The 82,837-nt window shown below is 65.2% G+C and carries 86 protein-coding genes and 1 tRNA gene (2 of these 87 only partly in view); 52 read left to right on the top strand and 35 right to left on the bottom strand.

Annotation, left to right across the window (positions count from 1 at the left end; all coding sequences use genetic code 11):
- Both PKE71_RS05780 and PKE71_RS05775 read left to right on the top strand, forming a co-directional pair.
- Positions 1-1,087: the 3' portion of a DUF2157 domain-containing protein gene (locus PKE71_RS05780; RefSeq protein ID WP_271186018.1), read on the top strand. Its footprint begins 230 nt before the window's first position; only the last 1,087 of its 1,317 coding nucleotides appear in the window; its start codon lies beyond the left edge, outside the window; its stop codon occupies positions 1,085-1,087.
- Positions 1,084-1,707: a GDYXXLXY domain-containing protein gene (locus PKE71_RS05775; protein WP_271186017.1), complete on the top strand. Its 624-nt coding sequence runs from the start codon at positions 1,084-1,086 to the stop codon at positions 1,705-1,707. The genes PKE71_RS05780 and PKE71_RS05775 overlap by 4 nt, the downstream gene beginning before the upstream one ends.
- A 4-nt stretch (positions 1,708-1,711) precedes the next feature.
- On the opposite strand, the gene PKE71_RS05770 is transcribed toward PKE71_RS05775, so the two are convergent.
- On the bottom strand, positions 1,712-2,353 hold the full coding sequence (locus PKE71_RS05770; RefSeq protein WP_271186016.1) for a rhomboid family intramembrane serine protease: 642 nt from the start codon (positions 2,351-2,353) through the stop codon (positions 1,712-1,714).
- Between the two features lie 162 nt (positions 2,354-2,515).
- Here PKE71_RS05770 and hfaA point away from each other — a divergent pair, with 162 nt between their 5' ends.
- The 3 genes from hfaA to hfaD are packed head-to-tail and all read left to right on the top strand — an operon-like array spanning position 2,516 to position 5,088.
- Positions 2,516-2,947, top strand: a complete 432-nt coding sequence (gene hfaA / locus PKE71_RS05765; RefSeq protein WP_271186015.1) for a holdfast anchoring protein HfaA — start codon at positions 2,516-2,518, stop codon at positions 2,945-2,947.
- A complete protein-coding gene (gene hfaB, locus PKE71_RS05760) occupies positions 2,928-3,935 on the top strand; it encodes a holdfast anchoring protein HfaB (protein ID WP_455363897.1) in 1,008 nt (335 codons plus the stop codon). The genes hfaA and hfaB overlap by 20 nt, the downstream gene beginning before the upstream one ends.
- Positions 3,850-5,088 carry a holdfast anchor protein HfaD gene (hfaD, locus tag PKE71_RS05755; protein WP_271186013.1) on the top strand — a complete coding sequence of 413 codons (1,239 nt, stop codon included), beginning with the start codon at positions 3,850-3,852 and terminating at the stop codon, positions 5,086-5,088. Before hfaB ends, hfaD begins: the two co-directional genes overlap by 86 nt.
- Before the next feature lie 1,102 nt (positions 5,089-6,190).
- On the opposite strand, the gene PKE71_RS05750 is transcribed toward hfaD, so the two are convergent.
- A complete protein-coding gene (locus PKE71_RS05750) occupies positions 6,191-7,081 on the bottom strand; it encodes a hypothetical protein (protein ID WP_271186012.1) in 891 nt (296 codons plus the stop codon).
- A 195-nt stretch (positions 7,082-7,276) separates the two neighbouring features.
- Here PKE71_RS05750 and PKE71_RS05745 point away from each other — a divergent pair, with 195 nt between their 5' ends.
- The 3 genes from PKE71_RS05745 to PKE71_RS05735 all read left to right on the top strand — a co-directional run bounded on the left by PKE71_RS05745 (position 7,277) and on the right by PKE71_RS05735 (position 9,157).
- Entirely contained in the window at positions 7,277-7,837 is a 561-nt protein-coding gene (locus PKE71_RS05745) for a PAS domain-containing protein (RefSeq protein ID WP_271186011.1), read from the top strand.
- 57 nt (positions 7,838-7,894) lie between these two features.
- Positions 7,895-8,518, top strand: coding sequence for a PilZ domain-containing protein (locus PKE71_RS05740; protein WP_271186010.1), 624 nt, complete (start codon positions 7,895-7,897; stop codon positions 8,516-8,518).
- A 138-nt stretch (positions 8,519-8,656) separates the two neighbouring features.
- Positions 8,657-9,157 carry a DUF4339 domain-containing protein gene (locus PKE71_RS05735; RefSeq protein WP_271186009.1) on the top strand — a complete coding sequence of 167 codons (501 nt, stop codon included), beginning with the start codon at positions 8,657-8,659 and terminating at the stop codon, positions 9,155-9,157.
- Positions 9,158-9,261: 104 nt separating this feature from the next.
- Here PKE71_RS05735 and PKE71_RS05730 read toward each other — a convergent pair whose 3' ends face one another.
- Positions 9,262-9,792, bottom strand: coding sequence for a gamma carbonic anhydrase family protein (locus PKE71_RS05730; protein WP_271186008.1), 531 nt, complete (start codon positions 9,790-9,792; stop codon positions 9,262-9,264).
- 288 nt (positions 9,793-10,080) lie between these two features.
- Here PKE71_RS05730 and PKE71_RS05725 point away from each other — a divergent pair, with 288 nt between their 5' ends.
- Complete coding sequence (locus PKE71_RS05725; protein ID WP_271186007.1) at positions 10,081-10,845, top strand: PhoH family protein; 765 nt, start codon at positions 10,081-10,083, stop codon at positions 10,843-10,845.
- A gap of 126 nt (positions 10,846-10,971) precedes the next feature.
- Positions 10,972-11,640 carry a 3'-5' exonuclease gene (locus PKE71_RS05720; protein ID WP_271186006.1) on the top strand — a complete coding sequence of 223 codons (669 nt, stop codon included), beginning with the start codon at positions 10,972-10,974 and terminating at the stop codon, positions 11,638-11,640.
- Here PKE71_RS05720 and PKE71_RS05715 read toward each other — a convergent pair.
- The 6 genes from PKE71_RS05715 to PKE71_RS05690 form a co-directional block, all read right to left on the bottom strand.
- Entirely contained in the window at positions 11,637-12,089 is a 453-nt protein-coding gene (locus PKE71_RS05715; RefSeq protein WP_271186005.1) for a response regulator, read from the bottom strand. The genes PKE71_RS05720 and PKE71_RS05715 overlap by 4 nt on opposite strands.
- Positions 12,086-14,530, bottom strand: coding sequence for a sensor histidine kinase (locus PKE71_RS05710; protein WP_271186004.1), 2,445 nt, complete (start codon positions 14,528-14,530; stop codon positions 12,086-12,088). The genes PKE71_RS05715 and PKE71_RS05710 overlap by 4 nt, the downstream gene beginning before the upstream one ends.
- A gap of 200 nt (positions 14,531-14,730) precedes the next feature.
- Positions 14,731-15,228 (bottom strand): hypothetical protein, encoded by a 498-nt coding sequence (locus PKE71_RS05705; protein ID WP_271186003.1) that lies wholly within the window; start codon positions 15,226-15,228, stop codon positions 14,731-14,733.
- Positions 15,228-16,787, bottom strand: coding sequence for an ABC transporter permease/substrate-binding protein (locus tag PKE71_RS05700; protein ID WP_271186002.1), 1,560 nt, complete (start codon positions 16,785-16,787; stop codon positions 15,228-15,230). The genes PKE71_RS05705 and PKE71_RS05700 overlap by 1 nt, the downstream gene beginning before the upstream one ends.
- A 178-nt stretch (positions 16,788-16,965) precedes the next feature.
- On the bottom strand, positions 16,966-17,745 hold the full coding sequence (locus PKE71_RS05695) for an ATP-binding cassette domain-containing protein (RefSeq protein WP_271186001.1): 780 nt from the start codon (positions 17,743-17,745) through the stop codon (positions 16,966-16,968).
- The gene (locus PKE71_RS05690) at positions 17,742-17,966 is read right to left on the bottom strand and encodes a DUF3126 family protein (RefSeq protein WP_271186000.1); all 225 of its coding nucleotides are present in this window, start codon (positions 17,964-17,966) and stop codon (positions 17,742-17,744) included. The genes PKE71_RS05695 and PKE71_RS05690 overlap by 4 nt, the downstream gene beginning before the upstream one ends.
- A gap of 170 nt (positions 17,967-18,136) precedes the next feature.
- Between PKE71_RS05690 and PKE71_RS05685 the strand changes: the two genes are divergently transcribed.
- Together PKE71_RS05685 and PKE71_RS05680 are read left to right on the top strand one after the other, a co-directional pair.
- Complete coding sequence (locus PKE71_RS05685) at positions 18,137-18,415, top strand: type II toxin-antitoxin system ParD family antitoxin (RefSeq protein ID WP_271185999.1); 279 nt, start codon at positions 18,137-18,139, stop codon at positions 18,413-18,415.
- The gene (locus PKE71_RS05680) at positions 18,396-18,680 is read left to right on the top strand and encodes a type II toxin-antitoxin system RelE/ParE family toxin (RefSeq protein ID WP_271185998.1); all 285 of its coding nucleotides are present in this window, start codon (positions 18,396-18,398) and stop codon (positions 18,678-18,680) included. The genes PKE71_RS05685 and PKE71_RS05680 overlap by 20 nt, the downstream gene beginning before the upstream one ends.
- On the opposite strand, the gene PKE71_RS05675 is transcribed toward PKE71_RS05680, so the two are convergent.
- The 6 genes from PKE71_RS05675 to PKE71_RS05650 all read right to left on the bottom strand — a co-directional run bounded on the left by PKE71_RS05675 (position 18,677) and on the right by PKE71_RS05650 (position 25,491).
- Positions 18,677-18,994 (bottom strand): hypothetical protein, encoded by a 318-nt coding sequence (locus PKE71_RS05675; protein WP_271185997.1) that lies wholly within the window; start codon positions 18,992-18,994, stop codon positions 18,677-18,679. The two genes, PKE71_RS05680 and PKE71_RS05675, sit on opposite strands and share 4 nt — an antisense overlap.
- A gap of 7 nt (positions 18,995-19,001) precedes the next feature.
- Positions 19,002-19,829, bottom strand: coding sequence for a serine O-acetyltransferase (gene cysE, locus PKE71_RS05670; protein ID WP_271185996.1), 828 nt, complete (start codon positions 19,827-19,829; stop codon positions 19,002-19,004).
- A gap of 16 nt (positions 19,830-19,845) precedes the next feature.
- On the bottom strand, positions 19,846-20,436 hold the full coding sequence (locus tag PKE71_RS05665) for an NUDIX domain-containing protein (RefSeq protein WP_271185995.1): 591 nt from the start codon (positions 20,434-20,436) through the stop codon (positions 19,846-19,848).
- 27 nt (positions 20,437-20,463) lie between these two features.
- The gene (locus PKE71_RS05660; RefSeq protein ID WP_271185994.1) at positions 20,464-23,607 is read right to left on the bottom strand and encodes an efflux RND transporter permease subunit; all 3,144 of its coding nucleotides are present in this window, start codon (positions 23,605-23,607) and stop codon (positions 20,464-20,466) included.
- Positions 23,604-24,737 (bottom strand): efflux RND transporter periplasmic adaptor subunit, encoded by a 1,134-nt coding sequence (locus tag PKE71_RS05655; RefSeq protein WP_271185993.1) that lies wholly within the window; start codon positions 24,735-24,737, stop codon positions 23,604-23,606. Before PKE71_RS05655 ends, PKE71_RS05660 begins: the two co-directional genes overlap by 4 nt.
- Before the next feature lie 100 nt (positions 24,738-24,837).
- Complete coding sequence (locus PKE71_RS05650) at positions 24,838-25,491, bottom strand: TetR/AcrR family transcriptional regulator (protein WP_271185992.1); 654 nt, start codon at positions 25,489-25,491, stop codon at positions 24,838-24,840.
- Positions 25,492-25,605: 114 nt separating this feature from the next.
- Here PKE71_RS05650 and PKE71_RS05645 point away from each other — a divergent pair, with 114 nt between their 5' ends.
- Both PKE71_RS05645 and PKE71_RS05640 read left to right on the top strand, forming a co-directional pair.
- Positions 25,606-26,232, top strand: a complete 627-nt coding sequence (locus PKE71_RS05645) for a nitroreductase family protein (protein ID WP_271185991.1) — start codon at positions 25,606-25,608, stop codon at positions 26,230-26,232.
- Positions 26,233-26,469: 237 nt separating this feature from the next.
- Positions 26,470-27,636, top strand: a complete 1,167-nt coding sequence (locus PKE71_RS05640) for an OprO/OprP family phosphate-selective porin (protein WP_271185990.1) — start codon at positions 26,470-26,472, stop codon at positions 27,634-27,636.
- 6 nt (positions 27,637-27,642) lie between these two features.
- Here the strand turns inward: PKE71_RS05640 and queF are convergent, their stop codons facing one another.
- Positions 27,643-28,104 carry a preQ(1) synthase gene (gene queF / locus PKE71_RS05635; protein ID WP_271185989.1) on the bottom strand — a complete coding sequence of 154 codons (462 nt, stop codon included), beginning with the start codon at positions 28,102-28,104 and terminating at the stop codon, positions 27,643-27,645.
- 130 nt (positions 28,105-28,234) lie between these two features.
- On the opposite strand from queF, the gene PKE71_RS05630 reads away from it, so the two are divergent.
- Entirely contained in the window at positions 28,235-31,723 is a 3,489-nt protein-coding gene (locus PKE71_RS05630; protein WP_271185988.1) for an ankyrin repeat domain-containing protein, read from the top strand.
- A 28-nt stretch (positions 31,724-31,751) separates the two neighbouring features.
- Positions 31,752-32,324, top strand: a complete 573-nt coding sequence (locus PKE71_RS05625) for a hypothetical protein (RefSeq protein WP_271185987.1) — start codon at positions 31,752-31,754, stop codon at positions 32,322-32,324.
- On the opposite strand, the gene PKE71_RS05620 is transcribed toward PKE71_RS05625, so the two are convergent.
- Entirely contained in the window at positions 32,321-32,806 is a 486-nt protein-coding gene (locus PKE71_RS05620; RefSeq protein WP_271185986.1) for an Lrp/AsnC family transcriptional regulator, read from the bottom strand. The genes PKE71_RS05625 and PKE71_RS05620 overlap by 4 nt on opposite strands.
- A 205-nt stretch (positions 32,807-33,011) precedes the next feature.
- Between PKE71_RS05620 and ald the strand changes: the two genes are divergently transcribed.
- The 6 genes from ald to PKE71_RS05590 all read left to right on the top strand — a co-directional run bounded on the left by ald (position 33,012) and on the right by PKE71_RS05590 (position 36,981).
- The gene (gene ald, locus PKE71_RS05615; RefSeq protein ID WP_271185985.1) at positions 33,012-34,130 is read left to right on the top strand and encodes an alanine dehydrogenase; all 1,119 of its coding nucleotides are present in this window, start codon (positions 33,012-33,014) and stop codon (positions 34,128-34,130) included.
- Between the two features lie 120 nt (positions 34,131-34,250).
- The gene (locus PKE71_RS05610) at positions 34,251-35,033 is read left to right on the top strand and encodes a prolipoprotein diacylglyceryl transferase (protein WP_271185984.1); all 783 of its coding nucleotides are present in this window, start codon (positions 34,251-34,253) and stop codon (positions 35,031-35,033) included.
- Positions 35,034-35,203: 170 nt separating this feature from the next.
- A complete protein-coding gene (locus PKE71_RS05605; RefSeq protein ID WP_271185983.1) occupies positions 35,204-35,869 on the top strand; it encodes an HAD hydrolase-like protein in 666 nt (221 codons plus the stop codon).
- A 127-nt stretch (positions 35,870-35,996) separates the two neighbouring features.
- The gene (locus PKE71_RS05600; protein ID WP_271185982.1) at positions 35,997-36,320 is read left to right on the top strand and encodes an ArsR/SmtB family transcription factor; all 324 of its coding nucleotides are present in this window, start codon (positions 35,997-35,999) and stop codon (positions 36,318-36,320) included.
- Positions 36,317-36,721 (top strand): SRPBCC family protein, encoded by a 405-nt coding sequence (locus PKE71_RS05595; protein WP_271185981.1) that lies wholly within the window; start codon positions 36,317-36,319, stop codon positions 36,719-36,721. The genes PKE71_RS05600 and PKE71_RS05595 overlap by 4 nt, the downstream gene beginning before the upstream one ends.
- 32 nt (positions 36,722-36,753) lie before the next feature.
- The gene (locus PKE71_RS05590; protein ID WP_271185980.1) at positions 36,754-36,981 is read left to right on the top strand and encodes a hypothetical protein; all 228 of its coding nucleotides are present in this window, start codon (positions 36,754-36,756) and stop codon (positions 36,979-36,981) included.
- Between the two features lie 41 nt (positions 36,982-37,022).
- Here PKE71_RS05590 and PKE71_RS05585 read toward each other — a convergent pair whose 3' ends face one another.
- The 4 genes from PKE71_RS05585 to PKE71_RS05570 all read right to left on the bottom strand — a co-directional run bounded on the left by PKE71_RS05585 (position 37,023) and on the right by PKE71_RS05570 (position 39,392).
- The gene (locus PKE71_RS05585; protein WP_271185979.1) at positions 37,023-37,985 is read right to left on the bottom strand and encodes an NAD(P)H-dependent flavin oxidoreductase; all 963 of its coding nucleotides are present in this window, start codon (positions 37,983-37,985) and stop codon (positions 37,023-37,025) included.
- Between the two features lie 154 nt (positions 37,986-38,139).
- Positions 38,140-38,445: a type II toxin-antitoxin system RelE/ParE family toxin gene (locus tag PKE71_RS05580; RefSeq protein WP_271185978.1), complete on the bottom strand. Its 306-nt coding sequence runs from the start codon at positions 38,443-38,445 to the stop codon at positions 38,140-38,142.
- Positions 38,435-38,686: a type II toxin-antitoxin system ParD family antitoxin gene (locus PKE71_RS05575; protein ID WP_271185977.1), complete on the bottom strand. Its 252-nt coding sequence runs from the start codon at positions 38,684-38,686 to the stop codon at positions 38,435-38,437. Before PKE71_RS05575 ends, PKE71_RS05580 begins: the two co-directional genes overlap by 11 nt.
- A gap of 82 nt (positions 38,687-38,768) precedes the next feature.
- On the bottom strand, positions 38,769-39,392 hold the full coding sequence (locus tag PKE71_RS05570; RefSeq protein WP_271185976.1) for a DNA-3-methyladenine glycosylase family protein: 624 nt from the start codon (positions 39,390-39,392) through the stop codon (positions 38,769-38,771).
- Positions 39,393-39,530: 138 nt separating this feature from the next.
- On the opposite strand from PKE71_RS05570, the gene PKE71_RS05565 reads away from it, so the two are divergent.
- From PKE71_RS05565 to PKE71_RS05545, 5 genes are all read left to right on the top strand, one after another.
- Complete coding sequence (locus PKE71_RS05565; RefSeq protein ID WP_271185975.1) at positions 39,531-39,950, top strand: DUF2946 family protein; 420 nt, start codon at positions 39,531-39,533, stop codon at positions 39,948-39,950.
- Positions 39,951-40,020: 70 nt separating this feature from the next.
- Positions 40,021-42,159 (top strand): TonB-dependent receptor, encoded by a 2,139-nt coding sequence (locus tag PKE71_RS05560; RefSeq protein ID WP_271185974.1) that lies wholly within the window; start codon positions 40,021-40,023, stop codon positions 42,157-42,159.
- A 62-nt stretch (positions 42,160-42,221) separates the two neighbouring features.
- A complete protein-coding gene (locus PKE71_RS05555) occupies positions 42,222-42,932 on the top strand; it encodes a PepSY domain-containing protein (protein WP_271185973.1) in 711 nt (236 codons plus the stop codon).
- A 44-nt stretch (positions 42,933-42,976) separates the two neighbouring features.
- Positions 42,977-43,231 (top strand): hypothetical protein, encoded by a 255-nt coding sequence (locus PKE71_RS05550; protein WP_271185972.1) that lies wholly within the window; start codon positions 42,977-42,979, stop codon positions 43,229-43,231.
- Between the two features lie 162 nt (positions 43,232-43,393).
- On the top strand, positions 43,394-44,704 hold the full coding sequence (locus PKE71_RS05545) for a HEPN domain-containing protein (protein ID WP_271185971.1): 1,311 nt from the start codon (positions 43,394-43,396) through the stop codon (positions 44,702-44,704).
- Positions 44,705-44,838: 134 nt separating this feature from the next.
- On the opposite strand, the gene PKE71_RS05540 is transcribed toward PKE71_RS05545, so the two are convergent.
- From PKE71_RS05540 to PKE71_RS05530, 3 genes are all read right to left on the bottom strand, one after another.
- A complete protein-coding gene (locus tag PKE71_RS05540; RefSeq protein ID WP_271185970.1) occupies positions 44,839-45,291 on the bottom strand; it encodes a GFA family protein in 453 nt (150 codons plus the stop codon).
- A gap of 43 nt (positions 45,292-45,334) precedes the next feature.
- The gene (locus PKE71_RS05535) at positions 45,335-46,480 is read right to left on the bottom strand and encodes a site-2 protease family protein (RefSeq protein ID WP_271185969.1); all 1,146 of its coding nucleotides are present in this window, start codon (positions 46,478-46,480) and stop codon (positions 45,335-45,337) included.
- An 80-nt stretch (positions 46,481-46,560) separates the two neighbouring features.
- Positions 46,561-48,027, bottom strand: a complete 1,467-nt coding sequence (locus PKE71_RS05530; protein WP_271185968.1) for a M61 family metallopeptidase — start codon at positions 48,025-48,027, stop codon at positions 46,561-46,563.
- Between the two features lie 219 nt (positions 48,028-48,246).
- On the opposite strand from PKE71_RS05530, the gene PKE71_RS05525 reads away from it, so the two are divergent.
- Positions 48,247-48,429, top strand: a complete 183-nt coding sequence (locus tag PKE71_RS05525; RefSeq protein WP_271185967.1) for a hypothetical protein — start codon at positions 48,247-48,249, stop codon at positions 48,427-48,429.
- Positions 48,430-48,703: 274 nt separating this feature from the next.
- On the opposite strand, the gene PKE71_RS05520 is transcribed toward PKE71_RS05525, so the two are convergent.
- Positions 48,704-48,790, bottom strand: a tRNA-Leu gene (locus PKE71_RS05520).
- A gap of 79 nt (positions 48,791-48,869) precedes the next feature.
- Entirely contained in the window at positions 48,870-50,543 is a 1,674-nt protein-coding gene (locus PKE71_RS05515; RefSeq protein ID WP_271185966.1) for a vWA domain-containing protein, read from the bottom strand.
- Between the two features lie 140 nt (positions 50,544-50,683).
- Between PKE71_RS05515 and PKE71_RS05510 the strand changes: the two genes are divergently transcribed.
- Positions 50,684-51,169, top strand: coding sequence for a hypothetical protein (locus PKE71_RS05510; protein ID WP_271185965.1), 486 nt, complete (start codon positions 50,684-50,686; stop codon positions 51,167-51,169).
- On the opposite strand, the gene PKE71_RS05505 is transcribed toward PKE71_RS05510, so the two are convergent.
- Positions 51,139-51,921: a competence/damage-inducible protein A gene (locus tag PKE71_RS05505; RefSeq protein ID WP_271185964.1), complete on the bottom strand. Its 783-nt coding sequence runs from the start codon at positions 51,919-51,921 to the stop codon at positions 51,139-51,141. The two genes, PKE71_RS05510 and PKE71_RS05505, sit on opposite strands and share 31 nt — an antisense overlap.
- Positions 51,922-51,986: 65 nt before the next feature.
- Between PKE71_RS05505 and sfsA the strand changes: the two genes are divergently transcribed.
- From sfsA to PKE71_RS05455, 10 genes are all read left to right on the top strand, one after another.
- Positions 51,987-52,694, top strand: coding sequence for a DNA/RNA nuclease SfsA (sfsA, locus tag PKE71_RS05500; protein WP_271185963.1), 708 nt, complete (start codon positions 51,987-51,989; stop codon positions 52,692-52,694).
- Positions 52,691-53,155, top strand: a complete 465-nt coding sequence (locus PKE71_RS05495; protein ID WP_271185962.1) for an acyl-CoA thioesterase — start codon at positions 52,691-52,693, stop codon at positions 53,153-53,155. The genes sfsA and PKE71_RS05495 overlap by 4 nt, the downstream gene beginning before the upstream one ends.
- A gap of 76 nt (positions 53,156-53,231) precedes the next feature.
- On the top strand, positions 53,232-54,911 hold the full coding sequence (locus tag PKE71_RS05490) for a M28 family metallopeptidase (RefSeq protein WP_271185961.1): 1,680 nt from the start codon (positions 53,232-53,234) through the stop codon (positions 54,909-54,911).
- Positions 54,912-55,002: 91 nt separating this feature from the next.
- Positions 55,003-55,842 carry a type I methionyl aminopeptidase gene (gene map, locus PKE71_RS05485; protein WP_271185960.1) on the top strand — a complete coding sequence of 280 codons (840 nt, stop codon included), beginning with the start codon at positions 55,003-55,005 and terminating at the stop codon, positions 55,840-55,842.
- 3 nt (positions 55,843-55,845) lie between these two features.
- Complete coding sequence (radC, locus tag PKE71_RS05480) at positions 55,846-56,526, top strand: RadC family protein (protein ID WP_271185959.1); 681 nt, start codon at positions 55,846-55,848, stop codon at positions 56,524-56,526.
- Between the two features lie 309 nt (positions 56,527-56,835).
- Complete coding sequence (locus tag PKE71_RS05475) at positions 56,836-58,059, top strand: threonine synthase (protein ID WP_271185958.1); 1,224 nt, start codon at positions 56,836-56,838, stop codon at positions 58,057-58,059.
- Positions 58,060-58,090: 31 nt separating this feature from the next.
- Positions 58,091-58,957 carry a hypothetical protein gene (locus PKE71_RS05470; protein WP_271185957.1) on the top strand — a complete coding sequence of 289 codons (867 nt, stop codon included), beginning with the start codon at positions 58,091-58,093 and terminating at the stop codon, positions 58,955-58,957.
- A 458-nt stretch (positions 58,958-59,415) separates the two neighbouring features.
- Complete coding sequence (gene purB / locus PKE71_RS05465) at positions 59,416-60,717, top strand: adenylosuccinate lyase (RefSeq protein ID WP_271185956.1); 1,302 nt, start codon at positions 59,416-59,418, stop codon at positions 60,715-60,717.
- A 414-nt stretch (positions 60,718-61,131) separates the two neighbouring features.
- On the top strand, positions 61,132-61,692 hold the full coding sequence (locus tag PKE71_RS05460) for a pyridoxamine 5'-phosphate oxidase family protein (RefSeq protein ID WP_271185955.1): 561 nt from the start codon (positions 61,132-61,134) through the stop codon (positions 61,690-61,692).
- A 99-nt stretch (positions 61,693-61,791) separates the two neighbouring features.
- Positions 61,792-62,235, top strand: a complete 444-nt coding sequence (locus PKE71_RS05455; RefSeq protein ID WP_271185954.1) for a thioredoxin domain-containing protein — start codon at positions 61,792-61,794, stop codon at positions 62,233-62,235.
- A 44-nt stretch (positions 62,236-62,279) separates the two neighbouring features.
- On the opposite strand, the gene PKE71_RS05450 is transcribed toward PKE71_RS05455, so the two are convergent.
- Positions 62,280-62,603, bottom strand: a complete 324-nt coding sequence (locus PKE71_RS05450) for a DUF1476 domain-containing protein (protein WP_271185953.1) — start codon at positions 62,601-62,603, stop codon at positions 62,280-62,282.
- A 254-nt stretch (positions 62,604-62,857) separates the two neighbouring features.
- Here PKE71_RS05450 and purC point away from each other — a divergent pair, with 254 nt between their 5' ends.
- From purC to purL, 5 genes are all read left to right on the top strand, one after another.
- Positions 62,858-63,613 carry a phosphoribosylaminoimidazolesuccinocarboxamide synthase gene (gene purC, locus PKE71_RS05445; RefSeq protein WP_271185952.1) on the top strand — a complete coding sequence of 252 codons (756 nt, stop codon included), beginning with the start codon at positions 62,858-62,860 and terminating at the stop codon, positions 63,611-63,613.
- A gap of 425 nt (positions 63,614-64,038) precedes the next feature.
- Entirely contained in the window at positions 64,039-64,278 is a 240-nt protein-coding gene (purS, locus tag PKE71_RS05440; protein WP_271185951.1) for a phosphoribosylformylglycinamidine synthase subunit PurS, read from the top strand.
- Positions 64,279-64,293: 15 nt separating this feature from the next.
- The gene (gene purQ, locus PKE71_RS05435; protein ID WP_271185950.1) at positions 64,294-64,956 is read left to right on the top strand and encodes a phosphoribosylformylglycinamidine synthase subunit PurQ; all 663 of its coding nucleotides are present in this window, start codon (positions 64,294-64,296) and stop codon (positions 64,954-64,956) included.
- A 5-nt stretch (positions 64,957-64,961) separates the two neighbouring features.
- Positions 64,962-65,579 (top strand): hypothetical protein, encoded by a 618-nt coding sequence (locus PKE71_RS05430; protein ID WP_271185949.1) that lies wholly within the window; start codon positions 64,962-64,964, stop codon positions 65,577-65,579.
- Between the two features lies 1 nt (position 65,580).
- Positions 65,581-67,809: a phosphoribosylformylglycinamidine synthase subunit PurL gene (gene purL / locus PKE71_RS05425; RefSeq protein ID WP_271185948.1), complete on the top strand. Its 2,229-nt coding sequence runs from the start codon at positions 65,581-65,583 to the stop codon at positions 67,807-67,809.
- Positions 67,810-68,136: 327 nt separating this feature from the next.
- Here purL and PKE71_RS05420 read toward each other — a convergent pair whose 3' ends face one another.
- Both PKE71_RS05420 and PKE71_RS05415 read right to left on the bottom strand, forming a co-directional pair.
- The gene (locus PKE71_RS05420) at positions 68,137-69,081 is read right to left on the bottom strand and encodes a M20/M25/M40 family metallo-hydrolase (RefSeq protein ID WP_271185947.1); all 945 of its coding nucleotides are present in this window, start codon (positions 69,079-69,081) and stop codon (positions 68,137-68,139) included.
- Between the two features lie 86 nt (positions 69,082-69,167).
- Positions 69,168-69,677, bottom strand: a complete 510-nt coding sequence (locus tag PKE71_RS05415) for a YHS domain-containing (seleno)protein (protein WP_271185946.1) — start codon at positions 69,675-69,677, stop codon at positions 69,168-69,170.
- A 121-nt stretch (positions 69,678-69,798) separates the two neighbouring features.
- On the opposite strand from PKE71_RS05415, the gene PKE71_RS05410 reads away from it, so the two are divergent.
- From PKE71_RS05410 to grxD, 3 genes are read left to right on the top strand one after another with little or no spacing between them, the layout of a single operon-like run.
- Complete coding sequence (locus PKE71_RS05410; RefSeq protein ID WP_271185945.1) at positions 69,799-70,035, top strand: BolA family protein; 237 nt, start codon at positions 69,799-69,801, stop codon at positions 70,033-70,035.
- 6 nt (positions 70,036-70,041) lie between these two features.
- The gene (locus tag PKE71_RS05405; RefSeq protein ID WP_271185944.1) at positions 70,042-70,863 is read left to right on the top strand and encodes an aldo/keto reductase; all 822 of its coding nucleotides are present in this window, start codon (positions 70,042-70,044) and stop codon (positions 70,861-70,863) included.
- A 32-nt stretch (positions 70,864-70,895) separates the two neighbouring features.
- Positions 70,896-71,225 (top strand): Grx4 family monothiol glutaredoxin, encoded by a 330-nt coding sequence (gene grxD / locus PKE71_RS05400; protein WP_271185943.1) that lies wholly within the window; start codon positions 70,896-70,898, stop codon positions 71,223-71,225.
- 28 nt (positions 71,226-71,253) lie between these two features.
- On the opposite strand, the gene PKE71_RS05395 is transcribed toward grxD, so the two are convergent.
- A complete protein-coding gene (locus tag PKE71_RS05395) occupies positions 71,254-71,757 on the bottom strand; it encodes a hypothetical protein (protein ID WP_271185942.1) in 504 nt (167 codons plus the stop codon).
- Positions 71,758-72,033: 276 nt separating this feature from the next.
- Here PKE71_RS05395 and PKE71_RS05390 point away from each other — a divergent pair, with 276 nt between their 5' ends.
- On the top strand, positions 72,034-73,245 hold the full coding sequence (locus PKE71_RS05390; RefSeq protein ID WP_271185941.1) for a potassium/proton antiporter: 1,212 nt from the start codon (positions 72,034-72,036) through the stop codon (positions 73,243-73,245).
- Positions 73,246-73,323: 78 nt separating this feature from the next.
- Here the strand turns inward: PKE71_RS05390 and rpsD are convergent, their stop codons facing one another.
- Positions 73,324-73,941: a 30S ribosomal protein S4 gene (gene rpsD, locus PKE71_RS05385; protein ID WP_271185940.1), complete on the bottom strand. Its 618-nt coding sequence runs from the start codon at positions 73,939-73,941 to the stop codon at positions 73,324-73,326.
- Positions 73,942-74,196: 255 nt separating this feature from the next.
- Between rpsD and PKE71_RS05380 the strand changes: the two genes are divergently transcribed.
- On the top strand, positions 74,197-75,297 hold the full coding sequence (locus PKE71_RS05380) for a serine hydrolase domain-containing protein (protein WP_271185939.1): 1,101 nt from the start codon (positions 74,197-74,199) through the stop codon (positions 75,295-75,297).
- Here PKE71_RS05380 and PKE71_RS05375 read toward each other — a convergent pair.
- Both PKE71_RS05375 and PKE71_RS05370 read right to left on the bottom strand, forming a co-directional pair.
- The gene (locus PKE71_RS05375) at positions 75,294-76,055 is read right to left on the bottom strand and encodes an RNA methyltransferase (protein WP_271185938.1); all 762 of its coding nucleotides are present in this window, start codon (positions 76,053-76,055) and stop codon (positions 75,294-75,296) included. The genes PKE71_RS05380 and PKE71_RS05375 overlap by 4 nt on opposite strands.
- Positions 76,056-76,115: 60 nt before the next feature.
- Positions 76,116-76,460: a DMT family transporter gene (locus PKE71_RS05370; protein ID WP_271185937.1), complete on the bottom strand. Its 345-nt coding sequence runs from the start codon at positions 76,458-76,460 to the stop codon at positions 76,116-76,118.
- Positions 76,461-76,569: 109 nt separating this feature from the next.
- Between PKE71_RS05370 and PKE71_RS05365 the strand changes: the two genes are divergently transcribed.
- Both PKE71_RS05365 and PKE71_RS05360 read left to right on the top strand, forming a co-directional pair.
- On the top strand, positions 76,570-77,634 hold the full coding sequence (locus tag PKE71_RS05365) for a glycosyltransferase family 2 protein (RefSeq protein ID WP_271185936.1): 1,065 nt from the start codon (positions 76,570-76,572) through the stop codon (positions 77,632-77,634).
- Positions 77,594-80,185, top strand: a complete 2,592-nt coding sequence (locus PKE71_RS05360; protein WP_271185935.1) for a phospholipid carrier-dependent glycosyltransferase — start codon at positions 77,594-77,596, stop codon at positions 80,183-80,185. The genes PKE71_RS05365 and PKE71_RS05360 overlap by 41 nt, the downstream gene beginning before the upstream one ends.
- A gap of 82 nt (positions 80,186-80,267) precedes the next feature.
- On the opposite strand, the gene PKE71_RS05355 is transcribed toward PKE71_RS05360, so the two are convergent.
- A complete protein-coding gene (locus PKE71_RS05355) occupies positions 80,268-81,707 on the bottom strand; it encodes a hypothetical protein (protein ID WP_271185934.1) in 1,440 nt (479 codons plus the stop codon).
- Positions 81,708-81,914: 207 nt separating this feature from the next.
- On the opposite strand from PKE71_RS05355, the gene PKE71_RS05350 reads away from it, so the two are divergent.
- Positions 81,915-82,837 carry the 5' portion of an NADP-dependent isocitrate dehydrogenase gene (locus PKE71_RS05350; RefSeq protein ID WP_271185933.1) on the top strand. Its footprint extends 301 nt past the window's final position, so 923 of the gene's 1,224 nt are visible here — the first part of the coding sequence; the start codon lies at positions 81,915-81,917; the stop codon falls past the right edge of the window.

Below are 82,837 nucleotides of genomic sequence, written 5' to 3'. Positions count from 1 at the left end.
CCTGCTGGCACTCTGGCTCGCCATGGCCGGCGCCGGGCGGGCGCTTGACCGGGGCGCCGGCGCGCTCGGCCACGCCCTCGCACTTCTGGGCGTGGCGCTGTTCGGCGCGGCGATCCTGCTGACCGCGCAGACCTTCAACATGACCTCCTTCCGCAATACCGCGGTGCTGATCTGGAGCGTGGCCGGCCTTGCGACCGCCTTCGCCATCCCCTCCCGGCCCGTCCTGATCCTGGCGACGCTGCTCGGCGCGCTCTGGGCCGGGCTGGAGATCTTCAACCCCTTCGTCGACACCGTGATCTGGAGCTATCTGCCGCTCTGGCTGGTCACGGCCTGGCTGGCCGTGCGCCTGCGCTCCAGGGCGTCGGCGCACCTGCTCGCCATCGGTCTGGCGCTCTGGGCCGGGCATGCCCTCTACTGGATGGACCAGCATCTCGATATCGCCGACATTTCTCTGCATGCCGGGGCAACACTGGTCTTCGGCGCGCTCGCCCTTGGCGGCGCGCTGGCCCGGGATCGCGGCGTGACCGGCGGCGGCATCCTGGCGGCCTGGATGGCGGTTATCACCATGGTGCTGGCGCTGCTGCTGCAGGCCCAGTTCGACGGGCCGCAGGACGAAGCCCTCTCGGGCAGCACCTATCTCGTCACATCCCTGGGAGCGATGGCGGCCATCGGCGTGTTGCTACTTGCCCGGCTCGCCATCGGGCATCTGCGTCCCGGCCCGGCGGCCGGCCTCGCGGCGATCGGCGCCCTCGTCTTCGTCACCCCCTACCTGCTGGCCGCAGCGGGCATTGGCGGTCTGTGGTGGCTGCAGCTGGCCTATGGCGCGCTCTTCTATGCCGGTGCCGTCGCCCTGATTCTGCAGGGCAGCCGGGAAAGCGCCGGTGCGACGGGTACGGTGGGCGTCGCGGCCTTCATCGGCCAGACCCTCTATGTCTATGGCGAAACATTCGGCGGCCTGCTCGATACTGCGCTGTTCTTCCTTGTCGGCGGTCTGATCCTGTTTGCGATGAGTTTCGGCGTCTGGCGCTGGAAGCGGCGGCAGCAGCGCCCGGCCGCGCCCGCACAGTCTGGGGGAGAGACGTCATGAACCGCCTTGCCCGCCTCGGCCTGATCGCCGCCCTGATGAGCGGCTTCCTGGTCTTCCTTCTGGCCTCCCACCTGGAGCGCCGCGCCAGCAGTCCGGAAGTCCTGATTCCCGTCGAAGGCTATGACCCGCGCGACATCCTGCTCGGTCACTACGCCAATATCCGCACGCCCCTGAACCGGCTGGACGCCTATGCGCTCGAGGGCGATGACGGCTTTGCCGAGGGCGACCGGATCTGGGTGACGCTGGAGACCGGACCCGACGGCACGGCCCGCCCCGTCGCCCTGCACTCCGCCCATCCCGGCACCGGCCTGGTCGCCCAGGGCCGGGTCCGCCAGGTCTATGAGGCCTCACGTCCCCTCACCCGGGAGACCGGTCCGGAGACCGGCGAGCCCCGCACCGTCCGCGAGGAACCGGAAGAGCTGTGGATCCATGCCAGCTTCAATATCGAGCGCTATTACGCCTCCCGCGAGCGGGCCATTGCCCTGCAGAACCGGCTGCGCCTGCGCGATGTGACGGGCGATATCGGCGTCAATCTCATCCTCGCCATCCCGGCCGACGGCGCGCTGTTGATCAAGGGCTTCGAGGTCGACGGCGAACGGCGGCTGGATACGGTCTGGTAGGCGGCTAGAGCGCGCGGCGCCCGAAGAGCGCGATCAGCACCGGCGTCAAGATCGCACCGGCCAGCGTGCCGCCGATATGACCCGCCCAGCTGACGGGAATCGGAAAGGCGAGCCCGGTCACCGCGATCACCAGGTTCAGCCCGATCCAGGGCAGGGCCAGGCGCAGCATGCCGCGCCAGCCGCCCATTACCCAGCCGGCCGCCGCAATCAGTCCCGAGACACCGGTCGACGCGCCGCCCAGCTGCAGCGGCGGCCCGCTGTGCAGCGCGTATTCCAGCCCGGCGCCGGCGGCCGAACAGGCGAAGAACAGGATCATGAAGCCGGCAAAGGCCTTCAGCCCCGTTCCGAAGGCCAGGCCGACAGCCCGCCCGGCGCCGATCAGGACGGCCATGTTCATCGCCAGGTGCAACAGCCCGAAATGGATGAAGACGTGCAGCAGGTAGGGCGCGGCATGTCCCAGCGGCTGGGCCGGCAATGGCGTGTCCGGCGCGGCCACGATCAGCACGCAAGTTGCAAAGATCCAGCGGTCGAGTTCCGGCGAGAGATAGCCGAGCAGCGCGGCGCCGAGAATCAGTCCGGCGAGCAGCAGAACGGCGGGTGGCATGGCATTGAAAACTGGCGCCCGCGGCGCGTCCCGATGCGGCACACAAATTCTCCCTGACGGCGTCCCGCACTGGCCCAGGCGGGTTACCCAATTCTGAACAGATCCGGATTCCCCCTGCAGGGGAACGCACTTGGTGTCTCTCCCCCGCTGGCACACGCGTTGCAACGACACGGGCGAGAGACGCGTCTAGAAGGACACGACGATATGACACTGCGCAAGTTCCCGCCCGCATCCGCTGCCGTTCTGGCCGTGACCGTTCTGGCGTCGGCTGCGCAGGCCCAGCAGGCCGAAACGACGGCCGGATGGGAAATCCCCTACGGTTCGCGCACCACCGCAACCTCCAGCCAGGCCTGGAGCGGAGCCGGTGCCAGTGCCGGTGCCGCCGCCCGGTCGGAAGCCGGCAATCGCGTGATCATCGACGGTGTCATCCAGACCGGCGTGGGCGTGTCGTCTGAGGGCGGCCTGTTCGGCGGCGGTGTCGGATCCGGCGCCACGGCGATCGGCAACCAGCTGAACGTCAATGTCTCGGGCCGGTACAACACGGTCATCATCAATTCGACCCAGATCAATAATGGCGACATCAACGCCAACGCCAATGCCAACGGCAATGTGAGCACTGACAATGACCAAGACTAAGCTCCTTCTCGCAACGGTCGCCGGCGCCCTGGCGCTGACCGGCTGTGCCACGACGGGAGATGGCGGCGGCGCGGACGGCCGCTATGCGACGCCGATCGGCGGCGCGCCCGTAACCGCCAATCCCACACCCTATTCCGAAGCGCTGGTCTGCCTGGCCGATTATGCCCGGGCCAATAATCTGCGCTCGCCGCGCATCGCCGTGGGCCGCCTGGCCGACTATACCGGCCGCGCCTCGCTGGAAGGCGGTGCCGCAGTGACCCAGGGCGCCTCGCTGATGGCGATCTCGGCCTTTGCCAAGGCCGGTGTGCGCCTGGTGGAACGTTTCGATACATCCGTGTCGGAGCTGGAACTGCGCTATGCCAACAACCAGCTGATCCGCGACACCAATGGCCAGCAGCGCGAAATCCACGCCGCTTCGCTGCCCGGGTCCGACTATCACCTGGTCGGCGGCATCACCGAGCTGAACTACAATATCCGCTCGAACGGCGTCGACCTTCTGGCCGGCGACCGCGTCGACAGCGACCCGACCGGCCTGTTCTCGCGCCGCGCCTGGGTGATGAATATCGGCCTGGACCTGCGCCTGAACGATACGCGCACGATGGAGACGGTCGACGTCATCTCCTACCAGAAGCAGATCATCGGCCGCGAGATTTCCGCCGGCGTCTTCGCCTTCTGGGACGATGCGGTGATCGACCTGTCCGGCGGCGGCCGCTCGCTGGAACCGGTCCAGCTGGCCGTGCGCTCGGTGATCGAGCGCGCCGTGCTGGAAATCTCGTCCCAGCTCTACGGCGTCGATGCCTCGTCTGCCTGTTCCTATTCCGATCCGATCGGCGGCGGCAGCCACACCAATGTCACCGGCGGTATCGATATCGCCACGGCCTATGGCTCGAGGGAGACCACGAATGTCCAAGCGCGCCTTTCTGTTGATCACGGCCATGAGCGCCGCGACGATCACGTGCGCAGCTACCTTCGCGGACGATACGACTGAGATCCTGAACGGCCAGATCAATCTCGACGCGGCGATCAATGTCGTCGCCGAGGGTGAGACCGACGAGGCCGGCGCCGCCACCATGGCGGCCATCGGATCCGCGAACGCGCTGACCGTCGACGTGATCGAGCGTCACGACATCGCCTCGGAACAGACCTTCTCCGGCGATGTCGACGCACGCGCCGCAACGCGGGCCGGCATCGTCCATGGCACGGCCGTCACCACCGCCTCCGCGATGGGCAATGCGGCCAGCGTGATCAATGACAACGGCATGGATGCCGAGATCGACCAGACGGCGCAGGACGGTTCGACCGTCTCGGCGACGGCGGAGCTGGAGATCGGCTCCTACGCGATTTCCTCGGTTACCTCGGCCACCGCCTCGGCCAATGCCTATGACGCGGTCAGCTATGGCGGCGAGAACCATCATGCCCTGCGCCAGGACAGCGGCGCCGATGTCAGCGCCGACAGTTATGTCCTCGCGCCGGCCGGCGGGCTGGGCTATGCGGCGACCGTGCTCGGCGCGGCCAACGGCAATTCGGCGCAGATCCAGGGCTATTACATGAGTCCGGACCAGGTCGCCGATATCGACCAGGACAATCGCGGCAGCATCTCTGCCCGTGCCCGCGCCGAATCGGGTGGCGGGGCCGTGTCCGAAACCGTGACAGCCTCCGCCAATGGCAATTCGGTCTGGATGCAGAACGAGAACGGCTATGCCCATATCCAGGGCACGCAGGACAATTCCGGCACCGTGACCGCCGATGCCTACGCCCAGGCCGGCGATTTCGACATCGACCTGGTCGCCGTGTCCTCCGAAGGGGTCGGCAATTCGGCGATCATCTCGAATCTCGGCGCCGACGCCTTCATGGGCCTGGACCAGACCAATAGCGGCAATGTCACCACCCTGGCCGGCTTTGACGGCAATCAGGGCGGCGCGGCCTTCGCCTCGGCAACAGCCTTCGGCAATGCCGCAACGACCTATGTCTGCTCGGAATGTGCCGCAACGGCCTATGGCAATAACAACCAGACCAATTCCGGCGCGATCACCTCGAACGTGACCGGCCGCATGACCACCGGCAGCACCCTGTCCGGCACAGCCACCGCGATCGGCAATTCAGCGACCTATCAAAGCGTTTCCCCCTATAGCGGGAACTAGCATCACCGACCTGTTGGGGGAGGTGGAGAAACCCCCGGGCCTCGTGTTGTGAGGTCCGGGGTTTTCTTTGTGTGGTGGTCTCTTTTTTCCCCACATGTGGGGAAGTGGGCCGATGCGCAGCATCGGGTCGCCAGAAACTTTTTGGGGGGCCGGCGCGGAGCGCCGGGAGGCAGTGGAGCCTGTTGCTGACACATCGCCGCTGACGCGGCGCCCCTCCCCCGCTTCGCGGGTCCCCCTCCCCATGAAATGGGGAGGAAAGGCGTGTCAGCACGAAACCCTCCACGAGCTTGCGCCCTGGAGCGATGAGAGGGGTGCGGGATGCACGGCGGACATCGTGTCCGATTTGAAGTGTTGGTGGTGATGCCCGAGGCATCCCGCACGCGGAGATTTACCCGGGTCCCTTGCGGGCCCCGTCTCGAAACCTGCAGGCACGGGCCGGTCGAGCTTTGTGCCGGTGTCCCCGCAGATGGCCACGCCGGAGCCTGATGCTGTCACCCACCAGGCGCGGACGAGCTCCGCACGCTCCCGGGCACAAGGGACTGAGCTCATGCCTCCCATCCCGGAAACCGCTGACGAGCATACGCGCAGTTGAGCGGCCGGGGATAAGTTTCCGGCCCCGGCCCCACGCACCGTCATCCTGACGAAGGTCAGGACCCAGATCGTAAAGGGAGATTTTGGCCAGGCGGGCTCGGTCTGAGCGGCGGCGATGTGCGGGATAAGTGCGAGATCGCGACCACCGCGCTCTATGAACTGGGCCCTGACTGAAGCCTGCGCCCGCGAAAGCGGGTGTCAGGGTGACGGTGTTTGGTGCGGCGCTCTCACTCTGTCTTCCACCCTCCAAATTTTTCCCGGACGAAGGCCCGCAGAAGCGGGCCGCAGATCCGGGACCAACCGCGGGTCACTCCAAGCGATGAGCTTCCCCTAGATCCCGGCACTCCGCCCGGCCTTCGCCGGGCCGAAGCCTGCGCCCGCGAAGGCGGGTGGCCGGGAAAACGGGAGAGGTGTTTTGGGGAGACGAGCCTCGCCCCCCAAAAAAAGGCCCCGGCTGGGTCAGCCGGGGCCAGGCATGCCGAGTGGGCATGTGAGATTTTTGGACGGCATGTCAGCGATAGCCGCCGACGCCCCCGTCGAGCATGAGAGTCATGGAAACCCGCTCGCGGCGTTCGCGTTCCACTTCGCGGCGCACGCGTTCGGTATAACGTTCCTCGCGGCGCATATAGACGAGCTTCACGCCCGGACCGTGGCGGCGCAGCAGGGAGCGTTCATTGCAGTTGCGGCGCTGTTCCTGGGCCTCGCAGTAAAGGCGGCCGCCCGGTTCGTGACGCAGCGCCTCGCCCTTGCGGCAGGCGATCGTGGCCGCATCATTCCAGTCGTACTCGCCTTCAATGGCCCAGCCGATGGTGACCTGCATCGCCGTGCCGGCCATGCAGCGATAGATCTCGCCGGAATAGGTCGCCCCGACGCGTTCGTCGGCATCGACGCGGGAGGCCGGATGCGGCGTACCGCCATCGTCGACGCAGACGGCGCGCACGACACGCCATTCCTCGACCCAGCGCGTGCGCTCTTCCTCGTAGTATTCGTATTCGGCCTCTTCCTCGATCCCGACCACGTTGAGGCCGGTAATCGCGGTTGCGGCCGGCGCGGTCGTCATCGGCGTGTAGGAGCCGCCACCGATAAAGGTCATCGCACCGGCACCCGCACCGGCCGACGCATTGGCATTGGCCGAGGCGTTCACATTGGTGGTCACATTCGTGATCACATTGACCCGGGACGAGACATTCACGCCGACATTGATATTGCCGCCATGGATGTTGATGTTCGGCACATTCACCGTATGACCGCCGCCATGATTGCAGCAGGTCGGCGGCGGAGGCGGCGTGCAGCAATTGCCACCGCCCGCACCACCGCCTCCACCGGCCTGTGCCGGGGCGGCCAGCAGGGCGAACGCCGCGCTCGCGGGAATCAGAAAAGCGTGCCGGGCTGATACGCGCATGGGCTTGCTCCTTACGTGCTGCCCCTGCCGATGCAATCCGCGGGCCGTTTTCGCGGCCCGCCGCTCGCGCGAGCGGGGAAAGCCCGCCAGCCGTTCTCACCCGTGACGGGTATGGCCCCGATATTGAACTCGCCGCTGCAACGCTCCGGGCCGGGACAGGCCGGGCCGCCTGATGACCGACGAGTGGAGAAACGGATGCGCCACGCGCAATCGCAAGCCTTGCACGCCTACTGGCAAACGCGCCGCCAGGGAGGTGCCGCGCCGCACCGCACCGATATCGAGCCGCAGGATATCGCGCGCATGCTCGGTTACGTCTTCATTCTCTGGCGTGCCGATCCGGATCATCACATCTTCCGCCTGGCCGGAACGCATCTGTGCGATCTCTACCAGCGCGAGTTCCGCGACCAGAATTTCCTCTCGCTGTGGCGCAGCCATGACCGCACGCATGTGCAGGCCGTGCTGGAAGCGTCCATAACTGGCACAGAGCCGGCCTCGCTGATCGCGCGCACCGTGACGATGGACCGGCTGGACCTGCCGGTGGAGATCAGCTTCCTGCCCCTGCGCGGCCCGTCCGGCGCGATCGACCGCACGCTCGGCCTGTTCCAGCCGCTCGGCGACGCCGCGGCGCTGCGCGGCCGGCCGGCCGTGCGCACCGTGCTGCAGGAAGTGCATCCGCCGTTGCAGCGGGACAAGCTGTATGCCGGCCTGTTCGGCGATGCCGGAACCGCGCCGCGCAAGGTGGCCAACGATCAATAAACGCAAGTCCTTCTTAACGGCTATGGCCTAGCCTGCGCCGCTCAGGAGGATGTCACCATGCATCACGGGCCGGGCCGACTGGACCGCCGGAAGATCAGGATTGCCGCGCGTGGCGCCCAGGAGCGCCGCCGGCATGCCCGCGTCCCCCTGCAGCTTCATGGCCGTTTCTGGACGGAGATGGAGGGCGAACACGCCTGCCGCCTGCTGGATATCTCGCCGGGCGGCGCGCGCCTGATGGCCCGTATCGTTCCGCCAGACCAGACCCGCGTCGTTCTTATGATTCCCAGTCTGGGACGCATCGAGGGACGCATTGTGCGCCGCGAAGGCGAGGAATTCTCCGTCGCGTTCAACGCCCCGCAGCGCAAGCGCGACAAGCTGGCCGACGCGATCACCTGGCGTTTCAACAAGGACCGTCTGGGCCTCGACGAGGACCGCACGGCACCGCGCAAGCCGGGCCGCGGCCGCGCCCGCATCGTGCTGGCCGATGGCGTCATCATCCAGGCCAATGTGCTGGACGTTTCCGTAACGGGGGCCGCCTTCGAATGCCTTGAGCGCCCCCGGATCGGCGAGCCGCTGCGTGTCGGTGAGATGTCAGGACGGGTGGCGCGAATTCTGGACAACGGGTTCGCGGTCGTGTTCGATCCCCCCCAGGCAAAAACCAGCGGTCCCGAAGCAGCATAAACTTGAGTCTCTGTCTGCCGGATCCGGCGCTCCGAACGCTGCGGGGCCCGCTCTGGCCCGTTTCTTGCCGTATTGGATGGGTAGACGGTAGTAGTTTGGGTGCGAGAAAGTCCAATGCCTCGCGATGACGGAATCACCATGTCCTGGTTTGTGAAAGTCGAAGGCCGTGTCTACGGCCCGTATACGCCGCAGCAGATGCGCGCCTTCGTTGCCGAAGGCCGGATCGCGGCCCATTCGCAGATCTCGCCCGACCGGGACGGTATCTGGGCGCAAGCCAGCGATATCGAGGAATTCCGTGACTGGCTTGAAGATCTGGGCCAACGCAAACAGCCCGAAAAACGGGTCACCCCCGGCGCCCGGCCGGCCAATTTTGTCGTGATCGCCGAGATTCATTCCGAGAACGCGGCCGAGTTTGCCCACGCGCTGGCGGCCTATGGCGATCTCGAATCGATCACCGGCGGTGTCTGGCTGCTGCGCGGCCCGACCACCTCGGCCGTCCTGCGCAATGAGCTCAGCCATATTCTGGGCCGCGACGACAAGCTGCTGGTCATCGACGCCTCGCACGACCGCGCCGCCTGGTTCAATCTGGGACGCGAAGCCGACCAGAATATCCGCGAGCTGTGGAGCCGCGCGCACTAGGCTGCGCGGCTGCCAACGTTTTCTTCCCTGCGATGCCTGTGCTCGGGTTGGCCTACGGCGAATCCCGGGGGCGGGTCCCCCTCCCCACGATGTGGGGAGGAAACTCAGTCGATCCGGCGTAGCTGCGTCGCGTGGCGTTTCCAGTTCTCGACATAGTGATCCGCCGACGCCTTCAGCATCACGGCGGTATCCTCGCCGAGTGTCCGGATGACCCGGGCCGGCGCGCCGACGACCAGCGAATTGTCCGGGATTTCCTTGCCCTCTGTGATCAGGGTATGGGCGCCAACGATGCAGTTCTTTCCGATCTTCGCGCCATTGAGCACCGTCGCACCGATCCCGATCAGGGAATAATCGCCGACCGTACAGCCATGCAGCATGGCGCGGTGGCCGACGGTGATCCCCTTGCCCAGGGTCAGCGGCACGCCATAGTCGGCGTGCAGCACTGAAAGGTCCTGCACATTAGTGTCCTCGCCGATGATGATGGCCTCGACATCGCCTCGCACCACGGCGCCGTACCAGACACTGGCATTGCGGCGAAGTTCGACCTGCCCCATCACCTGCGCGTCGGGCGCGATCCAGTATTCCCCCTCGCCCGGCGTCTGCGGAACCGAATCGCCCAATGCATAGAGTGCCATTCCCGTCTCCCTCTTTATTTGCGTGAAATTTTCACGACGCGCTCGTTCAGATCTTCTTCACCGGGTTACACTCAGACTGTAAGCGCGATTCGAGATCGCTTTCTCGCTTCGCTTTCGGCAACGCAAGGAGGCAACGGGTAGCCGGCATGACCGCTCCTCGACCCAGCCCGCCAGGAACCGGTCGGTTTTCCACCGAACCCCGCGTGTCCCCTGCACTGTCTTCCGTGCCCCGTTTCTTCGCCCCTCGCCGCCCGGCCGAGGGGTTTTTCATGTGTGGAGGTCCCCGTCATGGGTAAGCGTAACGTCAAACGCCGCCAGCGTGCAGGTGAATTCAATACCGCCCACTATCATAACGAACAGGACAAGGTGCGTGCCCTCTTCCCGGGTACCAGCTGGACCCCGGACGACAAGGAACCGATGCGCGACCAGCGCTTCACCAAGAATGTCAAACCGCGCTCGGACGGCCAGGCCAAGCTGATGTCGTCGATCGACACCCACAATCTCGTCCTGGCGCTCGGCCCGGCGGGGACAGGCAAGACCTTCCTGGCCGTCGCCAAAGGGGTGGAAGCGCTCGAATCGGGCGCGGTCAGCCGGATCGTCCTGTCCCGCCCCGCGGTGGAGGCCGGCGAATCGATCGGCTTCCTGCCCGGTGCGATGGAAGAGAAGCTCGCCCCCTACCTGCGGCCGCTCTACGACGCGCTGGCCGACCGGCTGAGCCCGAAGAAGCTGAAGGCGATGATGGCGGAAGGCCTGATCGAGATCGCGCCGATCGGCTATATGCGCGGCCGCACGCTGAACAATGCCTTCGTGGTGGTCGACGAGGCGCAGAACTGCACCTACGGCCAGCTGAAGATGCTGCTCACCCGCCTGGGCTGGAACTCCACCATGGTCGTCACGGGCGACCCGGCCCAGTCGGACCTGCTGCCGGAAATGTCGGGCCTGGCACAGATCGCCGACAAGATGGAGCCGCTGGAAGACATTGCCGTATGCCGGCTGGAGGCCAAGGACATTGTCCGCCACCCGCTGGTCGCCACCATGCTGACCGTGCTCTGACAGACAAGACAGTGCGACTGGAGACGGCGCGATGTGCCTTGCATCGCGCCGTTTTCATGTCCGGTCATGGCTTTGTCGCGGCAGACCGCTAATCTCGGCGCCGATCGAAAAAACGGGACACAGACCATGATCCGCAGCCTGATTGCCGCCTTCCTCCTCGCCACCGCGCCGGCCCTGGCCCAGGGCGAGTTTCCGCCGCAGGAGAATCGCGAGGCCTGGGGGCTGGCCATCGTCGATGTGGAGACCACCGGGCTGGAAGCCGGGCATCACGAGATGATCGATCTCGGTGCGATCTATACTGATCTGGACGGCAATGAGCTGGGGCGCTTCTTCATCCGCATCCATCCCGACCACCCCGAAAGGGCAACGGAATTCGTGCGCAGCATCAACGGGTTCGACGAAGAGCGCTGGACCGGACTGGGGGCTCTCAGCGAAGCGGATGCGGTCGAGCGCTTCCTGGCTTTCCATGCCGAAGCGTCAGGCGGACGGACCATGCTGTTCACAGCCTATAATGCCTGGTTCGACCGCAATTTCCTTGACGCCCTGCTGCAACAGCACGGGGAAAGCTTCCGCGATCACTTCACCTATTTCCTGCTCGACCTGCCCTCGCTGGCCTGGGGCGCGGGGATTCCGGACATGATGAATGCCGATGTGGCCGGCGCGCTCGGCCTTGAGGCCGAGACCAGCGATCCGCTGGAGCATACCGGACTGAGCGGAGCCGAGTGGAATCTGGCGCTCTACCGCGCGCTGCAGGCGCGGATCGCGGCGCAGGCAGGGCGAGAGGGTCAGGATTAACCGCTGACGCCCGGCCGCGGCAGGATCACGCTGGAGAACCAGAAGTCGCGAATCGCCTGGACGATATCGACCAGGCGGGAGAATTCGGACGGTTTGGACACATAGCCGCTGGCGTGGTGGCGGTAGCTTTCCAGCACGTCACGCTCGGCCCTGGAACTGGTCAGCATGACCACCGGGATCACCGACAGCGTCTCGTCCGACTTCAGGGTTTCCAGTATCTGGATACCGTTCAGCTTGGGCAGGTTGAGGTCCAGCAGGATCAGGTCCGGCACCGGGCAATCGCTGTAATCGCCACGCCGGTAGAGAAAATCGAGCGCCTTCTCGCCGTCATTGACGACGTGGATCGCGCTGTCGAAGGCACTGTCCTCGAACGCCATGCGCGTCAGATAGACATCGTCGTCATTGTCCTCGACCAGAAGAATATCGGCCAGTTTGGCAGACCCCGTCATGCATTCTCTCCTTCGGACACCGAATCGTCCGTGCCGGCTGTGTGCGCCGTACCGGCGGCATCCGGATCCTGCGGGGCCTCAGGCCAGTAAACGTAGAACCGGCTGCCCTCGCCCAGTTCGGATTCGGCCCAGATCCGCCCTCCGGCATTGTTGACGATCTTGCGGCAGATCGCGAGCCCCATTCCGGTCCCCGAATACTTCGACGCCGGGTGAAGTCGTTTGAATGGCTCGAATATCTGCTCGCAATACTCCGGACGCATGCCGATTCCCTTGTCCGACAGGGTGAACAGCCAGCCCTGCTCATAGGGGGCCGCGGATATCTGGATCTTCGGCGTCTCACCGTCCTTGGCGTATTTGATCGAGTTGGCGATCAGGTTCTGGAAGACCCGGGAAAACCGGGTGGGATTCGTCCGCAGTTTCGCCGGTAGATGAACCGTTTCCAGACTCGCCCCGCTGCTCTCGAAATCCTCAGCCAGATTCTGCCGGGCCAGTTCGATCATGTCGACGGGGATGAAGGTCTCGATCTGGCCGAGATCATCGCTCGCCCGCGAAAAGGAGATCAAATCGTCCAGCAGGGCCTGCATGCGCTGCGCCGAACCGGCACAGATCTCCACCGCCTTGCGGGCGTCTTCGTCCAGCTGGCCGGCATGCTTGCGCAGCAGCATCTGCGAGAAATTGCCGATCATGCGCAAGGGCTCTCGCAGATCGTGTGAGGCGGCGAAACTGAAGCGTTCCAGCTCGGCATTGGTCTGTTCGAGGCGGGCGATGAAGGCTTCGCGCTCCGCCTCGCCCGCCTTGCGCGCCGACAGGTCGCGCGCCGTGGCGATGAAGATCCGGTCGTCGCCGGCCTTGTATTCGGTCACCGCCAGTTCGATGGGAATCGCATGCCCGTCCCGGTGCACCCCATAGACTTCCCGCACCTTGCCGACGATGTCGCTGTCGCCGGTCTCGATGTAGTGCTTGATGTAATAATCGTGCTTGCGGCGGTGCTCGGTGGGCGTGAGGATACGGATATTGCTGCCCACCAGCTCGTCCGGCCGGTATCCGAAAACGCGTTCGCAGGCCGGGTTCGCTTCCTCGATGATGCCCTGGGCATTGGTCGTGAGCACGGCATCGACCGCACTCTGCGTGACCGCGCGCAGGCGGCGTTCGGACCGGTTGCGGGCCTCCTCGGCGGCGCGCTCCTCGGTGATATCCTCGATCGAGCCGGCCATGCGGACAGGTTCGCCAGTCTCGTCCAGCAGCACCTGTCCCGTCGCATGACACCAGACGAAATGCCCGCTTTCATGCCGCATCCGGAAATTCGGCGCATAGGGCTCGCCCATTTCGAAGTGCGCCTCTACGGCTTCGCGGACCGCGGGCTGGTCGTCCGGGTGTATCCGGTCGAAGAAGAAACTGGCGTCGGCGACCTTGTAGTCCGGCGGCAGGCCCAGCATGCGCATCGCGTTGGGCGACCAGCCGAGCGTGTTGTCACGTATGCCCCAGTCCCAGACGCCCACCGCCATGCCGCGCACGACGAGATTATAGCGCTGCTCGCTTGTCCGGCGGACCGCATCGACATCCGCCAGCCGCACGGCCTGGCGCCGCGCGAGCTGGGCCATGAAGGCAAGCGATGCACCCAGCAGCGTCAGGCCGATGCCCGACATCCAGACGCCCAGTCCGGTGCGCGGATGCATCCGCCGGGCAAAGGACACGGTCGGCGCTGAGTGAAGCGTCCAGCCGACCTCATAGCTGGTCGCGACCGGGGCGGACGCGCGATAGGACGTCCCGGGATCGACGGCCCGGCCCGAGCCGGCAAGACGCGGCCCGTCAGGCGAAGCCGTCAGCGCGACATCGAAGTCCTCGTCACGGGCCGGGCGGCTGGCCCGCAACATGGCGGCGATATCGAACAGGGCGACCAGAACCCGGACCCTGCCGGTCCCGTCGGCAAACGGGTAGTAGGCCATCATGCCGTCGGAGCCATCCTCGAACCGCGCGACGGCGCCAGCGTGCAGCCTTCCCAGCATGCCGGACTGTGACATATCGCTCCGGCCCGGCCCGCCCGGCGCCCCCACCAGTCCGGCCACGGCCGGCCCGCCTTCCGGTTCGACCCACTGCACGCCGGTTTCATCCGCGACATAAAGCGCGCGCAGCCATGGCTTGTCGCTGAGATAGGCGCCGGCGTCGGCGCGCCATTCCGATTCGGGCATCGCCCCGTTGCGAACCGCCAGCCGCGCCCCCATGCGTTCGACCGCATGTCCGTCCTGTTGCAGACGCAGGGACAGGATGCGGGCGGTATTGTTCGCTTCTGCCTGACTGAACCGTTGGAGTGCCTGGTGGCGGACATCCTGCGACCGGCCGGCCGTCACGGCCGTGACGGCAATCCCGACCACAACGACAACCAGCATCGGCAGGACAAGCCCGAGCCGTGTGCGAGCGTCAAAGGGCGCTGCCAGGTCCATGAACGGTCCTTCCGCCGGTCGCAACGAGCATTCCCGTGTCCCGTCGAGCAAGACAGGCCCAGAGAACGTTCCGGTCAGCGGTCCGTTCTCTCGTCCCGCATCCCGCTGGTTTCACTTCCGAACCTTACACCCCTCGGCGGGTCATGCAATCCGGCTACAAGACCAGGTTATTGAAATGAAAAGCGCCAATGGGACTCTGCTCAATGCAGTGTCACGGGCAGCCTGCGATAGCGCACCAGTATGCGCAGCGTCAGCGGATGCTCTTTCTCCGGATCGAGACGCAGGCGGATCATTTCCGCCCGGGCGCGTTCGCGGCGGCGGCGGGCCCGCAGATACTGGATCGCCACGAAGCCCGCGATCGCCAGATAGGCAACGTAGTTGGCCACGCCATACCAGTCGGGCAGGAAGAGCCAGACGCCCAGGGCCGCAACGATGGCGAAGATGATATCCACCGGCCAGCCTTCGGACGCCGTGAAGAAGGCCAGCACCGGGAAAATGCCGCGATCGATATCGCCTTCCGGATCGATCTGGGCGAGCAGGTCCTCGAACTCGGCCGACTGGCGCGCATAGACCTGGTTCAGCGGCGTGTCCTCATCCACCGGATCGGCATGGGACGGCCGGTCGCGATTGAGAATCATGCAGGCGCGCATCAGCCATTCGGCATCCTGAAGACGGCCATGGGCATAAAACCCGCTCATCATTGCTCCGCGATTCGTTCATCCAGCCAGGCCGCCGCCCCGGCGGGCGTGTCCCCGTCGAGATCGACCCGCCGATTGGCCTCGCGCATGGCATCATCGTCAATGGCGCCGACCAGCGGCCCCAGCGCAGCGGCAAGCCCGGGCCGTTGAGCCGCCTGCGGTGACACCAGGATCACCGCATCATAGGGCGGCAGCACACCGCGCGGATCGTCGAGCACGGTCAGGTCGAACGCCGCGATTCGCCCGTCCGTCGTGTAGGCGGTGATCACATCCACCTGCCCGTCGTGCGCGGCGGCATACAGGAAGGTGTTGTCCATCGAACGTGTGCGGGCTGCGCCCAGACCATAGACATCGCGCGTCGCGGTCCATTCCGACCGGGCGAAGACTTCCGGGTCGCCGCCCACAGTCAGATCCCCGGCAATGGCGGACAGATCGTCAAGACTGTCCACGCCTTGGGCTTCGGAAAATTCGCGGCTGACGGCAAAACCATAGGCATTCTCGAAGCCCAGCCGCCCCAGGGTGAGGATGCCGTGCTCGACCCACAGCCAGGCCGACATCTCGGTGAACATGCGGTATCGGCCGGCCGGTTCGGACCGGTTCATCACCGTCGCCCAGATCGTGCCGGTATAATCGATATAGACATCGATCTCGCCGCTGCGCAGGGCATCGAACGCGATGGTCGAGCCGAGATTGTCGCGGCGGACCACCCGGGCCCCCGCCTCTTCCAGCCTGCGCTGCATCAGGGCGCCGAGAATGTACTGCTCGGTGAAGGCCTTGGAGCCGATCGTCACAGTCTGGCCGGCAATGTTCTGGACAGCGCCGGGGGATTCGCCGGCGGCGACAGTCCCGGCCTGCCCCGGCGGCACGAAGCGGGGCGCGATGGACGCCGCAACGAGAACGGCAAGGAAGACGCCCACTCCGATGGCGAGGCCGCGCCGCCGGTCGCGGGTCGCGATCTCCAGCAGGCGGATGGCCTGGTCGAGCACGATGGCGAGCCCGGCCGCGAACACGCAGCCGAACAGGACCGACAGCCAGTTGCGCGTCTGCAGGCCGGCGAAGATGTAATTGCCCAGGCTCGTTGCGCCGACGGGTGTTGCCAGCGTTGCCGCACCCACCACCCAGACCGTCGCCGTACGCAATCCGGCGACGATGACCGGCAGGGCCAGCGGCAGTTCGATCTGCCACAGGCGCTGGCGGTCGGTCAGCCCGATACCGCGCGCGGCTTCGCGGATCTGCGGCTCGATACCCTGCAGACCGACAATCGTGTTGCGCAGGATCGGCAGCACCGAATAGAGCATCAGCGCGATGAAGGCCGGCAAAAAGCCGATCCGCCCGCCCAGCAGCGGCACCATCAGCGCCAGCAACGCCAGACCGGGAATCGTCTGGATCACGCTGGCAGCATTGAGCGTCGCGGCTGCGAGCCGTGGCCGCCGGGCGGCCTGGATACCCAGCGGAATGCTCAGCACGATCCCCGCCAGCAAGGCGCACATCGACAGCACGACATGGGCCGACAGGTATTGCGGCAACTCGGCCAGGCGCTCGGCGAAATTGGCGTTCATGCTGCGCTCCGTCCTTCCCCTCGACGGGGAAGGTGGACCGAAGCAGAGCTTCGGGTCGGAAGGGGTGAAAGCGCAAAGCGCTTTCTGGCTCCAGCCGAGGTCACCCCATCCACCACGCTTGCGGCGCGGTCCCCCTTCCCCATCAAGGGGAAGGACAAGAGCAGCCGACGCATCTCCCTCATGCGCCGAGCTCCCGGATCGCCCGCATCTGGCGGCGCGGGGTTTCCAGCAGGCCGGAGACATAATCGCTGGCCGGATTCGCAAGGAGCTCCGACGGTGTGCCGTGCTGGACGATCTCGCCATCGGCCATCACCGCGATCCGGTCGGCCATGATCAGCGCTTCTGCCATATCGTGCGTGACCATTACGGCGCTGAAGCCCAGCTCGGCCTGAAGACTTCGGAATTCCTGCTGCAGGGTGTCGCGCGTGATCGGATCGAGCGCGCTGAAGGGCTCGTCCATCAAGAGGAGGTCCGGCCGTCCCGCCAGGGCCCGTGCGAAGCCGACGCGCTGCCGCTGGCCGCCGGACAGTTCGGCCGGATAGCGGTCTGCGTACTCGATGATCGGTAGCCGAACCAAGTCCAGCATTTCAACGACGCGGTCGCCAATCTCGTCGGCGGTCCATCCGAGCAGCCGGGGAATGATGGCGACATTCTCGCGCACGGTGAGGTGCGGAAACAGGCCGTCGCCCTGCATCACCCAGCCGATCTCGCGGCGCAGCGCGACCGGGTCGCGCCCGGCGATATCCTCGCCCTCGTAAAAAATCAAACCGCCCGAAGCATCCTCCAGGCGGTTGATCATTTTCAGCACGGTGGTCTTGCCGCAGCCGGACTCGCCCGCCAGGGCCAGCAATTCGCCGCGCCCGACCTGGAGCGAGACGCGCCGCACGGCCTCGACACCGCCGGGATAGGTCTTGCAGACCGCCCGGATATCGAGAACGGGGCGCGCCGGATCGATCAAAGATCTTCCAGGTCGATGTCCAGGATGGTGATTTCGAAGGAATAGGACGTCTCGCCCTCATCGATGATCTTCGAGACCACGCCCAAGCATTCGTCGGCAATGTGGATTTCGGCGCACTCGTCCGGACGGTTGCGGCACTGCACGACCAGTTCGGGGTTCAGCTTGGCCTGGAGGAACATCTGAAGCTTGGCCGCTTCGAGTTGCGTCATGTTCTTGTTCACGGGGATTTCTCCGGTCGGGATTCGAAGTTCGCGCCAACTAACCCCACAAAGGGGGCTCACGTCCAGTCAGCGGGTGTTGGCGAAGGTGCGCAGGACCGGGCTATGCGGCCCCGGGCGGCGGTCGTATGAACTATTCATACATGGTAGGCTCGCCGCAAAGGAGCAAGCCCATGATCCGCAAGACCGTGTCGATGCCCGACGAGATGGGCCAGTGGATTGCCGAACAGCTGGCCAAGGGCCGCTATTCCAACGAGAGCGAATATGTCCGCGACCTGATCCGGCGCGACCAGGAGAACCAGCGCAAGCTGGAAGACCTGAGATCCATGCTCGCCGTCGCCGAAGCCGAGATCGAGGCGGGGCAGTTTACCGAGCTGAGCTCGAAGGCGGATTTCGACAAGCTTTTCGAGGATGTTACCGGGACAAAACGCCGTGAAACTCCGTCTGAGTAGCCAAGCCCGAACAGATCTCGACAGGATATTCTCATACACATGCGCGCATTTCGGTGAGCCGAAGGCTGTTCAGTACATCGACGAAATCATCACGGCGCTTGAGCAGCTGAAACACTTCCCGCGCGTTGGCCGCCGCTCACACCAGCTTCCCCCAAACAGGCGGGCATTGAGCATAAGAAGTCACTACGCCATCTACACGATCGAGGACGACACGATCCACGTCCTCAGGCTACTCCATGAACGCCAGCTTCCAGACGACGCCTAGCCGCGCGGCGGACGGATGGTGTCCAGTCCCCAGGTCAGGACCAGATTGTCCGGACCGAACAGGGCATAGAGATAGTCCAGCGCGTCCTCAAGACCGTCCAGCTTCTCCTTGTCCTGCACGAACAGGGTGAAGCGGCTCTTTGCCTCGATGCCGAATTCGCGGGCGATCTCGGCGTCGAAATTCCGCAGGGCGCGGGGCTCTGTCAGACGGAAGGGAAAATCGAACCAGTCCGGATGCGCCTGCCGGGCCTCGGCGATACGCATCCGCGCTTCAGCCACCGACAGACGGCAGTGTCCGGCATAGTCGATCGCCACGAGACGCTCAGCCGGAGCCCTGGGGCAGGCTCTGGTCCATGCTCTTTGCCGGCTCCTTGCAGGCGCATTTGCCGACAATCCTGGCCGGCACACCGGCCACGGTGCAGCCGGCCGGAACCGGTTCCAGCACCACCGAGCCCGCCGCGATCCGGGCACCGTCACCCACCGCGATATTGCCCAGCACGCGGGCACCGGCGCCGATCAGCACGCCCTTGCCGATTTTCGGGTGACGGTCTTCATGGGCCGCACCCGTGCCGCCGAGTGTCACCTCGTGCAGGATGGAGCAATCATCGCCGACCACGGCGGTCTCGCCGATCACGACCGAGGTGGCATGGTCGAACATCACGCCGCTGCCGATCCGGGCGGCGGGGTGGATATCGAGGCCGAAGCGTTCGCCGACCCGGCTCTGCAGGTGGAAAGCCAGGGTCTGCCGGCCCTGCTTCCACAGCCAGTGGGCGATGCGGTGGGCCTGCAGGGCGTGGTAGCCCTTGAAATAAAGGAAGGGCTGCAGCAGCGAGAGACAGGCGGGGTCGCGCTCGTCGACCGCGATCATGTCGGCGGCCGCCTGGGCGACGATCTGCGGATCGCCCTCAATGGCCTCTTCGGCGACATCGCGGGCCAGCATGGAATCGAGCTGGGCGTCTGCCATCTTCGAAGCGATACGATAGGCCAGCGCATGGGCAAACTTGTCGTGGCGCAGAATGGCCGCGTTCAGGAAGCTGGCGAGGATCGGCTCCTCGGCGGCCGCCGAGGCGGCTTCGACGCGCAAGCGCGCCCAGAGCTTGTCCACCCCTGTACGGGCGTCGACCGCGGTTTCGACATTGGTGAGCGACATCGCTCTCTCCTCGCGCCTATCTCTGCAACATGGCGGCAGCCAGCGTCTCGTCCAGCTCACCCTCCCGGGCCATGTAGTATGCGCGCAGCAGCATCGCTACCGTCAAGGCATCCGTGATGCGTCCCGACACGGCTTCGTGAAGCGCCATGCGGAACGGGACACGCCGGGTCTGCAGCACTTCGGTGCCTTCCGGCGCCGCCTCGCCCTGCGTCAGGCCCGTCGCGATATAGCCGATCGCTTCCTCGTCGGTGACCGAATTCGAGAGGTCCATGCGCAGGATCTCGCGCCAATTCGCGGCCTCGAGCCCGGTCTCCTCTTTCAGCTCGCGCCGGGCGCTGTCCAGCGGCGGCACGTCCAGCGGCCCGCCGCCTTCGGGAATTTCCCAGCTATACCTGTCCTGGGGAAAACGATGCTGGCCGACCAGAACGGTCGTCCCGTCCTCGAACAGCGGCAGGATGGCGATGGCCAGGTTGGCGAACTCGACCACGCCGTAAAGACCGGGCTCACCGTCGGGCCGCGTGACGTCATGCTCTGTCAGACGCAGCCAGGGGTTCTCGTACACGGTGCGCGAGGCACCGACCTGCCATGGGCCACGAGTGCCGTTCATGCTCATCTCCCTTGCCGGGCAAGGGCTCTAGGCCTGTTCGGCAAGCGCTGGCAAGCCGCGCGCCCGGCTCCGCTCACGCCGCAGACTGTCCAGAAGCCGCCGTTTCTTGTCCGACAGACGGGAGAGTTTCACGAAAGCGGCCGGCGCGAAGACGAGTGCCAGGATGGCCGAGCCCGCCACCCCGCCGACCATGGCCGACGCGAAAGGCAGCCAGAAACTGTCGCCGGACAGGAGGAGCGGCACGAAACCACCGATGGTTGTCAGCGTGGTCGAGAGGATATGACGCGTGGCATCCATCACAGTCGCCTGGACCGCGCCGGGCTCTAGCGCAACGGAAGCCGGGTCGGCGCGCAGGGCCGACAGGACGACGATGGCACCATTGATCGACAGGCCCATCAGCCCCATCGACCCGACAATGGCGTTGAAGCCCAGGGGCGTGCCGAACAGCCAGACCCCGAACATGGCCAGGCCGACCGACAGGAAGGCGACGACGAAGATAACGCCGGCAAAGCGGAAGGAATTGAAGGCCAGCACGACCGATCCGATCATCAACACGAGCAGCGGGATCGCGGTGGAGAAGAGATCGGCCATGGCGCCGCCACGCTCGGCGGCTTCCCCGCCGACCTGCAGCTCATAGCCGGGCGGCAGCACGATATCGGCCTCGTCCAGCGCCGCGAAGAAATGCTCCAGTGCGGGGGCCGGCAGGGTGAAGGGTTCCAGGAAGCCGAGCACCGTGTTTACCCGGTGACCGTTCTCGTGATGGATGGTCGCCACCTGGGGGGCAAGAGTGACATCGCCGAGCGCCGCGACGGGGGACGCCAGAATGTCGGCGCCCGGCGATGCCAGCGGTGAACCCGCAACGGAAGACAGGCTGGCCCGGCGCGCATCCTGGGCGATCACGCGAACGGGCAATTCCTCCATGCCTTCCAGGACACTGCCGCCGATCTCGCCATCCAGTTCACCGCGCAGACGGTTGGCAAGGTCTGCGAGGCGAACGCCGGCGAGTTCGGCCGAAGCCTCATCCGCCATGATGCGGGCAACAGGTTCGCCCATTTCGAGTCGTGACAGGGTGTGGGTCACCGTGGGGGTCTGGCTCAGAACGCCGCGGATCTCGTGTCCAAGACGATCGAGCTCGGTCAGTTCCGGGCCGACGAGCACGAGCTCGATCGGCGCCGGGATCGGGGGGCCCTGCTCGAAGGGCAGGGTCAGGAAGCGGGCCTGCGGAAACTCCGCCATCACGCGGCGCTGCAGCTCGGGCAGGATGCGGGCCGTCGCCTCGGCAGACGTGGTGTGGACGAAACCGGCGGCATAGCCGGGCGAGCCCTCGCGATTGCCCATCACATTGTAATAGGTGCGCGGACCGCTTTCGCCGATCGTCCAGGTGACCCGCTCCACGCCGTCATAGGACATGATGATCTCGCGCGCCCGTTCGGTCTGGCGGCGGGTCTCGGCGATCGAGGTCGAGGACGGCAGTTCCAGTTCGAGCTGGAACATGTCGCGATCGGTCGGCGGGAAGAATTGCATCGGCAGGGTAGAGACCGCCACGAAGCCGGCGACGGGCAGGATCAGTCCGGCGACCAGACCGGTCCAGGGACGCGCCGTGATCGCGTCGAGCATGTTGCGATAGAGCCCGCCGAACGGCCCCGCGCCCAGCCCGTGCCGCCAGAAGCGGCGCGGTGCGCCGGCCAGTCCCGGATCGTCGAACCAGGCGGCAAACGCGCCGACCACGGTCATGGCCAGGATGAAGGACGCTCCGACAGCAAAGATCACCGAAATGCCGATCATCGAAATGAACTCGCCGGCCGCACCGGGCATCAGGGCGATCGGGGCAAAGGCGAAGATCGTGGTCAGGGTGGAAGCGGCGAGCGGCGCAAACAGATGGCGCACGGCATGGTCCAGCGCCCCCAGCGGCGCCTCGCCGCGGGACCGGAACAGCCGGTATTCGTCGACAACGACAATCGCATTGTCGATCAGCAGGCCGAGCGCGACGACCAGGCCCGTCACCGACATCTGGTGCAAAGGCTCGTCATAGATCCGCGTAAGCAGGAGAACGGCCAGCACGGTCAGCGGCAGGGCCGAGCCGACGATCAGCGCCGCGCGCCAGCCCATCATCACGAACAGGACACCGAACACGATCAGCGCCGACATCATCAGGTCGCCGGCGAGCCCGTGCAGCCGGTCGTCGACATAATCGCCCTGGCGGAAAATCGTCTCGACCCGGATGCCGGGCACGGAGGCGGCAAAGTCGGCGACGACGGCGTCGGCGGCCTCGGACCACTGGTCGACCCGCAATTCCGGTTGCAGGAACGCCGTGACGAAAACGGCGCGCCGGCCGTTGGTGAAGCCCATCGAGGCGGCCGGCGTGCGCGCGCCCTTTTCGACATCGGCGACATCGCCGACGCGGATGAACTCGCCATTCGGGCCTTCGGCGAGGGCGATGGCGCGAATGCGGTCGAGACTGTCGAACTCGCCCGCGATCTCGACATTGAGGTCGACCGTGTCGGAGCGCAGCTCGCCGGCCGGTGCCTTGGCGTCGGCGCTGGCGGTCAGGCGCGCCAGGTCGGCGACGGTCAGGCCCAGCGCAGCCAGGGTTTCCGGATCGGCCAGGACCCGGATTTCCTCTTCGACAGCACCGTGGACTTCGGTCTCTTCGGTGCCCGGGAGATTGCGCAGCCGCGCTTCCAGATCGTCGGCAAGGCGCGACAGGATGGCGAGATTTTCCTCGCCCTGCCCGTCCCAGCTCAGCGCAACCACCAGGGTTGCCGCGCCGGTATAGCGGCGCTCGACATCGGGCGCACCGGCACCGGCCGGCAATTGCGACCGCACACTTTCCACCTGCTCGCGGATCAGCGTCCAGGCCTGGTCGACATCGGCCGGGCCGAGGTCTTCGCGCACTTCCAGCGTGATGACGGAAATGCCGGAGCGCGAGTCGGAACTGGTCTCGCCGATCTCGGCGAGTTCATGGATGGCATCTTCCAGCGGTTCGGTGACCAGCGCCTCGACGCGCTCGGCAGAAGCGCCTGGGAAGACCGTGACCACCGTGCCGAAACGCTCGGTCAGCGACGGGTCTTCCTGTCGGCCCAGCGACATCAGGGCGCCCAGGCCCGCCGCGACCAGCAGAATGACGGCCAGTGCGGTCAGCCGCGAATAGCGGAAGAAAAGCGTGCTCATTGCGCGCGGGCCTCGACAAGGGCCGGCGCGACGCGCTGGCCGGGCGTGATGCGCTGGATGCCGGCGGCGAGGAGGAGTTCGCCGTCCTCGACGGCGCCGCGCACGAAGACACGCCCCGCCTCGACGCGGACCGTTTCCACGGACCGGGACTGCAGCGTGTAGGCATCGCCGGTCTCCGGGGTCAGGACGTAGACCGACCAGAGACCGCGGCGGCCTTCTGCAAGCGCGGAGGTCGGCACCCAGAATCCGTCCGTGCCGATCGGTGTTGCGACCGCGAGGCGGACGACCTGGCCGGCGGCTGCAGACGCGTTAGCAGGCAAGTCAAACAACGCCGTCACGGTGCGGGTCTGCCGGTCGACCACGCCGGTGGACGAGCGGAAAACGGCATCGACGGGCGCTCCATCGATCACGAAGCGATGCGAGGCACCCGGCTGAAGTCCGGCGGCAATGCGCTGCGGCAGGCCCACCCGGATTTCCAGGGCATCGGCCTCGACGATTTCCAGCAGGGGCTGGCCGGGCTGGGCGATGGCGCCCTCGTCCGCATGACGAGCCGTCACCACGCCATCGAAGGGCGCCGTGACGACCGACAGGTCGCGCTGCACGCGCAGGGCATCGGCCTGGGCGGCGGCGGCATTCTGGCGGGCAAGCGCTGCCCGCGTCGAGGTGCGGACCTCGTCATAGCGCTGCTGCGAGATGTGGCCGCGCTCGAGCAACTGGCCCTGGCGGTCCTCGGTCTCGACGGCCAGTGCGGTCTGGGCCGCCGTTTCGGCGGTCTGCGCGTCGGCAGCGGCGATCTGGGCGTCGAGCGCGCGCGCATCAAGGCGGGCCAGAACCTGGCCGGCCGCTACCCGGTCGCCGACATCCACGCCGATCGCATCGATACGGCCGCCGCGCTCAAAGCCAAGTGCACTTTGGCGGCGGGCCGAAACCAGACCGGGGTAGAATTCCTCGATGCGCGCCTCGCCGTCATAGCGCGCCTCGATCGCGGACACGGGCAGCGGGGCGGGCAGCGCCGCAACGGCATTGGCATCGGCCCGCAGGGTCGACACGCCAAAGACAAGCACCGCGATCGCGACGGCGGACAGGATCACGGCCGTTCCGGCACTCAGGGGGCGTTTGTAAAGAGACACGGGACTACCCTCGCTGGCAAAGTCGCAGCGAGATGTAGGTCAAAAAACATCGTTTGAAAAGTGAACGACGTTAAATTTTTTTACGCATAGCGCGAATACGTCAATTCATGAGGCCGCGCATGATCAGGTCGGTATGCAGATCGATCACGTCATCACGTGAAACATGTTCCGAGCCCGGCATGCCATTGGGAAAGTCCTCGATACAGACTATCAGCATGGTCAGACCGTGCAGGCTCGCCCACACGCTCTTTGAGGCAACCCGCGGGTCCACCTTGCGAAACACCCCCTCGTCCTGACCCTGCTGGATCATGCTCACGAGGGCCGACTCGGCCTGGAAGCCGACCTCTTTTTCCTCGTGCATATGGGGTTTGGCGCTGGTGGAGGGCGAGAAGGCCATCATGTAGTGATTGGGCTCTTCCATACCGGTCTCGATATAGGCCCGCATGCAGCGCGCGCACAGCGGGGCAACCTTCCCCCCCTCGTCCATCGCTTCGTTGATCCGGTCCATGAGCCGCTGGAAGAACATCTCGCGGATGGCGACGAACAGCTCGTCCTTGGATGCGAAATACTTGTAGATCGCCGCCGGGCTGTAATCGATCGCCTCGGCAAGGCGGCGCATGGAAATGCCCTCTTCGCCTTCCGAGGTGAAGATCGCTTCGGCCGCATCGATAATGGCATCACGCACCTTGCGGCGCCGACGGTCGGCGGGCGTATCCTCGCTGTGATCCTCGTTCTCGGCGAAATCTGCAGACATGCCTTTACCACTCCCCCGTCCCTGTAGACAAAACCCTGTCCCCGCTACAGGTATAGCGACGACAGACCGTTCCGGTCAAAACACGCACACACCGCCACCCGCGAGGATGCCGTCATGACGAAGCCCGCTTTGCCCGAATTTCCCGCCCCCGGCGAGCGCCTTGCCTCCAGCCACGCCAATGCCGAAACGCTGACCCTGCTGACCCGCCGGCGCTCGACGACAGCCATAGCCCTCACCGAGCCGGGCCCGTCGCCGGAGCAGGTCGAGCAGTTGATCGGTATTGCAGCGCGCGTACCGGATCACGGAAAGCTGGCCCCCTGGCGATTCATCGTGTTCGAAGGCGACGGACGCGCCAATTTCGGCCAGGTGCTGGCGAAAATCTTCGCCGCGGCCAATCCCAATGCCACGCCCGACCAGATCGATGCCGAGGCCAGTCGCTTCACCCGTGCCCCGCTGGTGATCGCGGTGATCTCCCACGTCGTGGAGAATCACAAGATCCCCGAATGGGAGCAGATCCTGTCGGCGGGCGCGGCCTGCCAGAACATGCTGATCGCGGCCTCGGCGATGGGGTTCGGCGCCCAGTGGCTGACCGAATGGTATGCCTACGACCCGTTCGTGAAGGACGCGCTGGGCCTGCGATCGGGGGAACGCATTGCGGGCTTTGTCTATGTCGGTTCCGCACCGGACGAACCGGTCGAGCGGGTGCGCCCGAAGCCTCAGACCGGGCGCTGGAAGGCCTGATCGTCCTACCTGCCCACTCTCCGCTCTACACAGTCTTTGACCTTTCGTGACTCGGAACGTTCGTGGCCGGCGTAACGACTGTGGTCGCGCGCGGATCGGGACCAGCTTCAGCACCAAGCTTTTGTGAGTTACCGCATCAATAGCGGCGGCTTCGTGATAAACGGGGCTATATAATTCGTTTTTTTCCGAATATTCGTTCTTCAACGAATCCTCCAACTGGCCGGAGCGTCGAAGGACATGCGTTTACTCATCGACATTGCCCTCTTCGCAAGCGTTGCAGCGCTCGCATCGGCGGCGGACGCCCAAATGCCGGTTCCCCGCTGGCAGAGCGAGGATGGCGCAACGTCGATCAAGCTGCGCGGCCGGGTGATGCTCGACTTCGCCGATGTCGACTGGTCCAGCCCGACCACAGGCGCCCCGTCGGACACAAGCGAGTTCCGGACCGCCCGCATGGGCATCGAGGCCCGGCATGGCGATTTCAAACTTGTCGCCGAGTTCGACTTCGCCAGTGACAATACGGCAGCCAACGACGTCTACCTGTCCTATGCCTCGCCAGTCGGCGACTTCCGCGCCGGGCATTTCAAGACAATGAACTCGCTGGACGAGCTCACGTCCGGCCGTTTCACAACTTTCATGGAGCGCGGTCTGGCGACCGATCTCTTCCACCTCGATCGGCGCATCGGCCTGTCCTACACGTGGCACGGTCATGGTGTGGTGGCATCGGCCGGTATTTTCGGCGGGCGGATGGACGATAATTTCCGCTTCGCCGAGGCCGACGACACCAGCGCGCTGGCGGCCCGGCTGACCTGGTCCGGTGAGCACGCGGGTACGCGCGTGCATGTCGGGGCATCCTGGCGTCAGCTCGACTATGCCCGCCAGGGCACACGCATCCGCAGCTATCCCCAGGCGCACCTGTCCAACCGCTTCGCCGCTGCGGACTACCGCAGCGACGCCGCACCGGGCCGGGCGATCTCCTCGGATTTCACCGGCATCGAGGCGGCCCTTGTCCGTGGCCCCTTCCACGTCCAGGCCGAATATGCCCGCCTGTCGCTCGACGGCCCGCCCGGCAATCCGGACTTCGGCGGTGTCTATATCCAGGCCGGCTGGTTCATCACCGGCGAAACCCGCGCCTACAAGGCCGCAAAGGGCGTGTTCGGTCGCACCACGCCGGCACGCGATGTCAACGAGGGCGGCTATGGCGCGTTCGAAGTGGCGGCGCGCTATGACGTGACGGACATGGGCGACGCCAGTCTCGGCGAAATGCGCGCCACGACGCTGGGCATGAACTGGTATCCGCTGGACCATGTCCGCGTCACGGCGAACTATGTCGCCGCCGAGCTGGACGCCCCGGCCTTCACCGAAACCAGCGATGCCCTGCAACTGCGCCTGCAGTTGGACTGGTAGCGTGCGCTAGCCGCGGCCGCGATAGCCCGGCACGTCCTGATCGGGAATCCATACGCCCTCGGGCGGCTCGCCCGTGGCGAAGAAGACGTCGATCGGGATACCGCCGCGCGGATACCAGTAGCCGCCGATGCGCAGCCAGACCGGCTCCAGCTCCTTCACCAGGCGCTGGCCGATGCCGGTCGTGCAGGCTTCGTGGAAGGCGCCGTGATTGCGGAAACTGCCCAGATAGAGCTTCAGCGACTTGGATTCGACGATCCAGTCGCGCGGCACATAGTCGATCACCAGATGCGCAAAATCGGGCGCGCCGGTCACCGGGCACAGCGAGGTGAATTCCGGGCACACGAAACGCGTCATGTAGGGCGCGTCGCACGGATTGGCGACGCGTTCGAGAACGGCCGTGTCCGGATTGTCGGGCAGCGGCGTCGTTGCGCCCAGCTGACCCAGATTGTCGTAGCGCTGATCGGTCATGGCGCGGAATTAGTCGCTCGCACGCAGGCTGGCAAGCGGTCGCGCTGGTACGATTGTACGAATTGACGGATTGGCGGTTGCGTCGAATTCTGCCGCTGCGAGGGGGAGACCCTGCTGACGGGGAGATACAATGCCGGCTTTCGGATCCGGGCCAGTGCGGCTGGCAGCAGGCCTTGCGGCCTTCAGCCTGCTGGCCAGCACGCCAGCAGCGGCACAGGAATTGACCTGCCAGTCGGGCGAACTCTTCTATTCCGCCGAACAGTATCTGGGTCTGGCCACCGAGGCCGAGCGTGATCGCTTCCGCACGAACGCCCTGGTGCAGCTCTGGGGCAATGTCACGCCCACTATCGCCAATCTCGCCAATGCCCAGGCCGCGACCGACTTTTCCGGCGGCCTTGCCACCTCCCGCACAGCGATCGAGCGGGCCCTGGCGATGTCGGCTGCCGAGCGCAGCGCCGCCCTGGCCGGCCGCAGCTTCACCGTCGGCCGTCTCAACCGGGTGCTCGCTTCGCTGGAAGACGGGGTCAGCGTCATGTCGCGGCTGGGACCGGCCCTGGGCACGGCCAGCCAGATGATCGACGGGGTGAATATCCTCTACCACTCGACCAATGCCGTGCGGACCGGCGACCGCCAGTCCAAGGTGCTGGCGATCCAGGCTGCCATGTCGCTCGCCCGCTCGCGCCTGTCCGGATACTGGGGCGGCAATATGGGTCCGATGATGGGGATGGCGGGCCTGCTGGAGTATTCGATCAACACCTTCGCCACGGATGCCTGGTCGCGCTATGAGGACTACTGGTGGCAGGCCTATGTCGGCTATGCGCGCGAACGCCACGCCCTGTCGGCAATCGAATGGGCCGAGCTTTACCAGCGCGAGGGCCGCGCCGGCATCGAAGCCCGGCTGAATGCCTTCTGGAACGATCCGGAAGACACGGTGGACGCGCTGGGCGTGCTCTACAATCCCAATGCCGGCGACCACCTGACCATCGCCCGTTCGGCCTATGCGGAGGCGGAATACCAACGCGTGTTTGCCGCCCGCTACATGATCGAGGTCGTCGAGCCGCGCATCATGCAGGGCTTCACCCAGCAGGCCGACCGCCTGCTCGACGATGCCATGGCGCAATTCGAGGATGCCTGCGAGGACGCGCTGGAAGAAGCCCGCGCGATTGATGCCGCCCTCGCCCTGCTCGCCGCCGCCGACACTGCAGCGCCCGACGCCGATACTGTCCTCGATGCCGTCTTCGAAAATGATGTCGCCGCGATCCGCGAAGCGCTCGCCGCCGGCTTCGATCCCAATCAGACGGTGGACCTGCCGCCCGCCATGCCGTTCATGTATGCGGCGGGCTTCTATCTCGGCCGGGACCCGTCGCTTGCCCCGGCCATTGCCGCCCTGCGCGATGGCGGAGGCGATGTCCGGCCGGACGTGCCGCCCGGCACGCCGGAACCGATCATTGTCCCTGTCGGGGAAGGTAATGAAGCGGGAGCTTTCGCAGTCCTGGACGCAGGCTACCGCTCGCATTTCAGTTCGGCCGAGGGCGACACAATGATCCGCCGCGCCGTGATGTCCGGCATGCCGGGACTGGTCCGCCGCCTGATTGCAGAGGGGCATGCGGTCAACGTGACGGGACCCGACGGCTATCCGCTTCTCATCTCGGCGGTAAACGGCGGCAGAGCCGATATCGTGAGCGTCCTGCTCGATGCCGGCGCCGATCCGAATGCGCGCGGAACGGCCGAGGGCGCGCCGCTACACCTAGCGGCCCTTCGCGGCTCTGCCGATCTCGTCCCGCTGCTGGTCGCCGCCGGAGCCCGGGTCGACGAGATCATGACGCCGGGCACGCGGCCCTATTCGCCCCTGATGGTCGCCGCCATGCAGGGCCGCTTCGATGCCGTCCGCGCCCTTGTTGACGCCGGCGCCGATCCGGCCATCCGCGCCAGTCGCGGCACGGCCGCCGACTATGCCCGCGCCAACGGACATGTGGAGATTGCCGACTATCTGGACGGGCTGGTGCCCGAACAGCCCCTCGTGCTCGATGTCAGCCGGATTGACGATTATTTCGACGATGTGGAGGATCTCATTACCGCTTCGGCGGTGGTTTCCCACGGCTTCGAGAGAGTTGCCACGGCCTCGGTCACCAGCAGCGATCCGCGCATTCTGGAAGTGATCGAGCAACCCGATCTGCCTCTGATCGAGTGGATGAGCCGGGAGGCCCCGCCCCGATCCGCATTGATCGATTTCAGAGCTGTCGCGCGCGGCGTCGGAGAGGTCACGCTCACCGTGTCCGTCACTGATCGCGATGGCAACACGATCAGTGCCCAGCGGCGCGTCGGTGCCGGCCGGAAGCTGGACAGCATTGCGGAGGACATTGCACAATCAGCGCGCGAGTTTGACGGTGAAGGGATCCGGCGGAGTCTGGCGGGCGCGCCACGCGCCTGGCATTCAAGACTGCTCGCGGTGTGCGCCAGCGGATTTGGCTCGGGCGACAGTTGCCCGGACACGACGACCGGCGGCTTCGCCATCTACCACATGGCCTTTTCAGGCGATGCCGGTGTGCTGCAGATCTTGCGCGATTCCGGGGCCAGGCTGGACTATGTCTCACGGGAAGATGGCTATTCCCCGCTGCATGCGGCCGTGTTTGGCGGTCATGCCGGGTCTGTCGACTGGCTCCTGAACGCCGGTGCGGATCCCGACGCCCTGACGCCCGGCGGAAACTCCGCCATCGTCTTTGCCGCGGCCCGCAACAATCTGGACGTGGTTAGGCGCCTCCTCGCTGCGGGAGCCAATCCGAATCGCGGTACATTGCAGGGTCGCACGAGTGCGCTACACTACGCCGCCATCCACAATAACCGCGCCATGGTCGATGCCCTGCTGAATGCCGGGGCCCGGCCGGGACCGGACGGGTCCGGTTATGCGCCGGGCTACTACGCCTTCTGGCTTCACCAGGACGAGAATCTGGCCGTGCGGCTGGGCTATGGCGATGCGCGCGGCTATGCCGAGCGCGAGCGGCGTCGCAACGAGCCCGGTTTCGACTGGGCCGAATTCGCCCGCCGCATGCAGCCGGCCCTGGAACAGACGATGGGCGAGATCCAGACCGCACAGAGCCAGTACAATGCGGGTGTTGCCGCCGCCAACAGCAATTACGACCAGACGATGGCCCAGGCCTTCCGGGATGCCGAACGGCTGGGGCGGCCCCTGAACGCCATCGGCAATCCGCCGCCCTATGCCACGCCATCAGATGCCGGCCTGCCTTCGCCCTATGCCGCGCAGCAATCCTCGCGCGATCCAAACGTCCCGTCGTTCGACGGCATCGAGGCCAGCAACACGCCCGGACACCAAGGACGGGACCTGCCGGATTGCGGCGGCGGCCTGGCCGGCCGGCAGGAAATGTTCATGGACTTCGCTGACGGGCGCGCCAGCCGCGAAATCCTTGCCCTGTCCATGTGTGTCTACAATCCCGGCCCCCACGAGCTACGCTATGAGATCCCCATTACCCTCTGCGGCCGCCGCTATTATGCGTCACCGGTTCACGACCGGCGCCTGATCGGGGCGGTACAAGATGGCAGCATTCTGCGCGCACGCATCGGCGGGAGCCTTTCAAATCCCGAGATGGACTGCACGCCCTGACTCTTCCCTGCAAACCCAGGACATTCCGATGCGCTTCTCCAACCGACTTGCAAGCCTTGCTATCGCCCTCGCCGCCGCAGCATCCCTGTCGGCCACCCCGGCCCTGGCCCGTCAGACCGACCCGGCCACCCAGGACCTGCACGACGCGCTCGATGTGGCGGTTGTCACCGGGCTCGATTCGGTGGTCGACCTGGTCCGGATATCGCTGGATGCCGGCGCCGACCCGCTGGCTCCGGTCGACGCCCGGGGCCGCCAGGACAGCTATGCCTATCTTGTCGCGCTGGCCGAAGATGCCGCCGAACGCGAGGCGCAGGGGCTGATCGCCGGAGGAGACTGGCGGGCCGCAGCCTATCGGGCCTTCGCGCTGATGGAGACCCGGGCAGCGCCGGCCAGCTGGGCGATCTACTATCTCGATGCAGCAGTGACTCGCCCCGGAGAGGACATCGCCTTTTCACGCGAGAGCGGCGGACTGCGCGGCACACGCGACCGCATGGCCGTCATCGCCCACGCCATGGCGTCCCCGGCCGAGCCCGACGCGTCGGGCTTTGTGCGGTATGACTGGGCGGAGGCCTATGAGGCCATGCTGGCGGAGAACGGTTAGTCGCCCTTCACCACGACCTCGTCCGGCACCGGCATGGTGGTGCGGGAGAAGACGCGGCGGATGGTGAAGCTGGAGACCAGGCGCGCCACGCCGGGCAGGCCCGAGAGCACTTCGCGGTGAACGCGCTCATAGTCGTTGGCGTCGCGCACCAGAACACGGACGAGATAATCGGCATCGCCGCTCATCAGATAGCATTCCATCACTTCGGGCACCGTCTCGACGGCTTCCTCGAAAGCGACAAGCGTCTCGCGCTTCTGATTGTCCAGCGTCACCTGGACATAAACCGTGATGCCGCGGCCCAGCGCCTTTTCCGATAGAATGGCGACATAGCGATCGATCACACCGGCCTGCTCGAGTGCCTTCACCCGGCGATGGCAGGCGGACGCAGACAGGCCGACGCGCTCGGCCAGTTCGGCATTGGTCAGGCGGCCATGGTCCTGAAGTTCCGTCAGAATGGAGATATCTACGCTATCGAGCCGCACAGGACACCCTCCCCAAGTTACGCCCGTTGCCCGCAGATCATTCTGGATTTGGGCAAAAAGTCAGTATATACGTCGCGACCAATGTCGTTTGGTGCACGATAATTCACACCACGCGGCGGCAAATGTCAATTTTATTCGCGCAGGGCTCGCCGGATCGAAGAATTCGGCGTTTTCCCGGCGCGATCCAGCAAAACGGGAAACAATCATGCGTATCGGGGTGCCCAAGGAAATCAAGGTCCGTGAATACCGTGTCGGCCTGACGCCGAACAGCGTCACGGAATTCGTCCGCCACGGCCACGAGGTCTTCGTCCAGTCCACCGCCGGCGACGGCATCGGTTTTTCCGACGAGATGTATGAAGCTGCCGGCGCGACCATCCTGCCGGATGCCGCCGCGGTGTTCGAAAAGGGCGAGCTGATCGTCAAGGTGAAGGAGCCCCAGCCGTCCGAAACGGCGATGCTGAAGCCCCACCACACGCTCTACACCTATCTGCACCTCGCCGCCGACGCGGTGCAGGCCGAGGGCCTGCGCAAGGCCGGCTGCCTGTCGATCGCCTACGAGACCGTCACCGACAATGACGGCCGCCTGCCCCTGCTCACGCCGATGAGCCAGGTTGCCGGCCGCATGTCTGTCTCGGTGGCCGCACACTGCATGCAGAAGGCCCAGGGCGGCCGCGGCCTGATGCTGGGCGGCGTGCCCGGCGTGCTGCCGGCCAAGGTCGTGATCATCGGCGGCGGTGTCGCTGGTACCCATGCAGCGGAAATGGCGATCGGCGCCCGCGCCGACGTCACCGTGTTCGACCGCTCCAACCGCCGTCTGGCAGAGCTGGACGAGCAATTCTCCGGTGCCGTGAAGACCGCCTACTCGACCGCCGCGGCGCTGGAACAGGCCGTGCGCGAAGCCGATGTCGTGATCGGCGCCGTGCTGATCCCCGGCGCCGCCGCACCCAAGCTGGTCACCCGCGCCATGCTGAAAGAGATGAAGGACGGCGCCGTGCTCGTCGACATCGCCATCGACCAGGGCGGCTGTTTCGAGACCTCGAAGGCCACCACGCACGACGACCCGACCTATATCATCGACAATGTCGTGCACTACTGCGTGGCCAACATGCCGGGCGCCTATGCCCGCACCTCCACGCTGGCGCTGAACAATGCCACCCTGCCGCTGGGCCTGGAAATCGCCAACAAGGGGCCGAAGGAAGCGCTGAACGCCAATCCGCACCTGGCGCGCGGCCTCAACACGGCAGAAGGCGAGATCTGCTACAAGCCGGTCGCCGACGATCTCGACCTGCCCTACGTCAAGCCGTCCTGGCTCACCTCGATCTAGGACCCGTCGCACACTGACGGCCACACGCAAGGGCCGCCCCGGAACGCACCGGGGCGGCCTTTTTGCTTTTCCGGGTCAGCCGCGGCGGAACCAATGGCGCAGCACGCCCGTTGAAGGGGCATGAGACATCAAGCCCTGACATACACCGCCATCGCCCTGGTCGGCCTTGCCGGCTGCGGCGCCCCCGAGGACGAGCCGGCCCCGGCTCCGGCCAATGAGCAATCGGGCACGCCCGGCACCACGCCGGCCGGTCGCGAGGAGGAAGACCGACGCGACCCCGACGGCACGATGCAGGCGCTGCTCGACCATGTCGCCGCCTCGAATGACGACACATTCGAGCCGGAGGTCCGGGCCGGCGAAGGCGATAATCTCCAGCTCGACGGGCCGCTGGTCGAAGGCAGCTGGAGCACGGCAGGTGCCGGCGGCATGGAGTACGGCCAGGAGGCCATGGTCGCGGCCGCAGAGCTGCGTTGCGCAGCCGATGGTTCGGCCCTCATCATTTCCGTTCCCCAGCCGGAAGACACTGCCGAAGACGCGGAGGCGGCCGAAGGCGGCGAACCGGCCGAGCCGGATACGGCCGACGCCGAATCCGCCGCCACACAGGACAATGCCGCCACGCGCGCCGGTTCGTTGATCACGCCGGCCGGGACCGTCACCGGCATGTTTGCCCCCGTCGAGGGTCGTGCGGGATGGATCGAAATGCGGATCCCGGCGAGCGAAGACACGCTGCAGGGCCTGCCGCGCGAGGGCCGGATCGGGATCGGCCTTGAAGGCGAGGAAACGCGCCTCCTGCCGATCGAGGCCAGCCTGCTCAGCAGTCTTGAAGTCTGCGTCGAGCCGGCTCCGGATGATGATGAAAGCGCCGCTGAAGACGGTGAAGAAAGCCCGGACAACGAGGGCTGACCCGGGCAGACGGGTGGTGCCAGCGGCGCGCGGACGAACCGGTTCGCGCGCCGTTCGGTTTTTTGCACGCCGGTTCGCGGTTACAACGTGCAACCGTCACAAGAATCAGAAAACCCTGTTGTGATTGTGGCAGCCTGGCTGCCAGGAGCGAATAACCGGACCGGGACACGTTGGCGCGCTACGACCTGATCATCTTCGATTTCGACGGGACCCTGGCCGACAGCCTGACCTGGTTCCGCACCGTGCTGGGCGACGTTGTCGACAAGCACGGCCTGCCGCCGATCGACGATGCCCGGGCCGAGGCCCTGCGCGATATGCCGCCAAAGGCGATCATGAACGAGCTGGGCATTCCCTCCTGGAAGATCCCCTTCCTCGCCAATGACGTCCGCTCCCGTGCCGCCGAGAATGTGGATTGTATCCACCTGTTCGAGGGTATCGACACGCTGATCCGGCAATTGTCGGACGCCGGCGTGAAACTGGCCGTTGTCAGCTCGAATGGCGAGACCGCCGTACGCGCGGTACTGGGCGAGGCCCTGTGCGAAAAGATCGACCTGTTCGCCTGCGGCGCGGCGCTGTTCGGCAAGGCCTCCATCTTCCGCAAGGTGATCCGCAAGGCCGGCACCACGCCCGACCGCACGCTCAGCGTCGGCGACGAAGTCCGCGATATCGATGCCGCCCGCGAGACCGGATGCGTTGCCGGAGCGGTCAATTGGGGCTTCGCCACGCAAGGCATTCTCGACGCCCAGTCGCCGGATGTGATGTTCGAGCGCCCCGCCGATATTGCCGCGCACTCACTGGACGACGCCCGCTCTGCACGGCAGGCCCAGCAGGCCTGATCGCGGGCGTTCACCGGGTTCGCGGTCCGCCAACGTAGCAAGCCGCCTCCTCCTTCATACCCCGTCCTTGACGAACTCATAGCCCTCCAGTTATGGATTAAATCATAACCCGTGGGATATACGTTAAATGCCCGAAGCGCATGACCTGCTTTTCCGCACCCTTGCCGATCCGACGCGCCGGGCCCTGTTTGAACGCCTGTGCCGCGACGGAGACCTGACTGTCACTGCTCTGACGGCGCAGGCCGGCGTGTCCCAGCCCGCCGTGTCCAAGCATCTGCGCGTGCTCAAACAGGCCGGCCTGGTGCGTGACCGGCAGGCGGGGCGGCAGACCCATTACAGCGCCCGGCTGGATGCCCTCGCCCCGCTGACCGACTGGACGCGGCAGATGACCGGCTTCTGGCAAGCCCGCTTCGACGATCTCGATGACCTGCTCAACAGGATGGACCAATGACCGACACCCAGCCCCGCTCCGTCGTTGTGGAACGGGAATTTCCCCATGCCCCGGAAAAGATCTGGCGCGCCCTGACCCAGCCTCACCTGATCGAGGAATGGCTGATGAAGAATGATTTCAGGCCCGTGCCGGACCACCGTTTCGAGCTCGCCTTCGACTGGGGCACGGTGGAATGCGTCGTGCGCGAGATCGAGCCGCACACGACGCTGTCCTACACCTGGACATCCGGCGCGCTGGACAGTGTCGTCACCTGGACGCTGGAGCCGACATCATCCGGTACGCGCCTGCGCATGGAACAGACCGGCTTCCCGGAAGACCAGCCGCGCTACCTGATGGGCGCGACGGCCGGCTGGCCGCGCTTCCTCGATGCGATGGAAGCCGTGCTGGCGCGTATCGACTGACCTGTCCCTCGGACCGCGATGAAGGAAACACCATGAAATTCAGCCTGTTCATTCGCAAGAGCCATCGCTGGCTGTCGATCGCCTTCACCGCACTGGTGCTGGCGAATATCGTCATCAACATCACCGGGCTGGGCGGTGAAGGCCTGGCGCTGGCCGTCGGCCTGACGACACTGGTGCCGCTGATCCTGCTGATGATTTCCGGCCTCTACCTCTTCGCCCTGCCCTATCTGGGTGGCCGGCGCGGCCCGGCGGCTGAATAAAATTGTGGCGGGCAGCGTCCTGCCCGCCACTGCATCCGGACCTAGCGGCAGAGGCGGGCCCTGGCGGCCTCGTATTCCTCCGCGAGCTGGGCGATGAACTCTGCGGCGGGGCGGACAGCCTTGACCGCGCCGATGCCCTGGCCGGAACCCCAGATATCCTTCCAGGCCTTGGCCTTGGAGCCGCCGCCGGAGCCGAAGTCCATTTTCGACGGATCGCTCTCGGGCAGATTGTCCGGATCCAGTCCGGCATCGACGATCGACTTGCGCAGATAATTGCCGTGCACGCCGGTGAAGAGGTTGGTGTAGACGATGTCCTCGGCCGAGCCCTCGACAATGCCCTGCTTGTAGGCCTCGTCGGCGCGGGCTTCCTCGGTCGCGATGAAGGCCGAGCCGATATAGGCGTAGTCGGCGCCCATGGCCTGGGCCGCCAGGACGCCGCCGCCCGTGCCGATCGAGCCGGAGCACAGGATCGGCCCGTCGAACCATTCCCGCGTTTCCGCCACGAAGCCGAAGGGCGAGAGCGAGCCGGCATGGCCGCCAGCACCCGCCGAGACGCAGATCAGGCCGGTCGCGCCCTTCTCGATCGCCTTGTGGGCAAAGCGCTGGTTGATCACATCGTGCAGCGTGATGCCGCCCCAGGACTTCACCGCCGTGTTCACATCCTCGCGGGCCCCCAGCGAGGTGATGACGACCGGCACCTTGTATTTCTCGCACAGCGCCATGTCCTCTTCGAGACGGGCGTTGGAGCGGTGCACGATCTGGTTCACGGCAAAGGGCGCGGCCGGCTTGTCCGGATTGGCGCGGTTATAGCTGTCCAGCTCCGAAGTGATCCGGTCGAGCCATTCGTCCAGCTGGCTGACGGGGCGTGCATTGAGCGCCGGGAAAGAGCCGACAATGCCGGCCTTGCACTGGGCCAGGACGAGATCCGGATTGGAAATGATGAAGAGCGGCGCGCCGATCACGGGCAGGCGGAGCTTGCCCTTCAGGGCTTCGGGTTCGGCCATGGGTTCTTCCCCTTGTCGTTTGGAATTCATCGACCAAGCGCATGCCCGCTCTTTCCGGCGGCGCATGCGTAAACAGTGTTCAGGGCGACGTTAGAGGGAGGGGTATGGGATGTCGAGCCGGCGATGAAGTGACGTCCACGGCAATTTGCGGCTGCTAGCGCTGCGGGCCGAACAGGCCCTCGACATCCATATGGCCGTGGAGAATGCGGACGATTTCTATCCTGTCGTCTGCCAGACGGTATACGATCAGGTGATCCCCGGATTGCAGAATGCGAATGCCGGGACGCCAGTCGCCAAAGAGCTGGCCGGACTGCGGAAACAGAGAAAGCCGCGCGATGGCCTCCTGTATGGTGCGGGTATAGGCGTTGGCCTGCCGGACACTCCAGTTTCGAGCCGAAAAACGCCAGATCGAGTCCAGATCGTCCCTTGCAGCCCTGGTGAGATGCGGCTTAGCCGCCATCCCGGAATTCCCGGCTCTTGCGTTCCAGAAACTCGTCAAAATCGAAGGGCTCGGCGCGGCCACTCGCCAGTCCCTCATCAATGGCTGCCCGCAGTGCCCGGATTTTCTCCTCTTCTACCTGCAGCAGGCGCAGGCCGGCGCGCACCACCTCGCTGGCGGATGCATAGCGGCCGCTTTCGACCTGCTCATGGATGAATTCGGCGAAATGCTCGCCGACGGCAAAACTGGTATTCTTGGCCATCCGGGATCTCCTCGTCCCATTGTACCAAAAATTGGTACCGGAAGAAATCCACTCCATAATTTCCGGTCGGGCCGCCCCGGCACTATCCAACCGCCTCCCCGTCCGGCGGAGCGTCCACATGGGCCCACATGTAGAGCGCCAGCCAGGAGCGGTAGGGCTTGAAGCGCTCGGCGGTGCGCACGGTCTTGCGGCGTCTGGAGGTGAGGCGTTCCAGTGTCTTGCGGGCGGCGACATCGCCATCGGGCCAGATGTCCGGCTCGCCGAAATAGAACATGTTCATCATGTCCGCCGTCCACTGCCCGACGCCCCACATTGCCGTCAGCCGGGCCGAGCGTTCCGCGATGCCGAGCGCGCGCAGTTCGTCGGCGTCCAGTCCGATGCTGCGATGCGTGTCAGCGATGGCGATGATGGTTTTCGTCTTGGCACCGGACAAGCCGCAGCCGCGCAGGATGTCGGTATTCGCCTCGGTGAAATGATCGAGCAGCGGACCGTCGCCGGCGCTGGCCTCGACACGTCCCCAGATGCTGGCGGCCGCTTTCACCGAGATCTGCTGGCCGGCGATGGCGCGGCAGAGATAGTGGGGAAAGGGCGTGCCCTCGCGGTTGGGAAACTCCAGCGGGCCGAGTTTGGCGATGGCGCCATGCAGGTCCGGGAAGAGCGGTTCGGCCGCTTCGAGGAGGTGGGCATGGACTTTTTCGTGCGACATAAGACTAACCTAGATGCGACATTGATGCGACATTGATGCGTCATGGCCGCAACATGAATGCACCGGGATTCGCCATTGTTGCGACAGACTGAAAATGTCGCATGGCCCTCCTGACAGCGTGATGATAACAGCTCGCTGATGCTTGGGGATATCCGAAATGGCCGGGGCCTTCTGGCCCAGTGGCTGACGGCGCTGGCGCTGATCGCGGCCGGCCTGCAATCGGGCATCCCGTCAGGCTATATGCTCGATCGCGACGGGACGACGGGCCGCCTGTCGGTCGTCTTCTGTACCGGCCAGGGTCCGTCTGCACGGTGGATAGACCTCGCCAGCGGCGAGATCAGCGATCATGCCGGGACCGGCGAAAACGGCCAGGCCGGCACGTCCCAGCCCTGCGCCTTCGCCATGGCGTCGGCGAGCGGTCCGCTGCCGGTCATCGAGGCCTGGCAGGCCCCGCGGCCCGCACATCAGGCCAGCCCCGTTCCGGACACGCATCGGCTGGCGGCCCTGCCGGCCATCCGTGCGCGTCATCCGGCCCGCGCCCCGCCCGCAACGCTCTGAAATCCAAAAAACCCTGTTGACTGGATCCCCCGCCGGCGGTGCGCCGTCTGCGGGTCTGGAGCGTTCTTTCATGACCCGAATTTTCCTGGCGCGCACGAGCTGCGCCGTCTTCGCCCTGCCGGCCGGCATGGCGCTTGCCCTTTCGCCTGCCCAGGCCCGGGAGCCTGCCCCGACCCCGGCGCTTACACCGGCCCTCACGGATGTGATCACCGTCACCGGCCAGCGGCCCGATACGACCGGCACCGAGCGGATCGATCCCGACACCCTGCCCCCGGCCAGCGGCCCGGACGCGACCCGGCTGGTCGCCCGCCTGCCCGGTGCGGCGGGGCTGAGCAATGGCGCCCTGTCCGGCCAGGTCCAGTATCGCGGTCTGGCCGGCGCGCGGATCAATATCCGCATCGACGGCCAGAACTTCGCCTCCGGCGGCCCGAACCTGATGGACCCGCCCCTGCACTACGCTCCGCTGCCGCTGGTGGCGCGGATGGAGGTCGACCGCGGTGTCGGCCCGGTCAGCGACGGTCCCGGCCTCGCAGGCGGTGTGGATGCGGTGCTCAAATCCATGCCCTTCAATGACGGGCCCGGCCTGCGCACCGGCTATGACATCACCCTCGCAGCCCGTTCGGCCGACAGCAGTTATGCCGCGGGCGGCATGGCCGGTATCGCCAGCGACACGCTGCGCCTGCACATGCTGGCCTCGCATGAGAGCGGCGGCGATATCGAGACGGCGTCCGGCACGATCGGCGGGTCGGAGCATGAACGCTCGGCCTGGGGACTTGGCGCCGGCTGGCGTTCGGGTGCGCACACGCTCTCGCTGGATCTGCGCCGCAACGAGACCGGACCGACGGGCAATCCGCCCTTCGCCATGGACATCCGCTATTTCAATACCGACATGGCCCGCCTCGCCTATACCGGCGAGTTCGACACGGTGCGTCTCGAACTGGCAGCCGGCTGGGCGGATGTGGCGCATGCCATGAACAATTACGATCTGCGTCCGGCCCCGGCGTCGATGATGGCCCGGCGCGAGACCCTGGCCTTTGCAGAGACGCGGACAGTCTCGGCCGCCCTGGTCTTCGACGCGATGGGCGGCGAGCTGCGCACCGGGATCGACCGGGCCGGCAGCAACCACGACGTCACCATCACCAATCCGTCCAATGCCGGCTTCTATCTCAACTCCCTGCCCGATATCGACATCGCCCGTACCGGCGCCTTCATCGAATGGACCGGCGGCCTGCCCGCGCAATGGCAGGGCGAGCTGGGCCTGCGGGCGGATTATCACGAGGCAGAGGCGGGCCTGGCCAGTACCGGGCCGGCCGTGCCCGCCATGCCGGGCATGCTGGCCATGGCCTTCAATGCCGGCGATCGCACCTGGGACGACACCACGCTGGACGCGGTGGCGCGCCTGTGGCGGCCGGTGAGCGAGACGGCGACGCTGCGCGTGACGCTGGCCCGCAAGACCCGTGTGCCGACCTATCTGGAACGCTTTGCCTGGCTGCCGACGGCGGCGAGCGGCGGGCTGGCCGACGGCAATACCTATGTCGGGGATCGCGATCTGCGGCCGGAGACCGCCTGGATCGCCGAGGCCGGTTTCGACTGGCAGTCCGGTTCTGTCTATGCCCGGCCGACCGTCTTCTACCGCCGCGTCGACGATTACATCCAGGGCGTGCCTTTCGACGCCACGCCGGGCGTGATCGACACGCCGGTCGAGATGGTCTCGAACATGAATGGCGATCCGACACCGCTGCGCTTTGCCAATACCGATGCCGGACTCTACGGATTCGACGCCGACTTCGGCTGGCGCATCGACGCCAACTGGCGGCTGGACGGCACGCTGAGCTGGGTGCGCGGCGAGCGGCGCGACACCGGCGACAATCTCTACCGCATCGCGCCGCCCAGCCTGCGCCTGGGCGCCAGCTATGACGCCGCCGACTGGTCGGTGACGCTGGAAACGCTGGCCGTGGCCGAGCAGGACCGGGTCTCGCGGACCCTGGGCGAGGCGGAAACGCCGGGTCATGTCCTGGTCAATGCCTATGGACGCTGGGCCGTGCGGCCGGGCGTCGAGATCGCGGCCGGGGTGGAAAACCTCCTCGACCAGCCCTGGCGCGATCACCTGGCCGGCTACAATCGCAATGCCGGATCGGACATTGCGCTCGGCCAGCGTTTGCCCGGTAATGGGATCTCCGCAGGTATCAGGATCAGCCTGCGGGGCTAGCATGTACCGGCGCGCCGGGCCCGGATCCGGCGCGCCGGTCATGCGCATGGGGAGGCAATTGCATGAAATATTTCAGACTGATGAGCCAGATCCACTTGTGGCTGGGCATCGCCATCGGCGTGCAGGTCATGCTGTGGCTGATCTCGGGCCTGGTGATGGTGCTGTGGCCGATCGAGACGGTGCGCGGCGAGCATCTGCGCCATGCCGAGGCAGAGATCGCAATCGACTGGGCGGACGACGCCCTGCCCCTTTCCGCCATCCTCGCCAGCCAGGGCACCGCGGTGGTGTCGGCCCGCACCGGCCGGCTGGCCGGGCGTCCGGTCTGGCGGCTGGGAACGGCGGAGGGACCGCAAATGGTCGATGCCCGCACCGGCGAGGATCTGACACCGGTCGATGAAGGCCTGGCCCGCGAGATCGCCCTTGAGCGCTATGCCGGCCGGGGTGCGCTGACGGAACAGGTGCGGATCGAGACGCCGCCACGCGAAGCCGGCCTCGCCGTGCCCGCCTGGCGGTTCGAGTTCGGGCCGGAAGACCCCGCAACGCTCTACATCAACAGCCAGACCGGCGAGCTGCGCGCCGTGCGCACCACGTTGTGGCGCGTCTATGATGTCTTCTGGGGCCTGCACATCATGGACTGGTCGACGCGCGAGAACTTCAATTCCTGGTGGATCAAGGCGACCTCCGTCCTGGCCATCCTGTTCGGCCTCGCCGGTGTCGTCCTCACCGTCTACCGCATCCGCTGGATGCTGCGCCCGAAACGGCGATCCGCCTGACGGATCGCCTCCAGCTTCATCCTTGCCCCTCACCGGAGACCTGCATGCTGCTTACGCTTCCCTTTAAACTGACCGGCCGCCTCATCCTGGCAGTGCCCCTTCTCGGCGGCATGTGCCGGGAAGTGGCGCGCGATCCGGAACGCGCCCTCCTGCCTTTCCTGATCAATCTCCTGATGGGCGTCGCCCTGGCCAGCTGGATCTTCGGCCCCGTCATCATCATGGCCCTCGCCCTGACGCTGGCACCGGTCATGCTGGTGACCATCATGCTGGCCAGCGCCGATTTCGGCCGGGCGCTTTAGGTGGGGTTTCAGGGCATAGCCCTTGAGGGGCGCTGAGACGCCCAAGAACAGTCCGGGGACTGTTCGACGCGACGAAGGACCGCTGCGAAGCAGCGGTGGAGTGGGTGACTTTGGGAGACCGGAAACGCTTCGTTTTTTCTGGTTTCCAGTTAGGTTGATCTAATGCCAGGCGATCCGGAATACGATTTCACGTTTCAGCCCGAGAGATTTCGCGGCCAGTTCGATTTCGGAGAGTTTCACCTCCCCGTGTCGTTTGTCGCGAGCGCGGACAAATCGGGGCGGTTGATGTTCGAATTTGATGCCGTCGAACTTGCCGCGCTGGAGGGTAAGCACGTCGTCGAGCTCATGAATATGGGAGAGCTTGGCGGCTCTGCTCCCCGGAGAACTCTCACAGGCATCAGCGATGGAGGCAAAACGCTCCGGTCTGAAACGGCGTCGGTCACCAGTTGGGATCACAATGCGAGCGGGCAGCTCCAACTCTATGTATCGACCGCTGAAACCAACATCGAAATCCCACTCAACCAACCTATCGAGCGGCCAGTTCTTGAATTCAGATTGCGTGGATTTGAGTGCTTCCCACGCGTCTACACGGAGATCCCAGCTGGGAAGCTCGTGCTGGAAGGCGCGACACGAAGTGCCGACCGCGACGAGATATCAGGGAGACTGGCGATTGAGGCTTCGGACGTCGTGGAGAGCATCGACGAGTGGTCCTCTTCAGCCGCAGCTCTGTTACGGCATGTCAACTCCACGATCAGCTTTGCGAGATCCGGCTACGTAGCAATGCCGGTGTCCACCCTCTATCGGGATGGTGTGTGCATCGCTTCATTTCGGGAGTGCGGGCCGAGCAGTGCCTCTGAACTCGCCCCGATCCACTACATGAACTATCGGCCTACAGTTGAGGCTGCGCTCAACGCATTTGACGCTGTCGAGGAACAACGGGACGCGTTTGAAACGACGATTGGATGGTTGCTCGTTTCAACGACGCACGACGAGGTGCGGTTTCTGACGGCAATGACTGCCCTAGAAAGTCTGACATGGGGAATGCTTGGCAAGCATGCAAAACAAGTCATTGGCACATCGGCTTTCGAGAAAGTTGCTTCGTCCCTTCGAGAAACCATCGACAATTTCGAAGCGATCGAACCTGCCTCTCGTAAGGCAATGAAGTTGAAGATCCGGGAACTCAACAAACCAAGTTTCGTTTCGAAAATCTCGGAGCTGCTTTCTCAGTGGGACGTGTCCCGCGAGCTTCTCACTGATGACGCCCTCGCGTCGCTCGTCCAGCTCCGAAACAAGATCGTGCATCAAGGGCGCGCGCCGGATGCCGATGAACTGTGGCAAGGCGTCTTGATGATTCGCGAAATCATGACTCGACTGGTTTTTCGAATGATCGATTTTAAAGGCACTTATGATTGCTACTTGGGGGGGCACGTCATGAGACAATTCCCTAGTTGCAAGCCAGTATCAGCAAAATAGACCACCCATCTCGAAGGGACGAGAGGCTATCTCCTGGCCATCCCTCCTCTACAGCCTCCCGCCCGGAAGCGGGATTCTTGTGGGCCAAGGCGGAACTCTGGACGAGCGTTTTCCAAACCCTGCGAAATCGCGCTCTAACGCCCGGCATACTCCGTCATCAGCGACTGGAAGTCCTCCATCGGCGGGAAGGCCGGATAGCTGTGGACGGCGGGCGTTGTCGCCCAGTCGAGTTTTTCTGACGTCATCGTCTCGATGAAGGGCGTGGCCCAGTCGCGCGTGTCGAAGAGGCTCGCGCGGACATTGACCAGCGCGTCCATGCCCACGATCCGCGTGAACATCCAGCTCATGCAATGCGGGCAGAAATAATGGTCGAGCTGGGGACCGCGCAGCCCGCCCTTCACCGGCTCGCCCTCGACAACGCGGAAAGCCTCTGCCGGCACCATGGCGCTGAGCGAAAACGCGCTCGCCGTCATCTTGCGGCAGCCATCGCAATGACACGCCATGGTGATCAGGGCCGGTGCCGTCACTTCCATCCGGGTCTGGCCGCAGCGGCAGGATCCGGTGTGGGTCTCATGGTTTTCGCTCATCGCGGACGCTCCATCGCTCTGAATCGGGTGTGCGCCGATCCTGTCAGCCCGCGGCGTCGCCGTCGAACAGGCGGCGCATGCGGGCGTATTCCATCAGGTCGGACAGGCTGACGACGCCGGCGAGCCGGTCGTCCTTCACGACATAGAGCCGGGCGAGATGGTCGTGCTGCATGCGGGCAAAAGCGCCGGAGGCGCGCAGCGGCGCCTCGATCCGCTCGCTCTCGCGCACCGGCAGGGCGATGCGGCGCACGGGTGTGGAGGCGCGTTCGGCGGCCGGCACGGCCCGCGCCTCTTCGACACCGGCGCCGCCGACCAGCTGGCCGTCGGCCTCGACCACCGGCACCCAGGCGCGGTGATGGCGCACCAGCACCTCCTCGATGAAGTCGGCCACGCTCATATCGGCCTGTGCGGTCTCGAAAGGACCGGCCAGCTCGCCCACCGCGACACCGGCCAGGGCGTGTTTCATGTCCTGCTCATTGCGGGCCGAGACCGCTGCCGTGCGCAGGAAGAGGCCGATCAGCACCCACCAGATGCCGCCCATCTGGCCCGCAAACAGGGCCAGCCCGGCACCCGAGGCGATGAAGACATAGGCGAAGAACTCGCCCGCGCCGCTGGCCCAGCCGGTGGCCCGGCGCCGGTCGCCGGTGAACAGCCACAGGATGGCGCGCAGCACCCGCCCGCCATCGAGCGGAAAGGCGGGGATCATGTTGAACATCGCCAGCAGGAGATTGATCAGCGACAGATAGCCCAGCACCAGTGCCACCGCGCCGACGGGGTCGTCCGCGCCCTGCGGCGCCAGCGCACCGCCGGCCAGCGCGAACAGGCCGGCCAGGACGAGGCTCATCAACGGGCCCGCGAGCGCCATGACGAGCTCGCTCATCGGCGTTTCCGGCTCGCTCTCCAGCTCGGCCGCGCCGCCGAACAGGAAGAGCGTCACATGATTGATCGGCAGGCCGAAGGCGCGGCCCACGAAGGTGTGCGACAGCTCGTGGGCGATGATGGAAAAGGTCAGCCCGGCCACGCCCGCCACCGCCATGGCGATATAGGCGGGCAGCGAGAAATCGTCGCGCAGGCCGGGGAAGAAGCCCGAGGCCAGCGACCAGCCGACCAGCAGCGCCAGGAACAGCCAGGACGGTTCGGCCCGCACCACGACGCCGCCGATGCGGAAGGAAAAGATATAGGGTCTCATGCGCCGCAAGATAGGCGAGACCGCCGGCCGATAGCCAGCGGAATACGCCCCGGCGGTCCTGCGCGATATCGGCGCAGCGGTCAGCGCTGCAGGAAGGCCGGCATGCAGGCATTCTCGCGGGAACCGGCGCAATCGCCGGCCGCAAAGCGCACCAGGATCTCGTCAGGCCCGAAGGCGGCGGTGGCGAGACCGGTCTCGTCGAGCGTGGCGAGAAGACCGAACGGATCGAAGGGCCCGTCCAGCAAGGCGAGGATCTCGCTGGCTGCCCCGTCCGAGCGCGCATCGAGTGCGGCCAGGAGGCGGGCCTGGGAATAGTCGCGATCGGCGGACCGGTAGAGGCTTTCCAGCGCTGCCTCATAGGCGCCGGGACCGGACTGGTCCGTCATCCGCGCATCGAGCAGATAGTGGAACAGCGCCCCGCCGCCATAGACGAGCTGGCGGTTTGCCTGCTTGTCCTCGCCGGCCTCGGCCAGGCTTATCGCACCGCTGGCGATGCGCCCCAGCAGGAAGCGGCGGATCTGGCCTTCCAGCATGAAAATGACATCGGGTTCGTCGACCAGGCCGGCGCGGTAGAGCGTCTTCATGGCGAAATAATCCGCCCCGCCCTCGGTGAACCATTGCGACTGGGCATAGGGGACGGGCCGGATCGTCACGCCCAGCCAGGCGTGCAGCGTCTCGTGTGCCAGTGTGCGCGCCCACATCAGGCGCTCGTGCGGGCGGAAGGGCGCAGGCATGCGCTGGCCGAAACTCTGGGCGAAGGCGCCACCGTCATTCATCTGTCCCTCGCCGAAGACGACGAGATAGCGTTCCATCGGCACACCGCCGAAGGTCTGCGCATAACGGGTGAGGCTGTCCTCCAGCACGCGGCGGAAGTCCGCCACACCGTCGGCCAGCGGCTGCTGGGCGAGCAGGGTGACGGCCATGCCGTCGACATCGAAGGTCTGCGGCGCCAGGCCCGGACCGGTCACGAAGATATTGCGCACCACATCATTGAGCCCCTCGACCCGGTAGCGGCCGGGGCCGGTCTGCGGCCAGGCCGCGACCACCTGCCAGTCCTCGGGCAGGTCGAAGGCGATGTCGAAGGTGCAATCCGTCCAGGCATGGTTGAGCACCAGTACCGGATTGCCGGTGAAGTAGAAGGCGTCGTCGAACCGGTAGGCCGTCTCCTCCTTGCCCACCTCCCAGACGGCGCGGTCATGATCGGCGACCAGGGTGTAGCTGTAGCCGTCCCAGCCGGCCGCCTCGCCGCCGGGATGCTGCCAGGTCCCGTATCCCATATAGCGCGGGGGACGCGGATCGTCACCGAAGCGCAGATCCTCGATGAAATCGGCCGTACCGTCCTGTGCGCCCTCCCCCGGACGCCACAGAATGTCGAGCACGCCGCTGGCGCCTTGCGCCTCGACGGTGACATCGAAACGGTTGCCGCCGGCATGGGCGAAATCGAGCCGCACCGGGTCGGCCGGACAGGTGGCCGGCGTCTGCGCCAGCGCGGGCGTGGCGGCTGCCAGGGCGCCGGCGGCCGCAATCAGGACTGGATGAAGTTTCACGCGTCTGTCTCCCCGTTTTCAAAACGAACAGATGCGCCGCCCGCGCCGGCCGGATGCAGCGACCGGCGGACGGCACACAATGCGTATCCCTCCGCATGGACGACCCTAGGGGGTGCCGGACCTCACGAAGATGGACGGCACATGACCGTCTCGGCAGAAAATTGAAACCGGAGGGCCGCGCGGCTAGTATGAACGCCGGGGCAAGGGGGAAATCGGGAAATGTTCAACGCGACCAACAGGATGTCCGTCGCCATGCAGGCCGTGATCGTGATCGGTGCGGTCTTCGTGCTCGCCATGGCCGTCCAGCGCGCCGTGGCGCACCTGTCATCCGACGACTGCGTGATCCGCAACACCTATGACGAAGCCGGCAATCTCCTGACCTCGCAAACGCTCTGCCGCTAGGGGGGCAAGCCGCGCGGCGGCCGCTTCCAGGAAGGTGGCATGCCTCTGGCGCGAATGAATCAGAAGCCTGTCCTCGACAGTCCCCCTGCGCCAAGGCTTCGGCGGGACATCCTCCTTCGCTGAAGCTTCGGAGGACAGGCCGCTTCGCCCCGGGTGCGCGCTACGGGTGGCTTGCCACCCGAAGCCCGCAGGGCGTTGGCCCCTGCCGGGGCATTCTGCGTCTAAAATCGATTCACTGGATCGATTTTTCTGCCTCCGGCAGACCGACTTCGAATGGTGCGGGCGGCCGGGATTGAACCGGCACGGCCTTGCGGCCGGCAGATTTTAAGTCTGCTGCGTCTACCAATTCCGCCACGCCCGCGCCGGTGGTGCGGGGCGATCCTACACCGGTTTTCAGGGCAGGCCAGAGGGCCGGTCAGCCCTCCGGCAGCCCGCCCTGGCTACTCCTTCAGCCCCCGGCCCTCATCGATGCGGCGGGCGCGTTCCACAAGCTCCAGGAATTCGGCGCGGTAGCCGAATTCGTCTTCACCGAGGGCCGATGCCGCGTCTTCGGCGACGGCCTCCCAGCTGTATCCGTCCTGCAGATAGGGGTCACCGCGCAGCAATTGGGCAAAGCCGGCCACGGCGACGGAGAAACGCACTTCAGTGTCCGCCTCGTCGAACGTCCTGACCGCATCGGCATCGGTGACCGTGCGTTCCATCAGGATGCTCTCATCCTCGCCGGGCTGCTTGTAGCGCAAGCGCAGGAGCCCGTACTCGCCGGACAGGTCTGCAGCCGGCCGGGCCGCCCCGCCATAGCGCAGAGGATCCATCAGCACGCCTTCCGATCCCGGCGCGGCGATCTCGTAGATCGCGGTGACGGCATGGCCCGAGCCCACCTCGCCGGCATCGACGGCGTCATTGTTGAAATCGGCCCGGTCCAGCAGGCGCGTCTCGTATCCGATCAGCCGGTATTCCGCGACGCGGGCCGGATTGAACTCGACCTGGATCTTCACATCGTTGGCGATCGGGAAAAGCGCGGAGAAGCTCTCCTCGACCAGCATGCGGCGCGCTTCCTGGCGGCTGTCGATATAGCCCGCCGTGCCGTTCCCGGCCTGGGCGATCAGCTGCATCATGCGGTCATTGTAATTGCCGCGGCCAAAACCCATCACGGAGAGATAGATGCCGCTGTCGCGCTGGCGGGCGACATAGTCTTCCAGGCTCTCGTCACGCGTGACGCCGACATTGAAATCGCCATCGGTGAGCAGCATGACGCGGTTCACCGCGTCCTCGTCGAAATTCTCCCGCGCCAGCGAATAGGCCAGGTCCAGCCCGGCCCCGCCCGCGGTCGACCCACCGGCATGCAGCCGGTCCAGCGCCTCGTGGATGCGCCGCGCATGGCGCGCCTCGGTCGGCTCGAGCACGGCACCGGCGGCGCCCGCATAGACCACCAGGGAGACCGTGTCCTCGGGCTCCAGCTCGTCGACCAGCATGTGCAGGGCCTGCACGGCGAGCGGCAGCTTGTCCGGCGAATTCATCGAGCCGGAGACATCGATCAGGAAGACCAGATTGGCCCGCGGTCGCTCGTCCGGCACGATCTCGAAACCCTGGATACCGACATGCATCAGCTGTGTGTTCGCGTTCCAGGGATTGGGCGTCACCGTGACATGGGTGGCGAAGGGCTCGTCCGGTCCCGGCGGCAGGGCGTAGTCATAGTCGAAATAATTGATCATCTCCTCGATACGCACCGCGTCGGAGGGCGGCAGTTCGCGGCTGTCGATGAGATAGTCACGCACCACGGCATAGCTGGCCGTGTCGACATCGATGGAGAAGGTGGAGACGGGTTCCTCCGCCGTGGAAACGACCGGATTGGCCTCGGTATCGTCATAACGCTCGCGGTCTTCCGGTTCGGGCTGAGGCCAGTGACGCGGCGAAACCATGGGCGCGGGCGCGCCTGCGAGCCGGGCGCCCGTGACGGTGACGTAGTCGGCCGAGGCCGGCGGCGGGGGTGGCGGCGGAGGCGGCAACCGATATTCAAATTCGTGTTCGGCGACTTCGCCCGGCTCGTCCGTCGTTGCCGTACAGCCGGCCACAGCGACGCCCAAGGCGCTCGCCAGCAAGATTGCGCGTTTCATGGAAGCACTCCCCTTCCCGTCATGTCCCTCGCATCAAGCTGCAACACGAAAGCCGGTGCAACCGAAAGACGAAAGCGGGGCAATTTGGGGGCAGCGGGAAATCTGCTAGGAGTTACAAACCCAAGAACCGGATCAGCGCCATGCTCACCGATTTCCGCCTGCCGAAGGGTTCGACACTTCGCACAGTCGCCTTTGCTCTGCTGTGCCTCGCTATTCTTGGCCTCAGCCTGCCGGACACGGGACGGTTCTACGACGCGATGTTCATTGTCGCCCTGGTGGCGATGGCGAGTTTCTTCTACGCTATGTGCCGCCGTGGACAGGCATGGTCTCGACGCTGGAACGAGCAGTTCCACATCTGGAAAATGCAGCACTATCACCTGCTCGGCACAACTGCAGTCCTGCAGTTTCTGCTCTTGTTTGCGATCGCCGCCCGGATTCTCGCCTTCTTCATTTTTATTGGCCTGGGCGGGCTTGACGGGCTTGCCCTTCATGTATGCATCCTGGCGACGCTCTTCCTACTATGCTGGCGTTACCGGGATGTTGTTCGCGAAGAACGCGACCGTTTGCGCAAGGACGGCGCATTCGACGGTACCCCCTACTCCTCCGGATCGATGCGCGGTTCGTAGCCGAGCTCCTGCACCAGGTCGGCGATGGCGTCGATGACGCGGGCGAGAGCGCGCTTGTCGGTGGAGCGGGCGACGAGATGGGTGCCGCGGCGGACCTCGCCGGCCTTCACCTCGATGAAATAGGGATAGGAGCCGATGGACACGTTCGGGTTCTCCTCCTGCAACACGCCCAGCTTCTCGGCAATCTCGCCCTCGCGCAGATTATCGCCCTTCACCGAGCGCGACAGGGTGACCGTGCCGCCTTCCAGGCGGTGGGCGATATCCTCCAGCATGCCGCGGCAGATCGCGGGCACGCCGGCCATGGTGAAGACATTGCCGGTCTGGAAGCCCGGCGCGCCGGTGACCGGGTTCTTGATCAGCGACGAGCCCTCGGGGATGCGCGCCATGCGCTTGCGGCTCTCGGTGACCGGCGTCTTCGTCTTGTCGTACCATTCCTCGATGATCGCCAGCGCATCGGCGCGGACATCGATGGTCATGCCGAAGGCTTTCGCGATGCTGTCGGCGGTGATGTCGTCATGGGTCGGGCCGATCCCGCCCGTGGTGAAGACATAGTCGGCCTTGGCGCGCAGCGTGTTCACCGCCTCGACAATCTCGTCCTCGATATCCGGCACGGTGCGCGCCTCGATCACATTGATCCCCAGCGGCGCCAGGAATTGCGCGATCTGCTGGAGATTCCTGTCCTGGGTGCGCCCGGAGAGCACCTCGTCACCGATCAGGAGAACCGCTGCCGTAACGCGCCGGGTATCCGCCATGTGATTCCATCCTTCATCGAGCCCTTCGAGGGGGTATATGAGGCAGACGCCAGGAAGTCCAAGCCATGAAATTCTCCCAACCGCTCATCCCCGGCCGTCTGGTCAGACGCTACAAGCGCTTCTTCGCCGATGTGACGCTGGAAGACGGCACGGAGGTGACCGCCCACTGCGCCAATACCGGTGCCATGACAGGCATCAAGGAGCCGGGGCTGAAAGTGTGGCTGTCGCGCTCGGACAATCCAAAGCGCAAGCTGAAATACACCTGGGAGCTGGTGGAGGCGGAAGGCACGATTATCGGCGCCCTGCCCAATACGGCCAACGCCCTGGCCGAGGAAGCGGTGAATGCCGGCGTGATTGCCGAACTGGCCGGTCATGACAGCCTGCGGCGCGAAGTGAAGTATGGCGAGAATTCCCGTATCGATCTGCTGCTGGAAAGCGCGGGCCGGCCGCCCTGCTGGGTCGAGGTGAAGAATGTCCACTGGCAGCGCGGTCCCGGGATTGCGGAGTTTCCCGACGGGGTGACCAGCCGCGGCGCCAAGCATCTGGGCGAACTGGCGGCACAGGTCGTGGCCGGCGATCGCGCGGTGCAGCTGTTCATCGTCCAGCGCAGCGACTGCCACACCCTGCGCCCGGCGGAAGATATCGACCCGGTCTATGCGGCCACCCTGCGCGAGGCGGCAGCGGCGGGTGTTGAAGTGCTGGCTTATGCCTGCCACGTGACAACGGACGGCATTGCCGTCACCACCCCGATGACCGTGGAGCTGGGTGTATGAGCAAGACCGGCTGGGACCTGCCCGATCCCTATATTCACCGCATTGGCGTGACCGAAGACGCGATGGACGCCTTCGGCCATGCCAATAATGCGCGCTATCTGGAATGGGCCGATGAGGCCGCCTGGACCCATTGGTGGGCGAAGGGCTACTCCATGGATGCCTGCCAGACCGAGGATCGCGGCATCGCCATCATCCGCACCGAGGCGGACTATCTGGGCCATGTGCGCGTCGGCGACGCGCTGGACTGCGCGGTCTGGATCACCCGGTCGGACGGGCGCCTGCGCGCCGAGCGGCGCTATCAGTTCAAACGGGTGAAGGATGGTGTGACGGTGTTCCGGGCACTGACAAAAGTCGTGTGTTTCCAGCTCTCTACCGGGCGCCCGGCCCGCATGACCCGGATTTTCCGCGAGCATTATTCCGTCCTGCCTTCGGTCGCCGAGGCGCTCGCCGCTGCAGATTAAAGCCCCGTAACATTGTGCCCGGACCTGTGCGGCCTATAGTCCCCGCCGGATATCACCTCTGGGGGAGGCCTTACTGATGAAGTATCTGGTTCCGGCAATTGCCGGCCTGGCGCTGGTCGCGTGCAACACCGAGACCGGCTCCACCGACACGCAAACCGCCGCCGCGTTCACGCCCGATGTGAGCGCCGGCAATATCGAAGCCCATATCCGTTTCCTGGCGTCCGATTACATGGGCGGCCGCGATACCGGATCCGACGGCTACGAGATCGCCGCGAATTATGTCGCCTCGCAGATGCGCCTGCTGGGCCTCGAGCCGGCCGGCGACAATGGCACCTATTTCGCCGACGTGCCGATGCAGGACGTCCACGCCGACAACGATTACAACCGCTTCAGCCTCGACGGCACCGAGTATGCCCAGGGCGACGGCGTCGTGATCTGGTCGAATCCCTCTGTGCTGGAAGCCGAAGTGACCGGCGAGCTGGTGTTTGTCGGTCATGGTGTGTCGGCGGCCAATCGCGGTCATGACGACTATGCGGACGCGGATGTCGACGGCAAGATCGTGGTCGTGCTCGGCGGCGTTCCCGGCGGTGTGTTCGAAGGCCTCAGCGAAGAGCGCGCCCACCACAACTCCTCCACCACCAAACGCGATGTCGCCGCCGCCCATGGCGCGATCGGCATGATCACGCTGACCGACTGGGACAATGAGCGCACGGCAAGCTATGCGGAAGGCTACGCCTCCCTGCCGGCCGTCCGCCTGACCCCGGCCACCGGCCCGTCGGGCTATGACGACATCCAGGTTTCCGCCAGCGTCGGCGCCGATCTGGCCGCGGCCCTGTTCGAGGGCGCGGAAATGAGCCTGGAAGAAGCGACCGCCGCAATGGAAGCCGAGGAGCCGAGCTTCCCGCGCTTCGACCTGCCGCACACCGTCACCATGCGCCAGCGCACGATTTCCGAACCGTTCAGCGATCCCAATGTCGTCGGCATGATCCGCGGCGCCGATCCGGAACTGGCCGATGAAATCGTCGTCCTCACCGCCCACCTCGACCATATCGGCAATGATGGCGAGCTGGGCCGGGCCAGCGGTTCCTGCCGCTCCTCGGACGAAGAGGACGTGATCTGCAACGGTGCCGTCGACAACGCCTCGGGCGTGTCGATCATGCTGGAAACCGCCCGCACCTTCCTGGAAGAGGGCACGCCGCGCCGGACCATCGTCTTCGTCGCCCTGGCGGCGGAAGAGAAGGGTCTTCTGGGGTCCGAGCACTTCGCCCGCAATCCCACGGTTCCGGCCGAACAGATCGTCGCCAACGTCAATCTGGACATGCCCGTCATCGTCTATGAATTTTCCGACGTGATCGCCTTCGGCGCCAACCACTCCAATCTCGGCCCGATCGCCACGCGCGCTGCGGCCCAGCTGGATGTGGCCATCAGCCCGGACCCGCTGCCGGAACAATCGCTCTTCGTGCGCTCGGACCATTACAACTTCGTGCGCGAAGGCGTGCCCTCGCTCTTCCTGATGACCGGCTTCTCGTCGCCGGATCCGCGCTGGGATGAGGGCGAAGGCTTCATGGGCTTCCTGAACACCCACTATCACCGCCCGACCGACCAGCTGGACGGCGAGCTGGAAGTGCTGTTCGAGCAAGGCGCGAAATTCGCCAATATCAACTACATGATCGCCCGCGAAATCGCCGACGCCGACGAGCGGCCGGCCTGGAACGAGGACAGCTTCTTCGGCAATCTCTACGCTGGCGAAGACTGACCCTCTCCGCAATTGCGAAGAAAATGCAGGCGCGCGCCGTTCCAAACGGCGCGCGCTTTTGTATATAAGGGGCTGATGGAGGATTGCTGACTTGACGACCGCCTACGAGATCGTGACCGACGAGGACGCCGCCAGCGCACCGCGCGACGGCAAGATCAAGCTGCACGGGCCGGAAGGCTTTGCCGGCATGCGCAAGGCCGGCCGTCTGGCTGCGGAAATCCTCGACATGCTGACCGCAGAGGTCGCACCCGGTGTCACGACCGAGCATCTCGACAAGCTGGCGCGTGAGTATGCCTTCGATCATGGCTCCATGCCGGCGACCCTGTTCTACCGGGGTTACCGCCACTCGCTGTGCACTTCGCTGAACCATGTGGTCTGCCACGGCATTCCCGGCCCCAAACCGCTGCGCAATGGCGATATCCTCAATATCGACGTCACCGTGATCGTGGATGGATGGCATGGCGATACCAGCCGCATGTATGTCGCCGGCGAGCCGAAGCGGAAGGCGGAAATCCTGATCGACACGACATACGAGGCGATGATGGCCGGGATCGAGGCCATCAAGCCGGGCGTGACGCTGGGCACGATCGGCGCGATCATCCAGGAATATGCCGAGACGCGCCGCTGCTCCATCGTGCGCGATTTCTGCGGCCACGGTCTGGGCCAGAACTTCCACGACAGCCCGAATGTGCTGCATTTCGGCGAGCATGGCGAAGGCCCCGAGCTGAAGCCGGGCATGTTCTTCACCGTCGAGCCGATGCTGAATCTGGGCCGTCCGGACGTGAAAGTGCTCTCCGATGGCTGGACCGCCGTGACGCGCGACAAGTCGCTCTCGGCGCAGTTCGAGCACTCCTGCGGCGTCACCGAGGACGGGGTGGAGATTTTCACCAAATCCCCCAAGGACCTCGACCGGCCGCCCTATAACCGCTGATCCATGACCGGTCTCGCGCATCATACAGGCCATCGGGACCGGCTGCGCGAAAAACTAACCTCAGCGGGTTCCCTGGCGCTTCACGATTATGAATTGCTGGAGCTCTACCTGTTCCGCTGCATCCCGCGGCGCGACGTCAAACCGATCGCGAAAGACCTTATCGCCCGTTTCGGCGATCTGGGCGGCGTGGCCTCGGCCTCCGTCGACCAGCTGGTCACCGTGAAGGGTGTCAGCGAGAAGACCGCCGCCGAACTCAAGCTCATCAAGGCACTCGCCGAACGGCTGGCCCGCGAACAGGTGATCGGCCGACCGGTCATCGCCTCCTGGTCGGCACTCGTCACCTATTGCCGCACCGCCATGCAGCACGCCACGACCGAACAGTTCCGCGTGCTCTTCCTGGACCGCAAGAACCGGCTCATTGCCGACGAGGTGCTGGGCGAAGGCACGATCGACCATGCCCCGGTCTATCCGCGCGAAGTGGTCAAGCGTGCCCTGGCGCATGAGGCCACGGCCCTGATCCTGGTGCACAATCACCCCTCCGGCGATGCCACGCCCAGCCAGGCCGATATCGAAATGACCCGCACCCTCGCGGATATCTGCAAACCCTTCGACATCGTGCTGCACGACCACCTCGTGATCGGCCGCGAAAACACAGCCAGTTTCAAGACGCTGGGGCTGATGTAGGGGCACGCCCCATCCTTCCCCTTGATGGGGACTGAGGCGCCAAAGGACATGCCGGGGGCATGTCCGACGCAACGAAGGACCGCGCCGAAGGCGTGGTGGATGGGGTGGGGGCGAGGTGCCTGCCATGTCGCACCTGGAAAGCTCACACCGGGATTCACCCCTTCCGACCCGAGGCTTCGCCTCGGCCCACCTTCCCCATCAAGGGGAAGGATTGGAAGCCCGGCCTCGCCGGTATCACTGCCGAACCACACTGGACCCGCGCCGCCAAAGCCTTAGCCTCCTTGTCGGGACGCTATCGACAGGACCGACATGCACAATCGCGCCTTCTATTTCACCCATCTGGAATGCTCCGAGACGGGCAAGCGCTACGAGATCGACACGCCGCACAATCTCTCCGATGCCGGCAAGCCGCTGCTGGCGCGCTATGATCTGGAGAAGATGAAGGGCGAGATCGACCGCGGGGCGATCTGGGCGCGCAATACCGGTTTCTGGAAATGGCGCGAACTCCTGCCCGTCTATGACAGCGACGATATCTGCCGCCTGGGCGAGACCGATACGCCGCTGATCGATGTGCCCGCCACGGCGAAGGCCTCCGGCGCCACCGGCAAGGTGTGGGTGAAGGATGAGGGCCGTCTGCCCACGGGCTCGTTCAAGGCGCGCGGCCTCGCCCTCGCCGTCGCCATGGCACACTCATTCGGTATCAAGCGCCTGGCCATGCCGACAAACGGCAATGCCGGCGCCGCCATGTCGGCCTATGCCAGCCGGATGGGGATGGAGAGCTGGTGCTTTGCCCCGGAGGACACGCCGCAGATCAATCTGGACGAGATGGCGCTGCAGGGCGCCAAGGTCTTCAAGGTGAACGGCTATATCCACCATTGCGGCGCCCTTGTCGCGGCCGGCAAGGACGAGATGGGCTGGTTCGACGTCTCCACCCTCAAGGAGCCCTACCGGATCGAGGGCAAGAAGACGATGGGCCTGGAACTGGCCGCCCAGATGGGCTGGAAACTGCCCGATGCGATCTTCTATCCCACCGGCGGCGGCACCGGCCTGATCGGCATGTGGAAAGCCTTCGACGAGATGGAGAAACTCGGCTGGATCGGCCCGGAACGCCCGAAAATGTTCGCCGTCCAGGCCGAGGGCTGTGCCCCTATCGTGAAAGCCTTCGAGGCCGGCGAACGCCATGCCGAGGAATGGCTCGACGCCCAAACCGCTGCCATGGGCATCCGCGTCCCCAAGGCGATCGGCGACTTCCTGATCCTGGACGCCGTGCGCGAGAGCGGCGGCGCTGCCGTGGCCGTGTCGGAAGCGGCCATCGAGACGGCCCGCACCCGCTGTGCGCGGGAAGACGGCTTGCTGCTCTGCCCCGAAGGCGCCGCGACGCTGGCCGCCATGGAAAAGGCCATGGGCGACGGTCTGGTGGCACGGGACGCCGAATGTGTGCTGTTCAATTGCGGCTCGGGGCTGAAGTACAAGATGCCGGACGGGGCCGTGGCGCTGGATCGGCATGGCGAGGTGGATTGGGGGGCGATGTAGTGCCACCTTTAGCGCACTATTGGAGGCGCTTTTGGCAACATCAGGTCCACCCACCACAGTTCAAACAAACTTGTTTGCGTGTATCACCAGTGCTGAAATGCGAAGCGAACGAGAAGACATCTGCGAGGGTGTTTCGCTAGAACGCGTCTACGTTGATGCTTTTGGCCACACGATGACTGCATATGCGCCGCCACCTTCCGCTAGAGCGCACCATCCCTCTCCTTGGGTGCCGGTTCTAGCAAGCACCAAGTTCGACTGTCGCGTTCAGATACGGGTATCAAGCGGCAAAGCTCAAGACGAAGCTGCCGCGCTGAATACTGCATGGCTCGCCGCGACTGTTCTACGGTGCCGTTTGGGTGCTCCAATCCGCATCCCGTTCTATTCCCCCGTTTCGTTCAACGAGATCCCAACCAAGTCACCAGCCCCCCAAATCACCCCTTTCGAAATGGGAGAAACGCATATCGGAGCATTCACCACCCGTGTTTGCGACTTGGAAAAAGAAGGCATTAGATGGCTAAAAGAGATGCTGCCAAGCGCCACACACCTATTTTCCGATCTACGTTTTCGTCGTTTTCTGACCCTGTCCGACACAGCTCAATGGGCTCATTCGCCAGAGGCCGGGTGCATTATGGTCTGGACTGCGCTTGAAGTTTTTTTTGACATCTCGGACAAGCAGGACAAAACGAAAGTTATCTCTCGGTGCCTCTCAAAGTATCTGGCGAACGAGAGGTCTGAATACGACAAGATTTTTCCTCTCGTTCGGAAGCAGTACCAACACCGTGGCAGCGCGGTGCATGCTGGCGCTTCTCTGGAAAATTCCGACGTGGCGCAAACATTTAGGTTAGCAAACGTTGTGCTACAGCAATGCCTTATCCAACGCGAGCTACCAGCCACGTAGTTCGCGCCCTTCTCCGCCCAGCCTATTATTGCCCGCGCGTTTCAACCCCGAGGGGGGGGGGGAAACGTCATGACGGCTGGCGCGGTGACGCTGGATAAACACAGCGAGTAGGATTGGGGGCGATGTAGCTGCTTTTCTTCCCCATTCCATGGGGAAGTGGGCCGATGCGCAGCATCGGGTCGAAGGGGCGGCGCGCAAGCGCCGTGGGGCGGTCGCGCTTGGCTCAACCATTCCGCCGCGTGCCGCGGCGGCCCCTCCCCCGCTTCGCGGGTCCCCCTCCCCATTCCATGGGGAGGAAAGAAGCGCGCCACTTGACCTTCCCGCTCTTTCAGAGCATCCCCCGCGCTTCTCCTGCATGAACGCCGGAATTCCGGCGTTCGAGTCTTTCGTGATCGCATTTTCGAACCGCAAAACCGGTTCCCACTTTTGCTGAAAATGCTCAGCCCGGAGCACCGCCGATGATCCCCCGCTATACCCGTCCGGAAATGGCCGCCATCTGGGCCGACCAGAACAAGTACAGGATCTGGTATCTGATCGAGGCGCATGCGACGGAGAAGCTGGCGGAGCTGGGCGTGGTGCCGCAATCGGCGGTCGAGGCGGTCTGGAAAGCCAAGGATGTCGAGTTCGACGTCGACCGGATCAACGAGATCGAGGCCGAGGTGAAGCATGACGTCATCGCCTTCCTCACCCATCTGGCCGAGCATGTCGGCGAGGAGAGCCGGTTCGTCCACCAGGGCCTGACCTCTTCGGACGTGCTGGACACCTGTCTCGCCGTGCAGCTGAAACAGTCTGCCGACCTCTTGCTGGAGGGCATGGACCGCGTGCTGGCGGCGCTGAAGGCACGCGCGGAAGAGCACAAATACACCGCCTGCATCGGCCGCTCGCACGGCATCCATGCCGAGCCGACGACGATGGGCCTGAAATTCGCGCGCTTCTATGCCGAGTTTGCCCGCAATCGCGAACGCCTGGTGCGGGCGCGCGACGAGATCGCCACCTGCGCCATTTCCGGCGCCATCGGCACGTTCGCGAATGTCGATCCGGCGGTGGAAGAACATGTCGCCGAACAGATGGGCCTGACGGTGGAACCGATCTCCACCCAGGTCATCCCGCGCGACCGTCACGCCAATTATTTCGCTGTGCTGGGCCTGATCGCCTCGGCGATCGAGAATATCGCCATCGAGGTGCGCCACCTCCAGCGCTCCGAAGTGCGCGAGGCGCAGGAATATTTCTCGCCGGGCCAGAAGGGCTCGTCGGCCATGCCGCACAAACGCAATCCGATCCTGACGGAAAACCTGACCGGCCAGGCGCGCCTGGTGCGTTCGGCCGTGGTGCCGGCGATGGAGAATGTGGCGCTGTGGCACGAGCGGGACATCTCCCACTCCTCCGTGGAGCGCGGCATCGGTCCGGACGCCAATGTGCATCTGGATTTCGCCCTGCACCGCACCGCCGGCATGATCGAGAAGCTCATCGTCCATGCCGACCGCTGCGCGGAAAACCTCAACGCCTATGGCGGCATCCACAATTCCCAGCGCGTCCTGCTGGCCCTGACCCAGGCCGGCGCGTCGCGCGAGGTGAGCTATCGCCTCGTCCAGCGCAACGGCATGAAGACCTGGGATGAAGGCGGCATGCTGGTCGACCATCTCAAGGCCGACGCCGAGGTCACCGCGCTTCTGAGCAACGAGCAGATCGAGGCCTGTTTCGACGAGGCCTACCACATGAAGCATGTGGACACGATCTTCCGGCGCGTGTTCGGGGAGTAGGGCGCTTTCGCGCTGCGACTGAGGCAGACCTGGAAGTGCGAGCCCTGCTCGCAATCCTCCATAGGGCGCATGCCAGCCAGTCAGCCGTATCCGCAAGCGAACAATGGGTTTTCAGGGCACGGAACGTGCCCGCCGCTCTTGCCGACAGGGTGACGGTGATTGAAGCCGGGGTTCAGCAAGATTGCGGCTGTCCCAGGCTCCGCAGGGTCACCACCCCACCCCCCGTCATCCTGACGAAGGTCAGGACCCAGATTATAGAGCGAGCTGGTGCCAGGCTTGGCTCGACCCGGCCCTGTGAACTGGGCCCTGACCTTCGTCAGGGTGACGCCCGTGTGAGTTCTGACAACAAGACCAAGCACGCCCGGCGGCCCATTTGTAGGTTGCACGCCGCAGCGCGCCCCCTAAATTCCCCCCATGTCCAAGCTCTACGACTCCATCGACGATCGCCTCACGGCCTTCATCGAGAAGCAGAAGATGTTCTTTGTGGCGACGGCACCGTCGGGCGATGAGGGGCATGTGAATGTCTCGCCGAAGGGCTATGACAGTTTCCGCATCCTGGGGCCGAACGAGGTGGCTTTTCTCGATCTGGGCGGGTCGGGTGTGGAGACGATTGCGCATCTGCGCCAGAACGGGCGGATCACCTTCATGTTCTGCGCCTTCGAGGGCGCGGCGAACATATTGCGGCTCTATGGCACGGGCGAAGCAACCTGTTTCGACGATCCGGGCTTTGCGGAGAAGAAGGCCCTCTTCCCGGAGTTTCCCAAGGTGCGCGCGATCATCACGGCGAAGATCCACCGCATCGCCGACAGCTGCGGCTGGGGCGTGCCCTTCTATGACTTCAAGGGCGAGCGCGACCAGCTGATCCGCTATAACGAGCACCGTACCGACGAGGTCTGGCGCGAACGCCGCTATACCGGCAATGCCGAGTCGATTGACGGCCTGCCGGGACTCGTAAAGCCGGATGCAGCGGAATGACACCCCCGGCCGCGCCAGGTGACGCCGGTGTGATGCCGTCGTGCAGTGACGGCGAACGCGGCCAGCGCTAAAGGGTTAAAACCTCTCAGGAAGACCGATATGCGACTGATTGCTGCCGTGCTGGCCGGACTGGCCCTGTTTCTTGGACCCAATTTCGTGCGGGCCGCCTGGGACGAGGCGGCGCCGGCGCAGGAGCCGCGACTGGTCGCCGCCATGTTCCGCTCGTCCTGGTGCGGCGCCTGCCGCGTGCTGGAACCGCGGGTCGAGGATGTACGCGAGGCGATGGCGGGCGAACCGGTCGGCTGGGTGCGGTTCAACTTCACCTGGGGCGAGCGCGACGGTCTGCGCGATCTTGCCGAGGCGGAAGGTATTGCACCGCTCTATGACGAGCTGGCCGGACGCACCGGCTTTCTTGTGCTGATGGATCGCGAGACCGGGCAGGTCTTCGAGATCGTCACGATGGATTATGACCGCGCCCGCATCCGCGAGGCCCTGGAGCGCTGGCTGGTCGTTGTGGAGCGGCTGGAAAGCGTCGAGGGCTGACGCGCCTCCCCCGTCACGGGCGAGGCGCGTGATCGATCCCGCCCCTAGCCTTCGGCCTGGATCTGCTGGCGGGCGGTGGCGAGGAGATCGTCCATCTGCTTGCGCAGCAGGTGGTCGGACAGGTCGACATTGCGGGCATCGAGATCGCCGCGCACCTTGCGGAAGACGTCGTCATCGCCCGCTTCCTCGAAATCGGCGACAATGACCGACTTGGCGTATTCGGCTGCGGCTTCGCCATCGAGGCCCATCAGCTCGGCAGCCCACAGGCCCAGGAGCTTGTTGCGGCGGGCGGCCGCCTTGAATTCGAGTTCCTGGTCGTGCGCGAACTTGTTTTCGAAGCCTTTTTCGCGATCGTTGATGCCCGACATGGGTCTCTCCTTGAGGATGTCCATTTGCCCGAGTGACTAGCTCGGCAAGGGGTCTAAATCAATCTTCACCGCGCACAAGGCTGCGGCGATCTCAAAACAATCCTACCGCACCGCGGCAAGACGTTGCAGAGGGACGCGCACGCGGATATTTTCCCCCCTTCGATGCGCGGTCCGGTTCTCGATTCGGGCCGCGTCTCTCTTTTCGGGTCGACTGCCCCGGCTGCCGGGGCTGACCGCCAATGGAGCGTCCGCCCATGTCCCGCCGCAAGATGATCTACGAAGGCAAGGCCAAGATCCTGTATGAAGGCCCCGAACCGGGCACGATCGTGCAGTATTTCAAGGACGACGCCACCGCCTTCAACAACCAGAAGAAGGCCACGCTCGAGGGCAAGGGCGTGCTGAACAACCGGATTTCCGAGTATATCATGCTCGGGCTCGGCCGGATCGGCATTCCGACCCATTTCATCAAGCGTCTGAACATGCGCGAGCAACTGGTGCGCCAGGTCGAGATCATTCCGCTGGAAGTGGTCTGCCGCAATGTCGCCGCCGGTTCGATCAGCCAGCGCCTGGGCGTGCCGGAAGGCGACCAGCTGCCCCGCTCCATCGTCGAATTCTACTACAAGAAGGACGAGCTGGGCGATCCGATGGTGTCCGAAGAGCACATCACGGCGTTCAACTGGGCCTCGACCCAGGAGATCGACGACATGATGGCGATGACGCTGCGGGTGAACGACTTCCTGTCCGGCATGTTCTCCGCCGCCGGTATCCGCCTCGTCGACTTCAAGCTGGAATTCGGCCGCCTCTACGAAGGCGACATGGTGCGCACCGTGCTGGCCGACGAGATCAGCCCGGACAGCTGCCGCCTGTGGGACATGGAAACCAACGAAAAGATGGACAAGGACCGGTTCCGCCGCGATCTGGGCAATGTCACCGAGGCCTATGCCGACGTGGCCCGCCGCCTGGGCATCATGAAGGAACACGGCCAGGGCAGCGGCGAAAGCCAGAAATAGGCGCGTGCTCTGTCCCGGCGACAAGACAAGGCGCTGCTTGCGGGCGGCGCCTTTTTTTGTTGCTCGTTTTTCTTCGCCGCTCTCTCCGTCATCCTGACACCCGCTTTCGCGGGCGCAGGCTTCAGTCAGGATCCAGGCCGACCGCCCGCCTGGGTTCCGGCTTTCGCCGGAATGACGGTTTGGTGAGGTTTGGAACAACAAGCCTCGCTCGCAATCATCCTCAGGGCACGGGACGCGCCCACATCGTACTCCGATTTCCACAGGACAGGGCGGGCGCGATTTCGCGAAAAATCTCCTTGCAGACACTCGCAGCCATGCCCCCGCATCCCTGCCCTGCTGAATCACACGGGGCTATCAATTGCGCCCAAGGCCATGTCGCTTTATTGAGGGCGCGAATTTCAGGCCTTGAAAAGCGAGTCGAGCCCGTGAAAGCGAAAATCCACGTCTATCTGAAACCCGGCGTCCTTGATCCCCAGGGAGCCGCCGTCGCCGGCGCGCTGCACAATATGGGCTATGACGAGGTCGTCGAGGCCCGCCAGGGCAAGCTGATCGAGCTGGACCTGACCGGCGACGATGCCGAAAAGGCCCGCACCCGGGTCGAGGAAATGTGCGCCAAACTCCTCTCCAACCCGGTGATCGAGAGCTACTCGATCGAGCTGGAATAGCGGGGTCCGGCCGAGATGAAATCCGCCGTCATCGTCTTCCCCGGCTCGAACTGCGACCGCGACGCCCATGATGCGATCGCGAAAGTCACGGGCCACGCTCCCGCCATGGTCTGGCACCAGGAAAGCGAACTGCCCGAGGGCACCGATTTCGTGATGGTGCCGGGCGGTTTTTCCTATGGCGACTATCTGCGCTGCGGCGCCATGGCCTCGCGCTCGGCGATCATGCCGGCCATTGTGGCCCACGCGGCCACCGGCGCGCCGGTTCTGGGCGTGTGCAACGGCTTCCAGATCCTCACCGAAAGCGGCCTCCTGCCCGGCGCGCTGATGCGCAATGCCGGCCTGAAATTCGTCTGCGAGAAGGCGAAGCTGAAGGTGGAGAATGCCAATACCCGCTTCACTTCGCACTATGAGGGCGGTGCCGAGCTGATCGTGCCGATCGCGCACCATGACGGCAATTACTTCGCCGATGACGAGACGCTCGACCGGATCGAGGGCGAGGGCCAGGTGATCTTCCGCTACGGCAGGAACCCGAACGGCTCCAAGCGCGACATCGCCGGCATCACCAATGAGCAGGGTAATGTCATGGGCATGATGCCCCACCCGGAACGCGCCGTGGACGAAAAGCATGGCGGCACGGACGGGCTGAAACTGTTCGAGAGCCTGCTCGGGAGCGCGTAGGAGCGATGGCAGACGCTCTTGATAAACTTCTTGAGCACTCAAGCTCTGCCATCGGTCGGCCTTTGGAGGAAGTCGGAAGACTTCCCGAGCGCTATGCCCCCATTCGCCCGATACTCGAACGACGCAATGGTTTTTGGGCTGGGTTTTCTGCGCTACATGTCCTTCCGTATGACAATAGCTCACACCCAAATTTGGGCTTGTCTGAAAAGTTGGCCAGCGATCTCAGCCTGTTCGAGCAAGCCACCGATAGCGTCATCTTTGCCTTTGATGCCTACGGAATGCCTTTCATCTACCGGGATGACGAGTTCGGGCATCTCGACTATGGCACGGGGAAAATCGACCCCATGGGGCGTTCAGTCACTGACTGGGCCCGCATCCTGATCGAGGATTTTGCCCTCTTCACAGGGTGGCCGCTGGTCGAAGCATGGCAGAAGGAGCATGGTGGGCTCCCGGTCGGTAGCCGCCTGTTTCCGTGCCGCCCCTTCTTCCTGGGCGGAGACTACAAAACGTCCAATTTGCGGGCAGTTTCAATAGCCGATGGCTTTGGCGCTGCGGCACAAATTTACAACCAAACCAAAGACCTTCCCGACGGGGCAAAGGTAGAAATCGTGGTGGCTGACTAACATGACCCAATACGCTGAAGGCATCACCGCCGAGATCGTCGCCGAGCACGGCATCAATGACGAAGAATACGCCATCATCCTCGACCGTCTGGGCCGGGCGCCCAACCTCGTGGAACTGGGCATTTTCTCGGTCATGTGGTCGGAACACTGTTCCTACAAGTCCTCGCGCGCCCATCTGGGCCGGCTGCCGACGGATGGCGAGAAGGTGATCCAGGGCCCGGGCGAGAATGCCGGCGTGATCGATATCGGCGACGGTCAGGCCGCCATCTTCAAGATGGAAAGCCACAATCACCCCTCCTTCATCGAGCCCTATCAGGGTGCGGCGACGGGTGTGGGCGGCATCCTGCGCGACGTCTTCACCATGGGCGCACGTCCGGTGGCGCTGATGAATGCGCTGCGCTTTGGCGCGCCGGACCATCCCAAGACGCGCCAGCTGGTTTCCGGCGTGGTCGCCGGCATCGGCGGCTACGGCAATTGCGTCGGCGTGCCGACCGTCGGCGGCGAGACGAATTTCCACGCCGGCTATAACGGCAATATCCTGGTCAACGCGATGGCGGTGGGCCTGGCCGATGCGGACAAGATCTTCTACGCCCGCGGCGCCGAGCCGGGCCAGCCGATCGTCTATGTCGGCTCCAAGACCGGCCGCGACGGCATCCACGGTGCCACCATGGCTTCGGCCGAGTTCGACGATGCCTCCGAGGAGAAGCGTCCCACCGTCCAGGTCGGCGATCCCTTCGTCGAGAAAAAGCTGATCGAGGCTTGCCTGGAGCTGATGGCGACCGACGCCATCGCCGCCATCCAGGACATGGGCGCTGCCGGCCTCACTTCCTCCTCGGTCGAGATGGCCGACAAGGGCGGGATCGGCATCCATCTGGACATGGACAAGGTGCCCCAGCGCGAAGCCAACATGACGGCCTACGAGATGATGCTCTCGGAAAGCCAGGAACGCATGCTGGTCATCATGAAGCCGGGCCGCGAGGACGTTGCCCACGAGATCTTCCGCAAATGGGAACTCGATGTCGCCGTGATCGGCGAGACGACCGATACCGGCCGCATGGTGCTGACCCACAAGGGCGAGACCGTGTGCGACATCCCGGTGGCGCCGCTGGCCGACGATGCGCCGAAGTACGAGCGCCCCTATTTCGCACCGGAAGTGCGCGCCCAGATCCACGCCAAGGACATCGCCCAGCCCGATCATATGGGCGAGGTGCTGCTGAAGCTGATGTCCTCGCCGGACATGGCCTCCAAATCCTGGATCTGGAAACAGTATGACCGCCACGTGATGGCGGATACGGCGGCCTCCTCCGAGGATCCGTCCGACGCGGCCATCGTCCGCGTGCACGGCACCAGCAAGGCGCTGGCCATCACCACCGACTGCACGCCGCGCTATTGCTACGCCCACCCGTTCGAGGGCGGCAAGCAGGCCGTGGCCGAAGCCTGGCGCAATCTGACCGCCACCGGCGCCGACCCGATCGCGATCACCGACTGCCTGAATTTCGGCAATCCCGAGCGCGAGGAGATCATGGGCCAGTTCGTCGGCTGTATCGACGGCATGGCGATGGCCTGCGCCACGCTCGGCTTCCCGGTCGTGTCGGGCAATGTCAGCCTCTACAACGAGACCAATGGAGCTGCTATTCCGCCGACCCCGGCGATCGGCGGTGTCGGCCTGATCCCGGATATCGACAAGCGGGCCGGTTTCGGCGGCATGAAGGATGGCGATATCCTGCTCGTGGTCGGCGAGACCCAGGGCGTGATGGGCGCTTCGGTCTATCTCAAGGTCATCGAGGACCGCGAAGACGGCGACGCACCGCATGTCGATCTGGACGCGGAGAAGGCCAATGGCGATTTCGTGCGCGGCCAGATCCGCACCGGCCGCCTGACGGCCTGTCACGATGTTTCCGACGGCGGCCTCGCCTGTGCCGCGGCCGATATGGCCCTGGCCTCGGATTGCGGCATCAAGCTGGCCCATGAGGGGGCCAACCCGCCGATGCACGGCTTCCTCTTCGGTGAGGACCAGTCGCGCTATCTGATCGCCGCCCGGAAGGAAGACGCCATCGCCATCCTGCAGGATGCCAAGGCGGACGAGATTCCGGTTCAGGTGGTCGGCCTCGCCGGCGGCACTGCGATCAGCGTCAACGGCGCCCACCCGCTCGAACTCGACCGCCTGCGTGCGGCCTGGGAAGGCTGGATGCCCGGCCTGATGGACCAGCTGGTCGAAGCGGCGGAATAGTCCGCCGCTTCGCCGCGCACTCCCCCTCCACTTTCCCCGGCCTTGTGCCGGGGCCTGGAGGAGCCTGCGCCTGAAACGCCACCAGACCCCGGAATAAATTCGGGGAAAACGGAAGTATTCACTACAACCTCTTCAGTTTCTCCCGGACGCAAGCCTGCGAAGGCAGGCTGCAGATCCGGGACCGACCGAAGATCGTTTCAAGCGACGAGTTTCCCGTTGGTCCCGGCACTCCGCCCGGCCTTCGCCGGGCTTTCAGCCGGGAAAAGCGGAATGGTGTTTAGGGGGTAGCGCCTACTCTCCTTACAAGGGGAGAAGCGGAAAAAGAGCCTACCGCCCCGCGGCTTCGCCGATTTCGTCCAGCCTCTCATCCGCCTCCCGGGCGAAGTCAAGGATGGCGGCGGAGGCGTCCTGGAAGAAGTCCAGCGTCATGTTCTCATAGGTGTCGGTCGGCTGGTGGTAGTGCGGGTGGAAGTCGACGCCGAGATAGATGAAGGGGATGCCGGCGACGTGGAAGGCACCTGAATCCGTCAGCAGCGTCCAGTCACCGCCCGGCTCCTCGGTCGGCTCGTCATAGCCCATCGGCATCGACACATCGGCGCGCGCGGCGACCTCTTCGACCATCGGGACGAGGAAGGGATAGTGATAGGTGCCGACGGCCCACAGGATGCGGTCCTGCGACATCGCCACCATGTCCATGTTGAGATTGAAGGTGATGTTCTCCACCGGGATGGGCGGATTGGCGACGAAGGCGCGCGCACCCTGCAGGCCCCGCTCCTCGGCATCGACGAAGGCGAAGATCACGTCGTGCTCGGGCGGGTTGGCGGCAAAGTCCGCGGCAATGGCGAGCACCGAGGCCACACCGGACGCATTGTCGTCGGCGCCGTTCCAGATCTGTCCGTCGCGCATACCCTCATGATCGTAATGGGCCGTGACGACGAGGGTACGCTCGCTGTCCGAGGTCCCCTCGATCTGCGCCAGGATGTTCACACCGGTGATGTCGTCGTCCGGATTGCGCGGCAGGGAGAAGGTGAAGCTGTGCTCGTAATCGCCGTTCACCGGCCCCACGCCGATCCCCTCAAGCCGCTCGATGATATAGGCGCGGGCCCGGGCATTGCCCTCGGTTGCTACTTCGCGGCCTTCCATGTCGTCGGCGGCCAGGATGCGCAGGTCTTCCAGCAATTGCTCGCGATCGAGCGCCGGGCCCTCCTGGGCACACCCGGCCTGGGTAAGGACGGCAACAGAAACGGCAGCGCCGAACAGGATGGACCGCATGAAAACTCCCCCGGATTGATCAATCCGGGGGAGCTTGCCACGGCGCAGGCCGGGAACACACTGAATTTTCGGTCAGTATCTGCGGATCACCGGAACCAGCCGCGCGGCGGGCTGGCGGCCGGTTCGGCTTCCAGCTCCGGCCAGTTGGCCTCGGCCTGCGTGATGAAACCGTCGATGTCGCGCTCCCAGCGGCGCTGGATGCCGGCATCGTAATTCATGTAGAGCACGCCTTCGACAATCCGGTAAGCCTGCGGATCGGTACGCGCCTTGTAGCCGCGCGAGGCCGCCCAGGCGCAATGCCCGTCATAGGCCGGGATATAGCGCTGCGGATTGGCCAGGAAGGCCTCGCGATTGGCCTCGCTGGCGAAATGCCAGACGGCGCCATTATACGCGGCGCTGATATCGGCCAGACCCATCTGCGGGGTCTCGGCAGTGTGGTAGGAAACGACATCGAAACCGCTGACGGCGCGGCCCTCCCGGTCGACATATTGCTCGCCGGCAAAGGCCGCGCCGGCCAGCAGGAAGACCGCCAGCGCGAGATTGGCAGCGCCCAGCGACAGGCGAAGGCAGGTTTTGGCAGTCAACAGCAGGCCCATGGTCTTTCCCCTTGCGGTCGTGGCGATTAGCTTGGCCCCTGATATGCGCCCGACACCGGTCCGGTAAAAGGCACAACGCAACACGCCGGATCACACATCCGTCACCGCCCGGAGAGCCGCCATGCCCATGCCCGCCGAGGATATCGTCGCCCTGATCAAGGCCGGCATTCCCGATGCCCAGGTCGAGATGGAAGACCTGGCCGGCGATAACGACCACTGGAAGGCGGTGGTCACGTCGGAAAGCTTCCGCGGCAAGCTGCGCGTCGCCCAGCACCAGATGGTCTATGCCGCACTCGGCGACAGGATGGGCGGAGAGCTGCACGCCCTCGCCCTGGAAACCCGCGTACCGGCAGGCTGAGCCGGCGTGATCGACGACCCGGCCTTCTCCCGTCTCGGCTTCGGCGTCTCCGGCCCGCACGCAGGCTGGGCCATGCCCCGCCACGCCACGGAAGACCTTGTGCACCGGGCCGTCGGCCTGGGGGTCACCCTGTTCGACACCGCGCCCTCCTACGGCAAGGGCGAGGCGGAACGCCGTCTCGGTCGCGCGCTCCGGACCGTGCCGCGCGACAAGGTCTTCGTGGCGACCAAGGCGGGGATCGGTCCGGGCGGGCGCCGTGATTTCTCCGCTGGCGCCGTGGAAATGTCGCTGCGCGCCTCGCTGGACCGGTTGTCGATGGATCATGTCGATCTCCTGCTGCTGCATGGTCCGGCCCCGGCCGAGATGAGCGACAAGCTGATCCGCCATCTCGAAGCCTTCCGCGAACGCGGCATGGTGCGCTATCTGGGCGTTTGCGGGCGCGGCGGCGAGCTCGACGCCGCCATCGATACCGGGGCGTTCCAGGCGATCATGGCGCCGGTGAACAGCGGGCTTTCCGATATCGAGACGGCCCGGCTGGAACGGGCCCGCGCGGCCGGACTGCGTGTGCTGGGTATCGAGGTGATGGCCGGCACCACGCGCCGCCGTCTGCCCCGCTCGCGCGGCGATCTTTGGTACTGGGCCCGCCAGACCAGACGCAGTCTTCTGGGTACGGCACCGGTCGTGCCGGTCAATACGCCGCAGCTGGGCCTGAAATGGGCGCTCGAAAACGGACCGGCAGATGCGCTAGTGTGCCTGACAACACGCCACGCCAATCTGGCCGAGAATGCCCGGCTGGCGGCCCTTGAAGCCCGAGCCTCCGCTTCCTAGCTGAACGGACAGATCCAACAGGGAGTCCCGCCATGACCACTGCCCAGGACGTCATCAAGTCCACGATCGAGAATAACGACGTCGTCCTGTTCATGAAGGGCACGCCGGTGTTTCCGCAATGCGGCTTTTCCTCGGTGGTCGCCCGTGTGCTGGACCATCTCCAGGTCGATTTCGAGAGCGTCAACGTGCTCGAGGACGATGGTATCCGCCAGGGTATCAAGGAATTCTCGAACTGGCCGACCATCCCGCAACTCTACATCAAGGGCGAGTTCGTCGGCGGCTGCGACATCGTCAAGGAAATGTTCGAGACCGGCGAGTTGCAGACCTATCTGCGCGACAAGGGTCTGATCGAACCGGCCTGAGCCCTTTCAGGGCTCCGGCCAGCCTGCGTCAGCGCGCCGCGACCACGCGGCGGCCGGGTGCTGGCGGGGCGCTTTCCAGCGGATTGAGCACAACGACCTCGCCCTGTGCGGGCACGCCCAGCTCGTCGAGCGCAAACGCCAGCTGCACGCCCCAGGGCATCTCCCGGCTGCACCCGTCCGGCGTATCCCGGGACAGGCTGACCGCGTAGACGTCGCCCTCATAGCTGCCGACATCGACCGTGAAATCCGAGCGCGCGGTACAGCCGTGGCTGCCGGCATGCACAACGAGGATCTCGTTGTCGATCACCCGCCAGTGCATGACCGGTTCGAGCGACGGGTCGACCGCCGGCGCCCGGCCGAAACCGGGTACGCGCATGTCGGAAAAGCGGATGCGTGGAAGCGCCCGCATGGCGGGCATCGGGGGCAGTGACGGCAGGAATGCGGAACGCCCCTCATCGCCCGCACTCCCGGTCGTCGAACATGCCGACGCCATCACCGCCACGCCTGCGAAAACACCCCAAACTGCTTTCACTCTTGCCCCCGTCCGTGTTGCCCGACACGAATTCCGCACGACCGGCTAACTCCCCCAGCGACCGTGACGGAGATCACATGAAACCGGTTACGTCGCGAGAATCAACCCCTTGCTCCTCTCAAGCGAACCAGGTTCGCCGACTGCCCGCAGTCGTAGCAGGTCTGCCTGTCATTGCATCACCCTCTGTTCCCAACGGCAGTCGGCAATGAGCCAGCGACCGGCTAGAGTGTGATTTGCCCCATTTTTCCGACCTTTTCCGGCTCTGCTGACGCCCTTATGCTGCACATCCTGCTTCTGATCAGCGCCACCATCGCGCTGAGCATCATGCTGATCCCGCTTTCATCGCGCTTCCGGGCGCCGATCCTGCTTGTCTTCCTGGCGATCGGCATGGCGCTGGGTGAAGACGGTCCCGGCGGGATCGAGTTCGAGGACTTTGCGCTGACCTATTCGGCCGGCTCGATCTGCCTGGCCCTGATCCTCTTGTCCGGCGGGCTCGACACGCGCTGGTCGGACGTGAAGGCGGCAGCCCTGCCGGCAGGCCTGCTGGCCGGTCCCGGCGTGGTGCTGACCGCGACCTTCGTCGGGCTCGCCTACAGCCTCCTGCTGGGTGCCTCGCTGGCGGAAGGCCTGCTGTTCGGCGCGGTGGTCAGCTCCACGGATGCCGCCGCCACCTTCATGTCACTGCGCCATGGCGGGATACGGTTGCCCCAGCGGCCACGCCAGACCCTGCTCGTGGAATCCGGCGTCAACGACCCGGTCGCGATCTTCCTCACCATCAGCCTGGTGGAAATCGTCGACAGCGGCAGCGGGCTCTCGCTGAACGCCCTTGCAGGCGCACTGCCTCTTCTCGCCAGCCAGCTCGGCCTGGGATTGCTGACCGGTCTTGCCGGCGGCTGGCTGGCCTCCAGCCTGCTGAGCTGGCTCAGACTGCCCGCTGGCCTTGCCTCCCCCTTCCTGCTGGCGACGGGGCTCGCAACCTTCTCGGGAACAGGACTGATCGGCGGATCGGGTTTCCTGGCGGTCTATCTCTTCGGGCTTGTCGTCGCCAATCACGGTGCCAAGCCGCCGCAACGGGCCATCCATTTTCACGAAGGCCTGTCCTGGATTGCGCAGATCTGCCTGTTCGTACTGCTCGGCCTGCTGGTAACGCCGAGCGAGCTGGGCGGAGTGGCCGCCAGCGGGCTGATCCTCGCAGGCGCGCTTATCCTGATCGCGCGGCCGCTGGCCGTCTTCGCCTGCCTTTTGCCGGCACGCATGCCATGGCGCGAACAGGCCTATATCGGCTGGATGGGCATGCGGGGATCGGTGCCGATCTTCCTGGCGATCTTTCCGGTGGTCAGCCCCGGACCGATCACACCGGTCTTCTTCGACCTCGTCTTCGTGATCGTGGTGATCTCGCTGCTCGTGCACGGGCTGACGGCCGGTGTTTCGGCACACATGCTCGGCCTGGACGGCCGGCAGGATCGCAACGGGCCGGACGCCGGCTGACACGGCAATCTCCACGCCAGGAAAAAGGCCGCCCCGGAGATCCGGAGCGGCCTGTTTTCCAGGTCGGATTTCGTCCTCTTACGAGGAGTAGAATTCGATGACCAGGTTCGGTTCCATCTGCACCGGATACGGCACTTCGGAGAATTCCGGCATGCGCACGAAGGTGGCCTTCATGGCTTTCGGATCCAGGTCGATATAGTCCGGGATATCGCGCTCGGCGCTTTCCAGGGCTTCCAGCACCAGGGCCATGGAACGCGAGCGGTCACGAACCTCGATCACGTCGCCCGGCTTGCAGCGGTAGGACGGGATGTTGGTCTTGACGCCGTTCACCTTGACGTGGCCGTGGTTCACGAACTGACGCGCAGCGAAGACGGTCGGCACGAACTTGGCGCGGTAGACGATCGCGTCCAGGCGGCTTTCCAGCAGGCCGATCAGGTTTTCCGTCGTGTTGCCCTTGCGGCGCGAAGCCTCGTCATAGGTGCGGCGGAACTGCTTCTCGGTGATGGAACCGTAATAGCCCTTCAGCTTCTGCTTGGCGCGCAGCTGCAGGCCGAAATCGGACATCTTGCCCTTGCGGCGCTGACCGTGCTGGCCCGGGCCGTAGGAACGCGAATTGACCGGAGACTTCGGACGGCCCCACAGGTTTTCACCCATGCGGCGGTCAATCTTGTATTTCTGCGAATGACGCTTCGACATGTTCTCTCTATTCGATGCGGCCCGGCGCGCTCTCCCTCATCAGCACGCGATCAAAACGGCGGTCCACGCATCGTCCCGTTGAAGTGAAACGATCCAGGGTCTGGCCCCGGCGAGGGAAGCGGGGGTTTTACCTGCCAGGACAGGGAAGTCAATGGGCGCGCTGCCGGTGCCGGCGGCTGGATCGCCGCGGCGCTGCGGGTCCTTGATCACGATACCTTGCCTTGACCCCGCCCGCCCCCGGTTCTAGGCAGCCCTATGCGCCTGATTATACCGATTGTTTTCTGCCTGATCGCCGCACCAGCCGGCGCTGACGATCCGGCCCCCCTCGCCCTGTCCCGGATGAACGCCGCCGTCGAAGACGGCCAGGTACCGGGCCTGTCCGTCACCATCCGGCGGGCAGACGGCACGCGGATCGACCTGCACGCAGGCCTCGCCGATCCGCGCGAAGGTATTCCCGTGGGCAGCGACACGCGTTTCCTGTCCGGCAGCACCGGAAAGACGATCACCGCCCTGGTCGCGGTCCAGCTCGCCGAAGCAGGCACGCTCGACCTCGACGCGCCGGTCTCGACCTGGCTGTCGGACCGCGACTGGTGGGACGGTCTCGCCAATGCCGACGCGCTGACCCTGCGCATGCTGCTCAACCATTCCGCCGGTGTGCCGGACTATCTGGAAGACCTCGACTTCTTCCTCGCCGGCCTGATACGCGGCAATCGCGGCTATTCCCCCGACGAGCTGGCCGGCTTCGTCGCCGGGGATGCGGCGGAAGGCGAACCGGGCGCGCACTTTTCCTATTCCGACACCGACTACATCCTCGTCGGCCTGATCATCGAGACGGCGACCGGCGAGACCTTCTACGATCTGGCCCGGCGCCTTGTGATCGAACCGCTGGGCATGACGGGCACCGAGCCGCTGCAGGGCCGGACGTTCGAGAACCTCGCGGCCGGTCATACGCACGGCCTGTTCGGACGGCAGGCGACAGCGCGCCGCGGCACGCTGAAATCCAACCTCGACCATGAGTGGACGGGCGGCGGCTGGGTCACCACGCCGGGAGACCTCGTCACGCTCTATCGCGCCCTGGGCGATGGTGGATTTTTCGCTGCCGAGGGCGCCATCATGCGCTCGGATATCAATGCGTTCGACGAGGCCGGCACGCGCGGCTACGGCCTGGGCATCTATGTGCGCTTCCACGACGACGGCGCCTACCGCATCGCCCATGGCGGTGATTTCGGCGGCTACCGGTCGTCGGTCATCCATGACAGCCGCTCCGGCCTGACCCTCGCCGTTCAGGGCAATGACAAGGCATTCGAGGCGCCGGACTTTGCCTTCGAACTGCTCGGGGCGCTGACGGCGGATTAGTCCTCCCGCACCACCCTCGCCTTGCCGCGGCCCAGAGCCAGCGCTTTCACGGCACCGCGGAAGGTGCGCACCTCCTGCTCGGTCCAGCGGCCGCGAATGAAGGCATTGCGCAGATTCTGGACCATGAGCGGCGTCTTGGAGGGCGGATAGAAAAAGCCGGCCCTCTCCAGCTCGTATTCGAAATGCTCGAACATGCGCTCCAGGTCTTCGCGTTTGGCGATGTCCGAGACCGGCTCGAACTCGGCCGGCGGCGCTTCCTCGGCTTTCCACTCATAGGCAATCACGGCGATCGCCTGGGCGAGATTGAGCGAGGAGAAGCTGCGATCGACCGGCAGGGTGATGATCGCGTCGGCCATGGTCACCGCCTCATTGGGCAGGCCGGACTTCTCGCCACCGAACATCACGCCGACCCGTTCACCGGCGGCGATGGCGGCCCGCATCTCGGCTACCGCCTGGCGGGCGGTGAGAACCGGCTTCTCCATGCCGCGCGGCCGCGCTGTGGTGGCGTAGAGACGGGTAAAGTCGTGGGTCGCATCGGTCAGACGGTATTCCACGCGGGCATTGTCCAGGACCGGCGACCCCGCCGACATCGTGATCGCCTTGTCGTTCGGCCAGCCGTCGCGCGGATCGAGCACGACGAGTTCCGGCAGGCCGAAATTCCCCATCACGCGTGCGGCGGCGCCGATATTCTCGCCCAGCTGGGGCGTATGGAGGATGAAGGCGGGGGCTGTATGCCCGGTCTGGTACAGGTCCGTCATGGTGCGCGTCATGTCCCGTTGTGCACGACAGATCAAGTGGCTTGCACGCCGCTCAGGCGCTCAGCGCACGCACAGATAAACGCCCAGACAGACCAGGAGCAGGCCGACCGGATAAGACCAGGTCAGGCTCTCGCCGAACAGGACAACCGAGGCCGCCGGCACAAAAATCGCGCCGAGCAAGGCGAAAGGATAGGCGCGCGAGAGCGGTGTGTCGGTCAGGATCCAGACCCAGAGCGCAGTGGCGCCGGCATAGATCACCAAGGCGGCAAACAGGGGAAGCGATGCAAAAGCCCAGAGACCGCCGATTGCCTCGACCCGCGCCTTGATATCGATCGCGGCAAACTTGAACGCCACCTGCCCGCTCGCAAGCAGGATTGAAAACAGAAAAAGCACGGCGAGTTTCATGGCTGCCCCCTGGCCCCGACCCTGGCAGAGCCCCGGCCGTCCGCAATACAACTTCCAATGCCCTTCACGTCATGATAGCGCCTTTGGCCAGCATGAGAATGACCAAGGGATGGCCGTGAGTCTCCATCGCGATACAGGACCGGGTCCGCACCGTCATCCTTCGGCCGAGGATTCGGCCCCGTCGAGCATCGCCGTGATCATTCCCGCCTATCGGGTTCGCGATCACATTCTGGGCGTTATCGGGGACGTCGGACGCGAAGTCTCGATGATCATCGTGGTTGATGACGCCTGCCCCGAGAAAAGCGGCGACTTTGTCGAACAGACTTGTACCGACCCGCGGGTAACGGTCGTGCGTCACGACCGGAACCAGGGCGTGGGCGGTGCGGTGCTGACCGGCATGCGGGAGGCGATGGCGCGCGGCGCGGATGTGCTGGTCAAGGTCGACGGCGACGGACAGATGGATGCCACGCTTGCCGGCAACTTCGCGGCACCGATTGTCAACGGCCAGGCCGACTATGTGAAGGGCAACCGGTTCTTCTACCTGGAAGCGTCCGAGACCATGCCTTTCGCCCGGCGAGCCGGGAATCTCGCCCTCACCTTCATCAGCCGGTTCTCCACCGGGTACTACTCACTGTCAGATCCGACAAATGGCTATATCGCAATCGACCGCCGGCTTGCGGAATGCCTGCCAATGGAAAAGCTCTCAAAGCGGTATTTCTTCGAGACCGATCTCTTGTTCCGGATCAACACGCTGGGCGCCAAGGTCGTCGAGATCCCCCACAACGCGGTCTACGGCGACGAGGAAAGCAGCCTCGATGTCCGCTCGGAGCTGTTCCAGTTCGCCGGACGGCACGTTGTCACGCTCGCCAAGCGGCTCTTCTACCAGTATGTGCTCCGCGACTTCAATCCCGGCAGCGTGCTGCTCTTCCTGGGGCTCGTATTCGCGGTTTTCGGCACGCTGGGCGCAATGTCGGCGTGGACCCAGAGCACACTCACCGGCATCCCCCGCTCGGGCGGCGCCGTTGCCCTGATCGAGGTTCTCGTCATCCTCGCAACGATATTCCTTGTCGGCTTCCTGAACTACGACATCGGCAAGGAACCCAAGCAGCCGATTTCCTGGCTTCTCGGTATCGGTGTCGGCCGCCCCGCCAGCCAGTTCGAGACTGATGACTAGAGCGGCTGTCATTCCCGTCGCGACGGCAGCGCTCACCGGCGTTGTCGTTCTCGTTGCGGTCGCCGTTTTTGCCCTCTGGCCAGCGGAGTCTTCGGCGCGCTGGCTACCGGGCGTGGGCGGTATCTGGACATTTTTCCTGCCCGCCCTCGCGACGGTCGCGTCCGTTCTGATTGTCCGTCCTTTTCTCGACAGAACCCGCAAATGGGTCGCGTGGCTGCCCGTCATCCTGTTCATGCTGTTCAGCTGGGGCCCCGGTGTGGCTGCCGGACTGCTCGTGCAGCTGGGGGCATCGGCGCTGCTGGGGCTTGCCGTTGTCTGGCGGATCTCGACAGGCCTTTTTCCCCGCAGCGCGAAAGCCCGTCCCGGAGGCGGCCTGCTGATTGTCTGTACCGTCGCGGGGCTCGCACTGGTCAGCGGCGCACTCTGGGCGGCGTTCTGGATCCCGCTGAATACCGCTAACACACATTTTGCCGCATACCTGGCGCTGGGTGCTCTGGCCTGGGCTGCGCTCGGCCCTGACGGACGCAGGTTCGCCCGGCTCTGCCTTGCCAGCGCCGGCCGTTCGGTGCACCGTGCGCCGGCCGGATTCGCGCTCCTCGGCATCGCAGGCTTCCTGACCTTCGCATTGATGAGTCTGTTGCCTGAGCTCGGTCCCGACGCCCGGGCCGCATACCAGGGCTATTTCGAACATTTGCGGGTTCACGGCGAATGGCACCAGGCCCCCTGGCGCGCCGCCTGGGGGCTGCAGCCGCTGGGCGGGCTGCACCTCGCCGGCTCGGCCTATCTGATGGCGGGAGAAGGCGGCGCCCGGGCCCTGAACTGTGTCCAGGCCAGCCTCTATGCGGCATGCGCTGGCGTGATCGCACACACGATTTGCCGCTCCCGCATCGCCGGCTGGGCCGCGGGCGCAATCGTGATCACCACTCCGGTGCTGCTGAAGCTCTCCGGCGATTTCTATTATGACAATGCCGTCGCCATGTTCATTACGGGCGCGATGACGGCACTGGTTCTCGCGCTGAAGTCCCGCACGACGGCGGCCGCAGCGCCCTGTCTGCTCGGTTTCGGCCTGTGCCTCGCCGGCGCTGCCGCTTCCAAGAATTCGGCCTGGGTGATGAGCGTTTTCCTGTATGCGCTCGCCGTGGCGACGCTGTTCATGCGGCATCGCCGCCCGATCCGGTCCATCGCGACCCTGACCGCCGCGACCGCAATCGCGATGACCGCGCTTGTGGTGCCGGTCGTGCTGGCCACCTTCCTGCTGACGGGAAACCCGGTCTTTCCGTACTACAACCAGATTTTCCAGTCGGACTTCTACCCGCCGAACCAGCACCGGACCCCGCATGAGGGCTTTGCCAGCCTCGACATGTTTGTCCGCCTGGTGTTCGACACCCAATCCATATCGCCCCACGACCTGCGCGGATCGCTGGGCGCAGGCCTGCTGCTTGCCCTGCCCGCTGCGGCAGCTGCCCTCGTCAAACGATTGCGGGTATGGCTGGTCATTCTGGCCGGTCTTCTGGCCGCCGTCGGCACCCTGACCGCCCTGCAGAATGATCTGCGGCTGCTATGGCCCGTTTTCCCGGCGCTGCTGGCCGTTGCCACAGGGATCGTGCTTGCGGTTTCCGCACCGGTCCCCGCCGCATTCCGGGCAACCGCCCTTGCCCTGACGGCGCTTTGCGGGCTGCAGATCGTATTGCTCCCCACAGGCAGTTATCATCTGGCGGAATACAATATCTTCCAGGCCCTGCACCCCAAGAGCCGCGACACGCTGGCCGAGTTCGCCGCGACGTCAGCCAGGATCAACGCGATGCTCGACGGCCTGAGCCCGTCGCCCCGGCGGCGCCTGTACCTGTCGACCTCGATCGGCCCGTCAGGCGCGCTGAATTTCGAGGATGGCTGGTACACCATCAATGCCCGGCGCTATCTGCACCAGGCACGCAACAGCGAACACTTCACCACGGCCCTGCGCACCCTGGCGCCGGATGTGGTGGTTGTCGGGACGGAGGGGCGGCGCCATTGGCTGTACCCGGATATCTACCGCGTCCTCCGCACCAACAGCTGGGCCGTGTTCGACTTTCCCGGCCATCAGGTGTTCATGCTGGATAACACCCTCGCCTTCCCGGTTTCCGCGGCGAGCACGCCAGAACTGGCACAGCTTGTCGACCAGTCGCAGACTGTCGACGGACTGGCGGCGGACGAGACTTTGCGGATTACCTTCCCTGTTCCGCAGGACGATGCGGAGTCCGCGAGCGTCGGCTTCACCTATACCTGCCCGGCCGACGCCAATCTGATCCTGACATTCGGTGTATACAGGGACGATCGGGCCCTGGTCGCGCGGCACACGCAACGCCCCTGCCTCGGCGACGATCAACCGGGAACCGTCCGGATGGCAGAGCTTCTGCCTGACCTTCAGGGTCTGAATGTCACGCTGGAGGCCCGGCTCTCCGACGCGGACAGCACCTTTGTCATCCGCGAGCTGGAGGCCGGCATCAAGCCGCGTTTCACGCGCCAGTCCTATCTTGACCTGCTGGGCAACAGCCAGAGCGTGATCAGGTGAAGTGGAAACCGGTTCACCGGTTCGATCACGCGACCACTCAGGATTCTGGGGCAGGGGCGATTCCGCAGGAAACGATCCTGCTCTAGTTCTGCGCGCCGAAGCCGGTCAGCTGGCCGGCCTCGTCAAACTCAGGAGACAAAGGCGTCATTGCCATCGCCGCACGCAGTTCGCCGGCCGGGTCGACGACGCCCTCGATCACGATCCGGCGCAATGGCCGGACCAGGTCCGCATCCGCCCCCAGGCCCGACATGGCCGCGAAGAAGAGATCGGCGCTGACCGGCTCGTCCATGTCGAGCGCGGCGGACTGCATCGCCTGCCATATCGCATAGATGTCGCCGTCCGGTGCACCGGCCGCGGCGATCAATGAGACCAGTGACCCGCAGTCGTAATACGCGCCGAAATAGCCGCGAGCCCCCGCACCGCGCAGAGGACCGTCCTGCAAGGCAGGAAGGCAATTCGTCCAGGCCTGGGCGTAGGCGGTATCGATATATGCGCCAGGCTCTTCGGTCATGCCCGCAACCAGCGCATTCGCCATCGTGTTGGCGCCGCCTTCATGGATCCAGCTGTCCGCCGTGTCGCCATTGCGGGCGCCGCTGGCATTCTGGAACTGGTGCGCCACCTCGTGCGCGAAAAACCAGTTGAGATAGTTGCGCAGGCGCGGCGATTCTTCGCGCATCGCCTCACCGGACGTGTCCAGCATGATCACCGACCCGGAGACGCCGCCCTTGTTGGAAAAACCCGGATTATCGTAGCCGCCAAAGGCGAAGTAGAGCACGGCCCGCTCGTCGAGCGGACGCTGCCAGCGGGTTTCGTAGAGCGCGAAGATCGCCTCCATGTCCCGGTCGATGGATGCCAGCACCCAGTCCGGCAGGCCCCGGTCGATGACGCCGATATAGCTGCGCCCTTCAACGATCTCGCCATCGCCCAGATAGACGAAGCTTCCCCCGCCGAGCGACACGTCTTCGATCGCGCCCTCGCGCACGGCTCCTTCGAATACCATCCGCCGGTCCGACCGGACCCGGACCCCGAGCACGGGCTGTTCGCCGCGCCAGCGATCGAGACGGCCCTCCAGCGCCGCAGCGGCATCGGCGTCTGCCACAGGCATCAGGTCGAACTGGCCGGTGAACAGGGCGAGGCCGCCGTCGGAGAAGTCGACAAAGGGGCTGTAATCGCCCTCCGGATTGACGAAGCGCGGCTCGGCGACCAGCGAGACCTGCGATGCGGGCGCGTCGAAGACCAGCGTATCGAAACCGTTGAGACGCTCGAGACGCGCGCCCTCTCCTGCGACCTCCCAGGCGCCCACGCGATAATCGCCCGTGGACCGGCTGAAGATCATGGCGGTCTGCGGCGCCGCGAAGACATAGTCGACGTCGAACCGGCCATCGGCCCGCTCGGAAACCGTTGCGGTCACACCGGTGCCCTCGATCAGGGCCGCGCTGTCCATCATCGCACCGCCCGCCCCGTCACAGGCTGAAGCGATCATGGCGAGCGCCAGTGCAAACCCGATCCGAATGACTGTCATTATACGTCCCCATGCCGACACGCCCCCCGGCGCCAATGGCAGTTAACAATGTTCGTGGCAGGAGCGAAAGTTACGGCCGCGGACAGGCGCGCGCTTTTTCAGGCCGGGCCTTCCTTGACTCAATGACCGATGCTAGAGAGCGCGCAAATTCTCTCGTGCGCCCGCGGGCGCACGGTCCCGTACGTCCGAAAAGAAAGCAGAACACCCATGGCGAAGATCAAAGTCGATACCCCGGTCGTCGAGCTCGACGGCGACGAGATGACCCGCATCATCTGGCAGATGATCAAGGACAAGCTGATCCTGCCCTATCTCGACATTGATCTGAAATACTACGACCTCTCGGTCACCAAGCGTGACGAGACGGACGACCAGATCACCATCGACGCCGCCAACGCGATCAAGGAATACGGTGTCGGCGTGAAATGCGCCACGATCACACCGGACGAAGCCCGCGTCGAGGAATTCGGCCTGAAGAAGATGTGGCGCTCGCCGAACGGCACGATCCGTAACATCCTCGGCGGCGTTGTCTTCCGCGAGCCGATCGTGATTTCCAACATCCCGCGTCTGGTTCCCGGCTGGCAGCAGCCGATGGTCATCGGCCGCCACGCTTTCGGCGACCAGTACAAGGCGACCGACTTCCTGGTTCCCGGCAAGGGCCGCCTGACGATGACCTTCACACCGGAAGACGGCGGTGAGCCGGTCGAATACGAAGTGTTCAACTTCCCGGGCGCCGGCGTCGCGATGGGCATGTACAATCTGGACGAGTCGATCCGCGACTTCGCGCGCGCCTCGTTCAATTACGGCCTGCAGCGCGGCTGGCCGGTCTACCTGTCGACCAAGAACACCATCCTCAAGGCCTATGACGGCCGCTTCAAGGACCTGTTCCAGGAAATCTTCGACGCCGAATTCAAGGACGCCTTCCAGTCCAAGGGCATCTCCTACGAGCACCGCCTGATCGACGATATGGTCGCCGCGGCGATGAAGTGGTCCGGCGGCTTTGTGTGGGCCTGCAAGAATTATGACGGCGACGTGCAATCCGACACCGTCGCCCAGGGCTTCGGCTCGCTTGGCCTGATGACGTCGGTGCTGATGTCGCCGGACGGCAAGACGGTGGAAGCAGAAGCCGCGCA

Source organism: Maricaulis virginensis (assembly GCF_027922185.1).
In the GTDB taxonomy this organism is placed as follows: domain Bacteria; phylum Pseudomonadota; class Alphaproteobacteria; order Caulobacterales; family Maricaulaceae; genus Maricaulis; species Maricaulis virginensis.
This window is presented reverse-complemented; position numbering and strand designations above follow the sequence as displayed.

What these genes read in the sequence shown, in the direction of transcription:
- rpsD (WP_271185940.1), bottom strand. Translation starts at nt 73,941, where the DNA reads ATGTCGAAGCGTCATTCGCAGAAATACAAGATTGACCGCCGCATGGGT.
- hfaA (WP_271186015.1), top strand. Translation starts at nt 2,516, where the DNA reads ATGACACTGCGCAAGTTCCCGCCCGCATCCGCTGCCGTTCTGGCCGTG.
- PKE71_RS05525 (WP_271185967.1), top strand. Translation starts at nt 48,247, where the DNA reads ATGTTCAACGCGACCAACAGGATGTCCGTCGCCATGCAGGCCGTGATC.
- PKE71_RS05640 (WP_271185990.1), top strand. Translation starts at nt 26,470, where the DNA reads ATGCGTTTACTCATCGACATTGCCCTCTTCGCAAGCGTTGCAGCGCTC.
- PKE71_RS05625 (WP_271185987.1), top strand. Translation starts at nt 31,752, where the DNA reads ATGCGCTTCTCCAACCGACTTGCAAGCCTTGCTATCGCCCTCGCCGCC.
- PKE71_RS05720 (WP_271186006.1), top strand. Translation starts at nt 10,972, where the DNA reads ATGATCCGCAGCCTGATTGCCGCCTTCCTCCTCGCCACCGCGCCGGCC.
- PKE71_RS05430 (WP_271185949.1), top strand. Translation starts at nt 64,962, where the DNA reads ATGGCAGACGCTCTTGATAAACTTCTTGAGCACTCAAGCTCTGCCATC.
- PKE71_RS05410 (WP_271185945.1), top strand. Translation starts at nt 69,799, where the DNA reads ATGCCCATGCCCGCCGAGGATATCGTCGCCCTGATCAAGGCCGGCATT.
- PKE71_RS05610 (WP_271185984.1), top strand. Translation starts at nt 34,251, where the DNA reads ATGAGACATCAAGCCCTGACATACACCGCCATCGCCCTGGTCGGCCTT.
- PKE71_RS05420 (WP_271185947.1), bottom strand. Translation starts at nt 69,081, where the DNA reads ATGCGGTCCATCCTGTTCGGCGCTGCCGTTTCTGTTGCCGTCCTTACC.
- PKE71_RS05580 (WP_271185978.1), bottom strand. Translation starts at nt 38,445, where the DNA reads ATGGCGGCTAAGCCGCATCTCACCAGGGCTGCAAGGGACGATCTGGAC.
- PKE71_RS05560 (WP_271185974.1), top strand. Translation starts at nt 40,021, where the DNA reads ATGACCCGAATTTTCCTGGCGCGCACGAGCTGCGCCGTCTTCGCCCTG.
- radC (WP_271185959.1), top strand. Translation starts at nt 55,846, where the DNA reads ATGACCGGTCTCGCGCATCATACAGGCCATCGGGACCGGCTGCGCGAA.
- PKE71_RS05705 (WP_271186003.1), bottom strand. Translation starts at nt 15,228, where the DNA reads ATGAGCGGGTTTTATGCCCATGGCCGTCTTCAGGATGCCGAATGGCTG.
- PKE71_RS05460 (WP_271185955.1), top strand. Translation starts at nt 61,132, where the DNA reads ATGTCCAAGCTCTACGACTCCATCGACGATCGCCTCACGGCCTTCATC.
- PKE71_RS05535 (WP_271185969.1), bottom strand. Translation starts at nt 46,480, where the DNA reads ATGAGACCCTATATCTTTTCCTTCCGCATCGGCGGCGTCGTGGTGCGG.
- PKE71_RS05505 (WP_271185964.1), bottom strand. Translation starts at nt 51,921, where the DNA reads ATGGCGGATACCCGGCGCGTTACGGCAGCGGTTCTCCTGATCGGTGAC.
- PKE71_RS05365 (WP_271185936.1), top strand. Translation starts at nt 76,570, where the DNA reads ATGGCCGTGAGTCTCCATCGCGATACAGGACCGGGTCCGCACCGTCAT.
- PKE71_RS05585 (WP_271185979.1), bottom strand. Translation starts at nt 37,985, where the DNA reads ATGGCCGAACCCGAAGCCCTGAAGGGCAAGCTCCGCCTGCCCGTGATC.
- PKE71_RS05570 (WP_271185976.1), bottom strand. Translation starts at nt 39,392, where the DNA reads ATGTCGCACGAAAAAGTCCATGCCCACCTCCTCGAAGCGGCCGAACCG.
- PKE71_RS05700 (WP_271186002.1), bottom strand. Translation starts at nt 16,787, where the DNA reads ATGAACGCCAATTTCGCCGAGCGCCTGGCCGAGTTGCCGCAATACCTG.
- grxD (WP_271185943.1), top strand. Translation starts at nt 70,896, where the DNA reads ATGACCACTGCCCAGGACGTCATCAAGTCCACGATCGAGAATAACGAC.
- PKE71_RS05725 (WP_271186007.1), top strand. Translation starts at nt 10,081, where the DNA reads ATGGGTAAGCGTAACGTCAAACGCCGCCAGCGTGCAGGTGAATTCAAT.
- PKE71_RS05735 (WP_271186009.1), top strand. Translation starts at nt 8,657, where the DNA reads ATGTCCTGGTTTGTGAAAGTCGAAGGCCGTGTCTACGGCCCGTATACG.
- sfsA (WP_271185963.1), top strand. Translation starts at nt 51,987, where the DNA reads ATGAAATTCTCCCAACCGCTCATCCCCGGCCGTCTGGTCAGACGCTAC.
- PKE71_RS05595 (WP_271185981.1), top strand. Translation starts at nt 36,317, where the DNA reads ATGACCGACACCCAGCCCCGCTCCGTCGTTGTGGAACGGGAATTTCCC.
- purQ (WP_271185950.1), top strand. Translation starts at nt 64,294, where the DNA reads ATGAAATCCGCCGTCATCGTCTTCCCCGGCTCGAACTGCGACCGCGAC.
- PKE71_RS05475 (WP_271185958.1), top strand. Translation starts at nt 56,836, where the DNA reads ATGCACAATCGCGCCTTCTATTTCACCCATCTGGAATGCTCCGAGACG.
- PKE71_RS05630 (WP_271185988.1), top strand. Translation starts at nt 28,235, where the DNA reads ATGCCGGCTTTCGGATCCGGGCCAGTGCGGCTGGCAGCAGGCCTTGCG.
- PKE71_RS05390 (WP_271185941.1), top strand. Translation starts at nt 72,034, where the DNA reads ATGCTGCACATCCTGCTTCTGATCAGCGCCACCATCGCGCTGAGCATC.
- PKE71_RS05650 (WP_271185992.1), bottom strand. Translation starts at nt 25,491, where the DNA reads ATGTCTGCAGATTTCGCCGAGAACGAGGATCACAGCGAGGATACGCCC.
- cysE (WP_271185996.1), bottom strand. Translation starts at nt 19,829, where the DNA reads ATGTCGCTCACCAATGTCGAAACCGCGGTCGACGCCCGTACAGGGGTG.
- PKE71_RS05600 (WP_271185982.1), top strand. Translation starts at nt 35,997, where the DNA reads ATGCCCGAAGCGCATGACCTGCTTTTCCGCACCCTTGCCGATCCGACG.
- PKE71_RS05645 (WP_271185991.1), top strand. Translation starts at nt 25,606, where the DNA reads ATGACGAAGCCCGCTTTGCCCGAATTTCCCGCCCCCGGCGAGCGCCTT.
- PKE71_RS05685 (WP_271185999.1), top strand. Translation starts at nt 18,137, where the DNA reads ATGATCCGCAAGACCGTGTCGATGCCCGACGAGATGGGCCAGTGGATT.
- PKE71_RS05355 (WP_271185934.1), bottom strand. Translation starts at nt 81,707, where the DNA reads ATGACAGTCATTCGGATCGGGTTTGCACTGGCGCTCGCCATGATCGCT.
- PKE71_RS05415 (WP_271185946.1), bottom strand. Translation starts at nt 69,677, where the DNA reads ATGGGCCTGCTGTTGACTGCCAAAACCTGCCTTCGCCTGTCGCTGGGC.
- PKE71_RS05545 (WP_271185971.1), top strand. Translation starts at nt 43,394, where the DNA reads ATGCCAGGCGATCCGGAATACGATTTCACGTTTCAGCCCGAGAGATTT.
- ald (WP_271185985.1), top strand. Translation starts at nt 33,012, where the DNA reads ATGCGTATCGGGGTGCCCAAGGAAATCAAGGTCCGTGAATACCGTGTC.
- PKE71_RS05750 (WP_271186012.1), bottom strand. Translation starts at nt 7,081, where the DNA reads ATGCGCGTATCAGCCCGGCACGCTTTTCTGATTCCCGCGAGCGCGGCG.
- PKE71_RS05775 (WP_271186017.1), top strand. Translation starts at nt 1,084, where the DNA reads ATGAACCGCCTTGCCCGCCTCGGCCTGATCGCCGCCCTGATGAGCGGC.
- PKE71_RS05490 (WP_271185961.1), top strand. Translation starts at nt 53,232, where the DNA reads ATGAAGTATCTGGTTCCGGCAATTGCCGGCCTGGCGCTGGTCGCGTGC.
- PKE71_RS05370 (WP_271185937.1), bottom strand. Translation starts at nt 76,460, where the DNA reads ATGAAACTCGCCGTGCTTTTTCTGTTTTCAATCCTGCTTGCGAGCGGG.
- PKE71_RS05495 (WP_271185962.1), top strand. Translation starts at nt 52,691, where the DNA reads ATGAGCAAGACCGGCTGGGACCTGCCCGATCCCTATATTCACCGCATT.
- PKE71_RS05665 (WP_271185995.1), bottom strand. Translation starts at nt 20,436, where the DNA reads ATGAACGGCACTCGTGGCCCATGGCAGGTCGGTGCCTCGCGCACCGTG.
- PKE71_RS05575 (WP_271185977.1), bottom strand. Translation starts at nt 38,686, where the DNA reads ATGGCCAAGAATACCAGTTTTGCCGTCGGCGAGCATTTCGCCGAATTC.
- PKE71_RS05380 (WP_271185939.1), top strand. Translation starts at nt 74,197, where the DNA reads ATGCGCCTGATTATACCGATTGTTTTCTGCCTGATCGCCGCACCAGCC.
- PKE71_RS05745 (WP_271186011.1), top strand. Translation starts at nt 7,277, where the DNA reads ATGCGCCACGCGCAATCGCAAGCCTTGCACGCCTACTGGCAAACGCGC.
- purC (WP_271185952.1), top strand. Translation starts at nt 62,858, where the DNA reads ATGTCCCGCCGCAAGATGATCTACGAAGGCAAGGCCAAGATCCTGTAT.
- PKE71_RS05565 (WP_271185975.1), top strand. Translation starts at nt 39,531, where the DNA reads ATGCTTGGGGATATCCGAAATGGCCGGGGCCTTCTGGCCCAGTGGCTG.
- PKE71_RS05715 (WP_271186005.1), bottom strand. Translation starts at nt 12,089, where the DNA reads ATGACGGGGTCTGCCAAACTGGCCGATATTCTTCTGGTCGAGGACAAT.
- PKE71_RS05375 (WP_271185938.1), bottom strand. Translation starts at nt 76,055, where the DNA reads ATGACGGACCTGTACCAGACCGGGCATACAGCCCCCGCCTTCATCCTC.
- PKE71_RS05540 (WP_271185970.1), bottom strand. Translation starts at nt 45,291, where the DNA reads ATGAGCGAAAACCATGAGACCCACACCGGATCCTGCCGCTGCGGCCAG.
- PKE71_RS05590 (WP_271185980.1), top strand. Translation starts at nt 36,754, where the DNA reads ATGAAATTCAGCCTGTTCATTCGCAAGAGCCATCGCTGGCTGTCGATC.
- PKE71_RS05740 (WP_271186010.1), top strand. Translation starts at nt 7,895, where the DNA reads ATGCATCACGGGCCGGGCCGACTGGACCGCCGGAAGATCAGGATTGCC.
- PKE71_RS05660 (WP_271185994.1), bottom strand. Translation starts at nt 23,607, where the DNA reads ATGAGCACGCTTTTCTTCCGCTATTCGCGGCTGACCGCACTGGCCGTC.
- PKE71_RS05710 (WP_271186004.1), bottom strand. Translation starts at nt 14,530, where the DNA reads ATGGACCTGGCAGCGCCCTTTGACGCTCGCACACGGCTCGGGCTTGTC.
- purB (WP_271185956.1), top strand. Translation starts at nt 59,416, where the DNA reads ATGATCCCCCGCTATACCCGTCCGGAAATGGCCGCCATCTGGGCCGAC.
- PKE71_RS05515 (WP_271185966.1), bottom strand. Translation starts at nt 50,543, where the DNA reads ATGAAACGCGCAATCTTGCTGGCGAGCGCCTTGGGCGTCGCTGTGGCC.
- purL (WP_271185948.1), top strand. Translation starts at nt 65,581, where the DNA reads ATGACCCAATACGCTGAAGGCATCACCGCCGAGATCGTCGCCGAGCAC.
- PKE71_RS05555 (WP_271185973.1), top strand. Translation starts at nt 42,222, where the DNA reads ATGAAATATTTCAGACTGATGAGCCAGATCCACTTGTGGCTGGGCATC.
- queF (WP_271185989.1), bottom strand. Translation starts at nt 28,104, where the DNA reads ATGACCGATCAGCGCTACGACAATCTGGGTCAGCTGGGCGCAACGACG.
- PKE71_RS05455 (WP_271185954.1), top strand. Translation starts at nt 61,792, where the DNA reads ATGCGACTGATTGCTGCCGTGCTGGCCGGACTGGCCCTGTTTCTTGGA.
- PKE71_RS05450 (WP_271185953.1), bottom strand. Translation starts at nt 62,603, where the DNA reads ATGTCGGGCATCAACGATCGCGAAAAAGGCTTCGAAAACAAGTTCGCG.
- PKE71_RS05510 (WP_271185965.1), top strand. Translation starts at nt 50,684, where the DNA reads ATGCTCACCGATTTCCGCCTGCCGAAGGGTTCGACACTTCGCACAGTC.
- hfaD (WP_271186013.1), top strand. Translation starts at nt 3,850, where the DNA reads ATGTCCAAGCGCGCCTTTCTGTTGATCACGGCCATGAGCGCCGCGACG.
- PKE71_RS05730 (WP_271186008.1), bottom strand. Translation starts at nt 9,792, where the DNA reads ATGGCACTCTATGCATTGGGCGATTCGGTTCCGCAGACGCCGGGCGAG.
- PKE71_RS05550 (WP_271185972.1), top strand. Translation starts at nt 42,977, where the DNA reads ATGCTGCTTACGCTTCCCTTTAAACTGACCGGCCGCCTCATCCTGGCA.